The sequence below is a fragment of the Streptomyces sp. NPDC046379 genome (genome assembly GCF_055587785.1).
The window spans coordinates 112819-224177 of sequence record NZ_JBVJFP010000011.1 but is presented as its reverse complement, the minus strand read 5'-3'; the positions used below and the strand labels follow the sequence as shown (position 1 = coordinate 224177).

Here is a 111359-nt window from a genome sequence, read left to right as displayed (position 1 = left end):
GGCGCTGGTCAGGGCCCCGGTCTCGGCGGCGCCCGCGAGCGGGGCGGCGAGGCCGGTGAACCCGGCGGCGAGACCAACGGCGGCGATGATACGACGTGTTGAGATCATGTCCTGAGCAACGCCGGGCGGCGGCGGACGGACACGGCCACCCGGCGTCCCTCACCCGTCAGGCGGAGCGCACGCCGGGCTTGCCGGGGTCCGTGGGGCGAGGACGCTCGTAGTGAGGCCCTCGCCGGGCCGCGCCCCCTCGCAGGAGGTCGTGACGGGCACTGCGACAGGTCCCGCCTTCGGCACCGACGCGCTGCGGCGGGGCATCGAAGGGCACGACGCGCGACGTTGCCGTCGCTCTACGCCGACGACGCGCGGGCGCGCGTCGTGGACCGGAACACCCGGCCCGGCCGTCCGCGCACGCTGCGGGGCGGGGAGGGGAGGGGATCGCCGAGCTGCCGGATGACGTCCACGCCCGCGAGACGTCGCACACGCTGGAGGACTGCGTCGTCCAGGGCGACCGCGCGGTGTTCCGGCGAGTCCCGCGCGTACCCGGGCGGCGCGCGGGTGCCTGCCGAGTCGATGATCAGGCCGCGCGACGGGAAGATCGCCGAGCAGACGATATCCGGGCCCGGGACGAGTGACGCGGACGACGCGGCATGCACGGCACCGCCGGTCGCCCTCGGGGGGTCCGGGGCCGCCGCCGTCTCAGCCGTCCCCGGGCCATCCGCTGGGCCGCAGGATGCCCAGCAGCTGCCGCACCAGTTCGTCCACCACCTCGTCCAGCGTGGCCGGGACCCAGCCCGCGCTCCAGTCGTGGAGGAGGCCGTTGACGCTGCCGATGAACGCCGTCGCGGCGAGCCGGTAGTCGCGGACGACGGCCTCGCCGCGGTCGGCCGCCGCGGTCGCCTCGGCGCAGATGATGTCGACCCAGCGGGAGCGGCGGGCCAGGCGCTGGCGCTCCAGCCGGGGGCTGACGCCGACGATCTCGACGAAGGTGATGCGGATCCGGCGGGGATCGCCGGTGACGTCGGCGGCGTAGGCGCGGAAGATCCGGGCCGCCCGGTCCTCGACGGGCAGTCCCTCGGCCTCGGCCGCCGCCTTCAGCACGGCCCGCTCGGCCCAGTCGTTGACCTGGAGGTGGAGGGCGGCCAGGACGTCCTCGAGGTTGCGGAACTCCTCGTAGAACTGGCGGGTGGACAGTCCCGCGGCCTCGCTGAGGGCGGCGACGGTGGTGGAGCGGTAGCCGGGCGTGTCGCCGAAGAGCCGGAGTGCCGCGTCCAGGAAGCGCCGGCGGCGCTCCGCCTGCCGTTCCTCGGCCGATCTGCCGCCGTAGCGGCCTTTCGGTCCGCTGAGCCTGCCCGTCAACGTCCCTCCCGTCGGCCGCCGTTGGCCGATTTTGTCGTGCACGCGGTCTTGTGGACAGGACGCCTCTTCCTTACTTTCCAGTAGGAAGACTCTGAACGGCCCCCTTTTCAGATTTCCCCCACTCGGCGTGATCACGCCAGAGGAGACAGTCATGCCTGCCATCCGCACCAGGCACGTGTGCTCCATCGCCGCCGCCCTCGCCCTCACCCTCGCCGCCCCGGCGACCGCCTCCGCCGGCGCCCCCTCCGCACCGGCGGCCGACCGGTCCGCCGCGGCGCTGCGCGAGGTGCTGTTCGTCGGCAACAACTGGGACGGCACCGCCGACGTCATCGAGTCGTCCGGCGACTTCTCCCGGATCGGCCGGGTCGATGTGATCCCCGACAAGGAACAGCGGCTGGCGGAGATCAAGGCCGACCCGATCCGCTGGATCTACTACACCGCGATCCGCAACGGCGTCGGCGAGGGCCACGACCAGTACGTGGACGACATGTACGCCACCCCGGACGGCACCGCGATGGTCGTCTCCCGCCCGAGCTTCGCCGACGTCGTCTCCATCGACCTGGCCACCGGGGCCGTCAACTGGCGATTCCCGGTGTCGGGTTACCGCTCCGACCACATGGCCGTCTCCCCCGACGGCACCCGCGTCGCCGTCTCGGCCTCCACCTCCAACACGGTGCATGTCCTGGACATCGTCACCGGCCGGCAGCTCGGCTCGTTCGCCACCGGCGACAAACCGCACGAGAACGTCTTCAGCCGGGACGGCCGGTACCTGTGGAACATGTCGATCGGCGAGGTCAACACCTCTCTGGACGCGCCCTGGCTCGACTGGACGAAGGGCGACCGGCGCATCACGGTCGTGGACACCACGACGTTCCGGCAGGTCAAGGTGATCGACATGCGGCAACGGCTGGACGCCGCGGGCCTCGGCGCCTACTCGGACGCCGTCCGCCCCGCCGCCTTCAGTCCCGACGAGAGCAAGCTGTACTTCCAGGTGTCGTTCTTCCACGGCTTCTTCGAGTACGACGTCGCCACCGACCGGATCACCCGCACCAAGACGCTGCCGAAGAACCCCACGACCAGCGAGGACCGCACCACCTGGATCAACGACTCGCGCCACCACGGCATCACCATGAAGCCGGACGGCACCAAGCTGTGCGTCGCGGGCACGATGGACGACTACGCCACCGTGGTCGACCGCACCACCCTCCAGGAGGGCCCGCTGGTCACCGTCTCGAAGCCCTACTGGGCGACCGTCAGCGGCGACGGCAGGGCGTGCGTGGTCTCCGAGAGCGGCGCCGACCAGGTCACCGCGATCGACTTCGCGACCGGCCGCAAGACGGTTTCGGTCCCGGTCGGCGACCACCCCCAGCGGGTGCGCCTGGCCCGCGTCCCCGCCGACTGGAGCGGCCCGCGCCCCTGAACCGCCCGCTCAGCCCGCCCCGCCGGGCCGGCGGGGCGGCAGGCGGTGCAGGGTGACGTCGGTGAGCCGGCCGTCCGCCACGGTCGCGGTCATGTAGGTGCAGTACGGCTGACGGCGGCGGTCGGTGGGCGAGCCCGGGTTGAGCAGCCGCAGGCCCGTCGGGGCGGTGGTGTCCCAGGGGATGTGGCTGTGCCCGAAGACCAGGATGTCCAGCTCGGGGAAGCGGGCGGCGCAGCGGGCCTCGCGCCCCTGGGCGGCGCCGGTCTCGTGGACGGCGCCGAACCGCAGCCCGCCGAGTTCGGCGTAGGCCACCTCGGGCAGCCGGGCACGCAGTTCGGGACCGTCGTTGTTGCCGTAGACCCCGACGAGCCGGCGGCTGCGGCTCTCCAGCAGGTCGAGGGTGGCGGCGTCCACCCAGTCCCCGGCGTGGAACACCACGTCGGCGTCGGGGAGTTCGGCGAGCAGCCGGTCCGGGAGGGCCTTGGCGCGCTTGGGCAGATGGGTGTCGGACATCAGAAGCAGACGCACGCCCCCACCCTAGGACGGCCACCGGCTCAGGGCCGCCCGCTCCCGGTGCGGGCCAGGAGCGGCTCCCACCAGGCGCGGTGGTCCCGGTACCAGGCGACGGTCTCGGCGAGGCCGGTGGCGAGGTCGCGGCGGGGGCGGTAGCCCAGTTCGGTGCGGGCCTTGGTCCAGTCGACGCAGTACCGGTGGTCGTGGCCCTTGCGGTCCTCGACGTGCTCGACCCTGTCCCAGCCGGCTCCGCAGGCGTCGAGCAGCAGCGCGGTCAGTTCCCTGTTGGTCAGCTCCGTGCCCCCGCCGACGTTGTAGATCTCGCCGGGACGGCCCTTGGCGCGCACGAGCTCCACGGCCCGGCAGTGGTCCTCGACGTGCAGCCAGTCGCGCACGTTCAGCCCGTCCCCGTACAGCGGGACCCGGCAGCCGCCGAGGAGGCGGGTGACGAACAGCGGGACGATCTTCTCGGGGAACTGGCGGGGGCCGTAGTTGTTGGAGCAGCGGGTGACGCGGACGTCGAGTCCGTGGGTGCGGTGGTAGGACAGGGCGAGCAGGTCGGCGGAGGCCTTGGACGCGGCATAGGGGGAGCTGGGGCGCAGCGGGTGGTCCTCGGGCCAGGAGCCGGACGTGATGGAGCCGTAGACCTCGTCGGTCGAGATGTGCACGAAGGGGGCCGTGCCGTGGCGGAGGGCGGCGTCCAGCAGCGTCTGGGTGCCGAGCACGTTGGTGCGGACGAACGCGCCCGCGCCCTGGATCGAGCGGTCGACGTGCGACTCGGCCGCGAAGTGCACGATCTGGTCGGCGCGGGCCGTCAGCCGGTCGACGAGGGCGGCGTCGCAGATGTCGCCGTGCACGAACTCCAGCAGCGGATGGCGCGCGGGCAGGTTGTCGCGGAAACCGGCGTAGGTGAGCTTGTCCAGCACGGTGACACGGGCCGTGCCGGCGTCGAGCAGGGAGCGGACGTACGCAGAACCGATGAAGCCGGCGGCCCCGGTGACCAGGAGGTTCATGAGGGGATTCATACCCTGCCCTGGTCACCGGGGCCGCAACCGGGTTCGTCACGGTGGTTCGCGCCGCTGCCGGCGGCCCGTCCGTGCGGCTAGGCGCTCCAGCGCGGGCGGTCCTGGTCGTCGCGCCGGGTTCCGCCGGAGGTCAGGTCGTGCGGGCCGAGGCGGCGGCCGTCGGGCGCCGGCCGGACCTCGTCCGGTTCGCGCTGCTCGTACACCTCGTGGACCGCGCCGGTGGGCGGCAGCTTCGGCTGCTCCTCGGGGCGCGGACGGCGGGGCTCGCGTCGGCGCGTCTTGATGCCGAGCAGGACGGCCCAGATCAGGGCCGCGGTGATGACGACGCCGCCGATGAGGATGGCGGCCGCGCCGAAGGCGAAGTCGGATGCGGCAAGCTCGTGAGCGCTCGTGTTCATTCCCCACGGGTACCCGCAGTCGACGGGTCGATGACCGGCGTCGGCGCCGGGATCGCCCGGGGGCCGGGGCGGTCAGGTGTTGGGGCGGGCCGCGCTGATGTCGCCGAGCGCCGAGTCCGGGTCGCGCTCCATCGCCAGGTCGCCGAGGGAGACGATGCCGACGGGGCGGCCGTCCTCCACGACGGGGACCCGGCGCACCGCGTGCTCGCGCATCGTGCCCACGGCCCGGTCCAGCGCGTCGTCCGGCCGGACGGTCACCAGGTCGTCGCTGCACGCGCGGGCCACGGTGGTCCGTTCCGGGTCGGCGCCCTCGGCGAGGACCCGCACCACGAGGTCGCGGTCGGTGACCAGGCCGCGCAGCCGCTCGCCGTCCGTCACCAGCACGGCGCCGAGGTCCTGGTCGCGCATGACGCGGGCGACGGCGGCGACGGACGCCCGGGGCTCGACGGTCACCGGAGCCGAGGTCATGATGTCGCGGACGTACTGGGCCATGGCGGGCACCTCCCGGTCGTCGGCGGTCCGTGCGGCCCGGGTACCCCTCAGTGTCCCGGGTCGTCACCGCCCCAGCAGATCTCGCTCCACACCTGCTTCCCGCCGCTGACCGGCACCGCCCCCCAGGCCGCCGACACGGCCTCCACCAGGAGCAGACCGCGCCCGCCCGTGGCCTCCCAGCCGATGTTGGTCGGCTTCACCGGCGTGCGCGGCGAGGAGTCGGCGACGGCGACGCGCAGCCGCTCCCCCACCAGCGTCAGGTCGAGGCGGATCTGGCCGCCCGTGTGGACCAGCGCGTTGGTGACCAGTTCGGAGACGACCAGCAGGGCGGCGTCCGTCTCGTCCTCGGGCACGCTCCAGGCCCGCAGGGAGCGCCGGGCGAAGCGGCGGGCGTGCCGTACGGCCTCCGGCACCCGCCAGACCGTCCAGCTCTCCCGGCGCGGGCGTACGGCCATCCCGTCGTAGCGCATCAGCAGCAGGGCGACGTCGTCGTCGCGCTGGGCGTTGCCGAGCAGGGCGTCGGCGACCAGGCCGAGGTGCGTGGGGTCGGAGACGGCCAGCTCGTGGGCGAAGCGGGCCATGCCCTCGTCGATGTCGGAGCGCGGCGACTCGACCAGGCCGTCGGTGGTGAGGGCGATCAGCGTGCCGGGCTGCAGCCGCAGCGGGCTCATCGGGAAGTCGGCCCGGTCGGCGACGCCCAGCGGCGGGCCGCCCTCGGCCTCGGCGATGTGCGTACCGCCGTCCGGGTGACGCAGCACCGGCGGCAGGTGCCCGGCGCGCACGCACCAGGCCGACCCCTCCTCCATGTCGACGTCGACGTAGGCGCAGGTGGCGAAGAGGTCGGTCTCCATGTCGACGAGGAGCCGGTTGGCGTGGGAGACGACCACGTCGGGCGGGTGGCCCTCGACGGCGTAGGCGCGCAGGGCGGTGCGCATCTGGCCCATGAGGGTGGCGGCGCCCGCGCTGTGGCCCTGGACGTCGCCGATGACGAGCGCGACGTGGTTGTCGGGCAGCGGGATGACGTCGTACCAGTCGCCGCCGACCTCCAGGCCGGCGGTGGCGGGCAGGTAGCGGGCGACGGCGACCGCGCCGGGGAGCCTGGGCAGGCGGCGGGGCAGGAGCTGCCGCTGGAGCATGCCGACGAGTTCGTGCTCGGCGTCGAAGGCGTGGGCGCGCATCAGGGCCTGTCCGGCGAGGCCGGCGGAGGCGGTGAGCAGGGCGCGTTCGTCGGGGCCGAACTCGTGCGGGCGGTCCCAGCCGATCAGGCAGGCGCCGGCCATGCGGTCGCCGGCGGGCAGCGGCAGCACGGCGAGCCCGCCGGGGCCGACCTCGGCGAGCGCCGGCTCCAGGACGGTGCCGGCCGGCCAGATCTGGGCGCGGCCCTCGCGCAGGGCGGTGGCGAGGGTGGGCATGTCGCGCACCGGGGCGTCGGGCCACTCGGTGCGCCATTCCAGGCGCCACACGTCGGGCCATGCCTCGGGTTCGGGCGGGTCGAGGACGGTGACGACGAGCCGGTCGTGTTCCAGTTCGGCCAGGGCGATGCGGTCGGCGTGCAGCGGGCGGCGCAGGGCGGTCACGACGGCCTGGCTGACGTCGCGGACGGTGCCGGCGGTGGCCAGGGCGGCGGCCAGGCGCTGGACGCGGGCGACGTCGGTGACGCCGGAGCGGAGCTTGGCGGCGTCGTCGACGGTGCCGACGAGGCGGGCCGGGCGGCCCTCGCCGCCGGGCAGCAGCCGCCCGCGCAGCCGCAGCCAGGCGGGCCGGCCGCCGGGCTGGAGCACGCGGAACTCCAGCTCGCGCTCGCCGATGGTCATGTGGTCGGCCTCGACCACGGACATCAGGGCGGGCACGTCCTCGGGAACGGTGTGGCCGAGCAGCGTCTCGACCTTGCCGTCGAACTCGGTCCGGGTGAGCCCGAACAGCTCCAGGATGCGGTCGCCGACCTCCACCCGGCCGCTGTCCATGGCGAGGCTGAACGCGTCCGGCGGCAGCTCGCCGCCCTCGGCGCGGGCCACGGGGACGGGCAGGCCCACGGCGTCGGCGATCAGCTCCAGGCACTTGCGGTCCTCCGGGTCGAATCCGTCGGCGCGTTCGCTCACCGCGACCAGGCAGCCGCCGCCGTCGCCGGGGTGTGCGGGCAGCGCCGCCAGCGAGAAGCCCCGCGAGCCGGTCCGCCGGGACTCGGCGCGGTCGGCCAGCTCGCCGGGGCCCAGCCACACCGGTCGCCCGGTGCGGTAGGCGTCCGCGAGGGGGGATCCGCCGGGCAGCTCGTAGCCGTCGCGCAGCCCGTACAGGGTGCGGGGCACCCCGACGGACTCCGCGAGGCAGAGCAGGTCGCCGCCGTCGCCGCCCGGGGTGTACACCCCGGCGAAGGTGGCGCCCGCGAAGACGAGCGCGAGCTCGAGGACGCGCCTGGGCCGGACGGGTGAGTCGGGATCGGCCATGAGCGTGTGCAGGGCGTCCTCGGCACGCAGCACCCTGGTTCCGCGTTCCGCAGCGCCGTCACTGACCACGTCCGTCATTACAGCGCGTATGCCACGAACGCGCAGCCCCTGTGCGCGTCCGGCGCACCGACGCGGCGACTCCGGGCGGCGGACGGGGCCGGGTCCCGCGCCCTGCGCGCCGCGCGCAGGGCGCGCTCCGCGCGTGGCCGGGACACGTGACCGGCGCGGAGCGGGCCGCCGCGCGCCGCGCTCGCCGTGCGCGCCGGGGCGCGGGGAGGGAGATTTGGGGCTGGGGACGTTGCGCGGCGGCGAGGAGGTGGCGGCATGTCCGATGGGCGAACGGCCGTGGGGCGGACCGCACCGGCCGGGAGCCCGCTGCTGTCGCTGGCGCTGGCCACGATGATGGACGGCGTCGACGCCCACTCCGGCGCGGTCTACCTGCTCTCCCCGGACGAGCCCGTGCTGGAGATGGCGATGATGGCGGGGCTGCCGAGGGCGTTCGCCGCGCCCTGGGAGCGCGTCGGCCTGAACGCCCGCCTCCCGGTCGCCGACGCGGCGCGCGAGCGGCGGCTGGTGTGGGTCGGCGGCGAGGAGGACATGGCCCGCCGCTACCCCCGCGTCGCGGTCGTCCTGCCCTATCCCTTCGCCCTGGCCGCCCTGCCGGTCGCCACCTCGACGACGGTCCACGGGGCCGTCTTCGTCACCTGGCCGGGCTCCCACCCCCAGGAGCTGACCGACCGGGAGCGCGAGCACCTCACCGCGGCCTGCGAGCGGCTCGCCGTACGCCTGGAACGGGCCGCCGGGCAGAGCCGCCCGGTGATGCCGGAGCCCGACCTGCTGGCCGCGGCGCCGTCCGGCCCCCTCGCCGGCGCCCTCGGCACGGTCGAGGCCGCGCAAATGGTGGCGCGGCTGCCGTACGGGCTGTGCTCGCTCGACCTGCACGGACGGGTGGCGTACGCGAACACGGCGGCGGCCGAGCTGATCGACGTGCCCGTCTCCCGCATGCTCGGCACCCAGCTGTGGGCCGTGGCGCCCTGGCTCAACGACCCGGCCTACGAGGACCGCTACCGGGCCGCCCTGTTCAGTCAGCAGCCCACCTCGTTCGTGGCGCTGCGCCCGCCGGGCGAGTGGCTGTCGTTCCGGCTGTACCCCAGCACGACGGGCCTGACCGTCCGCGTGACCCGGGCGAAGGCCGTGTCCGACATGAACCGGGCCCGGCCCCCCGCCGACGACGCGCCCTCCCGCCTGGTCACGATCTCGCAGGTGCTCAGCCTGGCCAGTTCCCTGACCGAGGCGGCGGGCGTGGACGACGTCGTCCAGCTGGTCGCCGAGGAGATCACCCCGGCGATCGGCGGCCGGGCCCTGGTGATCCTCGGCTCCCGGGCCGGCCGGCTGCACGTGCTCGGCCACCGCGGCTATCCCGACCCGCGCGTCGTGGAACGCTTCGACGGTGTGCCCATGAGCGCGCCGACGCCCGGGGTGCACGTCCTCAACAGCGGCGTCCCCGCGTTCTTCGAGTCGCGCGAGGAACTGGAGCGGCTGTACCCGCTGCGCCACGCCACTCCGGACGGCTTCGCCGCCTGGGCGTATCTGCCGCTGATCGCCTCCGGCCGCCCGGTGGGCACCTGCGTGTTCGCCTACGCCGAACCGCACCCGTTCCCCGCGGACGAGCGCGCGGTGCTCACCAGCCTCGGCGGGCTGATCGCCCTCGCCCTGGAACGCGCGCTGCTCTACGACGCCAAGCACCGGCTGGCACACGGCCTCCAGGCCGCCCTGCTGCCGCCGTCACTGCCGCCCCTGCCCGGCATCGGCGCTGCCGCCCGCTATCTGGCGGGCACCCGGGGCATGGACATCGGCGGCGACTTCTACGACGTCCTGCCGGTCGGCGGAGGACTCGCGGCGGCGGTGATCGGGGACGTGCAGGGGCACAATGTGACCGCGGCCGGGCTGATGGGCCAGATCCGTACCGCCGTACGGGCGTACACGACCGTCGGCCAGGCCCCGGAGGAGGTCATGCGCAGCACCAACCGGCTGCTGATCGACCTCGGTTCCGACCTGTTCGCCAGCTGTCTGTACCTGCGGCTGGACCCCGCGTGCGGGCGGGTCGTGATGGCCCGCGCCGGTCATCCGCCCCCGCTGCTGCGCCGGCCGGACGGGGGGGTGCGGGTGCTCGACCTGGCCGGCGGCCCGCTGCTCGGCATCGACGGCGACGCGAGCTATCCGACGACCGAGGTGGATCTGCCGCCCGGTTCCGTGCTCGCCCTCTACACCGACGGGCTGGTGGAGGCGCCCGGCGTCGACATCGAGGACGCGCTCGCCGATCTGGGGCGGCGGCTGGCGCAGGCCGGGGACCTGCCGCTGGACGAGCTGGCCGACGTGCTGGTGGGGCGGGAGGCGGGTGCGCCGGAACGGATCGACGACGTGGCGCTGCTGCTGTTGCGGGCGGGGCCGGGCGGTTGAGCCATGCGGCGGACCCCGGCGGCTCAGCCGCCCGCACGGTCCGCTCGGTCACGCGGGCCGGGCCGGGGCCGCCCGGGTCCTGGGCGCTGCCGTGTCCCGGGCGCCGTCCTGGGACGCGCCGGCGCTCGGCGGCAGGAGGGCCGCCGCCCCGAGCGTCGCCACGCCGCCCACCGTGATCGCGGCCCTGTGCCGGGGTATTCGATGGTGACTCACGACTCTTCGACCTCCTGTTGGGGGCGCCTGGATGGCCACTGGTACGCGGGAGGCCGCCTGGGCGTTCAACTGCGCTGCCGCAGGGGCCGGTTCGCGTCACCGGATCGGCCCATCGGCCGCGCGCGGGGGCGTCCGGCCGGGAACAATCCCCCCATGACGATGACCACCGCCGAGGCGGACCGCATTCTCACCGACAACTTCGCCCCCTGGGTCCTCGATCTGGGCCTGTCGGTCGTGGAGTTGGGCGATCACCGGGCGGTGCTGCGGCTGCCCTGGTCGGCGCGGCTGGCCCGGGAGGGCGGCGGGCTGTCCGGGCAGGCCCTGATGGCCGCCGCCGACACCGCGACCGTGATCGCCGTCTCCGCGGCGCGCGGCGCCTACGGTCCGATGACGACGGTCCAGCAGTCGACGTCCTTCCAGCGCCCGGTGACGGACTGCGACGTCCTCGTCGAGGCGGTCCTGACCAAGCTGGGGCGGCGGACGGCGTTCGCGGAGATCGCGCTGACGGCCGAGGCGACGGGCGCACTGGCGGCCCGCGCCACCACCGTCTACGCCCTGCTCGGCTGACACGCTCCGCGATCGCCCCCTGACCCTGTGGTGTCCATCCGGAACGGAATCCCCGCTTCAGCGAATCTGCACATCCCGTGCCCAACCAAGTCACCGGCGCGCGAGGACCTTTACCGGCGTTCCGTCCGGGTCGCGCCGTTGTGGGCCGAGTGCCGGGTTCGCCGCAGGGCCGGCGCGTGAGGAGTCCGCGACGATGCCGGGCACGGTGTGAAGAAGTCACCGACAAGCCGTGCCCGGCCCTGCACCAGTGCCCCAAGCCGGACCGCAACAGCCCTGGTGGGAGCGGTGATCGAGTGGAAGGGCCCGGTCGGCGCGTGCTTTGATCCATCGCACCGCGCAGCCGCAGGGCGCCCCGGCCGCCGCGGTCCGCGGCCGTCCCGTCCGTCGCCGGACGAGGCCGCTCCCCCTTGAAGAGCATTCATACGAAGGGAAGTTCCACCATGAACTCCACCCCCCAGGTCGAGACCGCCGAGATCTCCGACGCCGACCTCGACGCCGTCTCCGGCGGTCTGCACGTGAACGCCGTCGGCACCGTCACCGGCCTGGTGGACGGCATCGCCCCGGTCTCCGGCGTGCTGAACACCGCCGTCGGCACCGTCGAGGGCGTCACCGGCCTGAACACCGCGCCGATCACCGGCCTGGTCGCCGGTCTCTGACCCGCCCGAGTGCCGCCGGGTCCCGGAGTCTCCCCCACGGCTCCGGGACTCGGCGGCTGCCGTCCCGCACGTCCACCCGGTGAGGGAAAGTCCCGTGCAGTTCCGCCAACAGGCCCTCGCCAAGCTCCAGTCGCCCGAGGAGCTGGACCTCCCGGTCCGTCTCGCCCGGCCGCAGGGCCGGTTCGTCCTGGCCGTGACCGTGCTGGCGCTGGCCGCCGCGTCCGTGTGGGCCGTGACCGGATCGGTCGCCACCACCGTCGCCGCGCCCGCCGTGCTGACCCACGGCAGGGGCAGTTACCTCGTGCAGAGCCCCGTCGCGGGCCAGGTGACCGCCGTGCTCGCCGAGGAGGGCGAACGGCTCCCCGCCGGCTCCCCGTTGATCAGGGTCCGCACGACGCGGGGCGAGACCGAGGTCCGCACCCTCGCCGCCGGCCGCGTGACCGCGCTCGCCGCCGACCTCGGCCGGATCGTCACCACCGGGGCGAACGTCGCCGCCGTCGAGAAGACGGCGCACGCCGGCGACCCGCTCTACGCGACGGTGTACGTCCCCGCCCACGACGCCGGCGCCATCCCCTCGAACGCGCCCGTCGACCTGACCGTGGAGTCGGTCCCCGCGCAGCGGTACGGCGTGCTGCGCGGCCGGGTCGAGTCGGTCGGCCGTTCCCCGCAGTCCGCGCAGACGATCGCGCGGTTCCTCGGCGACGACCGGTTCGGCGAGCAGCTCACGCGGAACGGCCGCCCGGTGGCCGTCCTGGTCCGCCTGGAGAAGTCGGCCAGGACGAAGAGCGGTTACCGGTGGTCGTCGGCGGGCGGGCCGCCGTACGCGCTCGCCTCCATGACCATGGCCACCGGCTCGATCCGGCTGGCCGACCGGCGTCCCGTCGATTGGCTGCTGCCGTGACCACCGCACAGGAGACCCGGGGCCGCCGCCGCGCCGCCCCGCCCCGGCGCGCGGTCCCCAAGAGCCGCCGGAAGGCGGTGCGCACGCCCACCGTTGTCCAGATGGAGGCCGTCGAGTGCGGCGCCGCCGCCCTCGCCATGGTCCTCGCCCACTACGGCCGGCACGTCCCGCTGGAGGAACTGCGCATCGCGTGCGGCGTCTCGCGCGACGGCTCGCGCGCCTCCAACCTGCTGAAGGCGGCCCGCGGTTACGGCCTGACCGCCAAGGGCATGCAGATGGACCTGGCCGCGCTCGCCGGGGTGAGGGCGCCCGCGGTGCTGTTCTGGGAGTTCAACCACTACGTCGTCTACGACGGCATGGGCCGCCGCTACGGCCGCCGCGGCGTCTTCGTCAACGACCCCGCCAAGGGGCGGCGTTTCGTGCCGATGGAGGAGTTCGACGGCAGCTTCACCGGCGTCGTGCTCACCATGGAGCCCGGCGACGGCTTCACCGAGGGCGGCCGGAGGCCGGGGGTGTGGGGCGCGATGCCCGCCCGGCTGCGCGGCACCGCCGGCACCCTGCCGGCCGCCGTACTGGCGAGCCTGCTGCTGGTCCTGGTCGGCGCCGCGGTGCCCGCGCTGAGCCGCACCTACATCGACACGTTCCTGATCGGCGGTCAGACCTCCCTGCTGGGCGTGCTGTTCACGTCCATGGCCGCCTGCGTGCTGCTCACCCTGGTGCTGACATGGCTCCAGCAGGCCAATCTGCACCACGGCCGGATCGTGTCCTCCACCCTGTCCAGCGCCCGCTTCCTGCGTCATCTGCTGCGGCTGCCGGTCACCTTCTTCTCCCAGCGCAGCCCCGCCGACCTGGTCCAGCGCCTCCAGTCCAACGACGCCGTGGCCGAGACGCTGGCCCGCGACCTCGCGACGGCCGGCGTGGACGCGGTGGTCGTCGTGCTGTACGCCGTCCTGCTCTACACCTACGACCCGCAGCTGACCTTCGTCGGCGTCGGCGTGGCCCTGCTCAACGTCGTCGCCCTGCGCGTCGTCGTACGGCTGCGGGCGACCCGTACGGCGAAGCTGCGCGCGGACAACGCGCGGCTGACCAACACCGCGTACACCGGCCTCCAGTTGATCGAGACGATGAAGGCGACCGGAAGCGAGGACGGCTACTTCCGCAAGTGGGCCGGACAGCACGCCACGACGCTGGAGGAGCAGCAGCGCCTCGGCGTGCCGAGCGCCTGGCTGGGCGTGGTCGCGCCGACGCTGGCGACGCTGAACAGCGCGCTGATCCTGTGGATCGGGGGGATGCGGGCGATCGAGGGGCACGTCTCGGTCGGTCTGCTGGTGGCCTTCCAGGCGCTGGTGACCCGCTTCACCGCGCCGCTGACCCGGCTCAACGGCGTCGCGGGCCGCATCCAGGACTTCGCGGCGGACGTGGCACGGCTGAAGGACGTGGAGGACTTCCGCGCGGACCCGCTGTACGCCCGCAGGACGGACGGGTCGGCGCGCCGGCTGCGGGGCCATGTCGAGCTGATCGACGTCTCCTTCGGATACAGCCCGCTGGACGAGCCGCTGCTGACCGGGTTCGACCTGACGGTCGCACCGGGGCAGCAGGTGGCCCTGGTGGGCGGCTCGGGCAGCGGGAAGTCGACGGTGTCCCGGCTGATCGCCGGCCTGTACACGCCGTGGGAGGGCGTGATCCGCATCGACGGGCGGCGGCTGGAGGACATCCCGCGCGGGGCGCTCGCGGCCTCGGTGTCCTTCGTGGACCAGGACGTGTTCCTGTTCGAGGGCACGGTCCGCGACAACGTCGCCCTGTGGGACCCGTCCGTGCCCGACGAGGCGGTGGTGGAGGCGCTGCGCGACGCGGCGCTGTACGACGTCGTGATGCGCCGGCCCGGCGGCATCCACAGCCCGGTCGAGCAGGACGGCCGCAACTTCTCCGGCGGTCAGCGCCAGCGCCTGGAGATCGCGCGGGCGCTGGTGCGCCGGCCGAGCATCCTGGTGCTGGACGAGGTGACCAGCGCCCTGGACGCCGAGACGGAGCTGGTCGTCATGGACAATCTGCGCCGGCGCGGCTGCGCCTGCGTGGTGATCGCGCACCGGCTGAGCACCGTGCGGGACAGCGACGAGATCGTCGTCCTGCAGCACGGCGCGGTCGTGGAGCGCGGCCGGCACGACGAACTGCTGGCGCGCGGCGGGGCGTACGCGGCGCTGGTCGGGGAGCGGTGATGACGGTCTCCCACGACGGCGGCGATCTCGTCCTCGGCGCGTTCGGATCGCTGGGCGAGCCGGTCGACTGCTCCGGGTCCGCGCGGCTGGACCTGGCGGGGCCGCAGGTGCTGTGGCTGGTGACGGCGGGTGCGCTGGACGTGTTCGCGGTGGACGCGGCGGGGCAGGGTCACTGGCACCACCTGGGCCGGCTGGAGGCGGGCGCGCTGCTGCTCGGCCCGGTCGAGGGGGCGCGGCACACGCTGGTGGCCCGGCCGGTGCGGGACTGCGTGGTGCGCCGCATCGGGTTGCGGGAGCTGTACCGGTCGGCCGCCGAGCAGAACTGGTCGTACGACGCGTACGGCGTCCCGCAGTACGCGCCCCCGGCGGCCGGTCCGCCGGAGCACGCCCTCTCGCTGGGCGTCGGCCGCGGTCTGTCGGTCCTCTTCCAGGCGCCGGCCGGCGGCGATCCGGCCGCCGGGGTGACCGACGAGGACGTGTTCTGGATGCGGGTGCCGCCGGGCGGCGTGCGGTACGGCTCGCCGTACGGCACACAGGCCGCCGCCGACCTGCTGGTGGACCCGGCGGTGTGGCAGGGCATGGTCGAGCAGCAGTACCGGCTGCTGACCGTGCTGGACCGCTGGATCGAGCAGTTGGAGCGGGCCCACGAGGCGCGCACGGCCGCCGGGATCAGGGCCGGTGAGCAGGCGCGGTCGCAGGCCGACCGGACGCTGCTCGCGTCGATCGGCGGCGCGTCGGGGAGGCGTACGACGGCCGCCGACGCGGACGCCACCTTCGCGGTGTGCGAGCTGGTCGCCCGGGCGGCCGGGATCGTGCTCGCCGACCCGGCGCGCGGCGGCGCGGAGAGCGAACGCCTCGACCCGGTCGAGCGCATCGCCCTCGCCTCCCGGGTGCGCACCCGTGCGGTGCGGCTGGAGGACGGCTGGTGGCGGGAGAACGTCGGCCCGCTGGTCGGTCGCCGCGCCCTGTCCGGGGCGCCGGTCGCGCTGCTGTGGCGGCGCGGCGGCTACGCGGCGGTGCATCCGGCGACCGGCCGGGAGACACCGGTGGAGAAGGCCAACGCGGCCCAGTTCGAGCCGCGCGCGGTGATGTTCTACCGGCCGCTGCCGCAGCGCCCGCTGGGGCCGCTCGGGCTGGCGCGGTTCTGTCTGCGCGGGGCCCGCGGCGACCTGGCCGCGCTGCTGCTCGCCTCGCTGGTGACGGTGGCCGTGGGCGCGCTGGTGCCCCTGGCCACGGGCCGGGTGCTCGGCGAGTACGTGCCGAAGGCCCAGGCCGGGCCGATCGCGCAGGTCTGCCTCGCGGTGCTGGTCGGCGGGGTGGTCGCGGCGGCGTTCCTGCTGCTGCAGAACCTGACCATCCTGCGGCTGGAGGGCCGTATCGAGGCCACGCTCCAGCCGGCGGTGTGGGACAGGCTGCTGCGGCTGCCGACCGGGTTCTTCGCCGGGCGCTCCACCGGGGAGCTGGCCAGTGCGGCCATGGGGGTCGGCGCGATCCGCCGGCTGCTCGCGGGCGTGGGCCCGACGCTCGCCCAGTCGGCGACGGTCGGCGCGGTGAACCTGGGGCTGCTGCTGTGGTTCAGCGTGCCGATGGCGCTGGCGGCGATCGGGATGCTCGTCGTGGTCGCGGGCGTCTTCCTGGGACTGGGGCTGTGGCAGGTGCGCTGGCAGCGGCGGCTGACGGTGCTGTCCAACAAGCTGAACAACCAGGCCTTCCAGACCCTGCGCGGGCTGCCGAAACTGCGGGTGGCGGCGGCCGAGAACTACGCCTACGCCGCCTGGGCGGCCGAGTTCGCGCGCAGCCGCGAGCTGCAGCAGCGGCTGGGCCGGGTCAAGAACCTGACCGCGGTGCTGGGCGCGGTGCATCTGCCGCTGTGCTCGCTGCTGATGTTCATGCTGCTGGCGGGCCCGGCGCGGGGGGCGATGTCCGCCGCCGACTTCCTCGCCTTCAGCACGTCGGTGACGATGCTGCTCACCTCGGTCACCCAGATCACCGGCGCGTTCGTGTCGCTGGCGGCGGCGCTGCCGCTGTACGAGCAGATCAAGCCGGTGCTGCGGGCGGCGCCCGAGGGCGGCACGGGCAGGACCCGGCCGGGTCCGCTGACGGGGGCGCTGGAGGCGCGGCGGCTTTCGTTCCGTTACTCCGACGACGGCCCGCTCGTCCTGGACGACGTGTCGTTCGAGGTGCGGCCCGGCGAGTTCGTGGCGATCGTCGGGCCGAGCGGCTGCGGCAAGTCCACGCTGCTGCGGCTGCTGATCGGCTTCGACCGCCCGCTGTCGGGCAGCGTGCTCTACGACGGCCAGGACCTGGCCGCGCTGGACCGGTCCGCCGTGCGCCGCCAGTGCGGGGTGGTGCTCCAGCACGCGCAGCCGTTCACCGGGTCGATCCTGGACGTCATCCGCGGCACGGAGCCGTACACGCCCGAGGAGGCGACGGCGGCGGCGGAGATGGCCGGGCTCGCCGAGGACATCGCGCGGATGCCGATGGGGCTGCACACCGTCGTCGCGGGCAACGGCGCGATCTCCGGCGGGCAGCGTCAGCGGCTGATGATCGCGCAGGCGCTGATCCGCCGCCCGCGCATCCTCTTCCTGGACGAGGCGACCAGCGCCCTCGACAACGAGACCCAGCGGCGGGTCATCGAGAGCACCAAGGCCCTCGACGCCACCCGCGTCGTCATCGCGCACCGGCTGTCGACCGTGCTGGACGCCGACCGGGTCGTCGTGATGGAGCACGGAAGGATCGCCGAGCAGGGCCCGCCCGGCCGGCTGCTCGCGGACCCGGCGGGCCGGCTCCACGGGCTGGTACGCCGCCAGATGGCCTGAACGTCCGGTCGCATCCCCGGCGCATTGCCGCACGGATGAGGGCGCACGGGCGCGGATGGCGGTTCGGCGGGACTGGTGTCCGACCCGACCGGGTACCCGCTGCACATGCGAATCAGCGTGGTCGACGTGGGATCGAATACGGTCCGCCTGGTCGTGGCGGACGCGGACGACGGAGTGCCGCTGCCGGTCCACACCGCCAAATGGCGCCTGCGCCTGTCCGAGCAGGTGAAGCCCGGGGAGGCGATTCCCGAGGAAGCGGTCGAGCGGCTGGCCGAAGCGGTGTCCGAGGCGAGCCGCACCGCGGCCCGGTGGAAGGCGGCCGAGCCGCTCGCCTTCGCGACGGCCGTGGTGCGCGGCGCCCCGAACCGCCAGGAGGTGCTGCGCACGGTCCGCACGCGCACCGGCGTCGACCTGTGCACACTGCCCGGTGAGGTGGAGGCGGAGCTGACCTTCCTCGGGGCGCGGCGCTGGATGGGCTGGCGGTCGGGGCCGCTCGCGCTGATGGACGTCGGCGGCGGCGCCCTGGAGGTGGCGTTCGGCCGGGGCCGGCTGCCGGACTTCGTGGCCGCGCTGCCGCTGGGCGCCGGGCGGCTGACGCACGAGTTCTTCGCCGGGCAGGACCCGCCGACGCCGGAGCAGGTGCGGGCGCTGCGCCGCAAGCTCCGTCACCAGCTGCGCGACGTCGCCGCGCGGATCCGCTGGGAGGGGCCGCGCACCGCGGTGGCGACCTCCAGGACCTTCCAGCAGCTGGGCCGGCTGTGCGGGGCGGCTCCCGGAAGACGCGGGCCGTTCGTCGAGCGGCAGTTGCACCGCTCCGACCTGCGGGAGGCGGCGGCCCGGCTGGCCGCGCTGCCCGCCGCCGAGCGGGCCCAGCTGCCCGGCATCTCAGCCCCGCGCGCCGAGCAGAGTCTTGCGGGCGCGGTGATCGGGCACACGGTGATGAAGCTGACCGGACTGAAGACGGTCACGATCTGCCCCTGGGCGATCCGCGAGGGCGTCCTGCTGCGGCACATCGAGGACGGCGCCGCCTGGTGGGCGGAGATGTGCCGGCTCAGCGAGGAGACCGTCCCGCCGGACCCCGTGCCGCTGCGGATCGCGTCCCTCACGTCCTGACCGCACCAGAACGCATCGATAAGACGAGAAGGCAAGGAGTGCCGCCCGTGTCCGACGCCGACAAGCACGACGACGACCGCCCGGAGACCGCCCTGGAGGAGGTCCTGCACGAGATCCGCGACGCCGGGACCCGCTCCGACGACTCCCCCGAGGACCGCCGCCACCGGGGCGAGGCGGGCGAGGCGATCACCCCGAACACGGACGCCCAGGAGCAGTCCGAGGGCGAGTGAGGCCGGGCCGGGCCGGGACGACGCCCACGGGGCCGACCGCCCGGCTCCCGGTCACCCGTCCGGCCGGCCTGCCCCCACCCCGCGGATCCAGGTCAGCCGTACAGCCCTCGTCCAGGCACGTTCCCGCCCCCGCCGGGTACTCGCTCCGCATGACGCACGACCTTCCAGGACCACGCCTGCCCTCCGCCCGCGGCCCGCTCTCGGCCGCCGTGATCGACCATCTGCCGGACGCCGGACCGCTGCCGGGACCCGAGGACGTCGCCGGGGCGGACCCCTTCGGCGACGATCTGCAGCTCGCCCTCTACGTCTGCTACGAGCTGCACTACCGCGGTTTCGAGGACGTGCCCGCCGACCGGGAGTGGGACCCCGACCTGCTGCGCGCCCGCGCGGCCCTGGAGCGGCGCTTCCTGACCGCCCTGCGCGACGGCGCCCGGGTGCACGACGACCTCGACGACGCGCTGGCGGAGCTGCTCGTCGAGCCGGTCGACGGCACGGGCGTCAGCCACTTCCTCCGGGACAAGGGCGAGCTGTGGCAGCTGCGCGAGTACGCGGCACAGCGCTCCCTCTACCACCTCAAGGAGGCCGACCCGCACGCCTGGGTGCTGCCGAGGCTCTGGGGCCGGGCCAAGGCGGGCATGGCGGCCGTGGAGTTCGACGAGTACGGCGGCGGACGCGCCGACCGGGTGCACGCCCGCCTGTTCGCCGACCTGATGACCGACCTCGACCTGGACACGACGTACGGCCGCTATCTGGACGCGGCCACCGCCGAAGCCCTCGCCACGGTGAACCTGATGTCCCTGTTCGGTCTGCACCGCTCGCTCCGGGGGGCCCTGGTGGGCCACTTCGCCGCCGTGGAGATCACCTCGTCGCCCGGGTCCCGGCGGCTGGCCGAGGCGATGCGCCGCACCGGGGCCGGCCCCGCCGCCGAGCACTTCTACGACGAGCACGTCGAGGCCGACGCGGTGCACGAGCAGGTCGTACGGCACGAGGTGATCGGCGGCCTGCTGGAGGAGGAACCGCACCTCGCCCCGGACCTGGCGTTCGGCATCGACGCGACCGTGTACGTCGAGGACCGCCTCGGGGCCCGGCTGCTCGCCGACTGGGAGGCCGGGCGGTCCTCGCTGCGCACGCCGCTGACGTGCGATGCCTCCCATACTCCGTGACGACCGGGGTACCTGGGTTCCGTGAATCCTCTGGTACCTCCCGGGGTGTACACCCCGCAGGAAGACACCGCCCTCCTGGCGGACGCCCTGTACGACGAGCCGCTCCCGCCGGGTGCCGACGTCCTCGACGTCGGCACCGGCACGGGGGCGCTCGCCCTGGAGGCCGCACGCCGCGGAGCGCGGGTGACGGCCGTGGACGTGTCGTGGCGGGCGGTCGCCGCCGCGCGGGTCAACGCCTGGCGGTGCGGGCTGCGCGTCCGCATCCGGCACGGGCACCTGTTCGCGCCGGTGCGCGGGCAGCGATTCGATCTGATTCTGGCCAACCCGCCGTACGTGCCCGCCCCCGAGAGCGGCGGGAGGCCGCGGGGGGCGGCGCGGGCGTGGGACGCGGGGGCCGACGGCCGGCTCGTGCTGGACCGCATCTGCCGGGAGGCGCCAGGGCTGCTGCGCCCCGGCGGGGTACTGCTGATCGTCCACTCGGCGCTCAGCGATCCCGGCCGCACACTGCAGCATCTGCGCGGCGTGGGGATGAAGGCGACGGTGACCCAGCGGCGCCGTATCGCCTTCGGCCCGGTCCTGCGCGGGCGGGCCGACTGGCTGCGCCGGCGCGGGCTGCTGGCGCCCGACGAGGACAAGGAAGAGCTGGTGGTCGTCCGTGCCGAACTCCCCGTCTGACGCGCCGCGCCGGATCCAGGTCCGGCGCAAGGGGCCCCTGCTGGTGGAGGGGCCGGTCGAGGTGGAGCTGGAGGACGGCACCACCGTGTGCTCCGACCGCTTCCGCGTCGCGCTGTGCACCTGCCGCCGCAGCCGCCGTTATCCGTGGTGCGACACCAGCCACCGCGACCGCGGTTAGGTCTTCCGTTCGAATCAGGCCACGGACGCGGGGGCCGGCACGCACATCGGCCACCGCGGTCGGTGACCGCCGACGGTCGCCGGCCGCGGTGGCCGAAGAGAATCCCGGGGTCCGGCGGGCGGCCCCACTCCGCCCGCCGGACCCCGAGCGAGACCACCGGGAGCCTCGTGACGCGAGCCCGCACTCCCCAGCTACGGGCCGCTCGCGGCAGTCAGCCGGCTCCCCGCGATCCCGGTCCGGGTCAGAACGCGAAGATGCTCGTTCCGTAGGTGTTCTTCTCGCACTCGTTGGCGAAGGTCCGTTCGTAGGACACGTACCGGCCCTGCCAGACGCCGTCGACCGTGACGACCACGGGCTCGTACTCCCGGGTGCACCACACGCCCGGCGTGCTCTGCAGGGTGCCGAGGTCGCCGTCCGCGGCGCGCAGGTCGGCGCACGCCCCGACGGCGTTCGGGTGGGTGCCCGAGGGCCTGGGCGCACAGCTCAGGGTCACCGCGCGTTCCGGGGTGGAGGTCGCCGCGGTCTCGCCGTGGCCCACGGTGAGGACCAGGGCCGAGGGGGCGTGGAGCGAGGCCGGGGCGGTGCCGGGAGCGGCCTGCGCGGCCCCGGTCAGGGGTACGCAGACGGCGGTGGCGGTGAGGCCGAGGAGGGTCGCTGCCCAGCGCGCGGGGTTCCGCATTGTGTGCATCCTTCCGCTCGATGATGAGAGGCCGGCGGGCGACGGATCGGTGCCCGACCGGCGAGCGCGAGTCTGCCGAGTCCGCCGAGGAAACACACCTCGACCCCATGCGTTTCGGTAACCTTGCGTATTGAATCAGTGGCGGGAAGTCACGTAATTCGAACGTTACAACCCCCCAACCGCGCGGTTCTTGATCGCGTTCGATGGCCGAATGGCCGAAAAACACCGTCTTCTGATTCGGCCGGAAACGTTCCGAACGAGCCCCTTCTGAGGCATCGTCGGCGGCGAGCGGCTCGACGGCGAGAGGCGGGGACCGGCGGTGGGCAGGCACTGGGCGGACTTCCAGTACGAGATCTATCTGGGCGGCATGACGGGGGCGGTCCCCCGGCTGCCCACGGACCCGACCCGGCTGGAGGAACTGACCGAGCGACGGCTCGGGCCGGGTCCGGTCGGCTATGTGGCGGGCAGCGCGGGGGACGGCAGCACCGCCCTGGCGAACCGGGCCGCGCTGGAGCGGCGGCGGATCGTGCCGCGGATGCTGCGGGACGTCCACGAACGGGACCTCACGGTCGAGGTGCTGGGCCGCGCCCTGCCCGCGCCGCTGGCGCTGGCGCCGGTCGGCGTGCTGTCGATCATGCATCCGGACGCGGAGCCGGCCGCGGCACGGGCGGCGGCGGCGCACGGGGTGCCGTTCGTGCTGTCCTCGGCGTCCAGCACGCCGATGGAGGAGGTCGCCGAGGCGATGGGCGACGCCGAGCGCTGGTTCCAGCTGTACTGGGCCAAGGACCGCGAGGTGACCCTGAGCTTCCTGAACCGCGCGCGGGCGGCGGGGTTCTCCGTGCTGGTCGTGACCCTGGACACCCCGCTGCTGGCCTGGCGTCCGCGCGATCTCGACCAGGCGTACCTGCCGTTCCTGCACGGGGTGGGCGCCGCCAACTACTTCACCGACCCGGCGTTCCGGGCCGGGCTGGCCAAGCCGGTGCACGAGGACCCGAACGCCGCTGTGCTGCACTTCGTCGGCATGTTCGCGGACCCCGGCAAGACCTGGCCCGACCTGGCGTTCCTGCGGGAGAACTGGGACGGCCCGATCGTCGTGAAGGGCGTGCTGCACCCGGACGACGCCCGGGCCGCCGCCGACGCCGGCATGGACGGCGTGGTCGTGTCCAACCACGGCGGCCGTCAGGTGGCCGGCGCGGTGGCGGCGGCCGACGCGCTGCCCGGGGTGGCGGCGGCGGTCGGGGACCGGCTGACGGTCCTGTTCGACAGCGGGGTGCGCACGGGGGCCGACGTCTTCAAGGCGCTCGCGCTGGGCGCGCGGGCGGTCCTGCTGGGGCGGCCGTACGTGTACGGCCTGGCCCTCGACGGTCAGGCGGGCGTGGACCACGTCATCCGCTGCGTCCTGGCCGAACTGGACCTCACCCTCGCCCTGTCGGGCCACGCCGCCCCGGCCGGCGTGACCGCGGCCGACCTCTTCGAGGGACCCGCCTGACCGGGGCCGGCGCGTCGGTCACCGGCCGCCGGTCAGCTCGGCCGGGCGGGCGGAGGGGGCGGCGCGTTCGGCGACGGAGAGCGAGCCGGAGGCGGCCGGGCCGGGGTCGGTGAGCCAGCGCTGGGACGGGGAGCCGTCGCGGACCCTGACGACGACGTCGGCGCCCGTCTGCGCGGCGGTGGGCGACAGCGCGAGCCGTACGTCCCGGCGGGGCAGCAACTCGCCCCGGGCGGTGAGGTCGTAGCGCACGTCGCCGCCGCGCGCCTGTCCCGCATCGGCGCACGCGCCGAGGACGACGACGCCGGCGTCCGCCCGCGAGTCCAGGCACAGCCCCGGGTCGGCGGCGCTGCGCAGCAGCCCGTCGGTCTCGTACGACCACCGCTGGGTGAGGTCGTCGGAGCAGGCCGCCAGCTGGGTCCCGGCGCCGGCCCGGGGCTCCCCGGCGACGTCGAGGCACAGCCGGGACGGGAGGCTCCGCAGCCGCGTCTGCGGGGGGCCGGCGGGCAGCCGGGCGGCGCCGGGCGGGGTGCTCGACGGGGCGGGCGGGGTTCGCGGGCCGGCGCCCGGGGCGACGGCGCCGTCGGTGGCGCCGGACGAGGCGGCGGGGTCGGTGCCGGCGTCGGAGGACGACAGGGCGGTGGCCAGGACCGTGCCGAGCAGGGCGGCGGAGGCGATGCCGACGCCGGTGCGCAGGGCCCGCGAGGAGCGTCCGGCGAGGCCCGGGACGCGGTCCAGGACACGGGGGCGGCCGGCGTGACGGGCGCGCGGGCGGTGCGGGGTGCGGCCGGGCCGGGAGTCGAGATAGCGGCGGGCGCCCCAGCCCAGGACCGCCTCGGTGAGCAGGATGCCCAGCCGGTCGTCGAAGTGGCCGAGCTGGTCGGCGGCGTCACGGCAGTGGCGGCAGTCGTCCAGATGGCGCTGGACGTCCGGCAGCAGGCCTGCGCCGCGGCGGATGGGGACGTCGAGGAGACGGTTGTGGAACCGGCAGTCGTCGCTCGGCGCGAGTTCCCGGTGGGCGCGGGCGCAGGCCCGGCGGAATTTCTCCCGTGCCTGTTCGGCGGTGGCCGTCGCGGTGTCGGTGTCCGTGCCGATCAGGGCGGCGGCGAAGTCGGCGGTCTCCGCCTCGACCTCGATGTGCCACAGCAGCGTGCGCAGCGGTCCGGGAAGGGAATGGAAAGCGCGTTCGGCCAGCTTGCGGTTTCCCGGTGTCATGGAGTGGGCCGCGCGCATACCGCGTCCCCCCGCGGGTTTGCGCAACACCCCGAGCGTCGCGGATATCCGTTCGTCGGCGGCCCAGGCGCGGACGGTGTCCCGCACGGCGACCAGGAGGGCGGGGCGCAGCGCGGCGGCCGGTTCTCCGCGGGTGAGGCGGTCGAGAACCTGGTGGAAGGCGGCGGTGGTGACCGTGTCGGCGGCGTGCGCCGAGGAGGCGAGGCAGATCACCGCGTAGTCGTGCGCGGCCTGCCGGTGCCGGGCGATCAGCAGGGCGGTGGCATGGGCGACGTCGGCGTCACGGGCGCCGCTCAGCCGGGCGGCGAGGGACTCGTCGGTCGCGCCGGGCGCCCCGCCGGGCAGGTGCGGAGGGCGGGCGGGGTGGGGGGTGGGCACTGAGCGGATTCCTTCCCACGCTGGACGCACGAGGGTGGTCGTTCGCCGAAAAGGGGCCCGGGCTTGGTGCGTACCTTTTGGCGGCGCGGGGGCGCGAATCCGCCGTCCCGGCTTTTTCCTCCCCCGCCGGGAGGGCTCACCTTTTCACACGACGCTCACGGCCAACAAGGCGCTCGGGTGATATCGGCCTTGTGGAAACGGTGAGGAATAGGCGGCGGGCGGACGCGGGTCACGGACGCTTCGGTTATTGACGGAAGTGGATTCACCCGCCGTTCGCCGGGTTTCGCGGCGCAGCCCGGGCTTTGCCGGCAACCGTCAGATCTGCCAGGAACGCAGCCGGTCCGCGGCGCCGTAGACGTCGGTCCTGCCGTCGATGAGGTCGCGGACGAGGTCGACGAGCGCGCCGTAGGGCGGGTCGATGCCGACGCCGCTGACGAACATGTAGGCCACCGCGGTCGCGCAGGCGAAGCGGGCGTTGGCCGCCGGCAAGGGCTTCAGCAGCGCGATGGTGTGCAGCAGGGCCGCGGCCCGCCAGGCCGGGTCGGAGTTCACGCCGAGCCGGGGCGGGTCGACGCGGTGCCGGGCGACGGCGGCGACGAGCGCGGAGAAGTCGTTGACGGTGGGCTGGTCCGGCAGGACCTCTTCGTGCCGCTGGAGCAGCCAGGGCACGTCGATGTGGATGACAGACGCCATCGGTCAGGCGGCCCGTCCCTCGCCGCCCGCGGGCGGCTCGTCGTCGGGGAAGGCGGCGGCGAACTCGTCGGCGTGCGCCGAGAAGAACCGGCGGAACGCCTCGGCGCCCTCCTGGAGGGCACGGTGCCGCGCTATGTCGGCCGCGGCCGCTTCCCGTACGAGGGCCTTCATGGACGTACCGCGCTCCTTGGCGATCTGACGCAGGTCCTCCAGCTCACGATCGCTGAACTCCACGTTGAGGGCTGGCATGCGTTCCACGGTACCGCGCCGGTACTCGGCAGTAAATGGCCGCAGCTCACAGCGGTGGGCGCACGGTACCTCCGGGCAAACGGGAGCGGTCGGAATGTGACGGCGTCGGGTCGTTTCCGACCGTCCGCCGCCGCATTCCGACCGCTCAGGGGACTACTCGCGAACTATCCGCGACTGCTGGTGCGGATCAGGCCTGGTCGGCGACGAAGGCCGCCATCCGGGCGAGCGCCGCGTTCCAGTTGATGGTCAGCTCGTTCGTGGACCACGACTGGATGTCGTCGATGAAGCAGAACTGGGCGACGCAGCCCTGGAGCTTGCTCTGCGCGACGGGGTCCTGAATGCTCGAGTTCGGACCGCCCGAGAGCGAACCGGCCGGCGGGTTGGGCAGGTTCGGGTCGAGCTGGTGGGCGTACCAGCGGCTGTGCTGGTTGCGCACGTCGGCGTCGCCGTAGCCGGTGACGTACGACACGTTCAGCGCGTTGCGGCCCAGCACGTAGTCCATGCTCTGGACCGCGCCGTCCCGGTACTTCGAGCCGCCGGTGATGTCGTAGGCGGTGGCCAGCACCACGGCGTTGTTGAGCACCTGGTGGTTGGAGCCCCAGTCGTACCGGTTGCCGTCGGGCGCGTACGGCAGGCCGTACGGGTGCGCCTTCAGCGTGGCCAGGTAGCGGTCGGCGCCCTTGACGACGGACTGGCGGACCTTGTCCCGGCCGGGGAGCCGGTTGGGCACCAGGGCCAGGTCGAGCCGGCCGGCGGCCGCGGTGCGCGCCCAGTCGAACCCGGTCGGGCCCCAGATGTCGGCGGTGTGCACCGGGGAGCTCAGGATGTGGTCCTGGAAGGCCTTCTCACCGGTGGTGAGGTACAGCTGGGCGGCCGCCCAGTAGAACTCGTCCGCCACGTCCCGGTCGGGGTACGCGCCGCCGCCGATGCCGTCGTTCTCGTCCGCGTAGACGTCGGGGTGCTTCAGCGCCGCCGCCCAGGCCTTGCGGGCCGCGGTCAGCGCCTGCGCCGCGAACTCGCGGTCGTAGGGCTTGTAGAGCCGGGCCGCCTGGGCCGCGGCGGCGGCCAGGTTGAGGGTGGCCGCGGTGGTCGGCGGGTGCAGCTCACGCTTTTGCGGGTCGTCGCTCGGCATCAGCGGCAGCCCGGTCCACGCCTCGTCGTGGATCTTGTGGTGGGCCATGCCCGCCAGCGGCTGTCCGTCCGGGACCTGCATCTTCAGCAGGAAGTCCAGCTCCCAGCGGGTCTCGTCCAGGATGTCCGGGACGCCGTTGCCGCTCTCCGGGATGTTCAGGGTGCCGTCGCGGAACTTGCCCGGCTCCCCGGTGCGGGCGTACAGCGCGCGCTCGTAGGTGCTCAGCAGCTCCCAGGCGGATATGCCGCCGTTGACGACGTACTTGCCGTGGTCGCCGGCGTCGTACCAGCCGCCGGAGACGTCGAGCCGGTAGTCGCACACGCCCGGCTGGCACGGCACGTCGGTGTCGCCCTGGTTCGGCGCGACGCCCACGTGGCCGGCCTCACGGCCGTAGCCCGGGCGCAGGTCCTCGCGTATCGGGGTGCCGCTGCGCTGGGTGTAGTAGAACTTCACCGAGTCCAGGCGCAGCCGCTCGTAGGCGCGGGTCCCGATGTCGAACGGGCGGCTGGTCTCGCCGTCCGCGACGAGCATGAAGCCCTTGCCGGCCCGGCGGTAGGCGCCGAAGTCGATGGAGTGGACGTTCTGCCCCGAAGAGGCGTCCAGACCGCGCGGCACGCTCGCGCCCCGCGCCACCACGACCCCGTCGGCGTTCTTGAGCTGCCAGGGCAGCGGGTCGGCGGCGTCGGTGACCACGGTGGCGTTCTTCGGGCCGGCCGGCAGGTAGGCGAGCTGGTTGACGCGCACCCTGGGTCCGGTGTCGGGCTTGTACTCCTCCGGCGGCACCCCGCCGAGCAGGGACACGTCGTCCATGCAGAAGCGCCAGTCCTCGGCGGCGCCGCCGAGCTGGAAGCCGACCTGTCCCTGGGGGGTGTCGACGGGCGAGGTGAAGGTGTAGCTGTAGGTGTTGCCCGAGACGCTCAGCGCCGGACTGACCTCGAAGTACGTGTCGTACGGCGACACCGACAGGCCGACGATCGCCCGGACCACGTTGTCGGCGGGGGTGCCGGTGGCGCTGAAGGAGAAGCGGTACGACTCCCCCTTCACCAGCGCGATGTCGTTCTGGCCGACGGCCGCGTCCCAGCGGTTGGTGGTGCCGCCGGGCACGTCGGCGCAGAGCTTGCCGTCGGAGACGCCCGCGGTGACGTTGCTCGACGTCCACCAGGACTCGGTGCCGGAGTCGAAGGTGCCGTTCTTGACCTGTTCGACCTCGTCCGCCCCGGCCGGCGCCGCCGGGAGCGAGACGAGCCCTCCGGCCATCACGGCCGACAGGGCCAACAGGGCGGTCTTGCGTTTTCTCACGTCTGGGCTCCTCGTCGGAGATGCGGGTGACGCTGATGGGAGCGCTCCCATGCGCTGACGCGCCCCATGCTTGCCGTACTCATGTCATGGAGTCAACGGTCCGGACAGGACGGGATGGGAGCGCTCCCAAAAGCTGACGCCCGACATGCTTGTTGCACTCGTGTCGTGTCGTCAACGGTCGTGACGCGACAAATTCGACGAGGGCTTCGACGGAGCGGACGCACTAGGCTGGACCCGAGTGACTCTCTGTTCACTGTGGGTGCGCGCGATGGAGTGGCGACGATGAGCCGGGGCTATCCGTTCGACGAGGCCGCGACGGCCCGCGCTGTCATCGACGGCGAGGGCGTCGTGACCGAGTGGAGCGAGGGCGCCCGGCGGCTGCTGGGCTGGACGGCCGAGGAGGTCGTCGACCGCCCGGCGGACCGGCTGGTCGAGGGCCCGCTGCCGCCGCTGCGGGGCTCGCGCCGGCACGGGACGGTGACGCTGCGCCACCGGGACGGCCGTACGGTCCGGGTCTGGCTGCTCGCCCACCACCGCTCCCCGCGCTACGGCGGCGCCGGCGACTGGCTCGTCGTCACCCCGCTGGAGGCCGGCCGCGACCGCCCCGCGGACCGTGCCCTGGACGACGCCGACCTCACCCAGTACCCGTGCGCCCTCGCCGTCTACGACGACCGGCTGCGCCTGTACCGGATGAACGACGCGCTGGCCGAGGTCGTCGGGCTGCCCGAGGAGCGGCTGCGCGGTCTGCGGCTGCCCGAGATGAGCGTGCGGCTCGCCGGCGACGAGATCGAGCGGCAACTGCTCCAGGTCCTCACCACCGGACGCGGGCACGACATGCACACCTATGTGCCGATCGGCGACCACGGCCGGGTGCACGCCTGGCTGGCCCGGATGACGCCGCTGAAGGACGAGGCGGGCCGGGTGCGCGGGGTGTGCGTCGCGGTCCACGACTTCTCCGAGCAGTACCTGGCGCGCGAACGGCTGCAGCTGGTCAACGAGGCGAGCAGGCGCATCGGCACCACCCTGGACGTCACCCGCACGGCACAGGAGCTGGCGGACGTCTGCGTGCCCGCCCTCGCCGACTTCGCCTGTGTGGACCTGCTCGACCCGCCCGAGCCCGGGACCGACGCCGCGCCGGGTCCCCTCGCCGCGCCGCTCCGGCTGCGCCGGGCCGCCCACCGGGCCGTCGGCCCCGAGGGCTTCGAGACGGTGGTCAAGCCCGGCCGGGTGGAGAGCTACCCCGCCGGCTCGCCGCAGACCGATGCCATGACGGCCGGCCGCACGATGGTCGCCTCGGCGCCGTCCGACGAGCTGGAGCGCTGGACGGGCTGGGACGAGGCCCGGCTGCGGCACGCCCGGCAGTACGGCATCCACTCCACGATGTCGGTGCCGATCCGGGCCCGCGGCACCACCCTGGGGGCCGTCGTCCTGCACCGCTTCAGCCGCCCCGACGCCTTCACGCCGGACGACCGGCTGCTGGCCGAGGAGATCACCGCGCGGGCCGCCGTCTGCGTCGACAACGCCCGCCGCTACTCACGGGAGCGCGAGACCGCCCTCGCCCTCCAGCGCAGCCTGCTGCCCCGCTCGCTGCCGCGCACGGCGGCACTGGAGGTGTCCTCCCGCTACCTTCCGGCGGCGCGCGCCGGGGTGGGCGGCGACTGGTTCGACGTGATCCCGCTGTCCGGGATGCGGGTGGCGATGGTCGTCGGGGACGTCGTCGGCCACGGGGTGCAGGCTTCGGCCACCATGGGGCGGTTGCGCACCGCCGTGCGCACCCTCGCGGACATCGACCTCGCCCCGGACGAGCTGCTCACCCACCTCGACGACCTGGTGGTCAGGCTGTCCGCCGAGTCGGGCGGCGAGGGCAGCCCCGGCGAGCTGGGCGCCACCTGCCTGTACGCGGTGTACGACCCGGTGTCCCGGCGCTGCGCTCTCGCCCGGGCCGGCCATCCGCCGCCGGTGGTGGTCCCGCCGGGCGGCGCGGCGCGGGAGCTGGAGCTGCCCGCGGGCCCGCCGCTGGGCCTGGGCGGGCTGCCGTTCGAGGCGGCGGAGCTGTACCTGCCCGAGGGGACCGTGCTGTCGTTCTACACGGACGGCCTGGTGGAGAGCCGCGAGCGGGACGCCGGGACCGGCCGTGCGCTGCTGTGCGCGGCCCTGTCGGAGTCGGCCGACTCCCTGGACGGCGCCTGCGACCGGGTGCTGCACGCGCTGCTGCCGCCGACGGGCGCCTGCGACGACGTGGCCCTGCTGCTGGCCCGCACCCACGGCCTGTCCGCCTCGCAGGTGGCGACCTGGGACATCCCGGCCGACCCCGCCCTGGTCGCGCCGATCCGCAAGCAGGTCGTGGACCAGCTGGACGCCTGGACGCTGCAGGACGCCACCTTCACCGCCGAGCTGGTCGTCAGCGAGCTGGTCACCAACGCCATCCGCTACGGCGCGCCGCCCATCCGGCTCCGGCTGATCCATGACGCGGCCACGCTGATCTGCGAGGTCTCGGACACCAACCACACGGCCCCGCATCTGCGCCGCGCCAAGACCTGGGACGAGGGCGGCCGGGGTCTGCTGCTGGTCGCCCAGCTCACCCAGCGCTGGGGCAGCCGGCACACCCCCGAGGGCAAGACGATCTGGGCGGAACTGGCGCTGCTGGAAGAGGGGTGATGTTGTCCGGAGCCGGGCACATCGAGTTACATGTTCCTTACGTCCCCCTCCGTGCGCCCGCCGTCGCTCCTCGTGGGCGCGGTCGCGGTCCTGGGCCTGCTGACCGGGTGCGGCGGCGAGAGCGGCGGAACCGCGAGCGACACCGCACGGCCCTCGGCCACCGGCACGCCCACGAGTCCGGCCCCCGCGGCCCCGTCCGCCTCTTCGCCCGCTTCCCCGTCGGCCACCGCCCCGGCGTCGTCCCCGGCCTCGGCTCCGGAATCGGCGTCCGGATCGGCACCGGGATCGGCGTCCGCCCCGGCCTCTGCGCCGGCCGGCGCCCGCTGCCGCACCTTTGAGCTGAACGCGTCCCTCGGCACCCCCGACTTCGGCGCCGGGCAGCGGAACTTCCCGATCGTCCTCACCAACACCTCCTCGCGCTCCTGCACGGTGTACGGCTTCCCGGGCGCCGCCTTCGCCGACGCCGCCGGCCGTCAACTGGGCCCCGACCCCGAGCGCGGGCCCGAGTCGCCGGCCCGCGTGACGCTGGCCCCGGGCGGGCACGCGTGGGCCGGGCTGTCGTACTCCAACCCGGAGCTGAGCGGCGCGCCCACGGCGACCCCGGCGGCCCTGATGGTCACGCCTCCGGACGAGCGGGAGCCGTTGAGGGTGCCGTGGACGGCGGGCGCGGTGCCCGTGGGCGGCGCCGAGGGAGAGGTGACCCTCACCCCGTTCCGGGCGGGCACCGCGGGCTGAGCGGTCAGCGGTGGGCGGCCCGGTAGGCGCCGGGCGGGGTGCCGTAGCGGGCGCGGAAGACCCGGTTGAAGTGGTATGGGCTGGCGAACCCGGAGGCGGCGGCCACCCGCTCCACGGACAGGTCGGTGGCCTCCAGCAGCTGGGCGGCGTGCCGCAGCCGCGCCTCGCGCAGGGCCCGCATCGGCGACCGGCCGAGCTGCTGGGCGAACAGATGGGCGAGCCGGGACGGTGACAGGGCGACCGCCTCGGCGAGCGAGCGGACGGTGTGCGGCGCGCCCGGGTCGGCGTCGATGAGCGCCTGCGCCCGGCGCACGCGCTCGTCCACGCCCGGCGCCGGGGCCGGCTCGCGGGCGGCGGAGGCGGTGAGCAGCACCACCTCCGCCAGCGCGCACAGGGCGAGTTCGCGGGCGGCGGTGCCGTGCGCGACGGCGACCCGGTCGTCGGCGGGCACGGTGTCGGGCGGGGGTCCGGCGCCGGTCCAGCGGGCGTCGGCGCGCATCCGGCGGAACGCCGACTCGATCCGGCCGTGCAGCCCGGCCGGCACGGGCCCGACGACGTACATGCCGTCCCCGGCGTCGTACGGGCGCAGCCAGGACTGCCAGGTCGGGCGGGGCGGGCAGTGGGCCCACCAGAACCGCCAGTGCGGGGCGTCCGGCGCGACGGCGTACTTCTGCCGCACGCCGGGCGCGAGCACGACGAGGTCGCCGGCGCCCGCGCGGGTCTCGGCCCGGCCCTGACGCAGCCTGCCGTGGCCGCCGGTCGTCCAGGTGAACAGCCAGCTGTCCGACCCGCGCGGCCGGTCGACGGCGTAACCGGGGGCCTGGTCGAAGTGTCCGACGACCACCAGGCCGGGCGGCGGCGACGGGGCGCCGCCGCCGGCAGCAGTCCCGGGCAATTCGTCAGCGCTCATGGGCATCCTCCCGGGCGGCGTACCGGCCTAGCGTGGGTGCACCGGGACACCTCAGCGAGGAGTGGACGCATGACAGCCACGGACATCGGCGCCGCCGGTACCCCCATGCTTACCCCGGAAGGGCTCGCACGGTTTCACGACGACGGCTTCACCGTGGTGCGGGGGCTGTTCGGGCCCGCCGAGATCGCCCTGCTGTGCGGCGAGTTCGCGGCGCTGCACGCGGCCGGCCCGGTGCCGGGCCACTTCGAGCCGCGGGCCGTCGAGGCGGGCCGGCCCGCCGATCCGCTGGCGGAGTATCCGCGCGTGATGCACCCGCACGAGATCAACCCGGTGGCGCGGGGCTTCCTGCTGGACCCGCGGCTGCGCCGGATCCTGGAGACGCTGCTGGGCGAGGAGGTGCTGGCGGCGCAGAGCATGTTCTACTTCAAGCCGCCGGGCGCGCGCGGGCAGGCGCTGCACCAGGACAACTTCTATCTGCGGGTCGAGCCGGGCACCTGTGTGGCTGCCTGGGTGGCCTGCGACGACATCGACCGGGAGAACGGCGGTCTGGAGGTCGTGCCGGGCACCCACCGGATGGACGTCTTCTGCCCGGAGGAGGCGGACGCCGAGGTGTCCTTCGCTCGGGAGTACGTGCCGCCGCCGCCCGGCCTGAGCCCCGTGCCGGTCGACATGGCGCCGGGCGACGTCCTGTTCTTCAACGGCAGCCTGGTGCACGGCTCGGGGCCCAACCGCAGCGCCTGCCGCTTCCGCCGCTCCTACATCGGCCACTACGTGGGCCGCTCCACCGAGCGCATCGGCGGCTACTACCGCACCCTCGCCATGAACGGCGACCGGGTCCCGCTGCCGGAGAGCGAGGGCGCCGGGCCGTGCGGCACCGAGTTCGCGCCGGGAGGCCCGCACTGAGGATTGCTGCCCGCAGGTGACGGCCCGGCGTGGGAACGCGGGCTCGGCGCGGACCGTCGCGCATCCTCGGAGCGGACGACCGGCGACCGGCCGGTCCCCCCTGCGCCACGGCAGACCCGTGGCGCCGGCAGGTCCGGGAGGAACGCGATGCCGACACGTCCCACCACACGCAGGGTGCTGCGGGCACTGACCGCCACGACCGCCTTGACCCTCGCCCTCGCGGCGCCCGCCGTCGGGAAGTCCGAACCACCGGCCGCCGTCGCACGTCCCGAACCGGTGGCCGCCGTCGGGAAGCCCGAACCGGTGGCCGACCCCCTGCCCGGCACCCCCGCGACGCTGTGCGCGCCCGCCGGGACGCTGCGGGGCGCGGGCGGACAGCGCGCCTCGGTCGGCCTGTGCGCGAGCAGCGGCACGCCGACGATGGCCGTCTCGGCGCCGGCGACCTGCCACGGCAGGGCCGCCTGTCTGACTTCCGGCACCTGGACGGCGCTGCGCGGCGGCCGCACGGTCGCCTCCGGGACGCTGCCCGGATCGGGGCCGTACCCGGGGCCGGGCACGTACGACATCGAGGCCGACGTGCGGGTGCGCTCCGCACCGGCCGGCGTCGACCTGACCGGCACCGTCCGGGCGCGGCTGACCTTCACCGCGCCGCTGCCGGAGCCGACGCACCGCGTCGAGGTCGCCGGGGGCCCGCTGCGGACGGGCGCCACGACCACGCTCACCTACACCGTCGCCCGGGACAGCGAACAGGGCGACGGCAGCGCCCGGTTCGGGCTCATCGGCGAGGAGGGCAGCGGCGTACGGCTGGCCACGGACGACGCCCGCTGCGTCAACCCGCTGGTCGGCAGCCACCCGTCGAGGACCCGCCTCGGCCACGCCCTCGACTGCGCCCTCACCGACCTCCAGCCGGGCCGTCCGTCCACCGTCGTCGTCCGGGTGACGCTCGGCGGGTCCTGCTCGACGGTGGTCTCGAAACTGGGCTACTGGATGCCGCGCGGCCAGGCCCTGTACACGGGCGGGATGCTGGCGGGTCCGACGGTGCGCTGTGGCTAGCTACCGCTCGATCAGGTCCAGCGCGCGGGTCCAGGGGAACGCGGGTCGGCGGCCGTCGGGACCAGGGTCCCCGGAGTACGGGTCGCCGAAGCGGACGTTCATCGCGCGCAGCCGGGTCAGGCTGTCGCCGTACGCGGGGTGGGCGGCCAGGGCGTCGGAGACGCAGGGCAGGGCGGCGACGGGGACGCCGAGGCCGAGGGCCTCGCACAGGGTGGCCAGGGCCAGGGTGTCGGCGATGCCGGCCGCCCACTTGTTGACGGTGTTGAAGGTGGCGGGGGCGACGATCACGGCGTCCGGCGGCGGGAAGGGACGCGGCTCGCCGGGCCTGCGCGGAGCGCAGCGGATCGGACGGCCGGACAGCGCCTCGACGGCGGCGGCGTCGAAGAAGCCGTCCATCGCCGCGGGGGTGGCGATGACGCCGACCGTCCAGCCCCGCTCCCGGGCGGCGGCGACGAGGTCGCCGACGCCCGCCGCGATCCCGGCGGCGCAGACGACGACGTAGAGGAAGGGCTTCTCGTCCTGTTCGTTCACCCGGGCAGCCTAGTGCGGCCCGGTGGACGGAAAAGGGGAGGCCGAGGCTCGTCGACGGTCGCCGCGGCGGGGCGCCTCGGTAACGGCGTGGAGCGGATCGGCGGGCGGACCTCGGAAGCGGCGTGGAGCGCATCGGGGGGCGGGCCTCGGAAACGGCGTGAAAGGGCGCATCGGCGACGCTCGCCGCCCCGCCCGCCGCCGCCGTCGCCGGGACGCCGACGGCGGCGGGCCGAGCGCGTCAGCGGGAGGCGGCGAAGGCGTCGGCGACCGCCAGGCTGTCCTCGTAGACGTGGTGGCGCACGATCCGGCCGTCCTCGACGGTGAGATGGAGGGCGAAGCGAGCGCGGTAGGGGCGGCCGGTGGAACGCGCCGTCTGGCGGATCTCCCCGAGCAGCACGGCGTCGGTCCCGTCGACCAGGATGCGTTCGACGCGGGTGTCGGCGGTGTCGGGGAGGTGGTGGGCGGCGAGCTCCCGGTAGTGCTCGGCCGCCTCGGCCCGGGTGCCCCGTCGCCGGATCCACGGGGTCTCCGCACGCCCGTGCTCCGCGTCCGGCCAGCTCAGGCGCCAGTCGACGGAGTCCGCGTACAGGTCGGCGATCAGGTCGGGCTCGCCCCGGCCGATCCTGCGCAGCAGTTCCTCGACCACTGCGCGGGTGCTCTGACGGGGGGTGTCGGTCATGCGGGGCACTCTCCTTCGACTTCGGGGGGGGGGTGACGTGCGGGACGATGTTCCCAAACCCGACTGTGCCGCGTGCCGCGGTCGTGGCGCCGCTCCCTGCCGACGTAATCGGCCACCGTCGCCGGCCGGGACGGCCGATGCGCGAGTCGCGGAGGAAACCCGGGGCGCCGGGTGTTGCATGGGAGGACAGGAGCAGGAGCAGAACCAAGGAAGCTACTGGATGAGGGGACGGTGACCATGCCTCTGGAAGGCGAGTACGAACCCAGCCCGACGCAGTGGGTGCGGGAGCAGGTGGAGCTGTACGAGAGCTCCGGCGGGACCGAGGGCACGACCCTGGGGGACACGGGGATGCCGGTCGTCCTGCTGACCACGCGGGGCGCCAAGAGCGGCAAGCTGCGCAAGACGCCGCTGATGCGGGTCGAGCACGAGGGCCGGTACGCCGTCGTGGCCTCGTCGGGCGGCGCGCCGAAGCACCCGGTCTGGTACCACAATCTCAAAGCGGACCCGAAGGTGGAGCTGCAGGACGGGCCGGTGAAGCAGGACATGACCGCCCGCGAGGTCACCGGCGCGGAGAAGGCCGAGTGGTGGGAGCGGGCCGTCGCGGCCTATCCGCCGTACGCCGAGTACCAGGAGAAGACGGACCGCGAGATCCCGGTGTTCGTGCTGGAGCGGACCGAGGGCGGGAACTGACCGCGCCACCCCGCTGATTTCCGCCAGTTCCATGCATTTTTCTGCCCGGCACGCATGAACCCGTGCGGGCCGGGCACCGGATTAGCAGGCCCCGCCGCGCTCCCCCGTCGCGGCGGGGCTTTCCGCTGCCTCCCGTGCGCGCCGGTCGGTGACGTCGAGGAAGATCCGGTCCGCCTCGGGCACGGTGCGGGCGATCGACCGTTTGATGCGCACGGCCACCTCCTCGACCCGCTCGCTGTCGAGCCCGGGCACGAGGTCGACGCGGGCGGCGACCAGGGTGGAGTCGACGCCGGTCTTCATGGTGAACAGCGCCTCCACGCTGTCGATCTCCGGCTGGGCCGCCAGCAGGGCGCGGATCCGGGCGTCGGCCCGCGGATCCGCGGCCTCGCCGATCAGCTGGTCACGGGCGTCCCGGCCGAGGCGGTACGCCACATGGACGAGCAGCGCGCCGATCGCCAGCGAGGCCGCCGCTTCCCACGCCATCCGCCCCGTGGCCATGTGCAGGCCCATGCCGGCCAGGGCGATGACGACGCCGAGCACCGCGGCGCCGTCCTCGGCGATCACCGTGCGCAGCGCGGGGTCGCGCAGCCCGTCGGCGACACCCTGGACGCGCAGCTGGTGCAGGGCGCGCAGCAGTGAGGTCCCCTCGGCGAGCAGGGCGACGCCGAGCACCGCCATGCCCGCCGTGTAGCCGCCGAACGACTCCTCCCCGCCGTCGCGGAGCGCCTCGACACCCTGGAAGACGGAGAAGCAGCCGCCCATCACGAAGATGCCGACGGCCGCGAGCAGCGCCCAGAAGTACCGTTCCTTGCCGTAGCCGAAGGGGTGCCGCCGGTCGGCGGGGCGGCGGCTGCGGCGCAGGGCGGCCAGCAGGAACAGCTCGTTGACGCTGTCGGCCACCGAGTGCGCGGCCTCGGACAGCAGGGCGGGCGATCCGGCGACGAGACCGCCGGCCGCCTTGGCGGCGGCGATCACCAGATTGGCGGCGAGCGCCACCAGCACCGTGACCCGCGTCCTTCGATCGGCCCTGCGGGCCGCCTCGCTCCTCGGGGCGGCTTCCGGCGGGGTCTGCGAGGGGGTCTTCGGCGAGGTCTTCGGGGAAGTCGACATCACCACGCCGTTTGCCCCGGCCCCCGGCGATCACACCGGTGCCGGAGCCGGAAACGGGGGAACTCGTGCACGCGACGAGCGGGACGCCCCGGGGCGGCGTGCCCGCAAGGCGGAGGAGAGGGCACCATGCGCGGCGAGGGCGACGGCAACAGCGCCTACGGAAGGAAGTCGTTCAGCCGGTCCAGGAGTCACTTCGGGGACCGGATCACCGCCGACGGCCGGGACGGGTGGCCGGTGGCGGCCGGACGGTACCGGCTGGTGGTCAGCCGTGCCTGTCCGTGGGCGAGCCGCGCGGTGATCTCCCGGCGGCTGCTGGGGCTGGAGCCCGCGTTGTCGCTGGCCATCGCCGACCCGCTGCAGGACGACCGCAGCTGGCGGTTCACCCTGGACCCCGACGGCCGCGACCCGGTCCTCGGCATCCGCCACCTCAGCGAGGCCTACGACAAACGGGAGACGGGATATCCGGGCGGCGTCAGCGTCCCGGCGATCGTGGACGTGGGCAGCGGAGAACTGGTCACCAACGACTACCAGCGGATCACCCTGGACTTCGCCACCGAGTGGACGGCCCTGCACCGCGAGGGCGCTCCGGACCTGTATCCCGAGGCGCTGCGGGACGAGATCGACGACGTCATGGCGGGCGTCCACGAGGACGTCAACAACGGGGTGTACCGGGCCGGGTTCGCCACCGGGCAGGAGGAGTACGAGGCTGCCTGCACGGACGTCTTCCGGCGGCTGGACCTGCTGACGCAGCGGCTGTCCCGGCGGCGGTACCTGGTCGGCGACACCATCACCGAGGCGGACATCCGGCTGTTCACCACACTGGTCCGGTTCGACGCCGTCTATCACGGGCACTTCAAGTGCAACCGCTACAAGCTGACGGAGAACCAGGTGCTCTGGGCGTACGCCCGTGACCTGTTCCAGACACCCGGCTTCGGGGACACCGTCGACTTCGACCACATCAAGCGGCACTACTACCAGGTGCACACCGGCATCAACCCGACCGGGATCGTGCCGCTCGGTCCGGATCTGTCCGGCTGGACCGCGCCGCACCACCGCCAGGAACTCGGCGGTCGCCCGTTCGGGGACGGCGTGCCGCCCGGACCGGTCCGTCCGGGGGAAGAAGTGCCGCAAGCGGGCCGCCCCTGAGCGACCGGGGACGGCCACCGGGAATCACCATCGGGAAACGACCAGGAGCAGGAGACACCCACGTGGGCAAGAAGAGCAAGAAGCAGAAGCTGCCGTTCGCGTATCAGCCGGTCGGCTGGCTGTTGGGCTACGCGGGCGGCATGCTGGCCGGCATCGCGTTCCGCAAGACGTGGATGGCGATCCGGCACGAGGAGGACGCGCCCGACGCGCTGGACCCGGACCGCGGCTGGGGCGAGATCCTGCTGGCCGCCGCGATCCAGGGCGCCATCTTCGCCACGGTGCGCAGCGCGGTGGACCGCAGCGGCGCCAAGATCATCGAGCGCCGGACCGGGGTGTGGCCGGCCGGGGAGAAGGGCGGCCGGGACTGACCCGGCGGCGCCGACCGCCTTGGAGGCCCCGGCCGGTGCCGGGGCCTCAGCCCTGTTTGGGGGCCGTCGGGGTGGTCGTGCGCAGGATGAAGGAGTGGCCGGCGGGGTCGGCGTAGCCGCGCTCCTCGAAGGGGCCGGAGGCGTCCTTGGTCTCCGTGGGGCGTCCGCCGAGCGAGACGATCCGGCGTTCGGCGGCGTCCAGGTCCGTGACCTCGAATTCCAGGTGGGTCTGGAGGGAGTTCTCGGGGCGCGGCCAGCTCGGCGGGGTCGCGTTGACGTCGCGGCGCAGCGCCAGGCGGATGCCGTCGGCGCCGCGGATCTCGACGCGGTTGGCGCTCGCCTCCGTCTCCTCGGCCTCCAGCAGCTGCCGGTAGAACTCGGCGAGCTTCTCGGGCTCGGCGCAGTCCAGCACCACCACGCCCGCGGTCACCAGTGCCATGTCTCCTCCGTGGGGCTTGCCGCTCTCCGGCCGCGCGGCGGTCGGCCCCGCGGCCCTGCACCAAGCGGATATCCCGGCTCGGTGGATTCAGTCGGCGGGGCGGCGGGGCCCGGCGGGGCGCGCGGGTGGGAGGGGGCGGCTCGGGCCGGGCGCCGGATCCCCGACGGCGTCGAGCGCGGGTGCGCCGCACCGGTGCGCGCCCGCCCCGTCAGCGGGTCGTCTGGAAGGTGCGCCGGTAGGCCTGCGGGGAGACGCCGATCGCCGCGTGGAGGTGCTGGCGCAGGGACGCCGCGGTGGCGAAGCCGACCTGGCCGGCGATGCGGTCGACGGGCAGGTCGCTGGACTCCAGCAGGTGCCGGGCGCGGGCCACGCGCTGCTGGACGAGCCAGCGGCCCGGGCTGAGGCCGACCTCGTCGTGGAAGCGGCGGGCGAAGGTGCGCAGGCTCATCCCGGCGTGGGCGGCGAGCCGCGTCAGCGTCAGGGGTTCGCCGAGGCGTTCCAGCGCCCAGGCGCGGGTCGCGGCCGTGCTCGCGGCGCCGGCCTCGGGGACGGGCCGCTCGATGTACTGGGCCTGGCCGCCGTCGCGGAACGGGGGCACCACGCAGCGGCGGGCGACGGTGTTGGCGAGGCTGCTGCCGTGGTCCTTGCGGACGAGGTGCAGACAGACGTCGACGCCCGAGGCGGCACCGGCGGACGTGAGGATCCGGCCGTCGTCGACGAAGAGCACGTCCGGGTCGAGGTCGACGTACGGGAACCGGCGCCGGAACTCGTCGGCGAGCTGCCAGTGGGTGGTGGCCCGGCGGCCGTCGAGCAGGCCCGCCGCGGCGAGCACGAAGGCGCCGGTGCAGATCGACACGATGCGCGCGCCGGGGCGGATCAGGCCGAGCGCGGCCCGTAGTCCGTCCGGCAGCCCGTCGGGTACGGCCGCCGGGGCGACCGGCGCGATGACGACCGTGTCGGCGGTGGCGAGGATGCCGGGGCCGTGCTCGACGGTGACCGAGAAGTCGGCGTCGGTGCGGACCGGGCGGCCGTCGACGGTGCAGGTCAGCACCTCGTACCGGCCGTCGGCCGCGCCGAATATGCGGGCCGGGATGCTCAGTTCGAAGGGGTAGACCCCGTCGAGCGCGAGGACGACGACCCGCTGCGCCCGCCGCCCGTCCTGTCCGCCGTCGTCACACCGCATGGCAGGATCCTATCGGACCATGACCTTCATGCCATTTCCCGAACGGGCGGATCGGGGCAGGCTGGGTGACCATGAGCGATGTGAACACGATGCGAGCCATCAGCCAGGACGGCCTCGGCGGCCCCGAGGTCCTCCGCGAAGTGCGCGTGGAGCGGCCCGCTCCGCGGCCGAACGAGGTGCTGGTCCGGGTGCGGGCCGCCGGCGTCAACCCGACCGACTGGAAGCACCGGGAGACGGGCGGCTTCCTGGGCGAGCCGCCCTTCGTGCTCGGCTGGGACGTCTCCGGCGTCGTCGAGGAGACCGGGATCGGCGTGTGCGCCTTCCGGCCCGGCGACGAGGTCTGGGGCATGCTGCCCTATCCGTTCGGCCACGGCTCCCACGCCGAGTACGTCACCGTCCCGGCCCGCGCCCTCGCGCCCAAGCCGGCCGGGATCGACCACGTCCAGGCGGGCGCGCTGCCCCTGGTGTCGCTGACCGCGTGGCACGCCCTGGTGGAGAACGCCGGGCTGCGGCCCGGACAGCGGGTGCTGATCCACGCCGCGGCGGGCGGGGTCGGGCATGTGGCGGTGCAGATCGCCAAGGCGCTCGGGGCGCACGTCATCGGCACGGCGAGCGCGGGCAAGCACGATTTCCTGCGGGAGCTGGGCGCCGACGAGGTGATCGACTACCGGGCAACCGACTTCGCCGAGGCGGTGAAGGACGTCGACGTGGTGCTGGACACGCTCGGCGGCGAGACCTCCGTGCGCTCGCTGCGGGTGCTGCGTCCGGGCGGGATCGTGGTGTCGATCCTCCCGGTCGGCTCCGACGACTTCTACGAGGAGGCCGAGCGGCTCGGCGTCCGGGCGGTGAGGATGCTGGTGGACGCCGACCGCGCCGGGCTGAACGCGCTCGCGGAGCTGGTCGGGGCGGGGAAGCTGCGCGCGACGATCGCGGGAACGTTCCCGCTGGCCGAAGCCGCCGAGGCGCACCGGCGCGGCGAGACCGGGCGGACCGCGGGCAAGCTGGTGCTGGTGGTCGACTGAGCCGCCGTCCGGCCCTCCGGCCGATTCTCCGCCCGCCCGTCGGCCGGTTCTCCGTCCGCCCGTCGGCCGACTCTCCGGCCGACGGGCGGGCGACTTCGTCCAACCCTTCGTTCACACCTCGAACGAACTCGGCCGAACTCCGCCGTAATTCGGCGACATATGTCAACCGAACATGCTGGAATTCACTCGATCGGGGGTAACTTGCTGAGCGGGGCACCTAGTTGGGCGCCCCGCCCGGGCCAGCTGGAGGGACGTCGTCGTGGAGCAGGGGGCTGCGCCGCTCACCCGGCATCTGCGGGTCCACCGGGGCGAGGGGCACACGGTCCTGGAGTTCCGGGGAGAGATCGACATCATCGCCGCGGAGGAGATCCTGCCGCACCTCGACGCGGCGACGGCGACGCCCGGCGCCCGGATCGTCATCGACCTCGGCCCGGTCGAGTTCTTCGACTGCTCCGGCCTGCGGCTGCTGTTCCGGGCGCGCAGCCGGTGCCAGGCGCACGGCGGCCGGCTCCACCTGGTCTGCGCCCACCCGCTGACACTGCGCGTCCTGCGGGTCACCGGCCTGTCCGCGCTGGTGCCCCCGCAGCCCACCCTGGACGCGGCCCTGCGGCGCCCCGGAACGCCCGCGGTCTGACTCCCCGCGCTGCCGCGCCCTCCGTGTCTCCGACGGGTCGTGCATTCCGCCAACCGATCGGTCTGTCACGGCATTTGATGGGCATGCGCAGCACAGGGAAGGAGGACAGCCGCCATGACGACTTCCGAACGTTCCACACGTTCCACACGTTCCACGCGTTCCCCACGGCGCGTGCCCGGCTGGGCCAAGGCGGTGAGCGCGGTGGTGCTCGTGCTCGTCGTGCTGTTCGCCGGACTCCGGCTGACCGTGATGCCCGCGCTGGGGGACCTGTTCGGCACGGAGACCCACGACCGTTCCGGTCCGGCGCTGCTCAAGTCCATCAAGGACATCAGCCGTTACGACGCCGCGTCCGGCAACTTCCAGGTCGTGGTGGACCTGGAGAAGGACACCAAGTACCTGCCCGACGCGATCCGCGGCAGCCGCACGCTCTACGTCGGCGCGGGCACCGTGGACGCCTACGTCGACCTGGGCAGGGTCGGCGAGACGGACGTCACGGTCGACGATGACCGCACCTCCGCCACCATCCGGCTGCCGCACGCGGCGCTCGGCGAGCCGGCCCTCGACCCCGACCGCTCCTACGCCGTCTCCAAACAGCGCGGTCTGCTGGACCGGCTCGGGGATGTGTTTTCGGACAACCCGAACAGCGAGCAGGCCGTGCAGAAGCTCGCGGTGCGGCACATCCGGGACGCGGCGAAGGAGAGCGAACTGACCGCGCGCGCCGAGTCCAACACCACCGGCATGCTCCAAGGACTCCTGGGTTCCCTCGGGTTCAAGGAGGTGCGGGTCGTCTACGGACCCTGACCGCTCCGCACGGCATCGAGGACAGGTTGCCGGGTAAGCGGCTCTCACCCGGCGGCCGTCGACGACTGGAGGACCGACCATGTCCCTTACCGCCCTGCGCGCCCGCCTCCTGCCGCGCCCTCGCGCACGGCAGGCCGAGGCGCCCCGGACCCCGGAGCGCCGGACCCCGGAGCGCCGGCCGCCGCGGCGGCTGCTCGCGCTCCTGCTCCGCGGGCTGGCCGTGGCGGTCGCCTTCGTGGCGATGGTGGCGTTCGCGGTGGTCCTGGCCCGGCTCACCCTGCAGCCCTCCCCCGCCTCCGAGTCCCTGACCCACAGCAACCTGCGGCCGGGCGACTCCCTGCGTGCCTACGTGGACCAGCCGTCCCTGCGTTACGCCGTCAAGCAGATCGGCGGCAACCTGCTGCTCGGCGTGCCCTTCGGCGTCCTCGTCCCCGTCCTCGCGCCGCGCACCCGGGGCTTCCTGCGCGTCCTGCTGCTGACCGCGACGGTCATGCTGCTGGTGGAGCTGGCCCAGGGCGCGATGGTGACGGGCCGCGCCTTCGACATCGACGACGTCATCCTCAACACCACGGGCGCGCTGATCGGTTACCTGCTGCTGGGGCGGCGCATGAGCCGGGCGGTGCACTCCCGCACCTGAACGGCGAGGGCGGCCGGGGCGGTCGCGGGGACCCCCCGGATCCCGGCCTGTACCAAGGTATTGACGAGTCCTTAGTTCAGTCCTTGAATCAAGGGGAAACCTCACCTTCACCCCCCACCACAGGCGGCGCCCCGGATCCTTCCTGGGCCGCCGCCCGGAAGGGAATGCCCGTGGCCGCCTCCCCGCGCCTGCTCCGCAGATGTCTCCTCGGCGCCCTGTCCGCGCTCCTGGTCGGCTCCGCCGCCGTCGTCCCCGCGCACGCGGAACCGGTCGGCGTCCAGGCCGTGACGTTCTCCGACACCTTCGACGGGCCCGCCGGCGCGGCGGTCGACCCCGCCAAGTGGCAGCTGGAGACCGGCGACAACGTCAACAACCACGAGCGGCAGTACTACACGGCCGGCACCCGCAACGCCGCCCTGGACGGCCAGGGCCACCTCGTGATCACCGCCCGCCGCGAGAACCCCGCCAACTACCAGTGCTGGTACGGCACCTGCCAGTACACCTCGGCGCGGCTGAACACCGCCGGCAAGTTCACCGCCCAGTACGGGCACGTCGAGGCACGCATGAAGATCCCGCGCGGCCAGGGCATGTGGCCGGCGTTCTGGATGCTGGGCCACGACCTGGGCCAGGTCGGCTGGCCGGCCTCCGGCGAGATCGACGTGATGGAGAACGTCGGATTCGAACCCTCCACGGTCCACGGCACCCTGCACGGCCCCGGCTACTCCGGCTCCGGCGGCATCGGCGCGGGCTACACCCTCCCCGGCGGCCAGGCCTTCGCGGACGGCTTCCACACCTTCGCCGTCGACTGGGCGCCCGACTCCATCACCTGGTCGGTCGACGGCAACGTCTACCAGCGGCGCACCCCGGCCGACCTGAACGGCAACCCCTGGGTGTTCAACAAGCCGTTCTTCCTGATCCTCAACCTGGCGGTCGGCGGCTACTGGCCCGGCGACCCGGACGGCTCCACGGTCTTCCCGCAGCAGCTCGTCGTGGACCACGTGTCCGTGACGACCGGCGACTCCCCGGCCGGCGCCGCGATCAGGGGCCTCGCGGGCAAGTGCGTCGACGTGGCCGCGGCCAACACCGCCAACGGCACTCCCGTACAGCTCTACGACTGCAACGGCACCGCCGCGCAGCGCTGGACCGTCGGCGCGGACGGCACGATCCGGGCGCTCGGCAAGTGCCTCGACGTCTCGGGCGGCGCCACGGCGGACGGCACGCCCGTGCAGCTGTGGGACTGCAACGGCACCGGCGCCCAGCGCTGGGTGGTGACCGCCGCGCGGGACATCGTCAACCCGCAGGCGAACAAGTGCCTCGACGTCACCGGGAACAACTCCGCCAACGGCACCCGGCTGCAGATCTGGACCTGCACCGGCGGCGCCAACCAGAAGTGGACGGTCGGCTGAGCCGACGCGTCGGTGCGCGGTCCGGGGCGGACGTCAGTGCACGGTCCAGGTGAACTTGTCGCCGCCGACCCAGCGCACGACGTCCGGATCGTCCAGGTCGTGGACCGTGATGCCGAAGGCGGCGGCGGCCGTCAGGACGTCGGTGACGGCCCTGGCCGCACCGACCACCTCGCCGTCGATCTCCACGATGCGGAACGGCGGGATGCCGGGCTGAACGCCGAGCACCATGATCCGCGGGTGGGACATGTAGGGGCTCGCGATTTCGGTCATGACATAGAGCGTAGAGCGGAATCGGCCAACTCGGCCGGATGACGGCGGCGGCCCGGGACCGGCTCGGTCCCGGGCCGCCGTGCGGCCGGGGCCGGGCCGGTGCGCGGCCGGTGGACTGGGTCTCAGGGCCGCCGCCAGTCGTCGTCGGTCAGATGGGACCCGGCCTGCGGGCCCATCCGCAGCATCCCTCCGTCCACGGTCCACGAGGCCCCGGTGACGTACGAGGCGTCCGGCCCGGCGAGGAAGGCGATCACGGCCGCGACCTCCCGTGCGTCGCCCGGACGGCCGAGCGGCACCCCGGGGCGGCGCTCGGTGCGCACGTCGGTGTCCTCCTGCCCGGTCATCGGCGTGGCGATCTCGCCGGGCGCCACGGCGTTGACGGTGATGCCGTGCTCGGCCAGCTCCAGCGCCATGACCTGGGTGAGGAGGCCGAGCCCGCCCTTGGCCGCGCAGTACGGGGCCGCGCCCACCCGCGGCTGGTGCTCGTGGACGGACGTGACGTTGACGATCCGGCCCCCGTCGCCCTGCCGGATCATGTGCCGGGCCGCCCGCTGACCGCACAGGAACGGCCCCACCAGGTCCACGTCGAGGACCTCGCGCACGGTGGCCAGGTCGATGTCGAGGTACGGCGTGGCCGTGCCCGTGCCGGCGTTGTTGACCAGGACGTCCAGCCGGCCGAGCCGCTCGCACAGCTCGTCGACGACGTCGGCGGCGTCCGGCAGCCGGGTCAGGTCCATCCGCGCCACCTCGGCGCGCCGCCCGTGGGAGCGGACCTCCTCGGCGGTCTCCTCGGCGCCCTTTTCATCGCCGTGCCAGGTGATCCCGACGTCCAGTCCCGCCTCGGCCAGCCGGACGGCGGTGGCCCGGCCGATGCCGGAGTCGGCGCCGGTGATCACGGCGACCCTGCGGGACGGATCGGACGCGGGGGACGCGGGGGTGGGGGCTGACATCGGGGCCTCCTGGAGGGCGGGGGTACTGACGCTGGGTGCGCTCGCGCGCACGTCCCGTCGTCGTTTCGGTCGGGGCATCGCAGTACCCGTGGCGCGTACCGGGCAAACCGCCCTGACCGCCGTGCGGGCGGCGCGGCTCTGGGGAACCCTTGAGGGACCGAGGAGGTGACGATGGAGCCGGTCGAGGCACTGGAGCGGATCGCGTTCCTGCTGGAGCGGTCCCTGGCGCCGACCTACCGCGTCCGAGCCTTCCGCACCGCCGCCAGGGTGCTGTCCGGGCTGCCCGCGGACGAGGTGCGCGAGCGGGCGGGCAACGGCACCCTGGAGTCGCTCAAGGGCATCGGCCCCAAGACGGCGCAGGTCGTGCGCGAGGCGCTGACCGGGCAGCCGCCGGGTTATCTGGCCCAGCTGGAGGCCGAGGCCGCCGAGGAGCGGCCGGACGACCGGGCCGGCGCGGCGTTGCGGGTGATGCTGCGCGGGGACTGCCATCTGCACTCCGACTGGTCCGACGGCGGCAGCCCGATCGAGGAGATGGGCCGGGCCGCGGCGGCGCTCGGCCACGAGTGGGCCGTGCTGACGGACCACTCCCCCAGGCTGACGGTGGCGCGCGGCCTGTCGGCGGAGCGGCTGCGTGAGCAACTGGACGTGGTGGCCGCGCTCAACGCCACCTGGGCGCCGTTCCGGCTGCTCACCGGCATCGAGTGCGACATCCTCGAGGACGGCTCGCTCGACCAGGAGCCGGAGCTGCTGGACCGGCTCGACGTGGTCGTCGTCTCGGTGCACTCCAAGCTGCGCATGGACGCCCGCTCGATGACCCGCCGCATGGTCGCCGCGGTGAGCGATCCGCACGCGGACGTCCTCGGGCACTGCACCGGGCGGCTGGTGACCGGGCGCGGGCGGCCGGAGTCGCAGTTCGACGCGGACGAGGTGTTCGCGGCGTGCGCGCGGTCGGGCACCGCCGTGGAGATCAACAGCCGTCCGGAGCGGCTCGACCCGCCGCGCCGGCTGCTGCGCCGGGCGGTGGACGCGGGCGTGCTGTTCTCGATCGACACCGACGCGCACGCGCCGGGCCAGCTCGACTGGCAGATCCTCGGCTGCGCCCGCGCCGAGGAGTGCGGGGTGCCCGCGGAGCGCGTGGTGACCACCTGGTCGGGGCCGGAGCTGCTGACCTGGACGAAAGAGGGGCGGGTGCCGGCCCGGGCGGCGTGAAGAGGGGGGCGGGTGCCGGCCCGGGCGGGGTGAAACGCGGGGCGGGTGCCGGCCCGGTGGGGTGCTGAAGGGCGGATGCCGGCCGGGGCGGGGTGAAAGGAGGGACGGACGGTCCGGCGGGGTGAAACGCGGGGCGGGTGCCGGCCCGGTGGGGTGCTGAAGGGCGGATGCCGGCCGGGGCGGGGTGAGACGGACCGCCCGGTGGTACTCGGGAGCCATGAACCGTGCCGCTGTCTTCGACGTCGACGGAACCCTCGTCGACACCAATCACCTGCACGTCGTCACCTGGTGGGAGGCCTTCCGGCAGGCGGGCCACCGGGTGCCCATGCACGCCGTCCACCGGGCCGTGGGCCTCGGCTCCACGGACCTCGTCGCGCATCTGCTGGGCGAGGACCGGGACAAGGAGGAGGACGCCGACCTGAGCGCCGCCCACAAGGCGCTCTACGGACAGTACTTCGACCGGCTGCCCGCCCTGCCCGACGCCGGCCGGCTGCTGCGCCGGCTGCACCGGGACGGCTGGACGGTGGTCCTCGCCACCTCGGCGGGCGGCGCGGAACTGGACGCCCTGCGGCGCGCCCTCGACGCGGACGACGCCATCGCGGCGACCGCGAGCGCGGACGACGTGGACGCAGGCAAGCCCGCGGCCGAGCCGGTGGAGCACGCCCTGGAGCTGGCCGGGGCGCCCGCCGCGCAGTCGGTGTTCGTCGGCGACACGGTGTGGGACATGCGGGCGGGCAGCAGGGCCGGGGTGCGCTGCGTCGGCGTGCTGTGCGGCGGGGTGCCTCGGGCCGACCTGGAGGAGGCCGGGGCCGACGCGGTCTACGCCGACCCCGCCCATCTCCTCGCGTCTCTGCCGGGCGACGGCATCTGGTGACCGACGTCACTCGGGGTCCCGGCCGTGCGGCGGAACGCCCGACGCCGTCCGTCCGTTGCACCCCTCGGACCGCCCCGACCGGAATCCCCCGTCCGGTCGGGGCTTTTTCGCGCCCTCACGGGTACTCGGTCCGTCCCTCCCCGCAGGACGGCCGAAGGAGACGGAAGTGAGCAGCGCAGCGGGCCGAAGGATCGTCGTCACCGGCGCCACGGGCAACGTGGGCACCAGCGTGGTACGGGCCCTCGCCCAGGATCCGCGGGTCGGATCCGTGCGGGGACTGGCCCGCCGGCTGCCCGACGAGGCGCCGGCGAAGACCGACTGGTCGGCGGTGGACATCGCCTCGCAGCAGGCCGATCTCGTCAAGGAGTTCCTCGGTGCGGACGCCGTGATCCATCTGGCGTGGGCGTTCCAGCCCACCCACGATCCGGCGACCACCTGGCGCACCAACGTCCTCGGCGGCATCCGCGTCTTCGACGCGGTGGCCGAGGCGGGCGTACCGGCGCTGGTCCACGCCTCCTCGGTGGGCGCGTACTCGCCGGGTCCCAAGGACCGGGCGGTGGACGAGTCCTGGCCGACCCACGGCTGGCCGGACGCCGCGTACTGCCGCGAGAAGGCCTACCTGGAGCGCACCCTCGACACCTTCGAGCGGGACCATCCGGGGGTGCGGGTGGTGCGGATGCGGCCCGCGTTCCTGTTCAAGCGCGAGTCGGCGAGCGAGCAGCGGCGCATCTTCGGCGGCCGTTTCCTGCCGGGTCAGCTGGCGCGCCCGGAGCTGCTGCCGTTCCTGCCGGACATTCCGGGGCTGCGGGTGCAGGCGCTGCACACCGACGACGCGGCGGAGGCGTACCGGCTGGCGGCGCTCTCCGAGGTCCGGGGCGCGTTCAACATCGCCGCCGATCCGCCGGTCGACGCGCGGCTGCTGGCGGAGCACTTCGGCAGCCGTCCGGTGCGCCTCCCCCGTTCCGCTGCCCGTTCGGCGGTCGCGGCGGCCTGGGGGCTGCATCTGCTGCCCGCCTCCCCGCACCTGTTCGACGCGGTGCTGCGGCTGCCGCTGATGGACTGCACCCGTGCCCGCACGGAACTGGGCTGGAGCCCTCGGCTCACGGCGACCGAGGTCATCGAGGAGTTCGTGCAGGGGATGCAGCAGGGAGCGGGGGAACGCACCGCGCCGATGCGGGGGCGCAAGGTGGGCTAGCCGGTCAGGCCGGGGACTCCTGCGGTCCCTCGTCGTCCCCCGGCTCCGGCTGCCGGCCGGTGCCGCCTTCGTCGGTGTCGGGGACGTCGGCGGAGGGGTCGGTGGGACTCGCCTTCTTCCCGGCCTCCCTGGCGATGCTCTGCGGGTTCACGTCCCACGGGTCGTCGCCCTCGTAGGTCTGCTGGTCGGGCAGGTCCCGCGGCAGCGGGTCCTCGCTGCGGCCCGGCTCCTCGTTGCGGTGGTCCGTCACGGTGTGCTCCCTCGGTACACGGGCCCGGGCGGTCCGTGCCCGGGCCCACGCGAGTACCTCCCGGGCGGGCGCGCGAAACAGCGTTCCGGGCCCGGGTCCCGGGGCTCAGTGCGAGGCCCGCTCCTCCAGCACCGCGTGCCACGCCGGGAGCGGCCCCTGCGGCGCGGGCTCGGGACGGCGGCCGCCGCGGGCGAAGAAGTCGGCCAGCGGGAGGATGGCGGCGCCCACGGTGACCGCGTCCGGACCGAGCCGGCCCAGCTCGATGGCGACCTTCTCGGCCGGGTGGCGCAGCGCGTAGGCGGTGGCGTGGCGGCGTACGGCGGGCAGGAAGCCGGCGCCGAGCTGGAGGCCGGCCCAGCCGCCGATCAGGATGCGCTCGGGCTGGAAGAGGTTGATCAGGTCGGACAGGCCCGCACCCAGGTACTCGGCGGTCTCCTCCAGCACGCCGAGCGCGACCGGGTCGGGCGCGGCGCCGTCCGGCGGGTAGGCGGCGGCGAGCATCGCGGTGAGCGCGGTCTCCTCGTCGGCGTCCCGGGGCGGCCGGCCGCCCGCCTCGCGCCAGCGCTCCAGCAGGGACTCGGCGCCCGCGTAGGCCTCCAGGCAGCCGAGGGCTCCGCAGCGGCACCGGCGTCCGCGCACCCGGACGGTCAGGTGCCCCCACTCGACGGCCCGGCCGTGTTCCACCTCGGGCGTGACCAGGCAGGCGCCGACGCCGGAGCCGAACAGCACCACGACGGCGTTGTCGGCGCCGCGTCCGGCGCCGAACCACATCTCGGCCTGGCCGAGCGTGCGCGCGCCGTTGTCGATGAAGTACGGGACGCCGTCGGGGAGCGGGGACGAGGAACGCAGCAGGGCCTCCAGCGGGACGGCGTCCCAGCCGATCGTCTGCCCGTGCACGACCGCGCCCCGGTCGTCGGTGCGCTCGACTATGCCGGGCACGCCGATGCCGACGCCCAGCAGCCGCTCGGGCGGCACGCCGGCGCCGGCCAGCACCTCGGCGACGCCGTCGCGGATGTGGCCGACGATGACCTCGACGTCGTAGCGCTGCTGCTCCAGCGGGCGCTCGGTGCGGGCCAGCTCGGTGAGGGCGAGGTCGAACAGCTCGACGCGGACCCGGGTCTCGCCGACGTCGACGCCGATCATGTGGCCGCTGGCGGGCGAGACCCGCAGCAGGGTGCGCGGCCGGCCACCGTCGGAGTCGACGCTGCCCGCCTCCTCCACCAGCCCGTCGGCGACCAGGTCGGCGACGACGTTGCTGACCGAGCCGGAGCTGAGGCCGGTCGCCGGGCCCAGCTCGAAGCGGCTGAGCGGCCCGTCGAAGTACAGCCGTTGCAGCACGGCCGTGCGGTTGGCCCGCCGCAGATCCCGCACCGTGCGCCCGTTGCGCCCCGCCATGTGGCTCCCTCCGAAACCCTGCCCGACCTGCAACATACCCCGCCCGGGTCATCGGGGGCGCTATTGCCCCACCCCTTAATTCACGCCGTGAGCTAAGCAGGGCGGTGCGAACGGCCGGGCCTGGCGGTGCGGCTCCAGGCTACGGCGTCGCCGACGGCCCGCCCGTGGCCGCCCCGGAAAATCGGTTGGCCCGGGCGCGCGGACGCCGCCTAACCTGGCCCGGGCCCGGAGATTCCGGGCCCTTCGTGCGGCGTTCTCCGGAGACCCCCCTCATGCGACCACTCACCGAGCAGGACATCCGCGGTTCGTTCGTGAACTGCTCGAAGGGCGAGGCCAAGCGCCTGCCCGTGCCGCGCGATCTCGCCGACCGGCCCTGGGAGGACCTGGACTTCCTCGGCTGGCGGGACCCGGGGGCGCCGGACCGCAGCTACCTGGTGGTCGAGGGGGGAGAGCGCCTCGTCGGGATCACCCTGCGCTTCCCGCCCGCGCAGCGCGGCTATCTGCACCGGAGCCTGTGCTCACTGTGCCTGACGACGCACCCGCGCGGCGGCGTGTCCCTGATGACCGCGCGAAAAGCGGGAGCGGCGGGCCGCGAGGGCAACTCGGTCGGCGTCTACATGTGCACCGACCTGGCCTGCTCCCTGTACCTGCGCGGCAAGAAGATCTCCGAGTCCGGCGCCCGCTTCGAGGAGAGCCTCACCCTCGACGAGCAGATCGCCCGCACCACGGGCAACCTCTTCGCCTTCCTGGACAAGCTCGGCGCCTGACCGCTCCCGCCCGGCGTTGCGCCACGTGACGGCAGTGCACTGGCGGGACGTTCGAGGTCCCTGGGGAACGGGAACAGGCCAAAGGATGCAAGTAGTACGAAAGTGGCCCGCCTCCCTTGCCCAGTCGCTGAAGCGGCATCGAGAACCCGTGGTCGTCCAGGCGTTCCGGTCGACCTTCGGGGCGACGCTCGCCTACGTCATCGCCCTACGGCTCAGTCCCGAGGCGGCCCCGCTGACCGCGCCGCTCACCGCTCTGCTGGTCGTCCAGGTCACGCTGTACGCCACCCTCACCAACGGCGTGCGCCGGGTGAACTCCGTGGTGGCGGGGGTGCTGGTCGCCATCGCGTTCAGCATGCTGGTGGGCCTGACGTGGTGGAGCCTGGCGCTGCTGATCATGGCGGCGCTGGCGGTCGGGCATCTGGTGCGGGTCGACGAGTACGTGCCCGAGGTGGCGATCAGCGCCATGCTGGTGCTCGGCGTCACCGCGCACGGGGACACCGCCTGGGCGCGGATCCTGGAGACGCTGATCGGCGCGGTGGTCGGGATGGGCGTCAACGTGCTGCTGCCGCCGCCGGTCTGGGTGGGCGAGGCCGGCGAGTCGATCGAGGGCCTGGCCCGCCGGATGCGGCAGCTGATGCTGCGCGTCGGCGAGCAGGCCGCCGGGCGCACCCCGTACGAGCGCGCGGCCGAGCGGCTGCACGAGGCGCGCCGGCTCGACCACGACATCGTGCAGGTGGACGCCGCGCTGCGGCAGGCCGAGGACAGTCTGCGGCTCAACCCGCGCGTGCGGGAGGGCGTGCTGCACCGGGTGGTGCTGCGCACCGGTCTGGACACGCTGGAGATCTGCACGGTCGTGCTGCGGGTCCTCGCCCGCTCCCTCACCGACCTGGCCAAGGAGCGGGAGCCGGAGCCGCTGTTCGAACCGCCGACGGGCGCCGTGGTGGAGCAGTTGCTGGCGGAGATCGCCGACGCCGTGGTGAGCTACGCGGTGCTGGTCACCACGCATGTCAGCGAGAGCGCCGAGTCGGCGGAGGAACGGCTGACGGCCGAGCTGCACACCGCCCGGGCCACCCGCGACAAGCTGGCCGACCTGTTCCTCGACGAGGTCCGCCGCGACCCCAGCCAGTGGCAACTGCACGGCGCGGTGCTGACCGAGGTCAACCGCATCCTGGACGAGATGGACACCGAGCACCGCTCCCGCCGGCTGCTGGAGGAACTGGACCGCTCCACCCGCGAGCAGCGCGAGCGGCTGCCGCGGCTGACCCGGCTCCAGGACCGGCTGCGCGCCCTGCGCCGGTCGCGGCGGAACCGCGGGGCCGCCGCGCGGCGTGCTGAGTGACGAGGTCGCGGGCGCCCGCCCGCGGGCGAGAGGGCGACGAAGGGGAGCGTGGGATGGCCGACGGCGGCGGCGTACGGATCGACGGGAACACTCTGCGGCTGCCGGGCGGGGCGGCGGTGCGGTTCATCCGCACGCTGCGGCTGCCCGAGACGGGCACGCACGCCCTGCCGCCCGGGCTGGGCGAGTTCCCGGTGCGCCGGGTCGCGGACTACCCGGACACCGTGCCGGAGCAGTGGCGGGCGCGCGGTGGCGTGATGCTGCCGGTGTACCTGCGCGAGGCGATGTGGCTGAGTTTCTCCGGCACGACGGAGCCGGCCGCGCTCCAGGTCGGGGTGGGCAAGGTGTGCGCGGTGTCCGGCCGGCCGTGGAGCGACCGGCTCTCCCGCGATCCGCAGAACTACGTCGTGCTGCCGCGCCAGCCGTGGCTGGACGGCATCAACTCGGGCAAGGGCACGGTGCGCCAGTTCGTCGCCGTTCCGCTCGGGCTCGGCGCGACGGTGGAGGGCCAGGTCACCGGCGAGGAGGTGTGGGGCGGCGTGCAGCTGCAGTCGTTCCCGCTGGGCGAGGGGGCGCTGGCCGTCTGGCGCGAGGCGCAGCGGCGGCTTGCGGAGCGTGCGCCCGCGGCGCCGATGATGGCCGCCGGTTTCGGCGCCCCGCCGCCCGCGCCGGGCGCGGCGCCCGCGGGCCGGCCGCGGGGCGCGGCGGCCATGGGGCTCGGCGTCGGCGGCTCGATGCGCCAGGAGGTGTACCGGGACGACCGGCCGCTGTCGGACTGGGCCGGCGAGCCGGCGGGGCGGGTCTTCGTGCATCTGGTGACGCCGCCCGAGTGGCGGCGGATCACCGGCGAGGCGCCGCCGCCGTCTCCGGTGGACCGGGCTGCGTACACGCGGGCGGGGCTGCCCTGGTTCGAGTACTACGACGAGGACGCGCTCGATCTCGACCCGACGCACACGCTGGGCGGGGTGAAGCCGGTGGGCGACTGGCTCGGCGACGACCACGAGCCGTGGCAGGACCCGGCGCCGTACCAGGTGAAGCCGCTGGGCGACGCGCCGGGCAAGCCGGTCCAGGATGGCGACTGGTAGCCGGCCGGCGGGCGTCAGCCGTCGCCGTCCGTGCGCTGCCGGTGCAGGGCGCGCGGGCAGGCGGCGGCGCTCGCCCGGGCCAGCAGGACGTGCATGCGCTCGGCGAGCTGGGCGACCCCGTCGGCGGGCGCGTGGAAGGCCAGGCGTACGTCGCCGTGGGCGCGGCGGCGTTCGATGCGCAGGGTCAGTCCGTGCCGGTCGACGGCGAGCGGCTGGACGCGGACCGCGCCGTGCAGGCTGCCCGGTTCCACGAGCCGGGTCAGCCGCTCGACGGCGTCGGGGTGGGCGGCGGCGAGGTGGGTGAGCAGTCCGGCCTCGGCGGTGGCCAGCGGGTCGGGGCGGGCGGCGGCGAACTCGTCCGGGTCGACGACCTCGGCGCCGGCGGTGCCGTGCAGCACGACGCGGGTGGGCCGGAAGGCGAGGCGGCCCTCCTCGACGGCGAACCAGCCGGCGAGCAGGACGCGGGCCCGGATGCGGTGGCGCAGCGGGACGGGCGCGACGTCGGCGAACTCCAGGACGGCGGACGGCTCGCCGCGCGGTGCGCACAGGGCGACGGCGAGCAGCGCGCTGTCGTCCGGTACGCGCAGGAGCACCCGGCCGTCGTCGGCGACGTCGTGCGCGCCGACGAGTTCCTCCCGGACGCCGTCCGTGCTCACGGCGCACGACCAGGCGGCGGCGAGCACCGAGCGGGCCCGTTCCGCCGCGGCGGGTGCGGCCGTCCGGGCTTGGCTGTCACGCATCCTCGACTCCTCATGATTAGGTAAGGCTCACCTAACCTATCGAAGATCGCGGCGCACGCCAACCGGGCACGTCCCAGGGTTTCCTGTTGAGGGATGGGGCGTTACGACCAGTGCGCGGGCCGGCGCAGCGACCGCGGCAACCGGGTGCCGGCCGTGCCGCGGGCCGCGTTGAGCTGCGGCTGGGTCAGGAAGAAGGCGCCGGTCAGATCGGCGTCCGTGAGGTCGGCGCCGCGCAGGTCGGCCCCGATCAGGTCCGCGCCGCGCAGATCGGCGCCGGTCAGGTCGGCGGCGATGAGACAGGCCCCGCGCAGGGTGGCGCACCGCAGGTCGGCCCGTCGGAGCCGGGCGCCGATCAGGTCGGCGCCCCGGCGCATCTTCCCGCGCCCGCGGACCCCCGCGCGGGCCAGCTCACTGGCCTTCAGCAGCAGGACGTCGACCTCCTGCCGGTGCGCGCCCACGTCCAGGGCGGCCAGCTCCTCCGCGGAGCGCAGGGTGAGTTCCTCGGTCCGCTCCAGGGCGTCGCGCAGATCGCCGTACAGCGGGCGGGCGGCGGGCAGGGCGAGCGCCTCGGTGAGATACCAGAGCAGCTCGTGGAGATGGCGTACGACGGGAAAGACGTCGAACATCCGGCGGGCGTGCTCACGGGAACCGGTGCGCCAGTCCTCGCCGCCGAAGGTGATCCGCGAGACCTTCTGGCCGGCGCCGAAGCAGTCGTAGACCGTGCACCCGGCGAAGCCCTCGGACCGCAGCCGGGCGTGGATGCCGCAGCGGTGGTCCTCGCGCAGGTTGCGGCAGGGCGTCCCGGCGGCCTTGTCCACCGCGAAGTCGGCGGAGGCGGCGAAGGGCAGGGCGACGCAGCACAGCCCGAAGCAGTTCGCGCAGTCGCCGCGCAGGGCGGCGGATCCGGCCGGGTCGCCGGGGTGGTCGTCGTGCATGGCGGCCAGCCTAATCGGCGCCGGAGCCCCGGAACGCGCCGGTGGGCCGCTGTCAGGGGCGCGAACGGCACGGCCGGCGGGCGGAGGCGTCAGCGGCCGGACAGGCTGGAGCGCCGTACCACCAGTTCGGGCTGGAGCACGACCCGCCGGTGCTCGTGCCGGACCGACCCCTCGATGCTTCCCGTCTCCTGGAGCAGCAGTTCGGCGGCGAGCGCCCCCAGCGTGACGGCGGGCTGCCGTACCGAGGTGAGCGGGACGGCGGCAGCGGCGGCGAACTCGATGTCGTCGTAGCCGACGATGGCGAGGTCGTCGGGGACGGAGACGCCGGCCGCGAACATGGCCTGGAGCACGCCGAGGGCGAGCAGGTCGTTGACGCAGAACACCGCCGTGGGGCGGTCGGCGAGGCCGAGGAGGCGGGCGCCCGCGTCCCGGCCCGCGGCGACGTCGAGCCGGTCGGTGGGCAGTTCGCGCAGCGCCTCGGGGCCGAGGCCCGCCTCCGCGAGCGCGTTCAGCGCGCCGGTGCGCCGGTCGCGGACCTGGTTGAGGGCGGGCGGCCCGCTGACGTACGCGATGCTGCGGTGCCCGGCGTCCACCAGGTGGCGCACGGCCAGCGCGCCGCCGGCGACGTCGTCCACGGAGACGGAGCACTCGGTGGCGCCCTCGGCGACCCGGTCGACGAGCACGAAGGGGATGTTGTGGCGGCGGAACGCCGCCATGTTGCGGCCGGTCGCGTCGGCCGGGGTGAGCAGCACCCCCCGCACCCGCTGCTCGGCGAAGAGGGAGAGGTACTCGGCCTCCTCGGCCGGGTCCTGGGCGCTGTTGCAGACCATCACGCCGAGTCCGGCGTCGCGGGCGGCCCGCTCCGCGCCGCGCGCCACGTCGACGAAGAAGGGGTTGCCCATGTCGAGGACGAGCAGGCCCATGATCCGGCTGCGGCCGGCGCGCAGTTGACGGGCGGACTCGCTGCGCACGTAGCCGAGCCGCTCGATCGCGGACTGCACGCGCGCGCGGGTCTCGGTGGCGACGGTCTCGGGCCGGTTGATCACGTTCGAGACCGTGCCCACGGAGACGCCGGCGGCGCGGGCGACGTCCTTGATACCCACGGACTGGGCCATCAGGCAGCGACCTCCAGGGAGACGAGGGGCGACGGGAGGGCCTTCACACTACCCGCACGCCGCCCCGGGCCGGTCACGCTCACGCGGGCAGCCGGAAGTCGACGACGCGGAGCGCGGACGGCGTCGTGCCGGTGGACCTCTCCTGGTACATGAACGACAGCACCCCGTCCTGTGCGACGCGGGTCTCGTCGGTCACGACCTCGCCGAAGGCGTTGAGTCCCGCCCCGTCGAACAGCAGCCGCCAGTCGGTGTGCCCGGACGCCTTGGAGGCGCCGGCGATCCGGCCGAAGGGGAGGATCGCGTAGGCGTTGTCGTACCTGTCCAGGATCAGCCGGGTCCGCTGGCTGGAGTCGAGCGGGACGGGGATCTCCGTCTTCTGCCAGGCGCCGGAGGCGGCCCTGCGCAGGTGGAACGCCCTGCCGCCCGCGGTGCGGTCGGCTACGTAGTTCGTGGTGCACTGGCCGAAGCGGCCGGGCACGTAGCTGATGATCGCGTGCGGCAGTCCGGCGGAGTCGGTGAACTGGCTCTCCTGGTTCATCAGGGAGTGGTCCGGGTTCAGCGCGTCCACCACCAGGCCGGGGTCGGTGACCTGCACGCGGTCGGCGCCGGTCGTGCCGACGACCGTGCCGGCGCTGTTGCGCCAGGTGCGGCCGCGGTCGTCGGAGTGGACGTAGCCGGTGTCGTGGTTGGTGATGCCGCCGCCGGAGCACATGACGGCGGCGTTCTGCTCGCGCCAGGTGAAGAACGCGTGCAGCCGGCCGGCCCGGTCGTAGTCGATGCCGTGCAGGTACATGTTGCGGGCGGTGCTGGAGCCGTGCTCGCTGGTGTACGTGCCGGTGGAACCGGACCACTCCCCCAGCGCGGTCCACCGCGAACCGTCGTACTCCGCCAGGCCGTTGCGGCCGTTGCCGGAGACGCCGGCCCGGTAGCTCAGCTGGAGCCCGCCCTCGGGGGTGGCGACGAACTGCGGGTAGGTGAACTGCGAGGTGAGGGCGAGCCCGTCGAGGGTGTTCCGGGGCGCGCCGAAGCGGCTCGCGGTCCAGCTCAGCCCGGTGGGGTCGTCCATGAGCCCGGCGGCGGACCTGACGTAGGTGAAGCCGTCGCTGTGGGAGTCCATGTTCAGATGCAGGCGGCCGTCGACGCGGGAGACGCCCATGGAGATGACGTTGTGGGAGTCGTCGTAGCGCAGGGTGTGACCGATCCTGACGGTCTGCCAGGTGGTCGCGCCCAGCGCCCGGCGGGCGACGACGGCGTTGCGGTCGGCGGTGTACCAGGCCGCGTACTGGTGGCCCTTGTAGGTGAGCAGGCCGTTCTTCTGGAACGCGTTGTTGTTGACCAGGCCGTTGTACGACACGAAGAACAGGGCCCGGGCGTCGAGCGTGGAGGTGCCGGTGCGGGTGACCGACGGGCCCGGGGCGGCGGCGCGGGCGCTGCCCGGCGCCGCCAGCGGGGCCAGCAGGGCGCTCGCCAGGACGGTGCGTCTTCTCATGAACGGACCTCTCTCCCGAACGGACCTGTCAGGCGAGGTGGAACACCTCGGTGAGCGGTTTCATCGCCTCGTCGGGGCGCGACCCGTCGAGGGACTCGAAGAAGGGCGCCATCTCCGCCTGCCACCGGGCGTTGACCTCGGTGGCCTCCATGCCGGCCCTGGCGGCCTCGAAGTCCTCGGTCTCCAGGTAGCCGACGAGCAGGCCGTCGTCGCGCAGGAAGAGGGAGTAGTTGTGCCAGCCGGTGGCCGAGAGCGCCTCGCGCATCTCGGGCCACACGTCGGCGTGGCGTTCGCGGTACTCGGCGATGCGGTCCTCGCGGACCTTGAGAAGGAAACAGACGCGCTGCATGACGTACCGCCCCGCTGCTAGAAGTCGTACTGGTCGATGTTGTCGGCGTTGAACACGGTCGGCTTGCCGAGGCTGATGACGCCGTCCTCGCCGATGGTGTACTCGCCCATGCCGCCGGCCGTGAAGGTCTCGCCCTCCTTGCCGGTGATCTGCCCCGAGACCAGCGCGACGGCGGTGCGCGCGGCCAGCTCGCCGAGCTTGGCCGGGTCCCACAGCTCGAACGCCTCGACGGTGCCGTTCTTGACGTACTTGCGCATGTCGTTGGGGGTGCCGAGGCCGGTCAGCTTGACCTTGCCCTTGTACCGGGAGCCGGACAGGTACTGGGCGGCGGCCTTGATGCCGACGGTGGTCGGGGAGATGATCCCCTTGAGGTTCGGGTACTCCTGGAGCAGGCCCTGGGTCTGCTGGAAGGACTGCTGGGCGTCGTCGTTGCCGTACGCGACCTCGACCAGCTTCATGTCCTTGTACTTGGGGTCCTCGAGCTCGTCCTTCATGAACTCGATCCAGGTGTTCTGGTTGGTCGCGGTCTGCGCGGCGGACAGGATCGCGATCTCGCCCCTGTAGCCGATCTGCTCGGCGAGCAACTGCACCTCGGTGCGGCCGAGGTCCTCGGCGGAGGCCTGGGAGACGAAGGCGTTGCGGCAGTCGGGCTTGGTGTCGGAGTCGTAGGTGACGACCTTGATGCCGTTGCTCATGGCCTGCTTCAGGGCGGTGCACAGGGCGCCGGGGTCCTGGGCGGAGACGGCCATCGCGTCGACCTGCTGCTGGGTGAGGGTGTTGACGTAGGAGACCTGGCCGGAGGTGTCGGTGGCGCTGGAGGGGCCGACCTCCTTGTAGCCGGAGCCCAGCTCCTTCAGGGCCGCCTCGCCGCCCTTGTCGGCGGAGGTGAAGTAGGGGTTGTTGACCTGCTTGGGCAGGAAGCCGACGGTCAGGCCCTTCTTGAGCTCGGCGTTCGGGTCGGCCCGGCCGGCCGCGGCGGCCGAGCCGCCCTCCCGGCTCACGTCCTCCTTCGTGGTGCCGCCGCAGGCGGTGGCGGCGAGGGCGAGCGAGGTGACGGCGGCGAGCGCGGCGCAGGCGCGACGCAGCGATGACTTGCGCATGACGGGGGTCCTTCGCGGAGGGAGGGGAGGGTCAGGGGGTGGGTGCGGGCGTCTTGCCCGGCGGTTTCGAGGCGGCCGCCCGCCCGGCCCGTGCCGCCGCGATCTGCCGGGCGGCGCGGGGGCCGAGGACGGACAGGACGAGCAGGACGCCGGTGACGACGATCTGCGACTGAGCGGAGACGTCCTGCAGACTCATCACGTTCTGCAACGCGCCGAGCAGGAACACGCCGGCGATCGCGCCGCCCAGCGTGCCCTTGCCGCCGTCGAAGTCGATGCCGCCGAGCAGCACGGCGGCGACGACGGACAGTTCGAGGCCGGTGGCGTTGTCGTAGCGGGCACTGGCGTAGTGCAGGGCCCAGAAGACGCCGGTGAGGGAGGCCATGAGGCCGGTCGCCGTGAACAGGATCAGCTTCTGCCGCCTGACCCGGATCCCGGCGAACCGGGCCGCCTCCTCGCTCGCGCCGATCGCGAACAGCGACCGCCCGAACGGGGTGGCGTGCAGGACGACCACGGCGACGATCAGCAGCGCCAGGAAGGGCGGGAAGGCCCGCGGCACGAACGTGTCGCCGACGCGGCCCGCCGCGAACTCCAGGTAGGGCGTGGGGAAGTCGGTCACCGCGTCCGCGCCGAGGACGATCTGCGCGATGCCCCGGTAGGCGGCCAGGGTGCCGATGGTGACGGCCAGGGACGGCAGCCCGAGCCTGGTCACCAGCAGCCCGTTGACCAGCCCGCACGCCGCACCGAGCAGCAGGCACACCGGGATGATCGTCTCGATGGTCATGCCCTGGTTCCACAGGGCGCCCATCACCGCGCCGGACAGTCCGGCGGTGGAGGCGACGGACAGGTCGATCTCGCCGGAGACGACGAGCAGCGTCATCGGCAGCGCGATCAGCGCGATGGGCAGGGTGTTGCCGATCAGGAAGGACAGGTTCAGGGCGTTGCCGAAGCCGTCCACGAAGGTGAACGACGCCAGCAGCACGGCGACGAGCAGCGCGCCGACGACCGTGTCCCAGCGGACCGCGCGCGTGAGGGACTCAGGCATGGCGGGCGTTCCTCTTCTTGAGGGCGGTGGCCACGCGCAGCGCGACCATCCGGTCGACCGCGATGGCGAGGAGGAGCAGGATGCCGTTGATCGCGAGCACCCAGACGGAGCTGACGCCTAGGGCGGGCAGCACGCTGTTGATCGACGTCAGCAGCAGCGCTCCGAGCGCGGCGCCGTAGACGCTGCCGGAGCCGCCGGTGAAGACCACGCCGCCGACCACGACGGCGCTGACCACGGTGAGTTCGTAACCGGTTCCGGTGCCGGAGTCGACGTTGCCGAACCGGGCCAGGTACATCGCCCCGGCGAGGCCGGCGAGGGCGCCGCAGAAGGTGTACGCGGCGAGGATCCGCCTGCGCACCGGGATGCCGGCGAGGCGGGCGGCCTCGGGGTTGGAGCCGAGCGCGTACAGCTCCCGGCCGCCGCCGAAGTGCCTGAGGTAGTAGGCGGTCGCCGCCAGCACCGCCAGCGCGATCATCGCGAGCCAGGGCACGGCCCACAGGCCGCCGGAGCCGAAGTCGACGAAGCCGCCGGGCAGGTCGGCCGCGGTGATCTGGCGGGATCCGACCCACAGGGAGTCGATGCCGCGGATGATGTAGAGCGTGCCGAGGGTGACGACGAGGGCGGGCACCTGGCCGAGGCTGACCAGCAGGCCGTTGAGGAGGCCGAAGCCGATGCCCAGGAGCACCGCGAGCGCCACGGCGACGACGGGGTCGCCGCCGCCCTGGAGGTGGGCGCCGGCGGCGAAGGCGCTGATGCCGAGGGTGGAGCCGACGGACAGGTCGACGTTGCGGGTGATGACGACCAGGGCCTGACCGGTGGCGACCAGCACCAGGATCGTGGCGTTGAGCAGCAGGTCCTTGATGCCCTGTTCGGACAGGAACGCGCTGTTGCCCGCCTGGGTGACGCCGATCATCACCAGGAAGACGGCCAGGATGGCCAGTTCGCGCATCTTGAACACGCGGTCGACCAGCCGGGTGGCGCCGGCCCGGGGGGTCTCGGCGACGGGGGCGGGGGTGGTCACCGTCATGCGGCGGTCCTCCCGGTGGCTGCAGCCATCACGGTTTCCTCGGTGGCTTCGGAGCGCGGGATCTCGGCGGTGAGCCGGCCCTCGTGCATCACCAGCACGCGGTCGGCCATGCCGAGGATCTCGGGCAAGTCGGAGGAGATCATCAGGACGGCCACGCCGTCGGCGGCCAGTTCGCCGAGCAGCCGGTGCACCTCGGCCTTGGTGCCGACGTCGATGCCGCGGGTCGGTTCGTCGACGATCAGCACCTTGGGGCCGGTGGCGAGCCACTTGGCGAGGACGACCTTCTGCTGGTTGCCGCCGGACAGGGTGGAGACGGCGTCGGCGATGCGGGCGTACTTCACCTGGAGCCTGACGGCCCAGTCCACGGAGCGGCTGCGCTCGGCGCCCCGGTCCACCAGGCCGGCCCGCACGGTCGTGCGCAGCCCGGTCAGGCCGATGTTCCGCTCGATGGACATGTCCATCACCAAGCCCTGGGCGCGGCGGTCCTCGGGGACGAGGGCGAGGCCCGCGGCCATGGCGGCGGACGGGGCGGCGTTGGGCAGCTTCCGTCCGTCGACCACGACCTCCCCGGCGTCGCGGCGGTCGATGCCGAACACGGCCCGGGCCACCTCGGTGCGCCCGGCGCCCACGAGTCCGGCGAGGCCGACGATCTCGCCGCGCCGCACCTCGAAGGAGACGTCGGTGAAGACGCCCTCGCGGGTCAGCCGCCGTACGGCGAGGGCGACTTCGCCGGGGCGGACGGCCTGCTTGGGGTACAGCTCGTCCAGGTCGCGGCCGACCATCCGGCGCACCAGGTCGTCCTCGGTCATGCCGTCGAGCGATTCGCCGGCGATCCGGGCGCCGTCGCGCAGGGTGGTCACCCGCCGGCAGAGCTCGAAGATCTCCTCCAGGCGGTGGGAGATGAACAGCACGGCGGCGCCCTGGTCGCGCAGGGTGCGGACGACGCCGAAGAGGCGGGCGACCTCGCTGCCGGTGAGGGCGGCGGTCGGCTCGTCCATGATCAGGACGCGGGCGTCGAAGGAGAGGGCCTTGGCGATCTCGACGATCTGCTGGTCGGCGATGGACAGCCCGCGGGCCGGCCGGTCCGGGTCGAGGTCGACGCCGAGGCGGCGCATGAGGGCGGCGGTCGCGGCGCGGGTGGCCCGGTGGTCGATCCGGCCGAAAGCGCGCCGCATCTGGCGCCCCATGAAGATGTTCTCGGCGATCGAGAGGTCGGCAAAGAGCGTGGGCTCCTGGTAGATCACGGCGATGCCGGCGTCGCGGGCGTCGCCGGGGCCGTGGAAGACGACGGGCTCACCGTCGAGCAGCACCTGGCCGGCGTCCGGCCGGTGCACTCCGGCGAGCGTCTTGATGAGGGTCGACTTGCCCGCGCCGTTCTCTCCGGCGAGGGCGTGCACCTCGCCGGGGAACAGTTCCAGGGACACGTCCCGCAGGGCCCGTACGGCGCCGAAGGACTTGGAGACGCCCTGCAGCGCCAGCACCGGGGCCGGTCCCGTGTCGGACGGGTGGGTCATGAGGGCTCCTCGACGACGCACAGGGGGGACGGCCGAGGCGACCCACACAACGTCGTGAAAGGTTTCAACAGGTTGCCGGGACGTTAGGCGCGCCGGATGCGTCGCGTCAATGGGGCCCTGTCGAAAAGTTTTCGAGAATCAGGGGCCAGGAGCGGTCACGAGAAGCAGGGTCTGTCACAACGCTTGACACCCCTCCGAGGGACTCATAGCTTGCCTCTTGAATCGTTTCACATCGTCGTTCGCAGACCGTTCAGCCACCGTCGTGTGCGCGGACTCGTTCCGACCTATGTCACAGGAGCCCAGCAGTGACCGATCTCGCCGCGGTGAAGGCCGCGCTCAGGACCCAGGCCGTCGAGACGCCGTCGTGGGCGTACGGCAACTCCGGGACCCGGTTCAAGGTCTTCGCGCAGGCCGGCGTGCCCCGCGACCCGCGGGAGAAGCTCCAGGACGCGGCCAAGGTCCACGAGTTCACCGGGGTCGCGCCGACCGTGGCGCTGCACATCCCCTGGGACCGGGTCGAGGACTACGCGGCGCTGGCGAAGTTCGCCGAGGACCACGGCGTCCGGCTCGGCGCGATCAACTCCAACACCTTCCAGGACGACGACTACAAACTGGGCAGCATCTGCCACCCGGACGCGGCGGTGCGCCGCAAGGCCGTCGACCACCTGCTCGAGTGCGTCGACATCATGGACGCCACCGGCTCGCGCGACCTCAAGCTGTGGTTCGCGGACGGCACGAACTACCCGGGGCAGGACGACGTCCGCGCACGTCAGGACCGGCTCGCCGAGGGCCTGGCCGAGGTGTACGAGCGGCTGGGAGAGGGGCAGCGGATGCTGCTGGAGTACAAGTTCTTCGAGCCGGCCTTCTACACGACCGACGTCCCGGACTGGGGCACCGCCTACGCCCACTGCCTCAAGCTCGGCGAGAAGGCGCAGGTCGTGGTCGACACCGGGCACCACGCGCCGGGCACCAACATCGAGTTCATCGTGGCCACGCTGCTGCGCGAGGGCAAGCTCGGCGGGTTCGACTTCAACTCGCGGTTCTACGCGGACGACGACCTGATGGTGGGCGCGGCGGACCCCTTCCAGCTGTTCCGGATCATGTACGAGGTCGTGCGCGGGGGCGGCTTCTCCTCCGACGTGGCGTTCATGCTCGACCAGTGCCACAACATCGAGGCGAAGATCCCGGCGATCATCCGTTCGGTGATGAACGTGCAGGAGGCCACGGCCAAGGCGCTGCTCGTGGACCGGGACGCGCTCGCCGCCGCCCAGGCCGCCGGGGACGTGCTGGAGGCGAACGCCGTGCTGATGGACGCCTACGACACCGACGTCCGTCCGCTGCTGCGCGAGGTGCGCGAGGAGATGGGGCTCGATCCCGAGCCGATCGCGGCGTACAGGGCGTCCGGGTGGGCCGACAAGATCGTGGCCGAGCGGGTCGGCGGTGAACAGGCCGGATGGGGGGCGTAGCCACCGAGTTCCGCACGCCGGGGCGTGACCGGCCCCGGTCCCCCGAGGGCGTCCCCCCGGCCTTCCTTTCGCTCCTCCTTCGACCGTCGTCGTGACCCTCGTCTGAAAAGGACTGAACCCACATGGCACCCCATCCCGAAGCCGCCGCCCTGCTCGCGCGGTCGCACCGGCTCGGCTCCGATCCCCGCAACACCAACTACGCCGGCGGCAACGCCTCCGCCAAGGGCACCGACACCGACCCCGTCACCGGCGGCGACGTCGAGCTGATGTGGGTCAAGGGGTCCGGCGGCGACCTCGGGACCCTGACCGAGGCCGGGCTGGCCGTACTGCGCCTCGACCGCCTGCGCGCGCTGACCGGCGTCTACCCGGGCGTCGACCGCGAGGACGAGATGGTCGCCGCCTTCGACTTCTGCCTGCACGGCAAGGGCGGCGCCGCGCCGTCCATCGACACCGCCATGCACGGTCTGGTGGACGCCGCGCACGTGGATCATCTGCACCCCGACTCCGGGATCGCGCTGGCCTGCGCGGCCGACGGGGAGAAGCTGACCGCCGAGTGCTTCGGCGACAGCGTGGTGTGGGTGCCGTGGCGCCGGCCCGGTTTCCAGCTCGGCCTGGACATCGCGGCCGTCAAGGAGGCCAACCCGCAGGCCGTCGGCTGCATCCTCGGCGGGCACGGCATCACCGCCTGGGGCGACACGTCCGAGGAGTGCGAGCGCAACTCGCTGCACATCATCCGCACCGCCGAGAAGTTCCTCGCCGAGCGCGGCAGGCCCGAGCCCTTCGGTCCCGTGATCGAGGGCTACGAGGCCCTGCCCGAGGCCGAGCGGCGGGAGCGGGCGGCGGCGCTGGCCCCGTACGTGCGGGCCCTGGCCTCCCAGGACAAGCCGCAGGTCGGGCACTTCACCGACAGCGACGTGGTGCTGGACTTCCTGGCGCGCGCCGAGCACCCGCGGCTCGCGGCGCTGGGCACCTCCTGCCCCGATCACTTCCTGCGCACCAAGGTCCGCCCGCTGGTCCTCGACCTGCCGCCCGCCGCGGACCCGGACGAGGCGATCGCGCGGCTGAAGGAACTGCACGCCGCCTACCGCGAGGAGTACGCCGCCTACTACGAGCGGCACGCCGAGCCCGGCTCCCCCGCGATGCGCGGGGCCGACCCGGCGATCGTGCTGATCCCGGGCGTGGGCATGTTCAGCTTCGGCAAGGACAAGCAGACGGCGCGGGTCGCGGGCGAGTTCTACGTCAACGCGATCAACGTGATGCGCGGGGCCGAGGCGGTCTCCGCGTACGCGCCGATCGAGGAGTCGGAGAAGTTCCGCATCGAGTACTGGGCCCTGGAGGAGGCCAAGCTGCAGCGGATGCCGAAGCCGAAGCCGCTGGCCACGCGGGTGGCGCTGGTGACGGGTGCGGGCAGCGGCATCGGGCGGGCCATCGCCGAGCGGCTGGTCGCCGAGGGCGCCTGCGTGGTGATCGCCGACCTCGACGGGGAGAACGCCGCCGCGGTCGCCGAGGAGCTGGGCGGCCCGGACAAGGCCGTCGCCGTGACGGTGGACGTCACCTCCGAGGAGCAGATCGCCGAGGCCTTCAAGGCGGCGGCGCTCGCCTTCGGCGGCGTGGACCTCGTCGTCAACAACGCCGGCATCTCCATCTCCAAGCCGCTGCTGGAGACCTCCGCCAGGGACTGGGACCTCCAGCACGACATCATGGCGCGCGGTTCCTTCCTCGTCTCGCGCGAGGCGGCCCGCATGATGATCGCGCAAGGGCTGGGCGGCGACATCGTCTACATCGCTTCCAAGAACGCCGTCTTCGCCGGCCCGAACAACATCGCGTACTCCGCGACCAAGGCCGACCAGGCGCACCAGGTGCGGCTGCTGGCGGCCGAGCTGGGCGAGCACGGCATCCGCGTCAACGGCGTCAACCCGGACGGCGTGGTGCGCGGCTCCGGGATCTTCGCGGGCGGCTGGGGCGCCCAGCGCGCGGCCGTCTACGGGGTCCCGGAGGACAAGCTCGGCGAGTTCTACGCCCAGCGCACCATCCTCAAGCGGGAGGTGCTGCCGGAGCACGTGGCCAACGCGGTGTTCGCGCTGACCGGGGGCGAGCTGACGCACACCACCGGTCTGCACGTCCCGGTCGACGCGGGCGTCGCCGCCGCGTTCCTGCGGTGAGTCCGGGCATCAGGTCGTACGCCGCGGTCGACCTCGGCGCGTCCAGTGGACGCGTCATGGTCGGCCGCGTCGGGCGGCACGAACTGGAACTGACCGAGGCGCACCGCTTCCCGAACCGGCCCGTGCGCGTGCCGGAGGGGCTGCGCTGGGACGTCCTGGGGCTGTACGCGGGCGTGCTGGAGGGCCTGCGGGCCGCGGGCGACCGCTGCGGGGGACGGCTGGACTCCGTCGGCATCGACAGCTGGGCCGTGGACTACGGGCTGCTGGACGCGGACGGGGCGCTGCTGGGCAATCCGGTGCACTACAGGGACGCGCGCACCGACGGCATCGCCGAGCAGGTGTGGGCGGCCGTGCCCGCCGACGAGCTGTACGCGGCGACCGGGCTGCAGTACGCGCCGTTCAACACGCTGTACCAGCTGACCGCGGCGAAGTCGTCGGCGCAACTGGCGCACGCCGAGCGGCTGCTGCTGATCCCCGACCTGCTGGCGTACTGGCTGACCGGGGAGCAGGGCACCGAGCTGACCAACGCCTCGACGACGCAGCTCGTCGACCCGCGCAGGCGCGACTGGTCGTACGACGTCGCGGCGCGGCTGGGCATCGACCTGAGCCTGTTCGCGCCGCTGCGCCTGCCGGGCGACCCCGCGGGGCTGCTGCGGCCGGAGGTGCTGGAGGAGACGGCGCTGACCGGTCCGGTGCCGGTGACGGCGGTCGGCTCGCACGACACCGCCTCCGCGGTGGCCGCGGTGCCGGCGTCCGGCGAGCGGTTCGCCTACATCTGCACCGGCACCTGGTCGCTGGCCGGCCTGGAGCTGACCGCGCCGGTGCTGACCGAGGAGAGCCGGGCGGCCAACTTCACCAACGAGCTGGGGCTGGACGGCACGGTCCGCTATCTGCGCAACATCATGGGTCTGTGGCTGCTCCAGGAGTGCGTGCGCGCCTGGGGCGAGCCGGACCTCGGCGAGCTGCTGCGGGCGGCGGCCCGGGAGCCGGCGCTGCGGTCGGTGGTGGACGCGGGCGACGCGGCGTTCCTCGCGCCGGGCCGGATGCCGGAGCGGATCGCCGAGGCGTGCCGCGCCTCGGGGCAGCCGGCGCCCGGGACTCCGGCCGGGATCACGCGCTGCATCCTCGACTCCCTGGCCCTGGCCCACCGGCGGGCCGTGGCGGACGCGCAGCGGCTCGCCGACCATCCGGTGGACGTGGTGCACATCGTCGGCGGCGGGGTGCGCAACGCGCTGCTGTGCCAGCTGACCGCCGACGCCTGCGGGCTGCCGGTGGTGGCGGGCCCGACGGAGGCGGCGGCCCTGGGCAACGTCCTGGTGCAGGCCCGGGCGCACGATCTGGTGGGCAACCGGGCCGACATGCGCCGCCTGCTCACCCGCACCCAGCCGCTCACCCGGTACGAGCCGCGCGGCGACGCGCAGGCGTGGCGCGCGGCCGAGGCACGGCTCGCCGGATCGTGAACCGGACCCCCCGGCCCTCGCGGCCCGCACTAACCTGCCCCCATCCGACCATCGACGACGAGGAGCCGCGATGCGTGTCGCCCTGTTCCTGACCTGCGTCAACGACACGCTCTACCCGGACACGGGGCGCGCCGTGGTGACGCTGCTGAACCGGCTGGGCGTGGAGGTCGACTTCCCGATGGCCCAGACGTGCTGCGGCCAGGCGCACTACAACACCGGCTACCGGCACGAGACGGAGCCGATGGCACGCAACTACGCCGAGGTGTTCGGCGGGTACGAGGCGATCGTCACGCCGTCCGGTTCGTGTGCGGCGATGGTGCGGGAGCTGTATCCGCGGATGGGCGAGCGGGCCAGGGCCGAGGGCCGGGGGGACGCGCTGGCGGCGACGCTGGCGCCGGTGGTGCCGAAGACGTTCGAGCTGACGGAGTTCCTGGTGGACGTGCTGGGGGTGACGGACGTCGGCGCGTACTACCCGCACACGGTGACGTACCACCCGACCTGTCACGGGCTGCGCGGCCTCGGGCTCGGGGACCGGCCGCGGCGGCTGCTGGAGGCCGTGAAGGGGCTGGAGCTGGTGGAGCTGCCGGGGGCGGAGGAGTGCTGCGGTTTCGGCGGCACGTTCTCGCTGAAGAACGCCGACGTCTCGGCGGCGATGGGCGCCGACAAGGTGCGCGCCGCCGAGTCGACGGGTGCCGAGGTGCTGTGCGCCGCCGACAACTCCTGTTTGATGCACATCGGCGGCACCATGACGCGGCTGCGCACCGGGATGCGGCCGGTGCACATCGCGGAGATCCTGGCGAGCACGGAGGAGGAGCCGGCCGTATGAGCGGGACGTTCGTAGGGATGCCGGCCTTCCCGAAGGCCGCGCGCGAGGCGGTCCACGACGAGACGCTGCGCGGCAATCTGCGCCATGCCACCCACACCATCCGCGCCAAACGGGCGGCTGCCGTGGCCGAGGTGACGGACTGGGCGCAGCTGCGGGAGGCGGGCAAGCGGATCAAGGATCACACGCTGCGCCATCTGGACCGCTATCTGGTGCAGTTGGAGGAGGCGGTGACCGCGGCGGGCGGCGTGGTGCACTGGGCCGCCGACGCCGACGAGGCCAACCGGATCGTGACCGAACTGGTCCGGGCGACCGGCGAGTCGGAGGTCGTGAAGGTCAAGTCGATGGCCACGCAGGAGATCGGGCTGAACGAGGCCCTCCTGGAGGCGGGCATCCACGCCTACGAGACCGATCTGGCCGAGCTGATCGTGCAGTTGGGCAAGGACCGGCCCTCGCACATCCTGGTCCCGGCGATCCACCGCAACCGGGGCGAGATCCGGGACATCTTCCGCTCCGAGATGGGCGAGTGGGGCCGCCCGGCCCCCGAGGGCCTCACCGACACGCCCGCCGAACTCGCCGAGGCGGCCCGGCTGCACCTGCGGGAGAAGTTCCTGCGGGCGAAGGTCGGCGTCTCGGGCGCCAACTTCATGGTCGCCGAGACGGGCACGCTGGTGGTCGTGGAGTCCGAGGGCAACGGCCGGATGTGCCTGACCCTGCCCGAGACGCTGATCTCGGTCGTCGGCATCGAGAAGATCGTGCCGACCTGGCGGGACCTGGAGGTGTTCCTGCAGACCCTGCCCCGCTCCTCGACGGCCGAGCGCATGAACCCGTACACCTCGACGTGGACCGGCACCACGGACGGTGACGGGCCCCGCGCGTTCCATCTGGTGCTGCTGGACAACGGCCGCACCGACACCCTCGCCGACGAGGTGGGCCGGCAGGCGCTGCGCTGCATCCGCTGCTCGGCGTGCCTGAACGTGTGCCCGGTGTACGAGCGTGCGGGCGGCCACGCCTACGGCTCGGTCTATCCGGGCCCGATCGGCGCCATCCTGAGCCCTCAGCTGCGGGGCACCGGCAGCGAGATCGACGCCTCGCTGCCGTACGCCTCCTCGCTGTGCGGCGCCTGCTACGAGGTGTGTCCCGTCGCCATCGACATCCCCGAGGTGCTGGTGCATCTGCGGGAGCGGGTGGCGCAGGGCGGGGAGGTGATCCGCGAGGGCAACAAGGCCGTGCTGAAGCCGGCCAAGGGCCATGCGATGGAGCGGGCGACGATGCGGGCGGTGCGGTGGGCGTTCACCCGTCCGGGGCTGCTGCGCTCCGGCCAGCGCATCGCGTCGCGCACCCGCCGGATGCACCCGCGCACCCTGCCGGGCCCCGGCCGGGCGTGGAGCGGCACCCGGGATCTGCCGCCGGTGCCGGCGGAGCCGTTCCGCGACTGGTGGCAGCGCACGCACGGCGGAAAGGACGGCGGCAAGTGAGCAGCAGGGAGCGGATTCTGGGCCGGGTGCGGCGCGCGCTGGCCGACGTGGAGCCGGACGGCACCCCGTACGAGGAGGCGGTCGGCCGCGCGTACGCGCACGAGCACGGCGGGCTGAGCCCCGAGCGGGCGGCGGATCTGCTGGCCGAGAACCTGGCCGACTACCGGGCGATCGTGCACCGCTGCACGGACGCCGAACTGCCCGTGCTGCTGGCGCGGTTGCTGACTCGGCGCGGCTCGGGCAGCGTGCTGGTCCCGCCGGGTCTGCCGGCGCACTGGCTAGAGGGCGTGGACGCGACGCTCGTCCCCGACCGCGCGGACGGCTCGCCGGCCGAACTGGACGGGGTGGACAGCGTGGTGACGGGCTGCGCGGTGGCCGTCGCCGAGACCGGCACCGTCGTCCTGGACGGCGGCCCGGACCAGGGCCGGCGCCGGATCACCCTGGTCCCCGATCATCACGTCTGCGTGGTACGGGTTCCCGACCAGGTCGTCTCCTCCGTCCCGCAGGCTCTCCCCCGGCTGGATCCGGCCCGCCCGCAGACCTGGATCTCCGGCCCCTCGGCGACCAGCGACATCGAGCTGGACCGCGTGGAGGGCGTGCACGGTCCGCGGACACTGGAGGTGGTTCTGGTGACGGCGTCGGTGTCAGACGTGGGCGAGGGGACAGCCGCGCCGCAGTGAGTGCTGGGCGGCGCGCAGATACAGCGCGACGTAGAAGGCCGCGTCCAGGTCGGCGGCCCACGGGCCGGGCCGGGCGGCGGCGGTCCTCCTCGCCCCGCCCTCCCGGAACCACATCGTGAGATCGAGGTTGTCGCAGGCGGCGGGCAGCGCGTCGACGGGCAGGGCGACGGCGGCGGCCAGCCGCTCCATGAGCGCGAGGACCCGGGGCGCTCCGGCGATCACCGTCTCGTTGTCGTGGGCGGAGGGGACGGGCAGCCGTATCGCCTCTTCCAGCGGGAGCGGGACGAGGATGGACCAGGAGCCCATGAAGTCCCCGTCCGCCGGCGACAGCCGGGAACGGCACAGGGCCGCGAAGCCGTCCATGGGCGGTATCAGCTTCTCCTCGAACCGCAGCCCCGAGCCGCGCACGACACCGGCCTGCTCCGGCAGGCCGTCGTAGGGCGGCAGGCCCCGCGCGCGCAGCTCGGCGTCGAGGGCGTCGGCCACTTCGCCCATTCCGTCCTCGGTCGCGTCGCACCACTCCCGCGCACCGACGTCGACCAGATAGATCCCCATGCGGCCAAGATTAAGGAGCGCCGCCGACAATCGACGGGGACCACTGACAACGGCGATGAACAAGCGCTTAGATAGAAGGGCTGACCGCCCCTTGCGCGCCTCGTCGCGCGCCGACCGCCGGAGGCCCGGTTGTTCTTCACGTCCGTCGACGATGTCTCCGCCCGGCTCGCCGGGGCCGGCTATCTCCCCTCCCCGGCGGTCGCCACCACCGTCTTCCTCGCCGACCGCCTCGGCAAGCCGCTGCTGGTGGAGGGGCCGGCCGGGGTCGGCAAGACCGAGCTGGCCAAGGCCGTCGCCGAGGTCGCGGACGCGCGGCTGATCCGGCTGCAGTGCTACGAGGGCGTCGACGAGTCGCGCGCCCTGTACGAGTGGAACCACGCCAAGCAGTTGCTGCGGATCAGCGCCGGGCGCGACGAGAGCTGGGAGGAGACCCGCACCGACGTCTTCGGCGAGGAGTTCCTGCTTCCCCGTCCGCTGCTCACCGCGATCCGGGGCGACGACCCCAAGGTGCTGCTGATCGACGAGACCGACAAGGCCGACGTCGAGGTGGAGGGCCTGCTGCTGGAGGTGCTCAGCGACTTCCAGATCACCGTCCCGGAGCTGGGGACGATCCGTGCGACGCGCCGCCCGTTCGTCGTGCTCACCTCCAACGCCGGCCGCGAGCTGTCCGAGGCGCTGCGCCGCCGCTGCCTCTTCCTGCACATCGGGTTCCCGGAGGAGGAGCTGGAGCGGCGGATCGTCCGGCTGAAGGTGCCGGAGATCGACGCGGCGCTGGCCGAGTCGGTGGTGCGGGTCGTGAGGGCGCTGCGGGCGATGGACCTGCGCAAGGCTCCGTCGGTCGCCGAGACCGTCGACTGGGCGCGCACCCTGCTCGCGCTCGGCGCCGGCACGCTGGACGAGACGGTGGTGCGCGACAGCCTCGGCGTGGTCCTCAAGCACCAGGACGACGTCCTGAAGGCCGCCGCCAAGCTCGACCTGGACGCCGTGTGACCGCGCCGGACTCCCCCGTCGCCGCCCGGCTGACGGAGTTCGTGGCCGCGCTGCGGGCGCACGGGGTGCGCGTCGGCACGGGCGAGACGGTGGACGCGGCACGGGCCGCGGCCGAGCTGGGGTTCGCCGACCGGACGCTGCTGCGCGAGGGGCTGGCCGCGACGCTGCTGCACACCGCCGGCCAGCGGCAGGTTTTCGACCCGGTCTTCGACCTCTACTTCCCGCGGGGCGTGGGCGATCCGCGAAGCGGTCCCGCCGACCGGGAGGAGCTGCGCGAGCGGCTGGCACGGGCCCTCGCCGCGAACGACACCGCGCTGCTGGGCCGGTTGGCGGTGGAGGCCGTGGACGGCTTCGGCGGGTACGGGAGTTCACCGGGCTCGGGCGGCTGGTCGTCGCACCAGACTCTCGACCGGCTGCGCCCGCAGACGCTGATCGCGCGGGTGCGCGACGGCGTCCGGGCGCAGGGCGGGCCGGGGTTCGCCGACCGGCTGCTCGAGGACGAGATCCGGCGGCGCGTGGAGGTGTTCCGGGGCCTGGTGGCGGCGGAGGCGCGGCGCCGGGTCGCCGAACGGCGCGGGCGGGAGGAGATCGCCCGGCGGGCCGTCGCCCCGACCGCGGACCGGGTCGACTTCCTGTACGCCGGGAAGGACCGGCTGGCCGAGCTGCGGCGGACCGTGCAGCCCCTCGCGCGCAAGCTCGCGACCCGGCTGGCCGCCCGCCGGCGCCGGGCCTCCCGGGGCAGCATCGACCTGCGGCGCACGCTGCGGGGTTCGCTGTCGACGGGCGGGGTGCCGATGCGGCCGGTGCTGCGGCGGCGCCGCCCGGCGCGGCCCGAACTGGTGCTGCTGTGCGACGTGTCGGGCTCGGTGTCCGGGTTCTCGGACTTCACGATGCTGCTGGTGCAGGCGCTGCACGACCAGTTCGCCCGGGTACGGGTGTTCGCCTTCGTCAACCGGGTCGACGAGGTGACCGGCCTGCTGGTGCACGGCGCCGCCGACCCGGAGGGGCTGGGTGCGCGCATCCGCGCGGAGGCCACCCTCACCGGCTGGCACGGCAGCAGCGACTACGGCATGGCGCTGGGCGAGTTCGCGGAGCGGTACGGCGACGCGGTGGGCCCGCGCACGACGGTGTTCGTGCTGGGGGACGCCCGGACGAACATGAGCGACCCGAACCTGCCCGCCGTACGGCGCGTCGCCGAACGGGCGCGCCGCGTCCACTGGCTGAACCCGGAGCCGCGCGCCCTGTGGGGCACGGGCGACTCCGCGGCGCCTCAGTACGCGGAGCTGGTCGGGATGCACGAGTGCCGCAACGCGCGGCAGCTCGGTGATCTGGTGGCGCGGCTGCTGCCGGTGTGAGCGCCGGGCGGGCCGCGGCCGGTCCGCCCGGCAGGGACTCACTGGTCCGACTTGGCGTACTCCCGGGCCATGCTGCCCGCGAAGTCGTAGGCCACGCACTGTTCGTCGCCCACGACCCAGGCGTCGTGCCCGGGCGGGCAGACGAAGACGTCGCCGGGGCCGACCTCCTGTTCGGCCCCGTCGTCCATGCGGATGTGCAGCCGGCCCTGGACGACGTAGCCGTTGTGGTGGATCTGGCAGGAGTCGGTGCCCGCGATGGGGCCGACGGACTCCGACCACCGCCAGCCCGGCTCGAAGGTGGCCACCGCGAAGTCGAGGCCCGAGAGGTGGACGGCCTCCAGGTGCCCGCGCGGGAAGTCGCGCCGTTCGTCCGGCTTGTCGAGCGTCTTGATCTCCAGCATGACGCCCACTCCTTTCCGGCCGCGTACCGAGCGGCCGGGGCCGGTCTCCGTCCGGCGTTCCCACCGACCGGGAGCGCCGCCGGCGGGGGCCGTGCCCCACGTACTCCATCGTCCGCCCGCCCGGCCCGGCGGGCCACCGCTCGGCGCACGAGGCGCCCTGCGTTCGCGGGGCGGGTCCCCGAGCCGATCATGCCGCCCCGAGTCCCCCGCTCAGCCGACCCCTCCCGCGCACAGCAGCGCGAAGCGCTCCGCGTCCACATTGCCGCCGGAGACGATCACGCCCACGCGACGCGGGAGGCGTTCCACTCGGCCGGAGAGCAGGGCGGCCAGTGGGGTGGCCCCGCTCGGCTCGGTGACGGTCTTCAGCCGCTCGAAGGCGAACCGCATCGCCGCCCGGATCTCGTCGTCGGTGACCAGCGCAATCTCGTCGACCAGCCGCCGGTTCACGGAGAAGGTCAGTTCACCGGGGGTGTCCAGTGCCTGCCCGTCGGCAATGGTGTGCGGCACCGGGACGGTGACGCGGCGGCCCGCCGCCAGCGACCGCCTGGTGTCGTCCCCGGCCTCCGGCTCGACGCCGATCATCCGGATTCCCGGGTGCAGCGCCTTGGCCGCCGTCGCGCTGCCGGCCATCAGCCCGCCCCCTCCGACCGGGACCACCAGGGCGTCCAGGTCCCCCGTCTCGTCGAGCAGTTCGAGCGCGGCCGTGCCCTGCCCGGCGATCACATGGGGATGCTCGTAGGGCGGGACGACGGTCAGCCCGCGCTCGGCGGCCAGGGCCTCGGCGATCGCCGCCCGGTCGCCGGTGTAGCGGTCGTACGTGACGATCTCCGCGCCGTACCCGGCGGTGGCGGCCCGCTTGGCGGCGGGGGCGTCCTCGGGCATGACGATCACCGCCCTGGTCCCCAGTTCGCGGGCGGCGAGCGCGACGGCCTGGGCGTGGTTGCCGGACGAGTAGGCCGCGATGCCCCGGGCCAGTTGCTCCGGGGCGAGCCGGGAGGCGGCGTGGTAGGCGCCGCGGAACTTGAAGGCGCCGACGCGCTGGAAGTTCTCGCACTTGAGGAACACCTCGGCGCCGACCCGCGCGTCCAGCGTCCGTGAGCGCAGCACCGGCGTGCGGTGGACGACGCCCTTCAGACGGGCGGCGGCGTCCTGGACGTCGGCGAGTGTGAGCGGCATGTCCGTCCTCCCCGGGGTTTCGGGGCGGCCCGTCCGCCGCCCCCCGGGGAGCCTACGTCCGAGCCGGGCGGGAAGCCGCGCAGATCATGCCGCCGAGCGTGGCCCCGGCAGCGCGACGCCCCCGGCCGGGTGGTCCGGCCGGGGGCGTCGGGCGGTTCGTTACGCCGGTTCCTGGGTGAAGACGGCGTGGAAGCGGCGCGTGTGGTCCACGTACCGCTCGTCGCCGGTCAGGGCGACCTTCGCGACCAGGCGCGGGTCGGTGCTGGAGGCGGACAGCCGCAGTTCCAGCGCGCCCGGCTCGATCACGCGCCGTCCGTCGCGGCCGGTGAAGGAGGCGAGGTCGGCCGGGACCGTCACCTGCACCCGTCGGGCCTCGCCCGGCGCCAGCGGCACGCGGGCGTAGCCGATGAGCCGCTGCACCGGCTGGACCAGCGACGCGACCGGGTCGTGCAGGTAGAGCTGGACGACCTCGGTGCCGTGGCGCTCGCCGGTGTTGCGCACGGTCAGCGCGAGCTGGAACTCGCCGTCCGTGGGCGCCTCGTCGGCGGCGACGGAGAGGTCGCTCCAGTCGAACCGCGTGTACGACAGGCCGTGCCCGAACCCGAAGGCGGGCGTCGGGTCGATGTTGGACACCTCGCTGAGCTGCGCCAGCCGCGCGCCCAGGTAGGTCGTCGGCTGGGCGCCCGGTCCGCGGGGCACGCTGACCGGCAGCCGTCCGGAGGGGTTGGTGCGCCCGCTGAGCACCCCGGCGATGGCGGTGGTGCCCTCGACGCCGGGGAAGAAGGACTGCACGATCGCGGCGGACTCGGCCGTGGCGCGGCCCAGGGCGTACGGGCGTCCGGAGATCAGCACCGTCACCAGCGGGGTGGAGGTGTCGAGCAGGGCGTCGAGGAGCTGCTGCTGGGCGCCGGGCAGGGCGAGCGACTCGGCGTCGCAGCCCTCGCCGCTGGTGCCGCGCCCGAACAGGCCCGCCCGGTCGCCGAGCACGGCGATGACGACGTCGGCGTCGCGGGCGGCGAGCACGGCCTCGGGGATGCCGATGACGTCGTTGTCGTCGATGCCGGTGCCGCGGACGACGGTCAGCTCGGCGTCGGGGAACTCCCGGGCCAGCGCGTCGCGCAGCGTGGGCAGTTCGAGGCCGACCGGGATCTGCGGGTGGTGGACGCCGACGTGCAGCGGGAAGGAGTAGCAGCCCAGTGCGGCGGTGGGCGTGTCGGCGTTGGGGCCGATGAGCGCGATGCGGCGGGGGCGCTCCAGGGGGAGGGTGCCGTCGTTGCTGAGCAGCACGACCGCCTCCTCGGCGACCGTGCGGGCCAGCTCGCGGTTCTCCGGCGTGTCCAGGTCGATCCGGCCGCGCAGGGCGTCGGGGTCGTCCTGGTCGGCGCCGACGAGGGCGGGCGGCACCGGGTCCCAGTCCGGGTCGAGCAGGCCGAGCCGGGCCTTCTGGGTGAGCACCCGGCGCAGGGCGCGGTCGACGAGCTCCTCGGGCACCCGGCCCTCGCGGACGGCGTCGGCGAGGGGCCGGCCGAACGTCTTGACGGTGGGCAGTTCGATGTCGACGCCCGCCTTGAGCGCGGCGCCGGCGGCCTCGGCCCAGTCCCCGGCGACGCCGTGCAGCGTCTTGAGGAAGGCGATGCCGAAGTAGTCGGCCACGACGGTGCCGTCGAAGCCCCAGGTGTCCCGGAGAAGCCCGGTCAGCAGCGTCTCGTCGGCCGCCGTGGGGACGCCGTCGATGTCCGTGTAGGAGTGCATGACGGACTCGGCGCCGCCCTCGCGCACGGCCATCTCGAACGGCGGCAGCAGGACGTCGGCGCGTTCGCGGGCGCCCACCGAGACGGGGGCGAGGTTGCGTCCGGCGCGGGAGGCGGAGTAGCCGACGAAGTGCTTGAGGGTGGCGACGATGCCGGCGGACTCCAGGCCCTGCACATAGGCGGTGGCGACGCTGCCGACGAGGTACGGGTCCTCGCCGATGGTCTCCTCGACCCGGCCCCAGCGGGCGTCGCGCACCACGTCGAGGACGGGGGCGAGGCCCTGGTGCACTCCGAGGGAGCGCATGTCGCGGCCGATCGCGGTGGCCATCCGGCGCACCAGGTCCGGGTCGAAGGTGGCGCCCCAGGACAGCGGGACCGGGTAGGCGGTGGCGCCCCAGGTCGCGAAGCCGGCCAGGCACTCCTCGTGGGCGACGGCAGGGATGCCGAAGCGGTTCGCCGAGACGATCCGGGCCTGGGTGCGGGCCAGGGACAGCGCGCCGAGGGCGGGGTCGACGGGGGCGGTGCCGAAGGGCCGGGTCAGCTGGCCCAGCCCGGCGGGCAGGAGGGCGTCGAGGTCGACGGCCTCCTCCATGTCGTGCTGGTGCGGCGCGACTTCGCCGCCCTCGTCGGAGGCGCCGACCCAGACGCCGTACAGCTGGGCGATCTTCTCCTCCAGGGTCATCGCCTCGATGAGGGCGGCGACTCTGGTGGCGATCGAGTGGGCGGGGTCGTTCCAGAGGGGGACTTCGGGGGTGGTCTCAACGGCCACGTTGGCGGTCACTTTCCTCCGACGCCCATGAGGCCCTGGACGAGGGCTCGGCGGGCGAAAAGATAAACGAGCAGGACAGGCGTCATGGACAGCACGACGGCTCCCAGCAGGCCGGGAATGTCGACGCCGTACTGGGTCTGGAAGTTGTAGAGACCCAGCGTGATGACCTTGGTCGAGTCGGACTGGGTCAGCACGAGGGGGAACAGGAAGCCGTTCCACGCCTGGAGGGCGGAGAACACGACGATCGTCGACATGCCGCCGCGGGACAGCGGCACCACGAGCTGGAAGAACATCCGCCGGGGGGTGGCGCCGTCCATGGCCATGGCCTCGAACAGCTCCGGGGAGATGTCGCGCATCGCGCCGCTGAGGATGAGCGCCGACATCGGGAGGCAGAAGGCCGCCGTGGGCAGGATGACGCCCAGCAGGTTGTCGTACAGCCCGGCCTCGCTGATGAGGTAGAACATCGGCACGATCACGGCCTGGGCCGGGATGGCGAGGCCGAGCAGGAACAGCCGGAAGACCGCCGAGGTGACCTTGGAGCGGCTGCGCACGATCGCGTACGACAGCGGCGGGACCAGCAGCAGCACGATGCCGACCACGGCGACGGTGACGACGATGGTGTTGAAGAAGTACCGCCCGAAGCCCGAGTCGAAGGCGTTCAGGTAGTTGTCCAGCGTGAACGTGTCCGGGATGGACAGCGGACCGTCCTGCGCGTAGTCCGCGCGGGTGCGCACCGTGGCGGCGAGCATCACGTACAGCGGCAGACCGACCAGGATCAGCCAGACGATCGACCCCGCGCCTGCCAGGTAATTGGGGCGGCGCCTCATGACACACCCTCCATGGAGCTGCGCATCTTGTCGTAGCCGGAGACCCGGACGACGATGAGCGAGATGATGGTGGCCGCGACGACCAGGGCGAGCGCGATGGCGGCGCCGGCGCCGAAGTCGAATCCCTTGAAGGCCTTGTCGTACATGTAGTAGGCGCTGATCGTGGTGTCCGTGCCCGGTCCGCCCTGGGTGAGGATCAGCACCGTCTCGAACGTGGTCAGGCCGCCGACGATCATCATGATCATCGAGGTGATCATGGCGTTGCGCAGCTGCGGCAGCGTGATGTGGAAGAACTGCCGGTAGCGCCCCGCGCCGTCGATCTCCGCGGCCTGGTAGAGCACCTGCGGGATGGCCCGCGCGGCACCCTGGTAGATCAGCGTGTGGAACGGCGTGAACTGCCAGGTGCTCACGAACGCCAGCACGCCGATGGCGGTGGCCTGCTCACCGAACAGGTTGCCGTCGCCGAACAGCCAGGTCATCCGGCCGGGGATGCCGAAGTTGGGGTCGAGCAGCGCCCGCCACAGCACGGACACCGCGGTCGCGGACAGCAGGAGCGGGATGAAGTAGATGACCGACAGCACGGCCCGGTTGCGCTGGTAGCCGGCGGCCCACACGCCCAGGACGATGCTCAGCGGCGTCTGGATGGCCACGCCGAGCACGGTCAGGAGCAGGGTGAGCCAGATGCTGTTGATCATCACCGGGTCGTCCAGCAGACGCGACCAGTTGTCCATGCCGACGAACTCGGGCGAGCCGAGCCCGTTCCAGGTCATGAAGGACAGCACCGCCACCATGACCAGCGGGACGATCGCAAAGAGGGCGAAGAACACGGTGGCGGGCAGCGCCCAGGCGAAGCCGGGACGTCCCACGTTCACTGCGGATGAGCCGCCGGCCGGCCGCCGCCGGGCGCCCTTGCGGGGCCCAGCGGCAGCGGGAGCGCTCGTGATCTTGAGAGTCATGAGCCGTTCATTCGGTCGGGAGGCCCTGCATGGCCTTGATGAAACCGTCCTCGTCGATCTGGCCGTTGAAGAACTGCTGGATGGCCTGGTGGATCGGCGTGATCGCGGCCGGCGGGTACGCCTGGTCCCACGACAGCTGGAACGACGGGGCCTTCTCGACCAGCTCGTACTGGAACTCGGTGTACGCGGGGTCGGCGGCGGTGTCGAAGAACTTCGGCGTGTTCGTGGTGGTGGGCAGGTTGCCGATGGACATCTGCGCCTTCACGAAGTCGTCCGAGTACATGAGCTTCAGGAACTCGGCGACGGCCTCCGGGTGCTTGGTCTTCTTCAGCACCGAGTAGTAGTTGTTCGTGTTGCCCGCGACGTTGGCCGGGTCGCCCTTGCCGCCCTCGATGGCCGGGAAGGCGGTGTAACCGAGGTCCTTCTCCGCGAACTCCTTGGCGTCGTTCTGCTGCTGGGAGTAGTACCAGGAGCCCATCAGCTCGAAGCCGGCCTTGCCGGAGGCGAGCAGCGCCGGGGAGGCGCCGTTCGTGTACTTCACGGAGTCGTAGTTCTTGCCGAAGGCGCCCGCGTCGACCAGCTCGCGGATCATGCTCAGGGCCTTCTTGCTCTCCGGGCTCTCCCAGACCTCCTTGTTGCCGTCCAGCGCCTGCTGGAACAGCTCGGGACCGGCGATGCGGTCGTAGAGGTACTGGAACCACATCTGGGTCGGCCAGCGGTCGCCGCCGCCCAGGGCGATCGGGGTGACGCCGTCGTCCTTCAGCTTCTCGACCGCGTCGAGCAGCTCGTCCCAGGTCGTCGGCGGCTTGACGCCGGCCTCGTCGAGGACCTTCTTGTTGTGGAAGAGGAGGACGGGCTGGGTGCCGCGCATCGGGATGCCGTACGCCTTGTCGTCGACGACGGCGGTGTTGAAGACGGACGGCAGGAAGTTGTCCTTGAGGCCCGGGTCCTTCTTGATGAAGTCGTCCAGCGGCATCAGCAGGTCGGCCTTGACGAACGGCTTGATGCTGCCGCCGCCCCAGTTGAAGAAGATGTCCGGGGCCTGCGGGGTGTTGATGATCGTCTGCAGCTTCTGCTGGTAGTCCGCACCGGGGATGGTGTCGAGGACCGCCTTGACCTTCGAGGTCTTGTTGAACTTGTCGACGAGCTGCTGTTCGACCTTGTTGTTGGCGTCCCCGTAGACCAGGACATGGATCTTGCCGTCACCGGACGACGCCCCGCCGTCACCGTCACCACAGGCCGCAAGGCTCAGGGCCATGGCGAGCGTCGCACCAGAGGCGACCAGTCTGGGCAAGCGCGCACGTGTCTTCATCGTTCGCCTTTCGAAAGTTTCGGCATCATCGCCGAAAGTCCATGCCTCGGGACAGTAGGGTCACATCCGAGTTTCGGTCAACGGTCGTGCATGCACTCGCCCAAACCGTTACCCGACACTCGTGGCCTATCCTGCGTGCATGCACGAAGACGACGAGGTGAGCCCACGGGTGACACTGGCCGAGGTGGCGAAAGAGGCCGGGATATCCCTCCCGACAGTTTCGAAGGTCCTCAACGGGCGTTCGGACGTCTCCAACGCGACCCGGGCCAAGGTCGAGCGGCTGCTGGAGCTCCACGGCTACCGCCGTCGGCCCCAGGGCGCGCCGCCGTCGCCGCTCATCGAGCTGGTCTTCCACGAGCTGGACAGCGTGTGGGCGATGGAGATCATCCGGGGCGTGGAGAACGTCGCCAAGGCCAACCGGGCCACGGTGGTGCTCACCGAGAGCGGCACCCGGCACGCGCCGTCGCCGGAGTGGATCGAGGGCGTGCTGCGCCGCAGACCCCTGGGCGTGGTCCTGGTCTTCTCCTCGCTGCCCGAGGACGTCAAGCGCCGCCTGCGCTCGCGCGCGATCCCCTTCGTCATCATCGACCCGGCGGGCGACCCCGACCCGGACGTGCCGTCGGTCGGATCGGCGAACTGGGCCGGGGGTCTCGCGGCCACCCGCCATCTCACGGACCACGGGCACGAGCGCGTCGCGATCATCACCGGCCCCGAGGACATGCTCTGCTCGCTGGCCCGCCTGGACGGCTACCGCTCGGCCATGGCCATGGCGGGCCTGCCGATCGACCCGCGCCTGGTCCGCCACGGCGACTTCCACGTCCAGGGCGGCTTCGAGCACGCCATGGACCTCCTGACCGGCCCCGACCGCCCCACGGCGATCTTCGCGGGCAGCGACCTCCAGGCGCTGGGAGTGCTGGAGGCGGCCCGGCTGAAGGGCCTGAGCGTCCCCCGGGAATTGTCGGTCGTGGGCTACGACGACGTCCCCCTGGCCCAGTGGTCGAGCCCTCCGCTGACCACGGTGCACCAGCCCCTCCTCCAGATGGCCGAGGAGGCCTCGCGCATGCTCCTGCGCCCGGAGACCCCGGGCAAGGCGGCCCAGCGCATCGAGCTGGCGACGAACCTCGTGGTCCGGCAGAGCACGGCGCCGCCGGGCGAGTGAAGGGTCCCGCCGGGCGGGGCACTCCCCCTCGGGGGCGTTGAAGGCGAGGGACCTGCCGCGGAGCCGGCCAACGGGTCCCTCGTTCGCGGGTTCCGGCGCGCGCCGAGCCCTCCGCTTTCCGCCGACGGCACGCGGGACCGCCAACGGTCACCGCGGCACCGGGCCCACCCGCCGCGTACGGTGCCCCACGCCGGCTGGCCTCCCCCGGGCGACACGCCCGCCGTCACCCCGGCTCCCCCGCACCGACCGCCCCCGTCCGGGCACGCCGAAGGCCGGGCAGGGCGCGAAGGCGCGCCTGCCCGGCCGGATGGTCGCGGGTGGCCGGAGGGCCGGTGCGGCGGGGGGCACGGCGGGTGGTCGGGGTGCCGCCGCGCCGGGGTGAGCCGCCGCGCCGGGCTGCCACCCTGCGGGGCAAGTCGCCGCACGGGGCCGGGGCCCTCCACGCGGGGCGCGTGGGTCCTCGACGCGGGGCGACGCTCGGCGTACGACACGGAGACCACCGCCACGAAAACCCCGCCAGAGACGGGCCTCCACCGCGACGCGCACGAAGCGGGACTCCCGCCGACCCGAGACCCCGCACGAGGCGGGACCGCCGGTTACCGCAGCGTGGCGCGGGACGAGTCGGCCAGGGTGGACTGAAGGGTGCGGTAGGCGGGCTTCGCCTGGTAGTCCTCGTCCAGGATGTTCGCCGCGCCCTCGCCCTCGAACGTCCCCGGCACCCACGAGTACTTGTCCGTGAAGCCCCACACCGTGAACGAGACGCAGTGCCGCGCCCGCAGACAGGCGTCCAGCATCCGCCGGTAGCCCTCGGCCTGCGTGGCCAGCTTCTCCTCGTCGGCCGGCATGATCATGCGGACGTCCGCCTCGGTGACGGCCGTCTGCACGCCCAGGTCGTCGAACCGCTTGAAGTTCTCGGCCACGCCGCCGGGAAGTCCGTACTGGATCCCCCAGTGCCCCTGGAAGCCCACCCCGTGCACCGGAACGCCCTCGGCGCGCAGCGTGCGCACCAGGTCCAGCACGGCGTCGCTCTTCGGGCCGGCCCACTCGATGTTGTAGTCGTTGTAGAACAGCTTGGCCCGCGGATCGGCCTGGTGCGCCCAGCGGAACGCGTCCGCGATGTAGCCCGGCCCCAGCTCACGCAGCCAGATGCTCTCCCGCAGCGTCCCGTCCTCGTTGAACGCCTCGTTCACCACGTCCCAGTGCCACACGCGCCCCTTGAAGTGCCGCACGGTCTCGGTGATGTGCCGGCGCAGGATGCTGCGCAGTTCCTCCTTGGTGAAGTCGCCCTGGGTCAGCCAGGACGGCAGCTGGCTGTGCCAGACGAGCACGTGGCCGCGTACCTTCTGTCCGCGCTGCTCGGCGAACCGGACCAGCCGGTCGGCCGCGGCGTAGTCGCGCTCGCCGCGACGCGGTTCCAGGGCGTCCCACTTCATGACGTTCTCCGGCGTCACCGAGGAGAACTCCGACCCGGCGATGCTGCGGTAGGGCACGTCCTCGGCGAGGGCGTTCATGTCGACGGCGGTGCCCACCCGCAGCCGGTCGTCGGCCGCGAGCTCCCGCAGCGACCGGTCCCACGGAACAGGCTCCTGCGCCCCGGCGGCCGGGCCCGCGGCGGTGAGGGACAACAGGGCGAGAGACGAGGTCACGGCGGCGGCCGTGACAAGGCGCAGAGCCTTCACGAAGAGCACTCCTTGCATGGGTGTGGCGGCCCGAACGGCCGCGAATACCAAGCGAATGCGAATGTTTCGAAGATCTCGAAAACGCGCTGCGCCAAGCTATTGGCCGCCCCCCACACCGTCAACCAGGCGGACGCCACGGACTTTTCCCACCCGGTTCGTACGCCGATTCGTGCGCAAGTGGTTGACCAAGGGACCAGCTGGCCGTACCTTCTGGCCGAGCCATTCGGAAATGCATCCGAAACTTTCGACAAGCGCTTTCGCAACGCGTCTGAGGTTTCATCCACCCTCCCACTCAGGCCCCGCCACCGGCGACGGCCGCCCAGAAGGGGATGACATGCGCATGAGTACACCACGGGGTTCGTATACGACCCGGGCTCGCAGAGCCCTGGGCGTCGGCATGGCGAGCCTCCTCGCCATGGCCGGAGTCACCGCCCTCGCGGGGACCGCCGAGGCCGCCACGACGCTCGCGTCGGCGGCCAACGCCAAGGGCCGCTACTTCGGTACGGCCGTCGCCGCGAACCGTCTGAGCGAGACGGACTACGTCAACACGCTCAACACCGAGTTCGACCAGGTCACGCCCGAGAACGAGATGAAGTGGGACGCCCTGGAGCCGTCCCGCAACTCGTTCAACTTCAGCGCCGCCGACCGCATCGTCGACCACGCGCAGGCCCGGAACATGAAGGTCCGCGGCCACACCCTCGTGTGGCACTCCCAGCTGCCCAGCTGGGTCGGGAGCCTGAGCGCCACGGACCTGCGCGCGGCCATGGTCAACCACATCAACCAGGTGATGGGTCACTGGAAGGGCGAGATCCACAGCTGGGACGTGGTGAACGAGGCGTTCCAGGACGGCACCAGCGGCGCCCGCCGCAGCTCGCCGTTCCAGGACAAGCTGGGCAACGGCTTCATCGAGGAGGCGTTCCGCGCCGCACGCGCCGCGGACCCGGCGGCCAAGCTCTGCTACAACGACTACAACACCGACGGCGTCAACGCGAAGAGCAACGCCGTCTACAACATGGTCAAGGACTTCAAGGCGCGCGGCGTACCGATCGACTGCGTCGGCTTCCAGTCCCACTTCAACAGCCAGTCCCCGGTCCCCTCCGACTACCAGGCCAACCTGCAGCGCTTCGCCGACCTCGGCGTCGAGGTGCAGATCACCGAGCTGGACATCGAGGGCTCCGGCACCGCGCAGGCCACCAACTACAGCAATGTCGTCAAGGCCTGCCTCGCGGTGACCAAGTGCACCGGCATCACCGTCTGGGGCGTCACCGACAAGTACTCGTGGCGCGCCAGCGGCACGCCGCTGCTGTTCGACGCCAACTACAACAAGAAGCCGGCGTACCACGCGGTCATCGCCGCGCTCGGCGGCACGCCCGACGACGGCGGCGGCGACCCGCCCGGGGGCGGCACCGGCGCCTGCACCGCCACATACGCGCGCACCGCGGACTGGAGCAACGGCTACAACGGCCAGGTGACGGTCAAGGCGGGCAGCGCCGCGATCAGCGCCTGGACGGTCACCCTGACGCTCCCCTCGGGCCAGCAGCTCGCCGCCACCTGGAACGGCACCGCCTCCACGAGCGGCCAGACCGTGACCGTGCGCCCGGTCTCCTGGAACGGCTCGCTGGGCGCCGGAGCCTCGACCAGCTTCGGCTTCACGGTGAACAAGAACGGCAGCAATGCCGACCCGGTCGTCGGCACCTGCACGGCGTCCTGACCCGCACGCATGTCCGAGGGGCCTCCCGGCGACCGCACGACACCGGGAGGCCCCTCGCCTTCCCCCGCGCCGCACGCCTTGCCTCCTCCGTCTCCGTCCCTCCCTCATCCCTCCCCTGCCTCCCCTCTCCCCTCTGCACTGGAGCACGTCATGAAGAAGCCGCACCGGCTGTCCCTGATCGGCCTGACCGCGAGCGCCGTCCTCGCGGCCTTCGCCCTCACCACCACGGCCGAGGCGGCCCCCGACGCCCGGGGCGGCTGCCGCAACGGATACGTCGCCCTCACCTTCGACGACGGCCCGGCCGAGTCGACGCCCGCGCTGCTGAAGGCGCTCACCGCGAACCGGCTGCGCGCGACCATGTTCAACACCGGCGCCAACGCGGAGGCCCGCCCCGACCTGGTCCGCGCCCAAGTGGCGGCGGGCATGTGGATCGGCAACCACTCCTACAGCCACCCGGACATGACGCAGCTGTCCGAGGCGGAGTCGTACGAGGAGATCGCCCGTACGCAGGAGATCCTCACCGGCATCCTCGGCGAGGCCCCGACCCTGTTCCGTCCCCCCTACGGCGCGACCGACGACCGGCTGCGCGCCCAGCAGCGGGAGCTCGGGCTGACCGAGGTGCTGTGGACGGTGGACTCGCGGGACTGGGCCGCCGCGACGGCGGACGAGATCGTCCAGGCGGCCTCGACGCTCCGGCCGGGCGGCATCATGCTCCTGCACGACTGGTCGGCGAGCACGCTGGAGGCCGTTCCGGGCATCGCGAAGGTGCTGCGCACCAAGGGTCTGTGCACGGGCCGGATCGCCGCGGCCCCCACTCCGGTGGCGGTCAGGCCCTGACGGCGGACCGGTGAGGTTCCGGCGGCGGGGCGCGCCGCACGGCGCGGGACCCACGCGGGTTCCGCGGGAGTCAGTCGACGTACGACTCCAGCGTGCCCCGCCGCCGCACGTCGAGGGTGGCGCAGTGGAAGGAGCCCCCGAACGGCGCGTAGTGCAGCAGGTCGCACGGGATCGGTTCGAAGCCCCATGTCTCGAGTGCGCGCAGCATGCCGGTGTGATGCCGCTCGGCGACGACCCGTTTCCCGTCGATCATCAGAATGTTCATGCTGAGCCATTTGCCGCAGATCGAGGTGAACCGCAGCAGGCGCTCATCGATCGGGTCCGGTTCCGGCGCGACCAGGATGTCCCATCCGTCCAGCACGTCGGGCAGTCGGTCCACGTCGATGTACTCGGGATTGACGAGCGCCCTCCCGGGCCCGAGCACGAGAAATGTCGTGTCGATGTGCATGGGCGTACGACAGCGGCTCTCGATCTCGTGGATGCGGTAACCGGGCCCGAGGTGCCGCCGCAGCCACTCGATCCCCATCCCGTTGGTGACATTGCTCCGCGTGACGAACAGATCGCGGCCGGCCCGCACGAAATCCGCCGCGTCGAACACCGGCTCGAACTCGGTGAGGATGTACCGCATGGGCTCGCCGGCCTCCGGAACACGGAAGTCCGGGTCGAACAGGTCGTCCGTGAGCTGCGGCTTCGGCGCGGCGGTCCAGCGGGCGCCGCGCCGGAAGTAGTCCTTGAGCAGCTCCCGGTAGGAATGCGTCTCGAAATACCGGCACGGCCAGGCCATCGGCGTCTCGATGATCTCGTCCCCGATCACCAGCAGACTGTCGCGGGGGCACGTATTGCAGAACCCGCGCGAGGACCAGTCGGGCGTGGCGAACCGCTTCCGATGGTCGACCGCGTCGGGCCGCCGGACGGTGACGCCGAGTTCCCGCAGCAGCGCGACGAACCCGTCGAGCTCCTCCTGCGCCCGCTCCACCAGCACCCGCGGATACCGCAGCCCGGCGGCCATCCCCTGCAGTCGCGCCGCCCAGCCGGGGATGTTGCAGGTCACCACCGGATGCCCGGAGGGAATCGTCGCCCCGTCGAGCCGCCCCACGACGACCTCCTCCAGGGGGTCCCATTCGTTGTGCGAACGGACCGGCGAGGCGTGCGTGTCAGCGGCGTCGGCACGCCGCGGCTCCCCGCCCACCCCCGCCCGCGCCATGCCGGGTCTCTGCTCCACCGCCATGCCCAACACCTTCGGTCGCGGATGCCACCGGCTGCCGACGGGTCGGCGCCCGGTGACTCATGACTGACGACACCTGGCGGGTGTCGATGAGAGACCCAGTTCCCCGGTCCAGGCGAACCGAAGCAGGGCGCGTCAGTCCTCCTGTTCGTTGGGCACCACGCGGGTCACCTCGCCCCGGTGGTCCGCCTCCAGGAAGCCGGTCCGACCGTAGTCGTCGGTCAGGTAGACCGACATGCCCATGGGGTCGCCGGACGTCGGGTCGGCTCCGCTCACCACGAGGTAGCGGGAGGTGGCGTCCTTGACGTTCAGTTCCTTCTCCCCGCGTTCCAGCAGGCCCGGGAGGGCGTCCCAGTCGAAGTCGTCGACGCGGAACGGGCTGTCGAACGCGGACACCGAGCCGCTGATGATCCCCTTCTGCGCGCCCGTCCCCGACCGGTAGGTCCAGGAGTCGTAGCGCGTCCTGCTTCCGTCGACCATGACGTTGGCCGAGACGTGCTCCGGGTAGACGACGAGGCTGCACACCCGGTCCGTACCCGTCTCGGCCTTGATCGCCGCGACGGCGGTGCGGATGCCGTCCGGGGTGAGCAGGTCGGTCCGGGCCGCGTCCGGACCGGAGCTCTCCGAGTCGCCGGAACCGGCGGGGATGTCCACCGCGTGCGTCGGCGTGTGCGTGCGCGAGCCGGCGGCGTCCGAGACCGGTGTCTTCACGGCCCGGTCCTCCGCGTCGTCGTCGCCGGGCAGCAGGAAGGTCACGGCCAGCGCCCCGGCGACGACCGTCGCGGCGGCCGACGCGCCGACGGCGGCGACACGGCGGACCCGCGCACGCTCCCCCTCCTTGCGTGCCGGGCCGGCGTCCTGGACGGAATGCGCGTGCGGGAACGGCGGACGGAGCGGGTGGACCGCGGGAGGCGCCGGGTGCGGGCCGCCGTACGCGAGCGGGCCGGCCGGCGACGCCGCATCGGCAGGCGGTCCGGCGGACGAGGCGGACGGGACGGACGGAGCGGACGGAGCGGACGGAGCGGACGACGGTACGACCGGCGGTGCGAGGTGGAACGACGTCACCCCGGTGGACCTCGCCCCATGGGGCCGAGCCCCGCCGGCCCCCGTCCCGGTGAACGGGGCCGCGTGCGGGGTGGCGCCGGCCGCCGCTTCGGCCAGCATCGCGTCGGCCGCGGCCACATCAGGTCGCCGTGCCGGGTCCTTGACCAGGACGGCGGCGAGCAGCGGAGCGAGTGCGCCGGCACGCCGGGGCGGCGGCAGCTCCTCGTCCAGCACGGCCGCCAGGGTCGCCAGTGTGGTCGCACGGCGCAGCGGATGGCGGCCCTCGACGGCCACGTACAGCATCATCGCCAGCGACCACAGGTCCGACTCCGGGCCGCCCTCGCCGCCCCGGACGCGTTCCGGGGCCATGTAGTCGGGCGTGCCGATGACTGATCCCGTGGCGGTCAGGGCCGTGGACTCCCGGATCGCGGCGATGCCGAAGTCGGTGAGCACGGGGCGGCCGTCGGGGCGCAGCAGGACGTTCGCGGGCTTCACGTCCCGGTGCTGGATGCCCGCCGCGTGCGCGGCCCGCAGCGCGCCGATCAGCTCGTGTCCCAGCCGGGCGGCCTCGTGCGGCTCGACCGGCCCGCGCGCGAGCCGGTCGGCGAGCGAACCGCCGGTGACCAGTTCCATGACCAGCCAGGGGTAGGCGTCGCCGCGGCCGTCCACCACATGGTGGATGGTGACGACGTTCGGGTGCTGCACCCGGGCCAGCGCCCGCGCCTCGCGCAGCACGCGGGCGCGCAGGAGTGCCGCGGCCTCGGGATCGTACTCGGCGAGCGCCGGGTCGGGCGGGCGGACTTCCTTCAGTGCGACGGCCCGGTCCAGGACGAGGTCGCGCGCCCGCCACACCGTGCCCATGCCGCCGCCGCCGAGCCGTGCCTCCAGCTGGAAGCGGCCGTCGATCACCCGTCTGCCGGGGTCCCCCTCGTTCATGACCCCGGAGCATACGAGAAGGCGGTGAGAGCGGGCTGCGGGGGCCGCTCGCCCGTTCGGCACCAGATCTCGGCTTCCCGGCACTGAGTACCGCCGTAGGGTGGGCGTCCATGAACAAGGCACCCGCACGGATCCGTCTCGCCGACGCCGCGCTCGCGCTCTTCGACGAGCGGGGGTACGAGCAGACCACGGTGGACGACATCGCCGAGCGTGCCGGGGTGGGGCGCACGACGTTCTTCCGGCACTACGGGTCGAAGGAAGCGGTGATCTTCCCCGACCACGACCGGCTGCTCGACCTCATCAGGGACCGGCTGGCGACGTCCAGTCACAGCACCGCCCTGGTGGCCGTCTCGGACGCGGTCCGGCTGGTGCTGCTGCACTACGTGGAGGAGGGCGATCTCGCCCGCCGGCGGTATGCGCTGACGAGCAAGGTGGCCGTGCTGCGGGACCGGGAGATCGCCAGCGTCGCCCGGTATCAGCGGCTGTTCCGGGAGTTCATCGCCGACTGGATGGGCGATCCGACGGCATCGGCCTCGCTGCGCGCCGAGCTGATGGCGGCGTCCGTCGTCGCGGCCCACAACCATGTGCTGCGGCGCTGGCTGCGGGGCGCGTCGTCCGACCCGGTCACGGAGATCGACGAGGCGATGCGCGAGGTGCTGGCCCTCTTCCCGGCGCCCGGCGCCGGCGGGGGCGCGGCCGGCGGCACGACCGTGGTCGCCTTCCGTACCGGGCAGGATCTGGACGCGCTGCTGCCGGCGCTGAGGCGGGCCGTCGAAGGGATTCCCGGCCCCTGACGCCCGACGTTCCCGAGGTGCCGCCCGGGGCCGCCGCCCGCACAATGGTCGGGACAGCGTGACCCCCCGGTGACCAGTGGTGTTCGAGGTGACGAGGCGGCCGAGTGACTGCGAGGACAGACGCCAACGGCTCGGGTGAGCCGCCGGGGGACGGCACGGCCGTGCTCCTGCTTGACGGCGACGGCGTCGTGCTGGGGTGCTCCGGGACGGTCGCCGGCCACTCCCTGGCCGGGCTGCGGGGTCGCCGTATCGCGGACGTGGTCACCGCGCCGGACTCCTGGACCGCGGCGCTCCGCGCCGTCTCCCGGGACGAGTGGCGGACGCTGCGGGCGTCGCTGGTCCACCCGGACGGCTCCGCGCCCGAGGTGGACGCGACGGTGCTGCCGCTGCCCCCGGACGGCCGGGCGCGGTTCGTGGTCTGTCTGACCGCCGCGTGCCGTGACTGGCCCGGCGTGGAGGACGAGTCGCTGCTGCGGGCGCTGTTCAGCCAGGACCAGATCGGGCTGATCGTCCACGACGCCGAGCTGCGGATCACCCGGGCCAATCCCGACCCCCGCCTCCTCGGCCAGTCCGGGACCCCTCGGCAGCCGCCCGGCCTGCGCATCGCGGACGTCCTGCGCGCGGAGGACGCCCGCGTGATCGAGGAGCGGCTGCGGCGCGTGCTGGCGACCGGTGAGCCGCTGATCGGCTGGGAGCGCTCGGCGCGGTTCCGGTCGGCTCCGGCGCGGGAGCGCGTGCTGGCGCTGTCCGCGTTCCGGCTGAACGACGCCCGGGACCGCGTGATCGGCGTGGCGGTGATCTTCGCCGACATCACCGAGAAGCACACGGCACGCCGGCGCCTGGACCTGCTGTACGCGGCCGCCACCCGGCTGGGCCGCACCCTGGACGTGACGCACAACGCCCGGGAGCTGACCGCCGTCCTCGTGCCGGAGGTCGCCGACCTGGTGAGCGTGGACCTGTCCGAGTCGGTGTTCCAGGGGCGCGAGCCCGGCCGGTTCCGCCCGGGCACGCATCTGCGCCGTACGGCGACCGCCGCCGCGTCGGGGACCTGGCCCGCGGACGTGTACCGGGACGGCGACACCGTGCGGGCCCGGGAGGCCGAGAGCGAGGCGCTGCGCGAGGGCCGGGCGGTGCTGGTGCCCGACATGGCCGCCTTCGCGCGGGTGCAGGACGTGGACGAGGAGCGGCGTCGGCTGCTGTTCCCCGCGGGGGCCTCGTCCGCGCTGTTCGTCCCGCTGCACGCCCGGGGGAGCGTGCTGGGCGTGGTGGGGCTGTGGCGCGTCGGCGACCGGTCGCCGTTCGCCGAGGGGGACGTGCCGCTGATCGAGGAGATCTCCTCCCGGGCGGCGCTGAGCCTGGAGAACGCCCGCCGCTACACCACCGAGCTGCGCACCGTGGAGACGCTGCAGCGGAGCCTGCTCCCGTCCTCCGGGATGGCGCTGAGCGCGGCGGAGTCCTCCGGCATCTACGTCCCCGCCGGCAGGGCGTCGGGCATCGGCGGGTGCTGGTACGACGTCATCGAACTGCCCGCCGCACGGGTCGCGTTCGTGATCGGCGACGTGGCCGGGCACGGTCTGGGCGCGACGGCCACCATGGGCAGGCTGCGCACGGCCGTGCAGACGCTGTCCGATCTCGAACTGCCGCCGGAGGAGCTGCTGACGCACCTGGACGACCTCGTCGTGCGGCTGGGGGCGACCGAGCCGGAGTCCCAGGTCGGCGGCGTCCTCGGCTCGACCTGCCTGTACTGCGTGTACGACCCGGTCACCGGCCATTGCGTGCTGGCGGGCGCCGGCCATCCGCCGCCGGTCCTGATCGGCCCGGACGGCTCCCGCGCCGCCGTGCCGCTCACCCCGGGTCCCGCCCTCGGTGAGGGGCATCTGCCCTTCGAACCACTGGAGTTGACGCTCACGCCCGGCAGCGTCCTGGCGTTCGCCACCCGGGAACTGACGCGGGACGAGGGCACGGCGGAGCTGCTGCACCGGCACATGGCCGCCGCCGTGGCGGCGGGCGACTCCCCCGCCGACATCGGACGCACCGCCCTCGACCGGGCCCTGACGGAACCCCCGGCCGACGACGTGGCCCTGCTCGTGGCCCGGGTGCGGCGGCTGCCACGGGACGCGGTCGCCTCCTGGGAGTTGAAGGCCGACCCGAGCGTGGTCGGTGAGGCCCGGCGGCTGATCACCGGGCAACTCGCCGACTGGGGCCTGGCGGACCTGGCCTTCACCACCGAGCTGATCGTCAGCGAACTGCTCACCAACGCCATCCGGTACGCCGAACCGCCCGTCGGGCTACGGCTGATCAGGGACAAGAGCCTCATCTGCGAGGTCTCCGACGCCAGTCAGACCCAGCCGCGGCTGCGCCGCGCCAGACTCCTCGACGAGGGTGGGCGCGGCCTGTTCCTCATCGCCCAGCTGGCGCAGCGCTGGGGCAGCCGGTACACCCGCTCCGGCAAGACCATCTGGACGGAGCAGCCGCTGGAGCCGGCCTGAGTCCGGGCGGGCGTCGAGCGACACGCCCCGCCCGGCGTCGTGCCGCACGGGCCTGCGCCCCCTCCCCCGGCGTCATGGGCATGCGCCCCCGTCCGGCTCGTACCGCACGGGCGTTGGCCTTCGCCCGGCGTCGTGCCGCGGGCGCGCCCGCGGGTCGGGATTCGGGGCCCCGGAATGTTCCGCCGCCCCCGCCGGTTGGAGTGCGCGAAGGAGGCACCAGTGGAGACGATCTACACGGCGGTGGGCGACCAGGCGTCGTACTACGACCACGGAACGCCGGCCGAGCGCTGGGAGCGGGCGCGGATGTTCTTCGACGCCAAGGAGTACGCCGCCGCGGCGCGCGTCCTGGACGGGCTGGTCGAGGAGGCGCCGGAGCAGACCGGGCCCCGGCTGCTGCTGGCGCGGGCCTACTACCACTCCGCCCAGCTGGGACGTGCCGAGCGGGAGTTGCGGATCATCGTGGAGCGCGACCCGGTGGAGGGGTACGCCCGGCTGATGCTGGGGCGCACCCTCCAGCGGCAGGGCCGGGAGGAGGAGGCCGGGCCGCACCTGCGGATCGCCTCCGCGCTCGCGGGCGACTTCGAGCGGCCGTGAGGACGCCGTCGCGCTCCCCCGTCGCGGGCGGTGCGGGGCGTGGCATGCTGGCGGAATGCCGTCCAGCCTTTCCTTCCGTGCGTCCCGTGACCGTGTGCCCTACGCCGAGCTGGTCGAGGAACTCCTCGCCGCCGAGGGGCCGTTGCCCATCGTGACGGCGGGGGACCCGGTGCTGCGGCGGGTCGCCGAGCCGTACGACGGTCAGCTCGGGCCCGCGCTGCTCGCCCGGTTCGTCGCGGCGCTGCGTGCCACCATGCACGCGGCGCCGGGCGTGGGCCTCGCCGCCCCGCAGGTGGGCGTGGGGCTGCGGATCGCGGTGATCGAGGACCCGGCGCCGGTGCCGGAAGAGGTGCGGCTGGCGCGCGGGCGGGTTCCGCAGCCGTTCCGGGTGCTGGTGAACCCCTCGTACGAGCCGCTGGGCACGGAGCGGGCGGCGTTCTTCGAGGGTTGTCTGAGCGTGCCGGGGTGGCAGGCGGTGGCGGCCCGGCCCGCGCGCGTGCGGCTCACCTGCCAGGACGAGCACGGCGAGGCCGTGGACGAGGAGTTCGAGGGCTGGCCCGGGCGGATCGTGCAGCACGAGACGGACCACCTGGACGGCCTGCTGTATCTGGACCGGGCGGAGCCGCGCTCGCTGTCGTCCAATCGGGCCGTGGCCGAGCGCTGGACCCAGCCCACGCCGCTGGAGGCGGCGCGGGAGCTGGGCTTCGAACTGCCGGAAGCTCCCCCTCAGTTGTCCCGGTAGGCCTCCAGCAGGCGCAGCCACACCTCGCTGATCGTCGGGTACGACGGCACCGCGTGCCACAGCCGGCCGAGCGGAACCCGCCCGACGACGGCGACGGTCGCCGAGTGGATCAGCTCGCCGACCCCGGGGCCCACGAAGGTGACGCCGCGCAGGATCTCCTCCTCCAGGTCGACCACCATGCGGGCGCGGCCCTGGTAGCCGTCGGCGTACAGACCCGCCCCGGCGACCGAGGAGAACTCGACGTCGACGGCGCGGACACGGTGGCCGGCCGCTTCCGCCTCGGCGAGGGAGAGGCCCACGGCGGCGGCCTCGGGGTCGGTGAAGACGACCTGGGGGACGGCGGCGTGGTCGGCGGTCGCGGAGTGCGCGCCCCAGGTCTCCCGGCCGACGCTCTCCCCGGCGGCGCGGGTCGCGATGGCGGCGCCCGCGATGCGGGCCTGGTACTTGCCCTGGTGGGTGAGCAGGGCCCGCTGGTTGACGTCGCCGACCGCGTACAGCCAGTCGGTGCCGGTGACCCGGAGGCTGTCGTCCACGGGGAGCCAGGAGCCCGCCTGCAGGCCGACGGTGTCGAGGCCGATGTCGTCGGTGCGCGGGGCGCGGCCGGTGGCGAAGAGGATCTCGTCGGCCTCGATCCGCTCGCCCGCGTCGGTGACGGCGACGACGGCGCCGTCGTCGCGGGCCACGGACGTCAGGGAGGTGCCGGTGCGCAGGTCGGCGCCCGCCGCGGTGAGCGCCTCGGCGACCAGTTCGCCGGCGAAGGGTTCCATGCGGGGCAGCAGGCCCTTGCCGCGGACCAGGAGGGTGACCCGGGAGCCGAGCGCCTGCCAGGCGGTGGCCATCTCGGTGGCGACGACGCCGCCGCCCACCACGATCAGCCGGCCGGGCGCCTCCTTGGCGCTGGTCGCCTCCCTGCTGGTCCAGGGCCGCACGTCCGCGAGACCGGGCAGGTCGGGCAGTTGCGCGCGGGTTCCGGTGCACACGGCGACGGCGTGCCGGGCGGTGAGGGTGCGCACCGCGCCGTCGGGGCCGGTCACGGCGACCGCGCGCGGTCCGGCGAGGCGGCCCTGGCCGCGGTACAGGTCGGCGCCGATGGCGTCGAGCCACCGGACCTGGCCGTCGTCCTGCCAGTGGGAGGTGTAGCCGTCGCGGTGGGCGAGGACCGCGGCGGTGTCGAGGGGGCCCTGTACGGCCTGGGCGAGGCCGGGGACGCGGCGGGCGTCGGCGCGGGCGATGGCCGGGCGCAGCAGGGCCTTGCTGGGCATGCAGGCCCAGTAGGAGCACTCGCCGCCGACGAGTTCGCTCTCCACGACCGCGGTGGTCAGTCCGGCGGCGCGGGTGCGGTCGGCGACGTTCTCCCCCACGGGCCCGGCCCCGAGCACCACGACGTCGTACGCGATGGTTTCCGTTTCCGTCATGGGGTCAGTGTGGTGGGTGGTGTGGCCCGGGGCCACATGGGCAAGCGCCGCGGAATACGGACCCGGGCCGCCGTGTTGTGCGGACGGCTTCACCCCCACCACCAGGAATGAGGGATTCACGCCATGAGCAGCAGCACCGTCGAGCTCACCAAGGACAACTTCGACGAGACGGTCAAGGAGAACGACTTCGTGCTGATCGACTTCTGGGCGGAGTGGTGCGGTCCCTGCCGTCAGTTCGCGCCGGTCTACGAGAAGGTGGCGCAGGCCAACCCCGACCTGGTCTTCGGCAAGGTGGACACCGAGGCGCAGCCGGAGCTGGCCGCGGCCTTCCAGATCCAGTCGATCCCGACGCTGATGATCGTCCGTGACCGGGTCGCCGTGTTCGCTCAGCCGGGGGCGCTGCCGGAGGCCGCGCTGACGGACCTGATCGGCCAGGCCCGCAACCTGGACATGGACGAGGTCCGCAGGTCGGTGGCCGCGCAGCAGGCGCAGAGCGGGCAGAGCGGCGCGTAACGCCCGTCGCGGGCCGATCGGGGTCCGGGGGCGTCGTCCCCGTGCGGGTGGGCGAAGTCGTCGCCCCGGGCGGTCCTGCCCTCGGCCGGCGCCTCCGAGACGGAGAAGCCGGGCGCGAGCACGCCTCGGCCGCTGCGGACGCAGGGGCCGAGGCGCAGTGCCGTCGCGGTACGGGCTAACAGACCGGCACCCCGGGAATCCGGTTCTCCGGCACGCTGAGATAGATGTTGGTCATGTAGCCGCCGTACTGCGGCAGACGAGCCCACCAGTCGTTGGTGTAGGGCGGGACGCTGACCTGCTGTCCGCGCGTCTGACAGCCGACCAGGACCTCGACGCCGGCGGGCAGCGTCGTGACCGCGCCCGAGGTGGTCGCCGCCTGGGTGCGGACCCGGACTCCGCTGCCCCAGGTGCCGATCCACGTGCCGGCCGGCTGCGAGGCGCCGGGGACGTTCAGCGACCGGGTCAGCCGCCCCACGTCCGTGTAGGCCTTGCCGTAGGGGGTTGCGGCGGGGTGCAGGGTGAAGACCGCCACGATGGAGCGGTCGCCCGCGCCGACCACGCCCGTGGTGTGCAGTGCCGGACGTGCGAGGTCCACGGCCTCGGCGCCCGCGGCCGTCCGTGCGGCGGACCCGGCCGGTGCCGCCGCCGCGGCGGTCGTCGCCGTGCAGCCTCCGGAGCTGAAGCCCGACCAGCCCTGCTTGACGGCCCAGGGGCGGTTGAAGGAACCCGCGATGCCGAAGTGCTGGTCGTAGCCGTCGGTGGCGCAGCGGGTGGACTGGCGCAGATTGCCGAGGACGTAGTCGCGTACCGCCGCGGGAGCCGCGTCCAGCAGGTAGCGGTAGATCTTCACGGTGTCGCGGGCCGAGAGGGCCGTGTAGCCCCAGTAGCCGGGGTGGGTGGCCGGCGGACGGGCGGTGTCCGTCAGACCGAGCCGCGTGACCATCCGGTCGACGATCGCGCCGGAGCCGTTGTTCGCCCAGAACGTGCTCGCGGCCGCGTCGTCGCTGCCGCGCAGCATGTTGTCGACGCGGGACCGGTCGGCGGCCGGCAGGGCGTCGGGGCCGCGGTTCCAGAGCAGGTCCAGGGCGATCAGCAGCTTCACCACGGACGCCGACCGGAACTGCGCGGCGGTGTTCAGCTGCTCGGTGAAGGCGCCGGTGTGGCGGTCGAATACGGCGACGCCCGCCGTCACCCCGGCCGGCACGTCGGCCCGCACCGACACCGGGGGCGACGACGGGGACTCGGTGGGTGCGCCGGTCGCGGTGGGCGCGGTGGCGCACACCAGTGCCGCGAGAGCGGCGGTCAGCACTCCCGCCCGCACCGCCCCACGGCGTGCGAACCGGACGACCGCTCCGTCACGTGCGCTGCCCAGGCTCATCATGCTCATCCTCCCAGTCGTCGGTCCGCGCGGACGGGGTGAGGCCGGGGCGCGAGGGGCGCCGCGGCGACCGGGACGGCCGCCGCGGCACCCCTCGTCCCGGCGGGGACGCCGGTCAGCACGTACGCACGCCCGGCAGCCAGGCGTCGGGGTGGTCGATGTAGATGTTGCTGATGTAGCCGCCGAGCCCGGGGACGTAGGCCCAGGCGTCGTTGCTGTAGCCCTCGGCGTGGACCATGTCGCCGCGCTTCTGGCACTCCACGTAGACCGGCGTCGGCCCGGTCAGCGTGCGGACGACCGTCGCGGTCAGCCGTGCGTCGGCGCGCACCCGGACCGAGGTCCCCCAGGTGGTGAAGTTGGTCCCGGGCGTACCGCTGCCCGGCGTGCACGGCAGGCCCACCCCGCGCTCCCGCAGGTAGGGGACGGGGTCCATGCCGCGGGTGCTGGACGTGGAGCTGTGCGCCTCGAAGTGCAGGTGGGGCCCGGTGGACTGGCCCTCGGAGCCCATGCGGGCGATCAGCTGGCCGCCGCTGACCCGCTGGTTCACGGAGACGAGACGCTGGTACATGTGGCCGTACTCGGTGACCGTGCCGTCGTCGTGCCGGATGCGGATCCACTGGCCGTAGCCGCTGGCGGCGCCGGAGACGATGACCGTGCCCGGGCCGGTGGAGTAGATCGGCGTGCCGAGGGCGTTGGCGATGTCGACGCCGTCGTGTCCGGAGTGCCACCACTGGGTGACCCTTCCGGAGGTCGGGCAGGAGCCCGCGTAGGCGGTGGGCGCGGCCTCGGCCGCGCCCGCGGTGAGCGGGATCAGCCCGGTCGCGGCGACCGTGGCGAGGAGCATCCCGACGGACTTGGTGCGCTTGAGTACGCGCATGGCGAATTCTCCTTCGTGGGGTGGATGGGGCGAGGGCGGCTCGGCCGACGAGGTCGTCGTCGGCGAGGTCCAGGTGTCCTCCGTCTCGTCCCCCGTGGGTCCGTCCCGGACGTGCGGCCCGGCATGTGCCCCGAGGGCCGCGGCGGCTACGGGTGGTTCAGCGAGGCGGGCCCGTACTTGGCCGCCGGCGCCTCGGTCATCAGCGCCCAGTACCGGTCTCCGTACGACCAGTGCCACCACTCGGTCGGGTAGTTGACGAACCCGGCCGCCGTCATGGCCCGGCCCATCACCTCCCGGTTGGCGCGGGCCTCGGCTCCGATGCCGGCCGCGGCGGTACGGCAGCCGCCCGCGCTCTCCTCGGGAGTGGCGTTGACCTGGGTGCCGAGGGGGAGTTCGGCGCCGTCCCCCGTGCACAGCGTCAGGTCCACCGCGCCGCCGCTGACGTGCGGGGCGACCTCGGGGGGCGAGATGTACGCGCTGGCCAGCTCGCGTATCCGCTCCGGCGGGGCGTCCGGGTGGGCCGTGCGCAGCGTGGCCGCGTACGCGTCGAAGTAGCGGCGCTGCAGCGCGGGCGGCCGGAAGCCCTCCACCATCAGCAGGCGGACGCCGGGGGGCAGCGCGTCCTGTGCGAGCAGCAGCCGGCGGAGCACGTCCGCCCTCAGGTGCGCGTACGAGCCGTCGTCGTCGGCCTTCCGCGTGTCGACCCGGAGCGCGGCGACCTCCCGGGCGTCGACCAGGGGTTCACCGTTGTCGGCGACACGCGTGGCTGCCACTCGGTGGTCCGAAAGCAGGATGATGTCCCTCACGCTCTCAGCGTGGCCGCGGGCTCTGCAGGAACGATGCAGATCTTCTGCAGGGCGATGCAGGACCGGCTCAGGACTGCTCGTGATTCCGGTGCGCGAAGCGCCGTGAGCCGAAGCCGTCGTCGCCCCGCGCACCGCCCGCGCAGAACGATTCCTCGGCCTTTGTCGGAAGCAGTCGTCGAATTCTGCGAAACACCCGGAATGGGCCCGAGTCGACGCCGCCGCCGACGCGGACCGCGCCGATCCGGCCACGGGGTCCGCCGACTTCCCACCCGGACCAGGTAATTGTTCACGTATTGCCCGCCTCTCACGGTGTCGCCGCGGCGGGCTCTCGGGCAACCGTCGTCCGGGCGCATCGACGAACCGGCCCCACCGGCCTGGAGGAGAGGCAGTCACACGAAAGGACCTGCGCCTCCGTCCGCAGGTCGAAAGCGGACAGTCCTTTCCTCGGATTGGGAGGGATTCACACAGGACACCCCACGAATTCCAGCCAAGTGCACGTGATACCGGCCTGCCGAGAAAAACGGGCAGTCCGGTGTGCGGCATGCCTTCCGCCCTGGCCGGTATGTTGTCCCCGACTGCGGGAGCGTGAAATCGGGGGACACGATGGACGTTCGCCTTCTGGGTCCGGTCGACGTGTCGAGCGAGGGACGTCGTATTGCGCTGAACGGCGCCAAACCGACGGCGATACTCGCGGCTCTCGTCGTCCATCTCGGTGAGGTGCTGTCCGCCGAGCGGCTGGTCGACCTGATCTGGGAGGAGGAGCCGCCCGCCACCGCGCGGGCGCTCGTCGCCTCGCACGTCTCCGGACTGCGGCGGGTCCTGGCCAAAGCGGAGGGCGGCGACGCCATCCGCACCCGGTCCCCGGGTTACGTCGCCGAGTTCCCTCCCTCCGCCGTGGACGCCCGGCGCTTCGAGGCGGCGTTCACCGCCGGCCGCAACGCGGCCCTCGACGGGCGTGCCGAGGAGGCCGCCGAGACGCTGCAGAGGGCGCTGCGGCTGTGGCGCGGCCAGGACGCCCTGGAAGGGCTCGGCCAGTCCTTCGCCCGCGTCGAGGCGATGCGCCTGACGGAACTTCGGCTGGAGGCACAGGAGTTCCGCTTCGCCGCCGAACTGGATCTGGATCGTCGTACGGATCTCGTCGCCGAACTCGTGGCACACGTCGCCGCCCACCCCCTCAGAGAACGCTCGCGCGGCCAGCTGATGACCGCGCTGTTCCGCACCGGCCGGATGGCCGACGCGCTGCGCTGCTACGACGAGGGCCGCCGTCTGCTCCGCACGGAGCTGGGCGTCGACCCCGGCCCGGAACTGCGGGCACTGCACCAGGCCGTGCTGCGGGCGGACACGACGGTGCTGGGAGCGCCGGTCCGCCGCGGGGCCACGTCCTCCGGAGCGGGCCACGCAGCGGTGTCCTTCGGGGAGCATCACGGAGCCGGATCCTCCAGGGGCGGCCACGGGCCCGCGGACACGGCGGTCCCCTCGCGCTCCGACGCCCGCCCGCCGTCGCACCGGCTTCGTGCCGGGCAGTCGTACGACGACACGGGTCGCCCGGCGCCCTGCCAACTGCCTCCCGACGTCGCCGACTTCATTGGCCGCACCGAAGAGATCGCCTGGGCGGCCGCCCTCCTGGAGCAGGTTCGGGACCCGCTGCGCACCGCGCCGCCCGTCGGGGTGATCTCCGGCCGGTCGGGCGCCGGCAAGACCGCCCTGGCGGTGCACGTGGGCCACCGCACCGCCGCGCTCTTCCCCGACGGACAGCTCTTCGTGGACCTGCGCGCCGCGGACTCCGAGCCCGTACGGACCACGGACGCCCTGGCCCGACTGCTGCGCGCCCTCGGGGCGGACCCCGACGCCCCGGCCCGCGACGAGGAGGACCTCCTCGGCCTGTACCGCACGCACATCGCGCGCCGCCGCGTCCTGCTCATCCTGGACGACGCCGTCGGCGAGGCCCTGCTGCGCCCGCTGCTTCCCCCCGGGGGCGGTTCGGCCGTGCTGATCACCTCCCGCCGCCGGCTGGTCGCCCTGGAGGGCGCCGTCCACCTCGACCTCGGCGTGCCCTCCGAAACGGAGGCGATGGAGCTGCTGGCCCGCGTCGCCGGCCCGAGCCGGCCGACCCTGGAGCCGGCCCGGGCGGCCGAGGTCGTCGCGCTGTGCGGACGGCTCCCGCTCGCCGTGCGCATCGCCGGAGCCCGTCTCGCCGCCCGCCCCCACTGGACACCGGCTCGGCTCGCGTCCCGCCTGAACGACGAGCGCCGCCGCCTGGACGAACTGCAGGCGGGCGACCTGGAAGTACGCGCGAGCCTGGGACTCGGCTACGCCGACCTCGACCCGCACCAGCGGCGCGCCCTGCGCCGCCTGGCCCTGATGGATCTGCCCGACTTCGCCGCATGGGTCGCCGGTCCGCTCCTCGACGTGAGCGACGACGACGCGGAGGACGCGGTCGAGCAACTCGTGGACTGCCACTTCGTGGAGGTCGTGCGCACCGACGAGACGGGCCGAACGCGCTACCGCATCCACGACCTGGCGCGCGAGTACGCCCGGGAACGCTGTCTGGCCGACGAGGCCCGGCAGGAGCGGGAGACGGCGGTGCGACGACTGGTCGACCGCTGGCTGGGCATGGCACGCGGCGCGGCAGCCCGGGGGCCGGGCGGCGCGGCGCGGCTCCTTCCTCCCCCGGCGGAGGGCGGGTCGGCACGTTCCGCGGGCGGGCCGGTGGATTGCGCGGCGGAGCCCGCACGTCTCCCGACGGGGCCCGCGCGTCCCTCGACGGAGCCGGCACGTTTCGCCGCAGAGCCGACTTCACCGACGGACCCGTCGGCCCACCCTGCGGGTGAGCCGACCGCGTGGTTCGCGGCCGAGCAGCGGTGCCTGCTCGCCGCGGTCACCCACTGCGCGGAGCACGGCATGTTCGATGCCGCCCGCGAACTCGCCGCCGCCCTGATGGCCGCCTCCGCGGCGCTCTACAACCGGTTCGACGCCTGGTCCCGCTCCCACGAGGTGGCCCTGCGGGCGGTGCGCCGCGGCAAAGACTCCGAGGGCGAGGCGTGGCTGCTGAACGGTCTTGGCCAACTCCGCCTGGAGCAGGACCGTTTCGACGAGGCGTACGCGTTCTTCGCCGCGGCGCTGCGCCTGTTCGAGGAGCGAGCCGTACGACGCGGACGCGCGGACGCGTTGGCCGGGATGGGCACGGCCCGCCGCGAACAGGCCCGCTTCGACGAGGCCCTGGCCCTGCTGACCGCGGCGCTCGCGCACTACCGGGAGCCGCGGGACGTCGCGTCCGTGGCCCATGTGCTGCACGGCATCGGATGCGTGTACCGGGACCAGGGCCGCGACGACGACGCATGGGCCGCTCTGTCCCGCGCGCACCGCCTGTACGTGGCCGCCGGCGACCGGCACGGCGACGCGCTCGTGCTGCGTTCACTGGGCCTGTACCACCGGGCGCGGGGCGACCTGCCGAACGCGGAGGTTCTGCTGCGGCGGTCGCTCGGCCTCTTCGAGGCGATGGACGACGCGTTCGGCGTCATGTACGCGAGCCAGTCCCTGGCCAAGGTGGAGTTCCGGCAGGGCCGGACGACCACGGCCCGGCAGCGTCTCGACCGGTGTCTGGAGATCACCCGCGAGCGCCAGGACATGTTCGGCGAGGCGCTCGTCCTGCGCACGATCGGCGAGTGGCACCTCGCCACGTCCGACTGGAAGACCGCGGCCGAGATCCTGAGACAGGCCCTCGACCTGTGGGACAAGCTGGAGCTGCCCCTGTGGCGCGCCCGCACCCTGCGCGACCTCGCCCGCGCCGAACTGGCCAGGGGCGCGGCCGGAACGGGGCACGAGCTCGAACAGGAGGCGCGGCGCGTCTTCCGCCGACTCGGCAGCCGCGAAGCACTGGAAGCCCTGGGAGCCCTGGGAGCGCTTGAACCGCACGGCGGTCCGGGACGCTGAGCCGGCGCCCCGCACGACCGGCGAGCCCGACCGGCACTCACCCGGCCCGCGTACGAGAGACGCCCACCCGCGCGCCGGCGGACGGCGCGGCATCCGCCGCGCGACCACTGCCGGAGGGGACTCGACCATGACCAGCACGCCACCGGGCAGGCGCGGACACGGCATCGGGGCGAGGCCGGGCCCGTCTCCGCTTCGGGGCACTGCGCTCCTCCACCGGGCTCCGGTGGCCGTCGTCAGGGTCAGGTGGAGTCGCGCCGCACGACCTCGGCGCCCAGCACCTCGTGCCGCTCGGGCTCGATGCCGGGGTCGCGGACGGCGCGGTCGACCAGTTCGGCCAGCTTCCGGCCGGACGGCAGTTCGAGGTGGACGGTGGTCAGCCGGGGCCTCAGCAGCCGGCCCAGCATCAGGTCGTCGGCTCCGATCACCGCCGTGTCCTCGGGGATGCGGACGCCCGCGTCCTGGAGGGCGCGCATGAGCAGCATCGCGTACTCGTCGTTGTAGGCGAACACGGCGTCGAGGTCCAGCTCGCGCCAGCGGGCGGCCAGGCGGGCGGCGGACTCCTCGTCGTAGGCGAGCGGCAGCTCGGTCACGGTGATCCCGGCGCCGTGCACGGCCTGCCGTACGCCCTCCACCCGGGGCCGGGCGAAGGCGTCCAGGCCGGGTTCCTCCGGGACGACGACGCCGATGCGGCGGCGGCCGCGGGCGCGCAGATGGGCGCCGGCCGCGCGGCCGACGCCCGTGTGGTCCATGACCACCGCGTGGGCGCCCTCGACGGGGTCGGGCCCGAAGGTGACCACGGCGCGGGCGCCGGAGCGCTTGAGCAGGGCCACGCCCTGCGGGCCGAGGGCGGCGCCGGGGGCGAGGACGGCCACCGGACGCAGCTCGGCCCAGGCGCGGGCGGCCTCGTCGCCGCACAGGCCGAGGCTGCCGTGCTGGACGACGGTGTAGTCGAGGCGGCCGAGCGCCCACTGGAGTTCGTTGACGAACCGGCTGAAGAGCGGGCCGGCCGGGATGGCCGGGGCGGGCATCAGCACCATGCGGGTGTGCCCGGCGCGCAGGCTGCGGGCCGCCGCGTGCGGTACGTAGCCGAGTTCCTTCGCGGCCTCGCGCACCCGGCGTCGGGTGGGCTCGCTGATGCGGACGGCGCTGGTGTTGTTCAGGACGTAGGAGACGGTCGCGCGCGAGACGCCGGCCAGGCGGGCCACGTCGGCGCTGGTGGGCACCGGGCGCTGCGGAGTGGATGCGGAGACGGGCTCTTTCGGTATCTGCACCATGAGGTAGGCATCTTGGCAGAGGCCGAAGGGCGCGGTCCGGGCGGGGGAACGCGCTACCGCTCCGGGCCGCGGGACGGTTCGGTCCGGGTCACCCGGGCGACGAGGTCGGTCCAGCCGGCCTCCAGCCGCTCCGGCGGCATTCCGCGCTGCCTGGTCAGGTGGTGGATCACGGCCGGGTCGAGGTACGCCATGAGGGTCTGGGCGAGCAGGTCGCAGTCCGCGTCGGGGATCGCCTGCCGCAGCAGCATCGCCACGTGCCCGTGATGCAGCCGCCGGGCTGGCGGGGTGTAGCGGCGGTCCGGGCCGTGTTCGGCGGCGAGCTGGAGCTCCAGCTCGCGGGCCGACCGGCGCAGCGAGGCCAGGCCGAAGGCGTGCAGCCGCTCCACGGCCGGGGCGCCGGGGCCGAGGGGCGGGGGGCCGGAGAGGAAGGCGGCCTGGAACTGCTTCTCGGAGTGGTCCAGCAGGGCCGTCAGCAGCCCGACGCGGTCCCCGAAGCGCCGGAAGACCGTGCCCTTGCCGACCGAGGCCGCCGCCGCGACGGCCTCCATGGTGAGCGCCGCGGCGCCGTGCTCGGCGACCAGCCGTCCCGCCGCCTCCAGGAGCCGGGCGCGGTTGCGCGCCGCGTCGGCCCGCAGACAGGGTTCGGCGCCCGGCAGGCCGAACTCGAGCGGCTCGGCCGTGTCGGACGCGGATCGCTGCGGCTCGGGGAGCGACGGCAGGGACGCGGACATGAGGACAGCGTAGAGCACCGGGAAGAAACTGGACCGCGGTCCGGTTTTGGTGTTACAACTTTAAACGGACCTCGGTCCGGATTCTTTCGCCCACTGTCACGTCCCCTGGAGTTCCCCATGTCCGTTCGCTTCCTCGCGCTCGTCGGCAGCCTCCGCGCCGGCTCGCACAACCGCCAGCTCGCCGAGGCGGCCGCCAAGGTCGCTCCCGAGGGCGTGGACGTCGAGCTGTTCGACGGCCTGGCCGACGTCCCCTTCTACAACGAGGACGTCGACGTGGAGGGCTCCGTCCCGGCCGCCGCCGCCCGGCTGCGCGAGGCCGTGGCCGGCGCCGACGCGCTGCTGCTCTTCTCGCCCGAGTACAACGGCACCCTCACGGCCGTGCTGAAGAACGCCATCGACTGGCTGTCCCGCCCGTACGGCGCCGGCGCGATCAGCGGCAAGCCGGTCGCCGTCCTCGGCACCGCCTTCGGCCAGTACGGCGGCGTGTGGGCGCACGACGAGACCCGCAAGGCCGTGGGCATCGCCGGCGGCAAGGTGCTGGAGGACGTCAAGCTCGCCATCCCCGGCTCGGTGACCCGCTTCGCCGAGGTCCACCCGGCCGACGACTCCGAGGTCGCCGCCCAGCTCGCCGAGGTGGTGGCCCGGGTGCACGGCCAGGCCCACGAGGCGCCGGCCGCCTGATCCGGCCGCATCACGACGGGGGCCCGGGCGCACGACGCCGCCCGGGCCCCCGTCGGCGTACCGGCCCCCCCCTGCCGACGTACCGGCCGGCCCCCTGCCTGCGTACCGGACTCCCGTCGGCGTGCCGAGCCTCGTCGGCGCAGCGGGAGCCCGGAGCCGGGAGTGCGGCCGGGGATTCGCGGGCACGATGCACGTGTCGGCTACCTGTTCGACGAATCTCGTTCAACTTCACAATCACTTGCCGACATCTCTGCCAGGGTGGGCGAATGCAGACCCTTTACCGATCAGTGCTCAGGCTGCTGCCCAAGCTGGGCGTGCAGGTGACGGACCTCGGGCCGGGGACCGCGGTGGTCTCCCGGCGCGGACGGCGGCTCCGGATCCCGGTGGGCCCCGGAGCGGATCTGCTGGCCAGGGACGACGGCGGCTACTCCGTCGCCGAGGCCGGGAAGAACACCTGGCTGGTGCTGCGCGACCGGACGCGCGCGGCACGCGCCGAAGCGCCGCGGTGGACCGGCGTCCCGCTCGGCGACACCGGGGCGCGGCTGCTCCTCGACGGGCGGGCGGCGGCCGACGAGCGCAAGTTCCAGATGGCGGCGGCCGAGTACCTGTGCCATCAGCACGTCGCCGCGATGCTCGACCTGTACGGCGTCAACTGCGTCCTCGACGTCGGCGCCAACGCCGGCCAGTACGCCCGGCGGCTGCGCCGGCTCGGCTACACCGGCCGCATCGTGTCCTTCGAGCCCACCGCCGAGGCCTTCGCCCGGCTCAGCCGCGCCGCCGAGGGCGACCCCGACTGGCGGGTGCACCACTGCGGGCTGGGCCGCGAGGACACGGTCGCCGAGATCCACACCGGCTGGAACACCATGAACTCCCTGCTGCCGCCCAGCGACTACGGCCGTGACCGCTACCGCCGGTTCGCCACGTCGAAGACGGAGGAGATCCGCATCCGGCGCCTGGAGGACGTGATGGACGAGGCGCTGGCCGGCATCGAACGTCCCCGCCCGTATCTGAAGATGGACACCCAGGGCTACGACCTGGAGGTCTTCGCCGGCGCCGGCGCCCGCGCCGCGGAGTTCGTGGGCCTCCAGTCGGAGGTCGCCGTGCTGCGGCTGTACGAGGGCAGCCCGCCGATGAGCGAGTCGGTGGCCGCGTACGAGGCCGGCGGTTTCGAGATCACCGGCATGTACCCCGTGACCCGCGAGGCGCGGACCGGCCGGGTGGTGGAGTTCGACGTGGTGATGATGCGCGCGAAGGAGGCGCCGGCGAGCACCTGAGCGCCGGGCCGGGCCCGGCCCGGCGGGTCACCCCGGTTCGAGGACCTGAGCTGCCACCAGGTAGCCGATGCCGGTCAGCACGGCGAGGACCAGCGCCGGGACGGCCAGCGTCTTCGCCGTGCGGCACAGCAGCCTGGTGGCCGTCGCCGGGCCCCGGGCGTAGCGGTCGGCGTGCGCGCCGAGGTCGTGGCGGGCGTACGCGCCCACGGACAGCGCCGCCACCGCCGTGCACAGGGAGACCCACAGGTACCGGACCAGGGCGGTGTCCCTGATGTGGCCGAGGTGTTCGCTCGCTTCGGCGCCCCAGTGCGTACGGAGCGACTCTCCGCCGTCCACGACCGCCCGCAGGACCGTGTACAGCGCGACGGCGGCGAGAGCGGCGGCGAGGCCCGCGAGGACGGCGGCCGGGCGGCTCGTGCGCCGGGTCGCGGACGGGGGCGGCGTGACCGGCTGCTTCGGGGGCGGGACGGGCCTGCGGGGCGGCGGTGGGGGTGGCGTGTACGGGCGGGTGGGCTGGGACGACTCGGGCTCCGGGCGCGGGGGCGCCTCGTGGACGGGGGCCCGGTCGGGGCGAGGCGGCGGAGGGGCGCCGGCGCCCGGTCGGCCGATGACGACCGTGGGGGCAGCGGTGCCGGCGTCCGCATGCGGGTCCGCTCCGGGTGCCGGGCCCGTCTGCGTCTGCTCGCCGGGCGTCGGGCCCGGCCCGGTCTCCGCCTTCTCCTCCGTCGGCCGTTCGCGTTCCCGCGCCGGTACGACCTCGGCCTCGACGTGCAGGACCGCCTCGCCGACCACCCCCTTGAGCACGATGTCCCCGCTCAGCGGTCCCGGGCTCGCCGTGTCGACGCGGACGTCCAGGCCGTCGGAGGTCTCCGTGGCGTTCAGCCACTGCGCCTTGGGATGCGGGGCGCAACTGCGGGCCAGCGGCGGACCGAGCAGGCGCACGGTGCGGTGCGGCGGCGGGGAGCCCTGCGGCACCGGGCCGAAGTCCACCCGGGTCGGGTACGGGTTCACGGCGACCTCGCTCAGCGACCGGCTCGCCTCGTCCGCGACCAGGCGGATGTCCTTGCGGGCCATCTCCTCCAGGGCCTCGCGGGCGCCCAGCGCGACGGCGAGGTCGGGGTTCTCCATGCGGGCGCGCAGTTCGGCTATCGCGCCGAGGCGGGTGTAGAAGTCCCGGCTGCGCATGGCGGCGCGGACGTCGTCCGGGAGCGCGGCGGGGACGATGCGCCGGCGGCGGCTGTGGGCCAGGTACATGTCCCCCTGCATGTCGACGGTGCGGCTCGGGGTCTGGTTCGGGTTCTGCTGGCGGACGCGGTCGAAGACGTACTCGTACAGCTCGTCCAGCGAGACCCGGCCGTCCTCGTCCAGGTCCGCCTCCCCGGTCTCCAGGCCCTGTACCACGGCGTGGGTGAACAGCGACGGCTGGGAGGAGTGGGCGTCCTCGGCGAGGTCCGCGCCCTCGAAGGCGTACTCCATGGACGTGGAGGCGGTGATGACGGCCCAGCCGCGTCCGCCGCCGAGTTTCTCCCCGGCGAAGTTGTCCAGCACGTTCACGTCCCCGGCGGCGCGCACGGAGACCGGGCCCTGGGCGAACGCGCCGCCGTAGCAGCAGTCCAGGAACAGGGCGACGCGACGGGCGCGGGTGGAGGCCATGCGGCGGCGGACGAAATCGGCGGCGACGGCGGTCGAGTCCAGCCGCCTCGGCAGCGTGTCGCGCGCGGCGAAATACAGTTCGCCGGATTCGCTCTTCAGACCGTGGCAGGAGAAATGCACCAGCAGGGTGTCGCCCGTTTTCCGGTCGGCGAAGAAGTCGTCGATGTGCCGCGCGATGACGTGGGCGGGCTCGTTCTTCACGATGTCCACGTCGAAGCCGCCGACGCCGGGGTCGCCCAGCACCCGGGCCAGGGCGACGGCGTCGTGCGCCGGCGCCCTGAGCCTGGTGAGCCCCTCGTCCGCGTACCGGTCGTTGGCGATGATCAGCGCGTGCCGGGACTGCTCGCCCATGGCTACGCCTCCACCCCGGCATGGCGCCTGACGAACACGTCGAACGCCCGGGTCACCTGTTCCGGCGACGCCTCGCCGATCTCCAGCACGTCGCCGTCCAACGTCAGTCGCAGGGAGGGCCGCGTGTCGCGGCCGCGGCCCCACCAGTCCCGGATCACGCTCATGACCTGGTGCAGGGCGCTGGTCGAACTGCCGAGGCCCACCAGCAGCGAGCCGATCGCCGCCAGCTCCACGGCCCGCGCGCCGGGCGGAGGCGGCCCGGCGGGGACGGGCTTCACGTCCTCCACGTCGAGTTCGAGGAGTTCCGCCCGCAGACGGCGGGTCAGGTCGTCGACGCGTTCGGCGTCGGCCCCCTCCTCGGAAAGGAGAATCTGCAATTGATGGTCCACCGCAGCCCCTTGGTTGATGCGTTTCGGGGGCGGATTTTCACTTCGTCCACTCCGACTACATTTTCCGCCCGCCGTGGTGCGGTGGCAAACCGTCCGTCGTACGGAGAACAGAGAGCGCTCGGAGAACGCAGAGGACACGGAGAAGACGGAGGAAGGCGGCTCGCCCGCGGGCCGGGAGAGGACATGCGGCGGGCCCCGACGGCGGGATCGTCGCCCGCCGTCGGGGCCCGTGGTGCGGTGCGGCGCCGGCTCAGCCGGGCCGGGCGCCGGTCGGCCCGCGGGCCGCGGCGGCGCCCGCGCGGCCGACGGCGGCCTCGACCCCGGCGAAGATCGCGCCCTGCACCGTCGCCGCGATCAGGGCCTTCCGCCGGCCGCGGTCCTCGCCGAGGGCGTCGGAGCGTCTTCGTCGTGACCGAGCACCTTCCACGCCTGCTCGAACAGCGCCCCGGCGACCACGACGGGCGCGCCGAGGGCCGGCCCGACGCTCGGCGCGCCGAGGGCCGGCCCGACCGGCTTGTACGCGACTCTCCAGGCCTTCACGGGGCTCACCTACTGTTGCGGCGGCGCAGCCACAGCCAGGCGAGCACGCCCGCGCCGCCGACCGCGATCAGCGCGGTGCGGTTGTCCCGGGCGGTGCGGGCGCCGCGCTCGGCGCTGCGGCGGACGGGCTCGGGGGCCTTCTCGTGCCACACCTGCCCGGCCCGGCCCGCCTTGGTCCGCACCTGCTCGGCGGCGACCGTCGCCTTCTCCTTGACCGGCTCGGGCAGCTTCTCCTGGACCCGGTGCGCGGCCTCGGCGGCCTTGGTCCTGACCTGCACCGTGAGGCCGGAGGTCTTGGCGCCGGCCTGCTCCTTCAGGGTGCTGGTCCTGGCGCCGGCCTGCTCCTTCAGGGCGATGGTCTTCGCGCCGGCCCGCTCCTTCAGGGCGGTGGTCTTCGCGCCCGCCCGCTCCTTCAGGGCGATCGTCTTCTCCCGCGCCCGGGTCTTGACGTCGGCCTTGGCGGCCAGCTCCTCCACCGTGCGGCCCAGCTCGTGGCGGGTCTGCTCGACCTGCCGGCGCAGTTCCTCGGGGTTGGAGGCGACGGGTTCTTCGTGGGGAGGCTGGGTCATCGTCGTGCACTCTCCTTGATCTCGGCCACATCGGACTTCACGCTGTCGACGGTCCGCCGGGGTGCGGGC

At 73.7% G+C, this 111359-nt stretch carries 104 protein-coding genes (2 of these 104 only partly in view); 50 read left to right on the top strand and 54 right to left on the bottom strand.

Translation table 11 applies throughout. The annotated features are described in order from the left end of the window. From ACZ6KF_RS20840 to ACZ6KF_RS20830, 3 genes are all read right to left on the bottom strand, one after another. Positions 1-108: the start of a hypothetical protein gene (locus ACZ6KF_RS20840; protein ID WP_469239567.1), read on the bottom strand. 150 nt of this gene lie to the left of the window's left edge; 108 of the gene's 258 nt are visible here — the first part of the coding sequence; its start codon is at positions 106-108; its stop codon lies beyond the left edge, outside the window. A gap of 239 nt (positions 109-347) precedes the next feature. After that, on the bottom strand, positions 348-653 hold the full coding sequence (locus tag ACZ6KF_RS20835; RefSeq protein ID WP_469239565.1) for a hypothetical protein: 306 nt from the start codon (positions 651-653) through the stop codon (positions 348-350). Between the two features lie 43 nt (positions 654-696). Then, positions 697-1356: a TetR/AcrR family transcriptional regulator gene (locus ACZ6KF_RS20830; RefSeq protein WP_356635724.1), complete on the bottom strand. Its 660-nt coding sequence runs from the start codon at positions 1354-1356 to the stop codon at positions 697-699. A 151-nt stretch (positions 1357-1507) separates the two neighbouring features. Here ACZ6KF_RS20830 and ACZ6KF_RS20825 point away from each other — a divergent pair, with 151 nt between their 5' ends. Continuing rightward, entirely contained in the window at positions 1508-2776 is a 1269-nt protein-coding gene (locus ACZ6KF_RS20825) for a YncE family protein (protein WP_469239563.1), read from the top strand. Between the two features lie 9 nt (positions 2777-2785). On the opposite strand, the gene ACZ6KF_RS20820 is transcribed toward ACZ6KF_RS20825, so the two are convergent. The 5 genes from ACZ6KF_RS20820 to ACZ6KF_RS20800 form a co-directional block, all read right to left on the bottom strand. Beyond that, on the bottom strand, positions 2786-3304 hold the full coding sequence (locus ACZ6KF_RS20820; protein ID WP_469239561.1) for a metallophosphoesterase family protein: 519 nt from the start codon (positions 3302-3304) through the stop codon (positions 2786-2788). A 26-nt stretch (positions 3305-3330) separates the two neighbouring features. Then, on the bottom strand, positions 3331-4302 hold the full coding sequence (rfbB, locus tag ACZ6KF_RS20815; RefSeq protein ID WP_469239560.1) for a dTDP-glucose 4,6-dehydratase: 972 nt from the start codon (positions 4300-4302) through the stop codon (positions 3331-3333). Between the two features lie 89 nt (positions 4303-4391). Beyond that, entirely contained in the window at positions 4392-4712 is a 321-nt protein-coding gene (locus ACZ6KF_RS20810; protein WP_356635732.1) for a DUF6479 family protein, read from the bottom strand. A gap of 72 nt (positions 4713-4784) precedes the next feature. Next, positions 4785-5204, bottom strand: a complete 420-nt coding sequence (locus ACZ6KF_RS20805) for a CBS domain-containing protein (protein WP_469157813.1) — start codon at positions 5202-5204, stop codon at positions 4785-4787. A gap of 47 nt (positions 5205-5251) precedes the next feature. Further along, positions 5252-7726: a SpoIIE family protein phosphatase gene (locus ACZ6KF_RS20800; RefSeq protein ID WP_356635736.1), complete on the bottom strand. Its 2475-nt coding sequence runs from the start codon at positions 7724-7726 to the stop codon at positions 5252-5254. 246 nt (positions 7727-7972) lie between these two features. Between ACZ6KF_RS20800 and ACZ6KF_RS20795 the strand changes: the two genes are divergently transcribed. Continuing rightward, complete coding sequence (locus ACZ6KF_RS20795; RefSeq protein WP_469239558.1) at positions 7973-10108, top strand: SpoIIE family protein phosphatase; 2136 nt, start codon at positions 7973-7975, stop codon at positions 10106-10108. Between the two features lie 48 nt (positions 10109-10156). Here ACZ6KF_RS20795 and ACZ6KF_RS20790 read toward each other — a convergent pair whose 3' ends face one another. Continuing rightward, a complete protein-coding gene (locus tag ACZ6KF_RS20790) occupies positions 10157-10321 on the bottom strand; it encodes a hypothetical protein (RefSeq protein WP_469174982.1) in 165 nt (54 codons plus the stop codon). A gap of 153 nt (positions 10322-10474) precedes the next feature. Here ACZ6KF_RS20790 and ACZ6KF_RS20785 point away from each other — a divergent pair, with 153 nt between their 5' ends. The 10 genes from ACZ6KF_RS20785 to ACZ6KF_RS20740 all read left to right on the top strand — a co-directional run bounded on the left by ACZ6KF_RS20785 (position 10475) and on the right by ACZ6KF_RS20740 (position 20839). Then, complete coding sequence (locus tag ACZ6KF_RS20785; protein ID WP_356635742.1) at positions 10475-10888, top strand: PaaI family thioesterase; 414 nt, start codon at positions 10475-10477, stop codon at positions 10886-10888. 440 nt (positions 10889-11328) lie between these two features. Next, positions 11329-11544, top strand: a complete 216-nt coding sequence (locus ACZ6KF_RS20780) for a type A2 lantipeptide (RefSeq protein WP_356635744.1) — start codon at positions 11329-11331, stop codon at positions 11542-11544. A gap of 94 nt (positions 11545-11638) precedes the next feature. Next, positions 11639-12445, top strand: a complete 807-nt coding sequence (locus ACZ6KF_RS20775; protein ID WP_356635746.1) for an HlyD family efflux transporter periplasmic adaptor subunit — start codon at positions 11639-11641, stop codon at positions 12443-12445. Then, positions 12442-14661 (top strand): NHLP family bacteriocin export ABC transporter peptidase/permease/ATPase subunit, encoded by a 2220-nt coding sequence (locus ACZ6KF_RS20770; protein ID WP_469239555.1) that lies wholly within the window; start codon positions 12442-12444, stop codon positions 14659-14661. The genes ACZ6KF_RS20775 and ACZ6KF_RS20770 overlap by 4 nt, the downstream gene beginning before the upstream one ends. Continuing rightward, the gene (locus ACZ6KF_RS20765; protein ID WP_469239553.1) at positions 14661-17480 is read left to right on the top strand and encodes an NHLP bacteriocin export ABC transporter permease/ATPase subunit; all 2820 of its coding nucleotides are present in this window, start codon (positions 14661-14663) and stop codon (positions 17478-17480) included. Before ACZ6KF_RS20770 ends, ACZ6KF_RS20765 begins: the two co-directional genes overlap by 1 nt. Before the next feature lie 105 nt (positions 17481-17585). Continuing rightward, positions 17586-18593, top strand: coding sequence for a Ppx/GppA family phosphatase (locus tag ACZ6KF_RS20760; protein ID WP_356635752.1), 1008 nt, complete (start codon positions 17586-17588; stop codon positions 18591-18593). A gap of 47 nt (positions 18594-18640) precedes the next feature. After that, positions 18641-18823: a hypothetical protein gene (locus tag ACZ6KF_RS20755; protein WP_356635754.1), complete on the top strand. Its 183-nt coding sequence runs from the start codon at positions 18641-18643 to the stop codon at positions 18821-18823. Between the two features lie 149 nt (positions 18824-18972). Further along, positions 18973-19986: an iron-containing redox enzyme family protein gene (locus ACZ6KF_RS20750; protein WP_469239552.1), complete on the top strand. Its 1014-nt coding sequence runs from the start codon at positions 18973-18975 to the stop codon at positions 19984-19986. Positions 19987-19998: 12 nt separating this feature from the next. Then, positions 19999-20661: a HemK2/MTQ2 family protein methyltransferase gene (locus ACZ6KF_RS20745; RefSeq protein WP_356635764.1), complete on the top strand. Its 663-nt coding sequence runs from the start codon at positions 19999-20001 to the stop codon at positions 20659-20661. Next, complete coding sequence (locus ACZ6KF_RS20740; RefSeq protein ID WP_356635758.1) at positions 20642-20839, top strand: CDGSH iron-sulfur domain-containing protein; 198 nt, start codon at positions 20642-20644, stop codon at positions 20837-20839. The genes ACZ6KF_RS20745 and ACZ6KF_RS20740 overlap by 20 nt, the downstream gene beginning before the upstream one ends. 241 nt (positions 20840-21080) lie before the next feature. Here ACZ6KF_RS20740 and ACZ6KF_RS20735 read toward each other — a convergent pair whose 3' ends face one another. After that, positions 21081-21518, bottom strand: a complete 438-nt coding sequence (locus tag ACZ6KF_RS20735) for a subtilase-type protease inhibitor (RefSeq protein ID WP_356628849.1) — start codon at positions 21516-21518, stop codon at positions 21081-21083. Between the two features lie 319 nt (positions 21519-21837). Here ACZ6KF_RS20735 and ACZ6KF_RS20730 point away from each other — a divergent pair, with 319 nt between their 5' ends. After that, entirely contained in the window at positions 21838-23007 is a 1170-nt protein-coding gene (locus ACZ6KF_RS20730) for an alpha-hydroxy-acid oxidizing protein (RefSeq protein ID WP_356628851.1), read from the top strand. Between the two features lie 18 nt (positions 23008-23025). Here the strand turns inward: ACZ6KF_RS20730 and ACZ6KF_RS20725 are convergent, their stop codons facing one another. The 4 genes from ACZ6KF_RS20725 to ACZ6KF_RS20710 form a co-directional block, all read right to left on the bottom strand. Continuing rightward, positions 23026-24615 carry a ricin-type beta-trefoil lectin domain protein gene (locus tag ACZ6KF_RS20725; protein ID WP_469239550.1) on the bottom strand — a complete coding sequence of 530 codons (1590 nt, stop codon included), beginning with the start codon at positions 24613-24615 and terminating at the stop codon, positions 23026-23028. Positions 24616-24930: 315 nt separating this feature from the next. Beyond that, positions 24931-25308, bottom strand: a complete 378-nt coding sequence (locus tag ACZ6KF_RS20720) for a toxin Doc (RefSeq protein WP_469239548.1) — start codon at positions 25306-25308, stop codon at positions 24931-24933. Between the two features lie 3 nt (positions 25309-25311). Continuing rightward, entirely contained in the window at positions 25312-25557 is a 246-nt protein-coding gene (locus ACZ6KF_RS20715; protein WP_356628857.1) for a hypothetical protein, read from the bottom strand. A gap of 187 nt (positions 25558-25744) precedes the next feature. Next, on the bottom strand, positions 25745-27988 hold the full coding sequence (locus tag ACZ6KF_RS20710; protein ID WP_469239546.1) for a glycoside hydrolase family 9 protein: 2244 nt from the start codon (positions 27986-27988) through the stop codon (positions 25745-25747). Positions 27989-28270: 282 nt separating this feature from the next. Between ACZ6KF_RS20710 and ACZ6KF_RS20705 the strand changes: the two genes are divergently transcribed. Then, positions 28271-30646 (top strand): SpoIIE family protein phosphatase, encoded by a 2376-nt coding sequence (locus tag ACZ6KF_RS20705; protein ID WP_469239544.1) that lies wholly within the window; start codon positions 28271-28273, stop codon positions 30644-30646. 30 nt (positions 30647-30676) lie between these two features. After that, positions 30677-31381, top strand: coding sequence for a DUF4232 domain-containing protein (locus ACZ6KF_RS20700; protein WP_356628863.1), 705 nt, complete (start codon positions 30677-30679; stop codon positions 31379-31381). A gap of 4 nt (positions 31382-31385) precedes the next feature. On the opposite strand, the gene ACZ6KF_RS20695 is transcribed toward ACZ6KF_RS20700, so the two are convergent. Next, positions 31386-32291, bottom strand: a complete 906-nt coding sequence (locus tag ACZ6KF_RS20695) for a helix-turn-helix domain-containing protein (RefSeq protein ID WP_469239542.1) — start codon at positions 32289-32291, stop codon at positions 31386-31388. Between the two features lie 69 nt (positions 32292-32360). Here ACZ6KF_RS20695 and ACZ6KF_RS20690 point away from each other — a divergent pair, with 69 nt between their 5' ends. Then, entirely contained in the window at positions 32361-33194 is an 834-nt protein-coding gene (locus ACZ6KF_RS20690) for a phytanoyl-CoA dioxygenase family protein (protein ID WP_469239540.1), read from the top strand. Positions 33195-33341: 147 nt separating this feature from the next. Next, on the top strand, positions 33342-34247 hold the full coding sequence (locus ACZ6KF_RS20685) for a hypothetical protein (protein WP_469157820.1): 906 nt from the start codon (positions 33342-33344) through the stop codon (positions 34245-34247). Here the strand turns inward: ACZ6KF_RS20685 and ACZ6KF_RS20680 are convergent, their stop codons facing one another. Then, the gene (locus ACZ6KF_RS20680) at positions 34248-34778 is read right to left on the bottom strand and encodes a flavoprotein (RefSeq protein WP_356628871.1); all 531 of its coding nucleotides are present in this window, start codon (positions 34776-34778) and stop codon (positions 34248-34250) included. It lies immediately after the preceding gene. A gap of 238 nt (positions 34779-35016) precedes the next feature. After that, entirely contained in the window at positions 35017-35457 is a 441-nt protein-coding gene (locus ACZ6KF_RS20675; RefSeq protein ID WP_356628873.1) for a nuclear transport factor 2 family protein, read from the bottom strand. A 237-nt stretch (positions 35458-35694) separates the two neighbouring features. Between ACZ6KF_RS20675 and ACZ6KF_RS20670 the strand changes: the two genes are divergently transcribed. Further along, entirely contained in the window at positions 35695-36147 is a 453-nt protein-coding gene (locus ACZ6KF_RS20670; RefSeq protein WP_356629178.1) for a nitroreductase family deazaflavin-dependent oxidoreductase, read from the top strand. Positions 36148-36228: 81 nt separating this feature from the next. Here ACZ6KF_RS20670 and ACZ6KF_RS20665 read toward each other — a convergent pair whose 3' ends face one another. Next, complete coding sequence (locus tag ACZ6KF_RS20665) at positions 36229-37257, bottom strand: cation diffusion facilitator family transporter (RefSeq protein WP_469157821.1); 1029 nt, start codon at positions 37255-37257, stop codon at positions 36229-36231. Between the two features lie 126 nt (positions 37258-37383). Here ACZ6KF_RS20665 and ACZ6KF_RS20660 point away from each other — a divergent pair, with 126 nt between their 5' ends. Further along, entirely contained in the window at positions 37384-38403 is a 1020-nt protein-coding gene (locus ACZ6KF_RS20660; protein WP_469239538.1) for a glutathione S-transferase family protein, read from the top strand. A gap of 62 nt (positions 38404-38465) precedes the next feature. Further along, positions 38466-38771, top strand: a complete 306-nt coding sequence (locus ACZ6KF_RS20655) for a DUF4235 domain-containing protein (protein ID WP_356628879.1) — start codon at positions 38466-38468, stop codon at positions 38769-38771. Between the two features lie 46 nt (positions 38772-38817). Here the strand turns inward: ACZ6KF_RS20655 and ACZ6KF_RS20650 are convergent, their stop codons facing one another. Beyond that, entirely contained in the window at positions 38818-39210 is a 393-nt protein-coding gene (locus tag ACZ6KF_RS20650) for a VOC family protein (RefSeq protein WP_469157823.1), read from the bottom strand. A gap of 208 nt (positions 39211-39418) precedes the next feature. After that, positions 39419-40393 carry a GlxA family transcriptional regulator gene (locus ACZ6KF_RS20645; RefSeq protein ID WP_356628883.1) on the bottom strand — a complete coding sequence of 325 codons (975 nt, stop codon included), beginning with the start codon at positions 40391-40393 and terminating at the stop codon, positions 39419-39421. Between the two features lie 71 nt (positions 40394-40464). Between ACZ6KF_RS20645 and ACZ6KF_RS20640 the strand changes: the two genes are divergently transcribed. The 5 genes from ACZ6KF_RS20640 (at position 40465) to ACZ6KF_RS20620 (ending at position 44893) form a co-directional block, all read left to right on the top strand. Further along, positions 40465-41415: an NADP-dependent oxidoreductase gene (locus ACZ6KF_RS20640; RefSeq protein WP_469239537.1), complete on the top strand. Its 951-nt coding sequence runs from the start codon at positions 40465-40467 to the stop codon at positions 41413-41415. Positions 41416-41674: 259 nt separating this feature from the next. Then, positions 41675-42049: an anti-sigma factor antagonist gene (locus ACZ6KF_RS20635; protein ID WP_356628887.1), complete on the top strand. Its 375-nt coding sequence runs from the start codon at positions 41675-41677 to the stop codon at positions 42047-42049. Positions 42050-42163: 114 nt separating this feature from the next. After that, positions 42164-42850: a DUF4230 domain-containing protein gene (locus ACZ6KF_RS20630; RefSeq protein ID WP_356628889.1), complete on the top strand. Its 687-nt coding sequence runs from the start codon at positions 42164-42166 to the stop codon at positions 42848-42850. 79 nt (positions 42851-42929) lie between these two features. Further along, complete coding sequence (locus ACZ6KF_RS20625; protein WP_469175004.1) at positions 42930-43487, top strand: VanZ family protein; 558 nt, start codon at positions 42930-42932, stop codon at positions 43485-43487. Between the two features lie 170 nt (positions 43488-43657). Further along, positions 43658-44893 (top strand): ricin-type beta-trefoil lectin domain protein, encoded by a 1236-nt coding sequence (locus tag ACZ6KF_RS20620; RefSeq protein WP_469175005.1) that lies wholly within the window; start codon positions 43658-43660, stop codon positions 44891-44893. Positions 44894-44926: 33 nt separating this feature from the next. Here ACZ6KF_RS20620 and ACZ6KF_RS20615 read toward each other — a convergent pair whose 3' ends face one another. Together ACZ6KF_RS20615 and ACZ6KF_RS20610 are read right to left on the bottom strand one after the other, a co-directional pair. After that, a complete protein-coding gene (locus ACZ6KF_RS20615; RefSeq protein WP_356628895.1) occupies positions 44927-45163 on the bottom strand; it encodes a hypothetical protein in 237 nt (78 codons plus the stop codon). A gap of 122 nt (positions 45164-45285) precedes the next feature. Beyond that, positions 45286-46113: an SDR family oxidoreductase gene (locus tag ACZ6KF_RS20610; protein ID WP_356628897.1), complete on the bottom strand. Its 828-nt coding sequence runs from the start codon at positions 46111-46113 to the stop codon at positions 45286-45288. Positions 46114-46284: 171 nt separating this feature from the next. Between ACZ6KF_RS20610 and ACZ6KF_RS20605 the strand changes: the two genes are divergently transcribed. The 3 genes from ACZ6KF_RS20605 (at position 46285) to ACZ6KF_RS20595 (ending at position 49391) form a co-directional block, all read left to right on the top strand. Further along, complete coding sequence (locus ACZ6KF_RS20605; protein WP_469239535.1) at positions 46285-47322, top strand: PHP domain-containing protein; 1038 nt, start codon at positions 46285-46287, stop codon at positions 47320-47322. 217 nt (positions 47323-47539) lie between these two features. Then, complete coding sequence (locus tag ACZ6KF_RS20600) at positions 47540-48196, top strand: HAD family hydrolase (RefSeq protein ID WP_469157826.1); 657 nt, start codon at positions 47540-47542, stop codon at positions 48194-48196. Between the two features lie 166 nt (positions 48197-48362). Then, entirely contained in the window at positions 48363-49391 is a 1029-nt protein-coding gene (locus ACZ6KF_RS20595; protein ID WP_469239533.1) for an SDR family oxidoreductase, read from the top strand. 4 nt (positions 49392-49395) lie between these two features. Here the strand turns inward: ACZ6KF_RS20595 and ACZ6KF_RS20590 are convergent, their stop codons facing one another. Next, a complete protein-coding gene (locus tag ACZ6KF_RS20590; RefSeq protein WP_356628905.1) occupies positions 49396-49641 on the bottom strand; it encodes a hypothetical protein in 246 nt (81 codons plus the stop codon). A 105-nt stretch (positions 49642-49746) separates the two neighbouring features. Further along, entirely contained in the window at positions 49747-51036 is a 1290-nt protein-coding gene (locus tag ACZ6KF_RS20585; protein WP_469175008.1) for an ROK family transcriptional regulator, read from the bottom strand. A gap of 272 nt (positions 51037-51308) precedes the next feature. On the opposite strand from ACZ6KF_RS20585, the gene ACZ6KF_RS20580 reads away from it, so the two are divergent. From ACZ6KF_RS20580 to ACZ6KF_RS20570, 3 genes are all read left to right on the top strand, one after another. Next, positions 51309-51803 (top strand): FBP domain-containing protein, encoded by a 495-nt coding sequence (locus ACZ6KF_RS20580; RefSeq protein WP_356628909.1) that lies wholly within the window; start codon positions 51309-51311, stop codon positions 51801-51803. 85 nt (positions 51804-51888) lie between these two features. After that, complete coding sequence (locus tag ACZ6KF_RS20575; protein WP_356628911.1) at positions 51889-53142, top strand: FUSC family protein; 1254 nt, start codon at positions 51889-51891, stop codon at positions 53140-53142. Positions 53143-53195: 53 nt separating this feature from the next. Then, complete coding sequence (locus tag ACZ6KF_RS20570) at positions 53196-54224, top strand: hypothetical protein (RefSeq protein ID WP_469157829.1); 1029 nt, start codon at positions 53196-53198, stop codon at positions 54222-54224. Between the two features lie 14 nt (positions 54225-54238). Here the strand turns inward: ACZ6KF_RS20570 and ACZ6KF_RS20565 are convergent, their stop codons facing one another. From ACZ6KF_RS20565 to ACZ6KF_RS20525, 9 genes are all read right to left on the bottom strand, one after another. Continuing rightward, complete coding sequence (locus ACZ6KF_RS20565; protein WP_469175010.1) at positions 54239-54964, bottom strand: DUF2470 domain-containing protein; 726 nt, start codon at positions 54962-54964, stop codon at positions 54239-54241. Positions 54965-55065: 101 nt separating this feature from the next. Then, on the bottom strand, positions 55066-55899 hold the full coding sequence (locus tag ACZ6KF_RS20560; protein ID WP_356628916.1) for a pentapeptide repeat-containing protein: 834 nt from the start codon (positions 55897-55899) through the stop codon (positions 55066-55068). Between the two features lie 89 nt (positions 55900-55988). Continuing rightward, a complete protein-coding gene (locus tag ACZ6KF_RS20555; protein ID WP_356628918.1) occupies positions 55989-57014 on the bottom strand; it encodes a LacI family DNA-binding transcriptional regulator in 1026 nt (341 codons plus the stop codon). 79 nt (positions 57015-57093) lie between these two features. Beyond that, positions 57094-58503, bottom strand: a complete 1410-nt coding sequence (locus tag ACZ6KF_RS20550) for a BNR repeat-containing protein (protein ID WP_356628920.1) — start codon at positions 58501-58503, stop codon at positions 57094-57096. 28 nt (positions 58504-58531) lie between these two features. After that, the gene (locus tag ACZ6KF_RS20545) at positions 58532-58852 is read right to left on the bottom strand and encodes an L-rhamnose mutarotase (RefSeq protein WP_356628922.1); all 321 of its coding nucleotides are present in this window, start codon (positions 58850-58852) and stop codon (positions 58532-58534) included. Positions 58853-58869: 17 nt separating this feature from the next. Further along, positions 58870-59952 (bottom strand): rhamnose ABC transporter substrate-binding protein, encoded by a 1083-nt coding sequence (gene rhaS, locus ACZ6KF_RS20540; protein ID WP_356628924.1) that lies wholly within the window; start codon positions 59950-59952, stop codon positions 58870-58872. 31 nt (positions 59953-59983) lie between these two features. Then, positions 59984-60994: an ABC transporter permease gene (locus tag ACZ6KF_RS20535; RefSeq protein ID WP_469175013.1), complete on the bottom strand. Its 1011-nt coding sequence runs from the start codon at positions 60992-60994 to the stop codon at positions 59984-59986. Continuing rightward, on the bottom strand, positions 60987-62021 hold the full coding sequence (locus ACZ6KF_RS20530) for an ABC transporter permease (RefSeq protein WP_469175015.1): 1035 nt from the start codon (positions 62019-62021) through the stop codon (positions 60987-60989). Before ACZ6KF_RS20530 ends, ACZ6KF_RS20535 begins: the two co-directional genes overlap by 8 nt. Further along, the gene (locus tag ACZ6KF_RS20525) at positions 62018-63535 is read right to left on the bottom strand and encodes a sugar ABC transporter ATP-binding protein (protein ID WP_469239531.1); all 1518 of its coding nucleotides are present in this window, start codon (positions 63533-63535) and stop codon (positions 62018-62020) included. The genes ACZ6KF_RS20530 and ACZ6KF_RS20525 overlap by 4 nt, the downstream gene beginning before the upstream one ends. A gap of 305 nt (positions 63536-63840) precedes the next feature. On the opposite strand from ACZ6KF_RS20525, the gene rhaI reads away from it, so the two are divergent. The 6 genes from rhaI (at position 63841) to ACZ6KF_RS20495 (ending at position 71604) form a co-directional block, all read left to right on the top strand. After that, the gene (gene rhaI / locus ACZ6KF_RS20520) at positions 63841-65001 is read left to right on the top strand and encodes an L-rhamnose isomerase (RefSeq protein WP_469239529.1); all 1161 of its coding nucleotides are present in this window, start codon (positions 63841-63843) and stop codon (positions 64999-65001) included. A 122-nt stretch (positions 65002-65123) separates the two neighbouring features. Continuing rightward, a complete protein-coding gene (locus ACZ6KF_RS20515; RefSeq protein ID WP_356628934.1) occupies positions 65124-67163 on the top strand; it encodes a bifunctional aldolase/short-chain dehydrogenase in 2040 nt (679 codons plus the stop codon). Positions 67164-67171: 8 nt separating this feature from the next. Next, positions 67172-68623: a rhamnulokinase gene (locus tag ACZ6KF_RS20510; RefSeq protein WP_356629180.1), complete on the top strand. Its 1452-nt coding sequence runs from the start codon at positions 67172-67174 to the stop codon at positions 68621-68623. A 70-nt stretch (positions 68624-68693) separates the two neighbouring features. Beyond that, complete coding sequence (locus ACZ6KF_RS20505; RefSeq protein WP_356628936.1) at positions 68694-69449, top strand: (Fe-S)-binding protein; 756 nt, start codon at positions 68694-68696, stop codon at positions 69447-69449. Next, a complete protein-coding gene (locus ACZ6KF_RS20500; protein ID WP_356628938.1) occupies positions 69446-70924 on the top strand; it encodes a lactate utilization protein B in 1479 nt (492 codons plus the stop codon). Before ACZ6KF_RS20505 ends, ACZ6KF_RS20500 begins: the two co-directional genes overlap by 4 nt. Continuing rightward, complete coding sequence (locus tag ACZ6KF_RS20495; RefSeq protein ID WP_469239527.1) at positions 70921-71604, top strand: LutC/YkgG family protein; 684 nt, start codon at positions 70921-70923, stop codon at positions 71602-71604. Before ACZ6KF_RS20500 ends, ACZ6KF_RS20495 begins: the two co-directional genes overlap by 4 nt. Here the strand turns inward: ACZ6KF_RS20495 and ACZ6KF_RS20490 are convergent. Continuing rightward, positions 71569-72159: a hypothetical protein gene (locus ACZ6KF_RS20490; protein WP_469239525.1), complete on the bottom strand. Its 591-nt coding sequence runs from the start codon at positions 72157-72159 to the stop codon at positions 71569-71571. The two genes, ACZ6KF_RS20495 and ACZ6KF_RS20490, sit on opposite strands and share 36 nt — an antisense overlap. Positions 72160-72288: 129 nt before the next feature. Here ACZ6KF_RS20490 and ACZ6KF_RS20485 point away from each other — a divergent pair, with 129 nt between their 5' ends. Together ACZ6KF_RS20485 and ACZ6KF_RS20480 are read left to right on the top strand one after the other, a co-directional pair. Further along, complete coding sequence (locus ACZ6KF_RS20485) at positions 72289-73149, top strand: AAA family ATPase (protein WP_469239523.1); 861 nt, start codon at positions 72289-72291, stop codon at positions 73147-73149. Beyond that, complete coding sequence (locus tag ACZ6KF_RS20480; RefSeq protein WP_469157840.1) at positions 73146-74504, top strand: vWA domain-containing protein; 1359 nt, start codon at positions 73146-73148, stop codon at positions 74502-74504. The genes ACZ6KF_RS20485 and ACZ6KF_RS20480 overlap by 4 nt, the downstream gene beginning before the upstream one ends. 38 nt (positions 74505-74542) lie before the next feature. Here ACZ6KF_RS20480 and ACZ6KF_RS20475 read toward each other — a convergent pair whose 3' ends face one another. The 6 genes from ACZ6KF_RS20475 to ACZ6KF_RS20450 all read right to left on the bottom strand — a co-directional run bounded on the left by ACZ6KF_RS20475 (position 74543) and on the right by ACZ6KF_RS20450 (position 81696). Next, positions 74543-74905 carry a cupin domain-containing protein gene (locus ACZ6KF_RS20475; protein WP_356628948.1) on the bottom strand — a complete coding sequence of 121 codons (363 nt, stop codon included), beginning with the start codon at positions 74903-74905 and terminating at the stop codon, positions 74543-74545. Positions 74906-75115: 210 nt separating this feature from the next. Further along, entirely contained in the window at positions 75116-76081 is a 966-nt protein-coding gene (locus tag ACZ6KF_RS20470; protein WP_356628950.1) for a threo-3-hydroxy-L-aspartate ammonia-lyase, read from the bottom strand. Positions 76082-76240: 159 nt separating this feature from the next. Further along, positions 76241-78613, bottom strand: coding sequence for a beta-xylosidase/alpha-l-arabinosidase (locus ACZ6KF_RS20465; RefSeq protein WP_356628952.1), 2373 nt, complete (start codon positions 78611-78613; stop codon positions 76241-76243). Then, positions 78610-79428: a carbohydrate ABC transporter permease gene (locus ACZ6KF_RS20460; protein WP_469157843.1), complete on the bottom strand. Its 819-nt coding sequence runs from the start codon at positions 79426-79428 to the stop codon at positions 78610-78612. Before ACZ6KF_RS20460 ends, ACZ6KF_RS20465 begins: the two co-directional genes overlap by 4 nt. Further along, positions 79425-80384 carry a carbohydrate ABC transporter permease gene (locus tag ACZ6KF_RS20455; protein WP_469157844.1) on the bottom strand — a complete coding sequence of 320 codons (960 nt, stop codon included), beginning with the start codon at positions 80382-80384 and terminating at the stop codon, positions 79425-79427. Before ACZ6KF_RS20455 ends, ACZ6KF_RS20460 begins: the two co-directional genes overlap by 4 nt. Before the next feature lie 7 nt (positions 80385-80391). Next, positions 80392-81696, bottom strand: a complete 1305-nt coding sequence (locus tag ACZ6KF_RS20450) for an ABC transporter substrate-binding protein (RefSeq protein WP_469175029.1) — start codon at positions 81694-81696, stop codon at positions 80392-80394. A 139-nt stretch (positions 81697-81835) separates the two neighbouring features. Here ACZ6KF_RS20450 and ACZ6KF_RS20445 point away from each other — a divergent pair, with 139 nt between their 5' ends. Continuing rightward, positions 81836-82855 carry a LacI family DNA-binding transcriptional regulator gene (locus tag ACZ6KF_RS20445; protein WP_469157846.1) on the top strand — a complete coding sequence of 340 codons (1020 nt, stop codon included), beginning with the start codon at positions 81836-81838 and terminating at the stop codon, positions 82853-82855. A gap of 596 nt (positions 82856-83451) precedes the next feature. On the opposite strand, the gene ACZ6KF_RS20440 is transcribed toward ACZ6KF_RS20445, so the two are convergent. Continuing rightward, positions 83452-84534 carry an endo-1,4-beta-xylanase gene (locus ACZ6KF_RS20440; RefSeq protein WP_469157847.1) on the bottom strand — a complete coding sequence of 361 codons (1083 nt, stop codon included), beginning with the start codon at positions 84532-84534 and terminating at the stop codon, positions 83452-83454. Between the two features lie 415 nt (positions 84535-84949). On the opposite strand from ACZ6KF_RS20440, the gene ACZ6KF_RS20435 reads away from it, so the two are divergent. Continuing rightward, positions 84950-86245 carry a glycoside hydrolase family 10 protein gene (locus ACZ6KF_RS20435; protein WP_469239521.1) on the top strand — a complete coding sequence of 432 codons (1296 nt, stop codon included), beginning with the start codon at positions 84950-84952 and terminating at the stop codon, positions 86243-86245. Positions 86246-86395: 150 nt separating this feature from the next. Next, positions 86396-87082 (top strand): polysaccharide deacetylase family protein, encoded by a 687-nt coding sequence (locus ACZ6KF_RS20430; protein ID WP_356628966.1) that lies wholly within the window; start codon positions 86396-86398, stop codon positions 87080-87082. 70 nt (positions 87083-87152) lie between these two features. On the opposite strand, the gene ACZ6KF_RS20425 is transcribed toward ACZ6KF_RS20430, so the two are convergent. Continuing rightward, positions 87153-88310 (bottom strand): amidinotransferase, encoded by a 1158-nt coding sequence (locus ACZ6KF_RS20425; RefSeq protein ID WP_469175033.1) that lies wholly within the window; start codon positions 88308-88310, stop codon positions 87153-87155. Positions 88311-88442: 132 nt separating this feature from the next. Beyond that, positions 88443-90287 (bottom strand): protein kinase domain-containing protein, encoded by a 1845-nt coding sequence (locus ACZ6KF_RS20420; protein ID WP_469175035.1) that lies wholly within the window; start codon positions 90285-90287, stop codon positions 88443-88445. A gap of 110 nt (positions 90288-90397) precedes the next feature. Here ACZ6KF_RS20420 and ACZ6KF_RS20415 point away from each other — a divergent pair, with 110 nt between their 5' ends. The 4 genes from ACZ6KF_RS20415 to ACZ6KF_RS20400 all read left to right on the top strand — a co-directional run bounded on the left by ACZ6KF_RS20415 (position 90398) and on the right by ACZ6KF_RS20400 (position 94906). Then, entirely contained in the window at positions 90398-91081 is a 684-nt protein-coding gene (locus tag ACZ6KF_RS20415; RefSeq protein ID WP_469175037.1) for a TetR/AcrR family transcriptional regulator, read from the top strand. Between the two features lie 104 nt (positions 91082-91185). Next, positions 91186-93570, top strand: coding sequence for a SpoIIE family protein phosphatase (locus ACZ6KF_RS20410; RefSeq protein WP_469239519.1), 2385 nt, complete (start codon positions 91186-91188; stop codon positions 93568-93570). Between the two features lie 303 nt (positions 93571-93873). Beyond that, positions 93874-94164, top strand: a complete 291-nt coding sequence (locus tag ACZ6KF_RS20405; RefSeq protein WP_356629184.1) for a tetratricopeptide repeat protein — start codon at positions 93874-93876, stop codon at positions 94162-94164. Between the two features lie 55 nt (positions 94165-94219). Beyond that, a complete protein-coding gene (locus ACZ6KF_RS20400; RefSeq protein ID WP_356628974.1) occupies positions 94220-94906 on the top strand; it encodes a peptide deformylase in 687 nt (228 codons plus the stop codon). Here ACZ6KF_RS20400 and ACZ6KF_RS20395 read toward each other — a convergent pair. Next, the gene (locus tag ACZ6KF_RS20395) at positions 94891-96321 is read right to left on the bottom strand and encodes a dihydrolipoyl dehydrogenase family protein (RefSeq protein ID WP_469239517.1); all 1431 of its coding nucleotides are present in this window, start codon (positions 96319-96321) and stop codon (positions 94891-94893) included. The two genes, ACZ6KF_RS20400 and ACZ6KF_RS20395, sit on opposite strands and share 16 nt — an antisense overlap. A 123-nt stretch (positions 96322-96444) precedes the next feature. Here ACZ6KF_RS20395 and trxA point away from each other — a divergent pair, with 123 nt between their 5' ends. Beyond that, complete coding sequence (gene trxA, locus ACZ6KF_RS20390; RefSeq protein WP_356628978.1) at positions 96445-96834, top strand: thioredoxin; 390 nt, start codon at positions 96445-96447, stop codon at positions 96832-96834. Positions 96835-97009: 175 nt separating this feature from the next. Here the strand turns inward: trxA and ACZ6KF_RS20385 are convergent, their stop codons facing one another. The 3 genes from ACZ6KF_RS20385 to ACZ6KF_RS20375 all read right to left on the bottom strand — a co-directional run bounded on the left by ACZ6KF_RS20385 (position 97010) and on the right by ACZ6KF_RS20375 (position 99895). Continuing rightward, positions 97010-98215 carry a hypothetical protein gene (locus ACZ6KF_RS20385; RefSeq protein ID WP_469239622.1) on the bottom strand — a complete coding sequence of 402 codons (1206 nt, stop codon included), beginning with the start codon at positions 98213-98215 and terminating at the stop codon, positions 97010-97012. A 112-nt stretch (positions 98216-98327) separates the two neighbouring features. Next, on the bottom strand, positions 98328-99089 hold the full coding sequence (locus ACZ6KF_RS20380) for a M23 family metallopeptidase (RefSeq protein ID WP_469239515.1): 762 nt from the start codon (positions 99087-99089) through the stop codon (positions 98328-98330). A 146-nt stretch (positions 99090-99235) separates the two neighbouring features. After that, positions 99236-99895, bottom strand: coding sequence for a M15 family metallopeptidase (locus tag ACZ6KF_RS20375; RefSeq protein ID WP_356628984.1), 660 nt, complete (start codon positions 99893-99895; stop codon positions 99236-99238). Between the two features lie 603 nt (positions 99896-100498). Here ACZ6KF_RS20375 and ACZ6KF_RS20370 point away from each other — a divergent pair. Beyond that, entirely contained in the window at positions 100499-103828 is a 3330-nt protein-coding gene (locus tag ACZ6KF_RS20370) for an AfsR/SARP family transcriptional regulator (RefSeq protein WP_469239513.1), read from the top strand. Positions 103829-104067: 239 nt separating this feature from the next. On the opposite strand, the gene ACZ6KF_RS20365 is transcribed toward ACZ6KF_RS20370, so the two are convergent. Continuing rightward, on the bottom strand, positions 104068-105102 hold the full coding sequence (locus tag ACZ6KF_RS20365) for a LacI family DNA-binding transcriptional regulator (protein ID WP_356628988.1): 1035 nt from the start codon (positions 105100-105102) through the stop codon (positions 104068-104070). A gap of 53 nt (positions 105103-105155) precedes the next feature. Then, positions 105156-105833 carry a TetR/AcrR family transcriptional regulator gene (locus ACZ6KF_RS20360; protein ID WP_356628990.1) on the bottom strand — a complete coding sequence of 226 codons (678 nt, stop codon included), beginning with the start codon at positions 105831-105833 and terminating at the stop codon, positions 105156-105158. A gap of 117 nt (positions 105834-105950) precedes the next feature. Here ACZ6KF_RS20360 and ACZ6KF_RS20355 point away from each other — a divergent pair, with 117 nt between their 5' ends. After that, a complete protein-coding gene (locus tag ACZ6KF_RS20355; RefSeq protein WP_356628992.1) occupies positions 105951-106514 on the top strand; it encodes an NAD(P)H-dependent oxidoreductase in 564 nt (187 codons plus the stop codon). Positions 106515-106780: 266 nt separating this feature from the next. Further along, complete coding sequence (locus tag ACZ6KF_RS20350; protein ID WP_356628994.1) at positions 106781-107788, top strand: FkbM family methyltransferase; 1008 nt, start codon at positions 106781-106783, stop codon at positions 107786-107788. 27 nt (positions 107789-107815) lie between these two features. Here ACZ6KF_RS20350 and ACZ6KF_RS20345 read toward each other — a convergent pair whose 3' ends face one another. From ACZ6KF_RS20345 to ACZ6KF_RS20325, 5 genes are all read right to left on the bottom strand, one after another. Next, a complete protein-coding gene (locus ACZ6KF_RS20345; protein WP_469239512.1) occupies positions 107816-109792 on the bottom strand; it encodes a caspase family protein in 1977 nt (658 codons plus the stop codon). A gap of 2 nt (positions 109793-109794) precedes the next feature. After that, positions 109795-110169 carry a hypothetical protein gene (locus ACZ6KF_RS20340; RefSeq protein ID WP_356628998.1) on the bottom strand — a complete coding sequence of 125 codons (375 nt, stop codon included), beginning with the start codon at positions 110167-110169 and terminating at the stop codon, positions 109795-109797. Positions 110170-110535: 366 nt separating this feature from the next. Beyond that, positions 110536-110721: a hypothetical protein gene (locus ACZ6KF_RS20335; protein WP_469157857.1), complete on the bottom strand. Its 186-nt coding sequence runs from the start codon at positions 110719-110721 to the stop codon at positions 110536-110538. 5 nt (positions 110722-110726) lie between these two features. After that, positions 110727-111290, bottom strand: coding sequence for a DUF3618 domain-containing protein (locus ACZ6KF_RS20330; protein ID WP_356629000.1), 564 nt, complete (start codon positions 111288-111290; stop codon positions 110727-110729). Then, on the bottom strand, positions 111287-111359 hold the end of the coding sequence (locus tag ACZ6KF_RS20325; protein WP_356629002.1) for a phage holin family protein. It continues 350 nt past the right edge of the window; 73 of the gene's 423 nt are visible here — the last part of the coding sequence; its start codon lies off the right edge, out of view — the gene reads right to left on this strand; it ends in the stop codon at positions 111287-111289. The genes ACZ6KF_RS20330 and ACZ6KF_RS20325 overlap by 4 nt, the downstream gene beginning before the upstream one ends.

What these genes read in the sequence shown, in the direction of transcription:
- ACZ6KF_RS20825 (WP_469239563.1), top strand. Translation starts at nt 1,508, where the DNA reads ATGCCTGCCATCCGCACCAGGCACGTGTGCTCCATCGCCGCCGCCCTC.
- rfbB (WP_469239560.1), bottom strand. Translation starts at nt 4,302, where the DNA reads ATGAACCTCCTGGTCACCGGGGCCGCCGGCTTCATCGGTTCTGCGTAC.
- ACZ6KF_RS20810 (WP_356635732.1), bottom strand. Translation starts at nt 4,712, where the DNA reads ATGAACACGAGCGCTCACGAGCTTGCCGCATCCGACTTCGCCTTCGGC.
- ACZ6KF_RS20805 (WP_469157813.1), bottom strand. Translation starts at nt 5,204, where the DNA reads ATGGCCCAGTACGTCCGCGACATCATGACCTCGGCTCCGGTGACCGTC.
- ACZ6KF_RS20800 (WP_356635736.1), bottom strand. Translation starts at nt 7,726, where the DNA reads ATGACGGACGTGGTCAGTGACGGCGCTGCGGAACGCGGAACCAGGGTG.
- ACZ6KF_RS20795 (WP_469239558.1), top strand. Translation starts at nt 7,973, where the DNA reads ATGTCCGATGGGCGAACGGCCGTGGGGCGGACCGCACCGGCCGGGAGC.
- ACZ6KF_RS20785 (WP_356635742.1), top strand. Translation starts at nt 10,475, where the DNA reads ATGACGATGACCACCGCCGAGGCGGACCGCATTCTCACCGACAACTTC.
- ACZ6KF_RS20780 (WP_356635744.1), top strand. Translation starts at nt 11,329, where the DNA reads ATGAACTCCACCCCCCAGGTCGAGACCGCCGAGATCTCCGACGCCGAC.
- ACZ6KF_RS20765 (WP_469239553.1), top strand. Translation starts at nt 14,661, where the DNA reads ATGACGGTCTCCCACGACGGCGGCGATCTCGTCCTCGGCGCGTTCGGA.
- ACZ6KF_RS20760 (WP_356635752.1), top strand. Translation starts at nt 17,586, where the DNA reads ATGCGAATCAGCGTGGTCGACGTGGGATCGAATACGGTCCGCCTGGTC.
- ACZ6KF_RS20750 (WP_469239552.1), top strand. Translation starts at nt 18,973, where the DNA reads ATGACGCACGACCTTCCAGGACCACGCCTGCCCTCCGCCCGCGGCCCG.
- ACZ6KF_RS20735 (WP_356628849.1), bottom strand. Translation starts at nt 21,518, where the DNA reads ATGCGGAACCCCGCGCGCTGGGCAGCGACCCTCCTCGGCCTCACCGCC.
- ACZ6KF_RS20720 (WP_469239548.1), bottom strand. Translation starts at nt 25,308, where the DNA reads ATGGCGTCTGTCATCCACATCGACGTGCCCTGGCTGCTCCAGCGGCAC.
- ACZ6KF_RS20715 (WP_356628857.1), bottom strand. Translation starts at nt 25,557, where the DNA reads ATGCCAGCCCTCAACGTGGAGTTCAGCGATCGTGAGCTGGAGGACCTG.
- ACZ6KF_RS20705 (WP_469239544.1), top strand. Translation starts at nt 28,271, where the DNA reads ATGAGCCGGGGCTATCCGTTCGACGAGGCCGCGACGGCCCGCGCTGTC.
- ACZ6KF_RS20700 (WP_356628863.1), top strand. Translation starts at nt 30,677, where the DNA reads ATGTTCCTTACGTCCCCCTCCGTGCGCCCGCCGTCGCTCCTCGTGGGC.
- ACZ6KF_RS20695 (WP_469239542.1), bottom strand. Translation starts at nt 32,291, where the DNA reads ATGAGCGCTGACGAATTGCCCGGGACTGCTGCCGGCGGCGGCGCCCCG.
- ACZ6KF_RS20690 (WP_469239540.1), top strand. Translation starts at nt 32,361, where the DNA reads ATGACAGCCACGGACATCGGCGCCGCCGGTACCCCCATGCTTACCCCG.
- ACZ6KF_RS20685 (WP_469157820.1), top strand. Translation starts at nt 33,342, where the DNA reads ATGCCGACACGTCCCACCACACGCAGGGTGCTGCGGGCACTGACCGCC.
- ACZ6KF_RS20675 (WP_356628873.1), bottom strand. Translation starts at nt 35,457, where the DNA reads ATGACCGACACCCCCCGTCAGAGCACCCGCGCAGTGGTCGAGGAACTG.
- ACZ6KF_RS20670 (WP_356629178.1), top strand. Translation starts at nt 35,695, where the DNA reads ATGCCTCTGGAAGGCGAGTACGAACCCAGCCCGACGCAGTGGGTGCGG.
- ACZ6KF_RS20665 (WP_469157821.1), bottom strand. Translation starts at nt 37,257, where the DNA reads ATGTCGACTTCCCCGAAGACCTCGCCGAAGACCCCCTCGCAGACCCCG.
- ACZ6KF_RS20660 (WP_469239538.1), top strand. Translation starts at nt 37,384, where the DNA reads ATGCGCGGCGAGGGCGACGGCAACAGCGCCTACGGAAGGAAGTCGTTC.
- ACZ6KF_RS20650 (WP_469157823.1), bottom strand. Translation starts at nt 39,210, where the DNA reads ATGGCACTGGTGACCGCGGGCGTGGTGGTGCTGGACTGCGCCGAGCCC.
- ACZ6KF_RS20645 (WP_356628883.1), bottom strand. Translation starts at nt 40,393, where the DNA reads ATGCGGTGTGACGACGGCGGACAGGACGGGCGGCGGGCGCAGCGGGTC.
- ACZ6KF_RS20640 (WP_469239537.1), top strand. Translation starts at nt 40,465, where the DNA reads ATGAGCGATGTGAACACGATGCGAGCCATCAGCCAGGACGGCCTCGGC.
- ACZ6KF_RS20630 (WP_356628889.1), top strand. Translation starts at nt 42,164, where the DNA reads ATGACGACTTCCGAACGTTCCACACGTTCCACACGTTCCACGCGTTCC.
- ACZ6KF_RS20625 (WP_469175004.1), top strand. Translation starts at nt 42,930, where the DNA reads ATGTCCCTTACCGCCCTGCGCGCCCGCCTCCTGCCGCGCCCTCGCGCA.
- ACZ6KF_RS20615 (WP_356628895.1), bottom strand. Translation starts at nt 45,163, where the DNA reads ATGACCGAAATCGCGAGCCCCTACATGTCCCACCCGCGGATCATGGTG.
- ACZ6KF_RS20610 (WP_356628897.1), bottom strand. Translation starts at nt 46,113, where the DNA reads ATGTCAGCCCCCACCCCCGCGTCCCCCGCGTCCGATCCGTCCCGCAGG.
- ACZ6KF_RS20605 (WP_469239535.1), top strand. Translation starts at nt 46,285, where the DNA reads ATGGAGCCGGTCGAGGCACTGGAGCGGATCGCGTTCCTGCTGGAGCGG.
- ACZ6KF_RS20600 (WP_469157826.1), top strand. Translation starts at nt 47,540, where the DNA reads ATGAACCGTGCCGCTGTCTTCGACGTCGACGGAACCCTCGTCGACACC.
- ACZ6KF_RS20585 (WP_469175008.1), bottom strand. Translation starts at nt 51,036, where the DNA reads ATGGCGGGGCGCAACGGGCGCACGGTGCGGGATCTGCGGCGGGCCAAC.
- ACZ6KF_RS20580 (WP_356628909.1), top strand. Translation starts at nt 51,309, where the DNA reads ATGCGACCACTCACCGAGCAGGACATCCGCGGTTCGTTCGTGAACTGC.
- ACZ6KF_RS20575 (WP_356628911.1), top strand. Translation starts at nt 51,889, where the DNA reads ATGCAAGTAGTACGAAAGTGGCCCGCCTCCCTTGCCCAGTCGCTGAAG.
- ACZ6KF_RS20570 (WP_469157829.1), top strand. Translation starts at nt 53,196, where the DNA reads ATGGCCGACGGCGGCGGCGTACGGATCGACGGGAACACTCTGCGGCTG.
- ACZ6KF_RS20565 (WP_469175010.1), bottom strand. Translation starts at nt 54,964, where the DNA reads ATGCGTGACAGCCAAGCCCGGACGGCCGCACCCGCCGCGGCGGAACGG.
- ACZ6KF_RS20560 (WP_356628916.1), bottom strand. Translation starts at nt 55,899, where the DNA reads ATGCACGACGACCACCCCGGCGACCCGGCCGGATCCGCCGCCCTGCGC.
- ACZ6KF_RS20555 (WP_356628918.1), bottom strand. Translation starts at nt 57,014, where the DNA reads ATGGCCCAGTCCGTGGGTATCAAGGACGTCGCCCGCGCCGCCGGCGTC.
- ACZ6KF_RS20550 (WP_356628920.1), bottom strand. Translation starts at nt 58,503, where the DNA reads ATGAGAAGACGCACCGTCCTGGCGAGCGCCCTGCTGGCCCCGCTGGCG.
- ACZ6KF_RS20545 (WP_356628922.1), bottom strand. Translation starts at nt 58,852, where the DNA reads ATGCAGCGCGTCTGTTTCCTTCTCAAGGTCCGCGAGGACCGCATCGCC.
- rhaS (WP_356628924.1), bottom strand. Translation starts at nt 59,952, where the DNA reads ATGCGCAAGTCATCGCTGCGTCGCGCCTGCGCCGCGCTCGCCGCCGTC.
- ACZ6KF_RS20535 (WP_469175013.1), bottom strand. Translation starts at nt 60,994, where the DNA reads ATGCCTGAGTCCCTCACGCGCGCGGTCCGCTGGGACACGGTCGTCGGC.
- ACZ6KF_RS20530 (WP_469175015.1), bottom strand. Translation starts at nt 62,021, where the DNA reads ATGACGGTGACCACCCCCGCCCCCGTCGCCGAGACCCCCCGGGCCGGC.
- ACZ6KF_RS20525 (WP_469239531.1), bottom strand. Translation starts at nt 63,535, where the DNA reads ATGACCCACCCGTCCGACACGGGACCGGCCCCGGTGCTGGCGCTGCAG.
- ACZ6KF_RS20515 (WP_356628934.1), top strand. Translation starts at nt 65,124, where the DNA reads ATGGCACCCCATCCCGAAGCCGCCGCCCTGCTCGCGCGGTCGCACCGG.
- ACZ6KF_RS20505 (WP_356628936.1), top strand. Translation starts at nt 68,694, where the DNA reads ATGCGTGTCGCCCTGTTCCTGACCTGCGTCAACGACACGCTCTACCCG.
- ACZ6KF_RS20500 (WP_356628938.1), top strand. Translation starts at nt 69,446, where the DNA reads ATGAGCGGGACGTTCGTAGGGATGCCGGCCTTCCCGAAGGCCGCGCGC.
- ACZ6KF_RS20490 (WP_469239525.1), bottom strand. Translation starts at nt 72,159, where the DNA reads ATGGGGATCTATCTGGTCGACGTCGGTGCGCGGGAGTGGTGCGACGCG.
- ACZ6KF_RS20475 (WP_356628948.1), bottom strand. Translation starts at nt 74,905, where the DNA reads ATGCTGGAGATCAAGACGCTCGACAAGCCGGACGAACGGCGCGACTTC.
- ACZ6KF_RS20470 (WP_356628950.1), bottom strand. Translation starts at nt 76,081, where the DNA reads ATGCCGCTCACACTCGCCGACGTCCAGGACGCCGCCGCCCGTCTGAAG.
- ACZ6KF_RS20460 (WP_469157843.1), bottom strand. Translation starts at nt 79,428, where the DNA reads ATGAGGCGCCGCCCCAATTACCTGGCAGGCGCGGGGTCGATCGTCTGG.
- ACZ6KF_RS20455 (WP_469157844.1), bottom strand. Translation starts at nt 80,384, where the DNA reads ATGACTCTCAAGATCACGAGCGCTCCCGCTGCCGCTGGGCCCCGCAAG.
- ACZ6KF_RS20450 (WP_469175029.1), bottom strand. Translation starts at nt 81,696, where the DNA reads ATGAAGACACGTGCGCGCTTGCCCAGACTGGTCGCCTCTGGTGCGACG.
- ACZ6KF_RS20445 (WP_469157846.1), top strand. Translation starts at nt 81,836, where the DNA reads ATGCACGAAGACGACGAGGTGAGCCCACGGGTGACACTGGCCGAGGTG.
- ACZ6KF_RS20435 (WP_469239521.1), top strand. Translation starts at nt 84,950, where the DNA reads ATGGCCGGAGTCACCGCCCTCGCGGGGACCGCCGAGGCCGCCACGACG.
- ACZ6KF_RS20430 (WP_356628966.1), top strand. Translation starts at nt 86,396, where the DNA reads ATGAAGAAGCCGCACCGGCTGTCCCTGATCGGCCTGACCGCGAGCGCC.
- ACZ6KF_RS20425 (WP_469175033.1), bottom strand. Translation starts at nt 88,310, where the DNA reads ATGGCGGTGGAGCAGAGACCCGGCATGGCGCGGGCGGGGGTGGGCGGG.
- ACZ6KF_RS20420 (WP_469175035.1), bottom strand. Translation starts at nt 90,287, where the DNA reads ATGAACGAGGGGGACCCCGGCAGACGGGTGATCGACGGCCGCTTCCAG.
- ACZ6KF_RS20415 (WP_469175037.1), top strand. Translation starts at nt 90,398, where the DNA reads ATGAACAAGGCACCCGCACGGATCCGTCTCGCCGACGCCGCGCTCGCG.
- ACZ6KF_RS20405 (WP_356629184.1), top strand. Translation starts at nt 93,874, where the DNA reads ATGTTCTTCGACGCCAAGGAGTACGCCGCCGCGGCGCGCGTCCTGGAC.
- ACZ6KF_RS20400 (WP_356628974.1), top strand. Translation starts at nt 94,220, where the DNA reads ATGCCGTCCAGCCTTTCCTTCCGTGCGTCCCGTGACCGTGTGCCCTAC.
- ACZ6KF_RS20395 (WP_469239517.1), bottom strand. Translation starts at nt 96,321, where the DNA reads ATGACGGAAACGGAAACCATCGCGTACGACGTCGTGGTGCTCGGGGCC.
- trxA (WP_356628978.1), top strand. Translation starts at nt 96,445, where the DNA reads ATGAGCAGCAGCACCGTCGAGCTCACCAAGGACAACTTCGACGAGACG.
- ACZ6KF_RS20385 (WP_469239622.1), bottom strand. Translation starts at nt 98,215, where the DNA reads ATGATGAGCCTGGGCAGCGCACGTGACGGAGCGGTCGTCCGGTTCGCA.
- ACZ6KF_RS20380 (WP_469239515.1), bottom strand. Translation starts at nt 99,089, where the DNA reads ATGCGCGTACTCAAGCGCACCAAGTCCGTCGGGATGCTCCTCGCCACG.
- ACZ6KF_RS20370 (WP_469239513.1), top strand. Translation starts at nt 100,499, where the DNA reads ATGGACGTTCGCCTTCTGGGTCCGGTCGACGTGTCGAGCGAGGGACGT.
- ACZ6KF_RS20365 (WP_356628988.1), bottom strand. Translation starts at nt 105,102, where the DNA reads ATGGTGCAGATACCGAAAGAGCCCGTCTCCGCATCCACTCCGCAGCGC.
- ACZ6KF_RS20360 (WP_356628990.1), bottom strand. Translation starts at nt 105,833, where the DNA reads ATGTCCGCGTCCCTGCCGTCGCTCCCCGAGCCGCAGCGATCCGCGTCC.
- ACZ6KF_RS20355 (WP_356628992.1), top strand. Translation starts at nt 105,951, where the DNA reads ATGTCCGTTCGCTTCCTCGCGCTCGTCGGCAGCCTCCGCGCCGGCTCG.
- ACZ6KF_RS20350 (WP_356628994.1), top strand. Translation starts at nt 106,781, where the DNA reads ATGCAGACCCTTTACCGATCAGTGCTCAGGCTGCTGCCCAAGCTGGGC.
- ACZ6KF_RS20345 (WP_469239512.1), bottom strand. Translation starts at nt 109,792, where the DNA reads ATGGGCGAGCAGTCCCGGCACGCGCTGATCATCGCCAACGACCGGTAC.
- ACZ6KF_RS20330 (WP_356629000.1), bottom strand. Translation starts at nt 111,290, where the DNA reads ATGACCCAGCCTCCCCACGAAGAACCCGTCGCCTCCAACCCCGAGGAA.